At 68.3% G+C, this 112,978-nt stretch carries 106 protein-coding genes, 1 tRNA gene, 1 other RNA gene and 2 pseudogenes (2 of these 110 running past the window's edge); 58 read left to right on the forward strand and 52 right to left on the reverse strand.

The window, feature by feature from the left end:
- From AC3ERS_RS02780 to AC3ERS_RS02800, 5 genes and pseudogenes are all read right to left on the reverse strand, one after another.
- Positions 1–248, reverse strand: a pseudogene (locus AC3ERS_RS02780) (transposase) (its annotated part extends 460 nt beyond the left edge of the window); the annotation flags it as partial.
- Positions 249–555: 307 nt separating this feature from the next.
- Positions 556–627 (reverse strand) — tRNA-Val (locus AC3ERS_RS02785).
- 30 nt (positions 628–657) lie between these two features.
- Positions 658–1,122 carry a peroxiredoxin gene (locus AC3ERS_RS02790; RefSeq protein WP_431963100.1) on the reverse strand — a complete coding sequence of 155 codons (465 nt, stop codon included), beginning with the start codon at positions 1,120–1,122 and terminating at the stop codon, positions 658–660.
- A 73-nt stretch (positions 1,123–1,195) separates the two neighbouring features.
- Positions 1,196–1,618 carry a DUF3052 domain-containing protein gene (locus AC3ERS_RS02795; RefSeq protein WP_431963581.1) on the reverse strand — a complete coding sequence of 141 codons (423 nt, stop codon included), beginning with the start codon at positions 1,616–1,618 and terminating at the stop codon, positions 1,196–1,198.
- Positions 1,619–1,734: 116 nt separating this feature from the next.
- Complete coding sequence (locus tag AC3ERS_RS02800; RefSeq protein WP_431963102.1) at positions 1,735–2,292, reverse strand: hypothetical protein; 558 nt, start codon at positions 2,290–2,292, stop codon at positions 1,735–1,737.
- A gap of 393 nt (positions 2,293–2,685) precedes the next feature.
- On the opposite strand from AC3ERS_RS02800, the gene aceE reads away from it, so the two are divergent.
- From aceE to AC3ERS_RS02840, 8 genes are all read left to right on the forward strand, one after another.
- Complete coding sequence (aceE, locus tag AC3ERS_RS02805) at positions 2,686–5,490, forward strand: pyruvate dehydrogenase (acetyl-transferring), homodimeric type (RefSeq protein ID WP_488186836.1); 2,805 nt, start codon at positions 2,686–2,688, stop codon at positions 5,488–5,490.
- Between the two features lie 71 nt (positions 5,491–5,561).
- Positions 5,562–6,836, forward strand: a complete 1,275-nt coding sequence (locus AC3ERS_RS02810; RefSeq protein ID WP_431963586.1) for a PucR family transcriptional regulator — start codon at positions 5,562–5,564, stop codon at positions 6,834–6,836.
- Positions 6,837–6,964: 128 nt separating this feature from the next.
- Entirely contained in the window at positions 6,965–7,879 is a 915-nt protein-coding gene (locus tag AC3ERS_RS02815) for an ACP S-malonyltransferase (RefSeq protein ID WP_431963104.1), read from the forward strand.
- 126 nt (positions 7,880–8,005) lie between these two features.
- A complete protein-coding gene (gene acpM, locus AC3ERS_RS02820) occupies positions 8,006–8,305 on the forward strand; it encodes a meromycolate extension acyl carrier protein AcpM (RefSeq protein ID WP_014982996.1) in 300 nt (99 codons plus the stop codon).
- Between the two features lie 10 nt (positions 8,306–8,315).
- Positions 8,316–9,566 (forward strand): KasA/KasB family beta-ketoacyl-ACP synthase, encoded by a 1,251-nt coding sequence (locus tag AC3ERS_RS02825; RefSeq protein WP_357454036.1) that lies wholly within the window; start codon positions 8,316–8,318, stop codon positions 9,564–9,566.
- 122 nt (positions 9,567–9,688) lie between these two features.
- A complete protein-coding gene (locus AC3ERS_RS02830; protein WP_431963108.1) occupies positions 9,689–11,122 on the forward strand; it encodes an acyl-CoA carboxylase subunit beta in 1,434 nt (477 codons plus the stop codon).
- Between the two features lie 71 nt (positions 11,123–11,193).
- The gene (locus AC3ERS_RS02835; RefSeq protein ID WP_431963110.1) at positions 11,194–11,424 is read left to right on the forward strand and encodes a hypothetical protein; all 231 of its coding nucleotides are present in this window, start codon (positions 11,194–11,196) and stop codon (positions 11,422–11,424) included.
- Between the two features lie 44 nt (positions 11,425–11,468).
- Entirely contained in the window at positions 11,469–11,936 is a 468-nt protein-coding gene (locus AC3ERS_RS02840) for a winged helix-turn-helix transcriptional regulator (RefSeq protein ID WP_431963112.1), read from the forward strand.
- A 37-nt stretch (positions 11,937–11,973) separates the two neighbouring features.
- On the opposite strand, the gene AC3ERS_RS02845 is transcribed toward AC3ERS_RS02840, so the two are convergent.
- The gene (locus AC3ERS_RS02845) at positions 11,974–12,669 is read right to left on the reverse strand and encodes a nitroreductase (protein WP_431963114.1); all 696 of its coding nucleotides are present in this window, start codon (positions 12,667–12,669) and stop codon (positions 11,974–11,976) included.
- A 232-nt stretch (positions 12,670–12,901) separates the two neighbouring features.
- On the opposite strand from AC3ERS_RS02845, the gene AC3ERS_RS02850 reads away from it, so the two are divergent.
- The 4 genes from AC3ERS_RS02850 to AC3ERS_RS02865 all read left to right on the forward strand — a co-directional run bounded on the left by AC3ERS_RS02850 (position 12,902) and on the right by AC3ERS_RS02865 (position 18,677).
- On the forward strand, positions 12,902–13,252 hold the full coding sequence (locus AC3ERS_RS02850; RefSeq protein WP_431963116.1) for a hypothetical protein: 351 nt from the start codon (positions 12,902–12,904) through the stop codon (positions 13,250–13,252).
- Between the two features lie 683 nt (positions 13,253–13,935).
- On the forward strand, positions 13,936–14,811 hold the full coding sequence (locus tag AC3ERS_RS02855) for an SGNH/GDSL hydrolase family protein (protein WP_488186834.1): 876 nt from the start codon (positions 13,936–13,938) through the stop codon (positions 14,809–14,811).
- A gap of 143 nt (positions 14,812–14,954) precedes the next feature.
- Positions 14,955–16,277, forward strand: coding sequence for an acyltransferase family protein (locus tag AC3ERS_RS02860; RefSeq protein ID WP_431963120.1), 1,323 nt, complete (start codon positions 14,955–14,957; stop codon positions 16,275–16,277).
- 18 nt (positions 16,278–16,295) lie between these two features.
- Positions 16,296–18,677 (forward strand): Eco57I restriction-modification methylase domain-containing protein, encoded by a 2,382-nt coding sequence (locus AC3ERS_RS02865; RefSeq protein ID WP_431963122.1) that lies wholly within the window; start codon positions 16,296–16,298, stop codon positions 18,675–18,677.
- Here AC3ERS_RS02865 and AC3ERS_RS02870 read toward each other — a convergent pair.
- Positions 18,651–19,118, reverse strand: a pseudogene (locus AC3ERS_RS02870) (TetR/AcrR family transcriptional regulator); the annotation flags it as partial. The gene AC3ERS_RS02865 and the pseudogene AC3ERS_RS02870 overlap by 27 nt on opposite strands.
- 290 nt (positions 19,119–19,408) lie before the next feature.
- Between AC3ERS_RS02870 and AC3ERS_RS02875 the strand changes: the two are divergent.
- A complete protein-coding gene (locus AC3ERS_RS02875) occupies positions 19,409–20,218 on the forward strand; it encodes an SDR family NAD(P)-dependent oxidoreductase (protein WP_431963124.1) in 810 nt (269 codons plus the stop codon).
- Between the two features lie 30 nt (positions 20,219–20,248).
- Here AC3ERS_RS02875 and AC3ERS_RS02880 read toward each other — a convergent pair whose 3' ends face one another.
- From AC3ERS_RS02880 to AC3ERS_RS02890, 3 genes are all read right to left on the reverse strand, one after another.
- Positions 20,249–20,413 carry a hypothetical protein gene (locus tag AC3ERS_RS02880; RefSeq protein WP_431963126.1) on the reverse strand — a complete coding sequence of 55 codons (165 nt, stop codon included), beginning with the start codon at positions 20,411–20,413 and terminating at the stop codon, positions 20,249–20,251.
- A gap of 150 nt (positions 20,414–20,563) precedes the next feature.
- Positions 20,564–21,079, reverse strand: a complete 516-nt coding sequence (locus tag AC3ERS_RS02885; protein ID WP_068057335.1) for a gamma carbonic anhydrase family protein — start codon at positions 21,077–21,079, stop codon at positions 20,564–20,566.
- Positions 21,080–21,124: 45 nt separating this feature from the next.
- Positions 21,125–22,072: a GlxA family transcriptional regulator gene (locus AC3ERS_RS02890; protein ID WP_431963128.1), complete on the reverse strand. Its 948-nt coding sequence runs from the start codon at positions 22,070–22,072 to the stop codon at positions 21,125–21,127.
- A gap of 71 nt (positions 22,073–22,143) precedes the next feature.
- Here AC3ERS_RS02890 and AC3ERS_RS02895 point away from each other — a divergent pair, with 71 nt between their 5' ends.
- Complete coding sequence (locus tag AC3ERS_RS02895) at positions 22,144–22,911, forward strand: MBL fold metallo-hydrolase (protein ID WP_431963130.1); 768 nt, start codon at positions 22,144–22,146, stop codon at positions 22,909–22,911.
- A gap of 60 nt (positions 22,912–22,971) precedes the next feature.
- Positions 22,972–24,087: an alanine dehydrogenase gene (gene ald, locus AC3ERS_RS02900; protein WP_431963132.1), complete on the forward strand. Its 1,116-nt coding sequence runs from the start codon at positions 22,972–22,974 to the stop codon at positions 24,085–24,087.
- A gap of 101 nt (positions 24,088–24,188) precedes the next feature.
- Here ald and sigJ read toward each other — a convergent pair whose 3' ends face one another.
- A complete protein-coding gene (gene sigJ / locus AC3ERS_RS02905) occupies positions 24,189–25,145 on the reverse strand; it encodes an RNA polymerase sigma factor SigJ (protein WP_431963134.1) in 957 nt (318 codons plus the stop codon).
- Positions 25,146–25,274: 129 nt separating this feature from the next.
- Here sigJ and AC3ERS_RS02910 point away from each other — a divergent pair, with 129 nt between their 5' ends.
- Positions 25,275–26,222: a cobalamin biosynthesis protein gene (locus AC3ERS_RS02910; protein ID WP_431963136.1), complete on the forward strand. Its 948-nt coding sequence runs from the start codon at positions 25,275–25,277 to the stop codon at positions 26,220–26,222.
- 379 nt (positions 26,223–26,601) lie between these two features.
- Here AC3ERS_RS02910 and AC3ERS_RS02915 read toward each other — a convergent pair whose 3' ends face one another.
- Both AC3ERS_RS02915 and AC3ERS_RS02920 read right to left on the reverse strand, forming a co-directional pair.
- Positions 26,602–27,492: an SURF1 family cytochrome oxidase biogenesis protein gene (locus AC3ERS_RS02915; protein ID WP_431963138.1), complete on the reverse strand. Its 891-nt coding sequence runs from the start codon at positions 27,490–27,492 to the stop codon at positions 26,602–26,604.
- On the reverse strand, positions 27,492–27,995 hold the full coding sequence (locus AC3ERS_RS02920; protein ID WP_431963140.1) for a low molecular weight protein-tyrosine-phosphatase: 504 nt from the start codon (positions 27,993–27,995) through the stop codon (positions 27,492–27,494). Before AC3ERS_RS02920 ends, AC3ERS_RS02915 begins: the two co-directional genes overlap by 1 nt.
- 44 nt (positions 27,996–28,039) lie before the next feature.
- Here AC3ERS_RS02920 and cobC point away from each other — a divergent pair, with 44 nt between their 5' ends.
- The 7 genes from cobC (at position 28,040) to AC3ERS_RS02955 (ending at position 35,473) form a co-directional block, all read left to right on the forward strand.
- Positions 28,040–29,083, forward strand: a complete 1,044-nt coding sequence (cobC, locus tag AC3ERS_RS02925) for an Rv2231c family histidinol phosphate aminotransferase CobC (RefSeq protein ID WP_431963142.1) — start codon at positions 28,040–28,042, stop codon at positions 29,081–29,083.
- Between the two features lie 339 nt (positions 29,084–29,422).
- The gene (locus tag AC3ERS_RS02930) at positions 29,423–30,547 is read left to right on the forward strand and encodes a Nif3-like dinuclear metal center hexameric protein (protein ID WP_431963144.1); all 1,125 of its coding nucleotides are present in this window, start codon (positions 29,423–29,425) and stop codon (positions 30,545–30,547) included.
- A gap of 123 nt (positions 30,548–30,670) precedes the next feature.
- Positions 30,671–31,315, forward strand: a complete 645-nt coding sequence (locus AC3ERS_RS02935; protein WP_431963146.1) for a hypothetical protein — start codon at positions 30,671–30,673, stop codon at positions 31,313–31,315.
- A 142-nt stretch (positions 31,316–31,457) separates the two neighbouring features.
- The gene (locus AC3ERS_RS02940) at positions 31,458–32,195 is read left to right on the forward strand and encodes a zinc ribbon domain-containing protein (RefSeq protein ID WP_431963148.1); all 738 of its coding nucleotides are present in this window, start codon (positions 31,458–31,460) and stop codon (positions 32,193–32,195) included.
- A 37-nt stretch (positions 32,196–32,232) separates the two neighbouring features.
- Positions 32,233–33,474 (forward strand): bifunctional RNase H/acid phosphatase, encoded by a 1,242-nt coding sequence (locus tag AC3ERS_RS02945; RefSeq protein ID WP_431963150.1) that lies wholly within the window; start codon positions 32,233–32,235, stop codon positions 33,472–33,474.
- 320 nt (positions 33,475–33,794) lie between these two features.
- Positions 33,795–34,499, forward strand: a complete 705-nt coding sequence (locus tag AC3ERS_RS02950) for a chymotrypsin family serine protease (RefSeq protein ID WP_431963152.1) — start codon at positions 33,795–33,797, stop codon at positions 34,497–34,499.
- A 209-nt stretch (positions 34,500–34,708) separates the two neighbouring features.
- Positions 34,709–35,473, forward strand: a complete 765-nt coding sequence (locus tag AC3ERS_RS02955) for a class I SAM-dependent methyltransferase (RefSeq protein ID WP_431963154.1) — start codon at positions 34,709–34,711, stop codon at positions 35,471–35,473.
- Between the two features lie 38 nt (positions 35,474–35,511).
- On the opposite strand, the gene AC3ERS_RS02960 is transcribed toward AC3ERS_RS02955, so the two are convergent.
- From AC3ERS_RS02960 to AC3ERS_RS02970, 3 genes are all read right to left on the reverse strand, one after another.
- Positions 35,512–36,096 (reverse strand): NUDIX hydrolase, encoded by a 585-nt coding sequence (locus AC3ERS_RS02960; protein ID WP_431963156.1) that lies wholly within the window; start codon positions 36,094–36,096, stop codon positions 35,512–35,514.
- A gap of 197 nt (positions 36,097–36,293) precedes the next feature.
- The gene (locus AC3ERS_RS02965; RefSeq protein WP_431963158.1) at positions 36,294–36,812 is read right to left on the reverse strand and encodes a TrmH family RNA methyltransferase; all 519 of its coding nucleotides are present in this window, start codon (positions 36,810–36,812) and stop codon (positions 36,294–36,296) included.
- 144 nt (positions 36,813–36,956) lie between these two features.
- Entirely contained in the window at positions 36,957–37,844 is an 888-nt protein-coding gene (locus AC3ERS_RS02970) for an alpha/beta hydrolase (protein ID WP_431963160.1), read from the reverse strand.
- Positions 37,845–37,908: 64 nt separating this feature from the next.
- Between AC3ERS_RS02970 and rnpB the strand changes: the two genes are divergently transcribed.
- Positions 37,909–38,323: RNase P RNA component class A (rnpB, locus tag AC3ERS_RS02975), an RNA gene on the forward strand.
- Between the two features lie 65 nt (positions 38,324–38,388).
- On the opposite strand, the gene AC3ERS_RS02980 is transcribed toward rnpB, so the two are convergent.
- Together AC3ERS_RS02980 and AC3ERS_RS02985 are read right to left on the reverse strand one after the other, a co-directional pair.
- Positions 38,389–38,649 (reverse strand): hypothetical protein, encoded by a 261-nt coding sequence (locus tag AC3ERS_RS02980; protein ID WP_431963162.1) that lies wholly within the window; start codon positions 38,647–38,649, stop codon positions 38,389–38,391.
- A gap of 168 nt (positions 38,650–38,817) precedes the next feature.
- On the reverse strand, positions 38,818–39,210 hold the full coding sequence (locus tag AC3ERS_RS02985) for a hypothetical protein (RefSeq protein ID WP_431963164.1): 393 nt from the start codon (positions 39,208–39,210) through the stop codon (positions 38,818–38,820).
- 417 nt (positions 39,211–39,627) lie between these two features.
- Here AC3ERS_RS02985 and AC3ERS_RS02990 point away from each other — a divergent pair, with 417 nt between their 5' ends.
- Both AC3ERS_RS02990 and AC3ERS_RS02995 read left to right on the forward strand, forming a co-directional pair.
- Positions 39,628–39,960, forward strand: coding sequence for a hypothetical protein (locus AC3ERS_RS02990; RefSeq protein ID WP_431963166.1), 333 nt, complete (start codon positions 39,628–39,630; stop codon positions 39,958–39,960).
- A gap of 11 nt (positions 39,961–39,971) precedes the next feature.
- Positions 39,972–41,408 carry an RNB domain-containing ribonuclease gene (locus AC3ERS_RS02995; protein WP_431963168.1) on the forward strand — a complete coding sequence of 479 codons (1,437 nt, stop codon included), beginning with the start codon at positions 39,972–39,974 and terminating at the stop codon, positions 41,406–41,408.
- A gap of 70 nt (positions 41,409–41,478) precedes the next feature.
- On the opposite strand, the gene AC3ERS_RS03000 is transcribed toward AC3ERS_RS02995, so the two are convergent.
- The 3 genes from AC3ERS_RS03000 to AC3ERS_RS03010 are packed head-to-tail and all read right to left on the reverse strand — an operon-like array spanning position 41,479 to position 43,727.
- Positions 41,479–42,351, reverse strand: coding sequence for a CHAD domain-containing protein (locus tag AC3ERS_RS03000; RefSeq protein WP_431963170.1), 873 nt, complete (start codon positions 42,349–42,351; stop codon positions 41,479–41,481).
- A gap of 3 nt (positions 42,352–42,354) precedes the next feature.
- A complete protein-coding gene (gene pip, locus AC3ERS_RS03005; RefSeq protein ID WP_431963588.1) occupies positions 42,355–43,317 on the reverse strand; it encodes a prolyl aminopeptidase in 963 nt (320 codons plus the stop codon).
- On the reverse strand, positions 43,317–43,727 hold the full coding sequence (locus AC3ERS_RS03010; protein ID WP_431963172.1) for a hypothetical protein: 411 nt from the start codon (positions 43,725–43,727) through the stop codon (positions 43,317–43,319). The genes pip and AC3ERS_RS03010 overlap by 1 nt, the downstream gene beginning before the upstream one ends.
- A 247-nt stretch (positions 43,728–43,974) precedes the next feature.
- Between AC3ERS_RS03010 and AC3ERS_RS03015 the strand changes: the two genes are divergently transcribed.
- Positions 43,975–44,613, forward strand: a complete 639-nt coding sequence (locus AC3ERS_RS03015) for an FHA domain-containing protein (RefSeq protein ID WP_431963174.1) — start codon at positions 43,975–43,977, stop codon at positions 44,611–44,613.
- Here the strand turns inward: AC3ERS_RS03015 and AC3ERS_RS03020 are convergent.
- The 3 genes from AC3ERS_RS03020 to AC3ERS_RS03030 are packed head-to-tail and all read right to left on the reverse strand — an operon-like array spanning position 44,594 to position 47,549.
- The gene (locus AC3ERS_RS03020) at positions 44,594–46,435 is read right to left on the reverse strand and encodes a serine/threonine-protein kinase (protein WP_431963176.1); all 1,842 of its coding nucleotides are present in this window, start codon (positions 46,433–46,435) and stop codon (positions 44,594–44,596) included. The two genes, AC3ERS_RS03015 and AC3ERS_RS03020, sit on opposite strands and share 20 nt — an antisense overlap.
- A complete protein-coding gene (locus AC3ERS_RS03025) occupies positions 46,432–47,271 on the reverse strand; it encodes a hypothetical protein (protein ID WP_431963178.1) in 840 nt (279 codons plus the stop codon). The genes AC3ERS_RS03020 and AC3ERS_RS03025 overlap by 4 nt, the downstream gene beginning before the upstream one ends.
- Positions 47,271–47,549 (reverse strand): hypothetical protein, encoded by a 279-nt coding sequence (locus AC3ERS_RS03030; protein ID WP_431963180.1) that lies wholly within the window; start codon positions 47,547–47,549, stop codon positions 47,271–47,273. Before AC3ERS_RS03030 ends, AC3ERS_RS03025 begins: the two co-directional genes overlap by 1 nt.
- Before the next feature lie 165 nt (positions 47,550–47,714).
- Here AC3ERS_RS03030 and AC3ERS_RS03035 point away from each other — a divergent pair, with 165 nt between their 5' ends.
- Positions 47,715–48,704, forward strand: coding sequence for a hypothetical protein (locus AC3ERS_RS03035; RefSeq protein WP_431963182.1), 990 nt, complete (start codon positions 47,715–47,717; stop codon positions 48,702–48,704).
- Between the two features lie 354 nt (positions 48,705–49,058).
- Here the strand turns inward: AC3ERS_RS03035 and AC3ERS_RS03040 are convergent, their stop codons facing one another.
- The 12 genes from AC3ERS_RS03040 to fabD are packed head-to-tail and all read right to left on the reverse strand — an operon-like array spanning position 49,059 to position 60,828.
- Entirely contained in the window at positions 49,059–50,003 is a 945-nt protein-coding gene (locus AC3ERS_RS03040; RefSeq protein ID WP_431963184.1) for an NADP-dependent oxidoreductase, read from the reverse strand.
- Positions 50,000–51,217 carry an FAD-dependent oxidoreductase gene (locus AC3ERS_RS03045; RefSeq protein WP_431963186.1) on the reverse strand — a complete coding sequence of 406 codons (1,218 nt, stop codon included), beginning with the start codon at positions 51,215–51,217 and terminating at the stop codon, positions 50,000–50,002. The genes AC3ERS_RS03040 and AC3ERS_RS03045 overlap by 4 nt, the downstream gene beginning before the upstream one ends.
- Positions 51,214–51,708 carry an ester cyclase gene (locus AC3ERS_RS03050; protein ID WP_431963188.1) on the reverse strand — a complete coding sequence of 165 codons (495 nt, stop codon included), beginning with the start codon at positions 51,706–51,708 and terminating at the stop codon, positions 51,214–51,216. Before AC3ERS_RS03050 ends, AC3ERS_RS03045 begins: the two co-directional genes overlap by 4 nt.
- Complete coding sequence (locus AC3ERS_RS03055) at positions 51,705–52,805, reverse strand: 3-oxoacyl-ACP synthase III family protein (RefSeq protein WP_431963190.1); 1,101 nt, start codon at positions 52,803–52,805, stop codon at positions 51,705–51,707. The genes AC3ERS_RS03050 and AC3ERS_RS03055 overlap by 4 nt, the downstream gene beginning before the upstream one ends.
- A 12-nt stretch (positions 52,806–52,817) precedes the next feature.
- The gene (locus AC3ERS_RS03060) at positions 52,818–55,166 is read right to left on the reverse strand and encodes a beta-ketoacyl synthase N-terminal-like domain-containing protein (protein WP_431963192.1); all 2,349 of its coding nucleotides are present in this window, start codon (positions 55,164–55,166) and stop codon (positions 52,818–52,820) included.
- A gap of 37 nt (positions 55,167–55,203) precedes the next feature.
- Positions 55,204–56,478 (reverse strand): beta-ketoacyl-[acyl-carrier-protein] synthase family protein, encoded by a 1,275-nt coding sequence (locus AC3ERS_RS03065; RefSeq protein WP_431963194.1) that lies wholly within the window; start codon positions 56,476–56,478, stop codon positions 55,204–55,206.
- Positions 56,475–56,879, reverse strand: coding sequence for a 3-hydroxyacyl-ACP dehydratase FabZ family protein (locus AC3ERS_RS03070; RefSeq protein WP_431963196.1), 405 nt, complete (start codon positions 56,877–56,879; stop codon positions 56,475–56,477). The genes AC3ERS_RS03065 and AC3ERS_RS03070 overlap by 4 nt, the downstream gene beginning before the upstream one ends.
- 14 nt (positions 56,880–56,893) lie before the next feature.
- On the reverse strand, positions 56,894–58,159 hold the full coding sequence (locus AC3ERS_RS03075; RefSeq protein ID WP_431963198.1) for a beta-ketoacyl-[acyl-carrier-protein] synthase family protein: 1,266 nt from the start codon (positions 58,157–58,159) through the stop codon (positions 56,894–56,896).
- Positions 58,156–58,608 carry a hotdog family protein gene (locus AC3ERS_RS03080; protein ID WP_431963200.1) on the reverse strand — a complete coding sequence of 151 codons (453 nt, stop codon included), beginning with the start codon at positions 58,606–58,608 and terminating at the stop codon, positions 58,156–58,158. The genes AC3ERS_RS03075 and AC3ERS_RS03080 overlap by 4 nt, the downstream gene beginning before the upstream one ends.
- The gene (locus AC3ERS_RS03085) at positions 58,593–59,411 is read right to left on the reverse strand and encodes an SDR family NAD(P)-dependent oxidoreductase (protein WP_431963202.1); all 819 of its coding nucleotides are present in this window, start codon (positions 59,409–59,411) and stop codon (positions 58,593–58,595) included. The genes AC3ERS_RS03080 and AC3ERS_RS03085 overlap by 16 nt, the downstream gene beginning before the upstream one ends.
- Before the next feature lie 36 nt (positions 59,412–59,447).
- Positions 59,448–59,855 (reverse strand): phosphopantetheine-binding protein, encoded by a 408-nt coding sequence (locus tag AC3ERS_RS03090; RefSeq protein ID WP_431963204.1) that lies wholly within the window; start codon positions 59,853–59,855, stop codon positions 59,448–59,450.
- A 31-nt stretch (positions 59,856–59,886) separates the two neighbouring features.
- Positions 59,887–60,828: an ACP S-malonyltransferase gene (gene fabD, locus AC3ERS_RS03095; protein WP_431963206.1), complete on the reverse strand. Its 942-nt coding sequence runs from the start codon at positions 60,826–60,828 to the stop codon at positions 59,887–59,889.
- Here fabD and AC3ERS_RS03100 point away from each other — a divergent pair.
- The gene (locus tag AC3ERS_RS03100) at positions 60,818–62,665 is read left to right on the forward strand and encodes an MFS transporter (protein ID WP_431963208.1); all 1,848 of its coding nucleotides are present in this window, start codon (positions 60,818–60,820) and stop codon (positions 62,663–62,665) included. The genes fabD and AC3ERS_RS03100 overlap by 11 nt on opposite strands.
- Before the next feature lie 110 nt (positions 62,666–62,775).
- On the opposite strand, the gene panB is transcribed toward AC3ERS_RS03100, so the two are convergent.
- Positions 62,776–63,633, reverse strand: coding sequence for a 3-methyl-2-oxobutanoate hydroxymethyltransferase (gene panB, locus AC3ERS_RS03105; RefSeq protein WP_431963210.1), 858 nt, complete (start codon positions 63,631–63,633; stop codon positions 62,776–62,778).
- A 325-nt stretch (positions 63,634–63,958) separates the two neighbouring features.
- On the opposite strand from panB, the gene AC3ERS_RS03110 reads away from it, so the two are divergent.
- Positions 63,959–64,825, forward strand: a complete 867-nt coding sequence (locus AC3ERS_RS03110) for a caspase family protein (protein WP_431963212.1) — start codon at positions 63,959–63,961, stop codon at positions 64,823–64,825.
- A 66-nt stretch (positions 64,826–64,891) separates the two neighbouring features.
- Here AC3ERS_RS03110 and AC3ERS_RS03115 read toward each other — a convergent pair whose 3' ends face one another.
- From AC3ERS_RS03115 to AC3ERS_RS03125, 3 genes are read right to left on the reverse strand one after another with little or no spacing between them, the layout of a single operon-like run.
- The gene (locus tag AC3ERS_RS03115) at positions 64,892–68,362 is read right to left on the reverse strand and encodes a hypothetical protein (protein WP_431963214.1); all 3,471 of its coding nucleotides are present in this window, start codon (positions 68,360–68,362) and stop codon (positions 64,892–64,894) included.
- Entirely contained in the window at positions 68,359–70,446 is a 2,088-nt protein-coding gene (locus AC3ERS_RS03120; protein WP_431963216.1) for an outer membrane protein assembly factor BamB family protein, read from the reverse strand. Before AC3ERS_RS03120 ends, AC3ERS_RS03115 begins: the two co-directional genes overlap by 4 nt.
- Positions 70,443–73,289, reverse strand: a complete 2,847-nt coding sequence (locus AC3ERS_RS03125) for a relaxase family protein (protein ID WP_431963218.1) — start codon at positions 73,287–73,289, stop codon at positions 70,443–70,445. The genes AC3ERS_RS03120 and AC3ERS_RS03125 overlap by 4 nt, the downstream gene beginning before the upstream one ends.
- Positions 73,290–73,577: 288 nt before the next feature.
- Between AC3ERS_RS03125 and AC3ERS_RS03130 the strand changes: the two genes are divergently transcribed.
- The 3 genes from AC3ERS_RS03130 (at position 73,578) to AC3ERS_RS03140 (ending at position 79,673) form a co-directional block, all read left to right on the forward strand.
- Entirely contained in the window at positions 73,578–75,107 is a 1,530-nt protein-coding gene (locus tag AC3ERS_RS03130) for an alpha/beta hydrolase (protein WP_431963220.1), read from the forward strand.
- Positions 75,108–75,242: 135 nt separating this feature from the next.
- Complete coding sequence (locus tag AC3ERS_RS03135) at positions 75,243–76,583, forward strand: glutamine synthetase family protein (protein WP_431963222.1); 1,341 nt, start codon at positions 75,243–75,245, stop codon at positions 76,581–76,583.
- A gap of 36 nt (positions 76,584–76,619) precedes the next feature.
- The gene (locus tag AC3ERS_RS03140; RefSeq protein WP_431963224.1) at positions 76,620–79,673 is read left to right on the forward strand and encodes a bifunctional [glutamine synthetase] adenylyltransferase/[glutamine synthetase]-adenylyl-L-tyrosine phosphorylase; all 3,054 of its coding nucleotides are present in this window, start codon (positions 76,620–76,622) and stop codon (positions 79,671–79,673) included.
- A gap of 132 nt (positions 79,674–79,805) precedes the next feature.
- On the opposite strand, the gene AC3ERS_RS03145 is transcribed toward AC3ERS_RS03140, so the two are convergent.
- Entirely contained in the window at positions 79,806–80,072 is a 267-nt protein-coding gene (locus AC3ERS_RS03145; RefSeq protein WP_431963226.1) for a hypothetical protein, read from the reverse strand.
- A gap of 123 nt (positions 80,073–80,195) precedes the next feature.
- Here AC3ERS_RS03145 and AC3ERS_RS03150 point away from each other — a divergent pair, with 123 nt between their 5' ends.
- Complete coding sequence (locus AC3ERS_RS03150; RefSeq protein WP_431963228.1) at positions 80,196–81,137, forward strand: endonuclease/exonuclease/phosphatase family protein; 942 nt, start codon at positions 80,196–80,198, stop codon at positions 81,135–81,137.
- Between the two features lie 158 nt (positions 81,138–81,295).
- Complete coding sequence (locus AC3ERS_RS03155) at positions 81,296–82,750, forward strand: neutral zinc metallopeptidase (protein WP_431963230.1); 1,455 nt, start codon at positions 81,296–81,298, stop codon at positions 82,748–82,750.
- A 21-nt stretch (positions 82,751–82,771) separates the two neighbouring features.
- Here the strand turns inward: AC3ERS_RS03155 and AC3ERS_RS03160 are convergent, their stop codons facing one another.
- The 4 genes from AC3ERS_RS03160 to AC3ERS_RS03175 form a co-directional block, all read right to left on the reverse strand.
- Positions 82,772–83,239 carry a 6,7-dimethyl-8-ribityllumazine synthase gene (locus tag AC3ERS_RS03160; RefSeq protein WP_431963232.1) on the reverse strand — a complete coding sequence of 156 codons (468 nt, stop codon included), beginning with the start codon at positions 83,237–83,239 and terminating at the stop codon, positions 82,772–82,774.
- A gap of 9 nt (positions 83,240–83,248) precedes the next feature.
- Positions 83,249–84,088, reverse strand: a complete 840-nt coding sequence (locus AC3ERS_RS03165; RefSeq protein ID WP_431963234.1) for an alpha/beta hydrolase — start codon at positions 84,086–84,088, stop codon at positions 83,249–83,251.
- Positions 84,085–85,470, reverse strand: coding sequence for a M20 family peptidase (locus AC3ERS_RS03170; RefSeq protein ID WP_431963236.1), 1,386 nt, complete (start codon positions 85,468–85,470; stop codon positions 84,085–84,087). The genes AC3ERS_RS03165 and AC3ERS_RS03170 overlap by 4 nt, the downstream gene beginning before the upstream one ends.
- Positions 85,471–85,592: 122 nt before the next feature.
- Complete coding sequence (locus AC3ERS_RS03175; RefSeq protein ID WP_431963238.1) at positions 85,593–87,242, reverse strand: CocE/NonD family hydrolase; 1,650 nt, start codon at positions 87,240–87,242, stop codon at positions 85,593–85,595.
- Positions 87,243–87,410: 168 nt separating this feature from the next.
- Here AC3ERS_RS03175 and AC3ERS_RS03180 point away from each other — a divergent pair, with 168 nt between their 5' ends.
- Positions 87,411–87,863: a TY-Chap domain-containing protein gene (locus AC3ERS_RS03180; protein WP_431963240.1), complete on the forward strand. Its 453-nt coding sequence runs from the start codon at positions 87,411–87,413 to the stop codon at positions 87,861–87,863.
- 60 nt (positions 87,864–87,923) lie between these two features.
- On the opposite strand, the gene AC3ERS_RS03185 is transcribed toward AC3ERS_RS03180, so the two are convergent.
- From AC3ERS_RS03185 to AC3ERS_RS03195, 3 genes are all read right to left on the reverse strand, one after another.
- On the reverse strand, positions 87,924–88,967 hold the full coding sequence (locus tag AC3ERS_RS03185) for a tyrosine-protein phosphatase (protein WP_431963242.1): 1,044 nt from the start codon (positions 88,965–88,967) through the stop codon (positions 87,924–87,926).
- A gap of 208 nt (positions 88,968–89,175) precedes the next feature.
- Positions 89,176–89,601 (reverse strand): nitroreductase/quinone reductase family protein, encoded by a 426-nt coding sequence (locus AC3ERS_RS03190; protein ID WP_431963244.1) that lies wholly within the window; start codon positions 89,599–89,601, stop codon positions 89,176–89,178.
- A 170-nt stretch (positions 89,602–89,771) separates the two neighbouring features.
- On the reverse strand, positions 89,772–90,590 hold the full coding sequence (locus AC3ERS_RS03195; RefSeq protein WP_431963246.1) for an asparagine synthase C-terminal domain-containing protein: 819 nt from the start codon (positions 90,588–90,590) through the stop codon (positions 89,772–89,774).
- A 610-nt stretch (positions 90,591–91,200) separates the two neighbouring features.
- On the opposite strand from AC3ERS_RS03195, the gene AC3ERS_RS03200 reads away from it, so the two are divergent.
- From AC3ERS_RS03200 to AC3ERS_RS03210, 3 genes are all read left to right on the forward strand, one after another.
- Entirely contained in the window at positions 91,201–91,845 is a 645-nt protein-coding gene (locus AC3ERS_RS03200; protein ID WP_431963248.1) for an RNA polymerase sigma factor, read from the forward strand.
- The gene (locus AC3ERS_RS03205) at positions 91,842–92,495 is read left to right on the forward strand and encodes a hypothetical protein (RefSeq protein ID WP_431963250.1); all 654 of its coding nucleotides are present in this window, start codon (positions 91,842–91,844) and stop codon (positions 92,493–92,495) included. The genes AC3ERS_RS03200 and AC3ERS_RS03205 overlap by 4 nt, the downstream gene beginning before the upstream one ends.
- An 80-nt stretch (positions 92,496–92,575) precedes the next feature.
- Positions 92,576–92,968 carry a hypothetical protein gene (locus AC3ERS_RS03210; protein WP_431963252.1) on the forward strand — a complete coding sequence of 131 codons (393 nt, stop codon included), beginning with the start codon at positions 92,576–92,578 and terminating at the stop codon, positions 92,966–92,968.
- A 929-nt stretch (positions 92,969–93,897) separates the two neighbouring features.
- On the opposite strand, the gene AC3ERS_RS03215 is transcribed toward AC3ERS_RS03210, so the two are convergent.
- Both AC3ERS_RS03215 and AC3ERS_RS03220 read right to left on the reverse strand, forming a co-directional pair.
- The gene (locus tag AC3ERS_RS03215; RefSeq protein WP_431963254.1) at positions 93,898–94,512 is read right to left on the reverse strand and encodes a hypothetical protein; all 615 of its coding nucleotides are present in this window, start codon (positions 94,510–94,512) and stop codon (positions 93,898–93,900) included.
- A gap of 18 nt (positions 94,513–94,530) precedes the next feature.
- A complete protein-coding gene (locus AC3ERS_RS03220; RefSeq protein ID WP_431963256.1) occupies positions 94,531–95,769 on the reverse strand; it encodes a GmrSD restriction endonuclease domain-containing protein in 1,239 nt (412 codons plus the stop codon).
- A gap of 298 nt (positions 95,770–96,067) precedes the next feature.
- Here AC3ERS_RS03220 and AC3ERS_RS03225 point away from each other — a divergent pair, with 298 nt between their 5' ends.
- Complete coding sequence (locus AC3ERS_RS03225) at positions 96,068–97,183, forward strand: MrcB family domain-containing protein (RefSeq protein ID WP_431963258.1); 1,116 nt, start codon at positions 96,068–96,070, stop codon at positions 97,181–97,183.
- Between the two features lie 275 nt (positions 97,184–97,458).
- On the opposite strand, the gene AC3ERS_RS03230 is transcribed toward AC3ERS_RS03225, so the two are convergent.
- Positions 97,459–97,677, reverse strand: a complete 219-nt coding sequence (locus tag AC3ERS_RS03230) for a hypothetical protein (protein WP_431963260.1) — start codon at positions 97,675–97,677, stop codon at positions 97,459–97,461.
- Positions 97,678–98,354: 677 nt separating this feature from the next.
- Between AC3ERS_RS03230 and AC3ERS_RS03235 the strand changes: the two genes are divergently transcribed.
- The 18 genes from AC3ERS_RS03235 (at position 98,355) to AC3ERS_RS03320 (ending at position 111,533) form a co-directional block, all read left to right on the forward strand.
- Positions 98,355–99,191 carry a hypothetical protein gene (locus tag AC3ERS_RS03235; protein ID WP_431963261.1) on the forward strand — a complete coding sequence of 279 codons (837 nt, stop codon included), beginning with the start codon at positions 98,355–98,357 and terminating at the stop codon, positions 99,189–99,191.
- Positions 99,192–99,296: 105 nt separating this feature from the next.
- Complete coding sequence (locus AC3ERS_RS03240; protein WP_431963590.1) at positions 99,297–99,980, forward strand: GntR family transcriptional regulator; 684 nt, start codon at positions 99,297–99,299, stop codon at positions 99,978–99,980.
- 154 nt (positions 99,981–100,134) lie between these two features.
- On the forward strand, positions 100,135–100,344 hold the full coding sequence (locus AC3ERS_RS03245) for a helix-turn-helix domain-containing protein (protein ID WP_431963263.1): 210 nt from the start codon (positions 100,135–100,137) through the stop codon (positions 100,342–100,344).
- Between the two features lie 11 nt (positions 100,345–100,355).
- Positions 100,356–100,493, forward strand: a complete 138-nt coding sequence (locus AC3ERS_RS03250) for a hypothetical protein (protein ID WP_431963265.1) — start codon at positions 100,356–100,358, stop codon at positions 100,491–100,493.
- A complete protein-coding gene (locus AC3ERS_RS03255) occupies positions 100,490–100,822 on the forward strand; it encodes a hypothetical protein (protein WP_431963267.1) in 333 nt (110 codons plus the stop codon). The genes AC3ERS_RS03250 and AC3ERS_RS03255 overlap by 4 nt, the downstream gene beginning before the upstream one ends.
- On the forward strand, positions 100,819–101,154 hold the full coding sequence (locus AC3ERS_RS03260; RefSeq protein WP_431963269.1) for a hypothetical protein: 336 nt from the start codon (positions 100,819–100,821) through the stop codon (positions 101,152–101,154). The genes AC3ERS_RS03255 and AC3ERS_RS03260 overlap by 4 nt, the downstream gene beginning before the upstream one ends.
- Entirely contained in the window at positions 101,151–101,567 is a 417-nt protein-coding gene (locus AC3ERS_RS03265) for an RRQRL motif-containing zinc-binding protein (protein WP_431963271.1), read from the forward strand. Before AC3ERS_RS03260 ends, AC3ERS_RS03265 begins: the two co-directional genes overlap by 4 nt.
- On the forward strand, positions 101,564–102,610 hold the full coding sequence (locus AC3ERS_RS03270) for a hypothetical protein (RefSeq protein WP_431963273.1): 1,047 nt from the start codon (positions 101,564–101,566) through the stop codon (positions 102,608–102,610). Before AC3ERS_RS03265 ends, AC3ERS_RS03270 begins: the two co-directional genes overlap by 4 nt.
- Positions 102,607–104,589, forward strand: coding sequence for a type IV secretory system conjugative DNA transfer family protein (locus AC3ERS_RS03275; RefSeq protein WP_431963275.1), 1,983 nt, complete (start codon positions 102,607–102,609; stop codon positions 104,587–104,589). The genes AC3ERS_RS03270 and AC3ERS_RS03275 overlap by 4 nt, the downstream gene beginning before the upstream one ends.
- A 28-nt stretch (positions 104,590–104,617) precedes the next feature.
- Positions 104,618–105,220, forward strand: a complete 603-nt coding sequence (locus AC3ERS_RS03280) for a hypothetical protein (protein WP_431963277.1) — start codon at positions 104,618–104,620, stop codon at positions 105,218–105,220.
- A 67-nt stretch (positions 105,221–105,287) separates the two neighbouring features.
- The gene (locus tag AC3ERS_RS03285) at positions 105,288–105,659 is read left to right on the forward strand and encodes a hypothetical protein (RefSeq protein WP_431963279.1); all 372 of its coding nucleotides are present in this window, start codon (positions 105,288–105,290) and stop codon (positions 105,657–105,659) included.
- A 27-nt stretch (positions 105,660–105,686) separates the two neighbouring features.
- Positions 105,687–107,207 (forward strand): hypothetical protein, encoded by a 1,521-nt coding sequence (locus AC3ERS_RS03290; protein WP_431963281.1) that lies wholly within the window; start codon positions 105,687–105,689, stop codon positions 107,205–107,207.
- A 1-nt stretch (position 107,208) separates the two neighbouring features.
- Complete coding sequence (locus AC3ERS_RS03295) at positions 107,209–107,562, forward strand: hypothetical protein (protein WP_431963283.1); 354 nt, start codon at positions 107,209–107,211, stop codon at positions 107,560–107,562.
- 2 nt (positions 107,563–107,564) lie between these two features.
- Positions 107,565–108,602 carry a toprim domain-containing protein gene (locus AC3ERS_RS03300; RefSeq protein ID WP_431963285.1) on the forward strand — a complete coding sequence of 346 codons (1,038 nt, stop codon included), beginning with the start codon at positions 107,565–107,567 and terminating at the stop codon, positions 108,600–108,602.
- Positions 108,603–108,627: 25 nt separating this feature from the next.
- On the forward strand, positions 108,628–109,035 hold the full coding sequence (locus AC3ERS_RS03305; protein ID WP_431963287.1) for a hypothetical protein: 408 nt from the start codon (positions 108,628–108,630) through the stop codon (positions 109,033–109,035).
- 101 nt (positions 109,036–109,136) lie between these two features.
- Complete coding sequence (locus AC3ERS_RS03310) at positions 109,137–110,024, forward strand: DUF2637 domain-containing protein (RefSeq protein WP_431963289.1); 888 nt, start codon at positions 109,137–109,139, stop codon at positions 110,022–110,024.
- A gap of 28 nt (positions 110,025–110,052) precedes the next feature.
- Positions 110,053–110,382, forward strand: coding sequence for a helix-turn-helix transcriptional regulator (locus tag AC3ERS_RS03315; protein ID WP_431963291.1), 330 nt, complete (start codon positions 110,053–110,055; stop codon positions 110,380–110,382).
- Between the two features lie 2 nt (positions 110,383–110,384).
- The gene (locus tag AC3ERS_RS03320; RefSeq protein ID WP_431963293.1) at positions 110,385–111,533 is read left to right on the forward strand and encodes a tyrosine-type recombinase/integrase; all 1,149 of its coding nucleotides are present in this window, start codon (positions 110,385–110,387) and stop codon (positions 111,531–111,533) included.
- Positions 111,534–111,588: 55 nt separating this feature from the next.
- Here the strand turns inward: AC3ERS_RS03320 and glnA are convergent, their stop codons facing one another.
- Positions 111,589–112,978: the 3' portion of a type I glutamate--ammonia ligase gene (gene glnA, locus AC3ERS_RS03325; RefSeq protein WP_431963295.1), read on the reverse strand. The gene runs 47 nt beyond the window's last position; the window shows 1,390 of its 1,437 coding nt (coding positions 48–1,437); the start codon falls outside the window, past its right edge — the gene reads right to left on this strand; its stop codon occupies positions 111,589–111,591.

Genomic DNA, 112,978 nt, shown 5'->3' on the forward strand with positions numbered 1-112,978 from the left:
CCCGCGGCTCGGATCCCTGCTGGACCGCCGCACCGGGACAAGATCTCCAGAACCGCAGGATGTGAGATCAGGGGCCCCAAGACGCGTTCGAGAGCTGGGTGGATGCTGGTCAGCAGGCCACGGATGCGGTTGCTGGTGCGAGTGGCTTGGCCAGCCAGGTCGTCGTCGAAGCCGACCAGGACGCCGAGCTCGGTGAGGGCTTCGTCGCCGGTGTCGAGCCTGGGAACTAAGCGCGGCACCAAGCGGGCACAGCATGGGATTGTCGAGCCACAGGTCGGGGTCCGGAGAAGAGGGTGGCACCAGGTAGGCGGGCTCCGGGCCGAGTCCTGGTGTGGCATTGGGATCGGCGAGTCCTGGGGTGGGCCCGGGGACGAAGCGCGGCACACCAGGTGGGACGGGCCTGGAGGGGAGCGCGCCGTTGGGATCGGCGACCCTGAGGCCGGGGGTCCGGGGGCGAAGCCCGCCGGGTGGGGCGTGAGGGCTTCGCCCCCACAAAACACGACGAAACGAGAGCGGCTCATGCTCTCCATGAGCATGAGCCGCCTGCGAGTGCTGTGGGCGCAGAGGGGATCGAACCCCCGACCGCTGGTGTGTAAAACCAGTGCTCTACCGCTGAGCTATACGCCCGTCCGCCGCCGAGGGATCGGCGGCAACGGTCTATGAATCTAGCGCGGCGAGCGCTTTCTCCCAAGCCGCCTGGTCACGGGGCTCTCCGGGGCCGTTCATCTCGGAGAAGCGGATGTATCCGTCGCGGTCGACGACGAAGGTGCCGCGGTTGGGATAGCCGGACTTCTCATTGAAGACGCCGTAGGCCTGGGCGATGGCGCCGTGCGGCCAGAAATCGGAGAGCAGGGGGAAGGTGTAGCCCTGCTCGGCGGCCCAGATCTTGTGTGTGGGCGGCGGGCCGACGGAGATGGCGAGGATGTCGGCGTTGTCGTTCTGGAACTTGGGCAGCTCGTCGCGCACCTTGCACAGCTCGCCCTGGCAGATGCCGGTGAACGCCAGCGGATAGAACACGATCAGCACGTTCTTCTTGCCCCGGTAATCCGACAGCGTGACGTCCTGGTTGTTCTGGTCCCGCAGCGTGAAATCCGGCGCGAAGGTGCCCACCTCGAGCGGCATACGCGAATCCTCCATCGGTTCGGGTCTCCACCGGGCGGCGGTAACACCGCCCGGCGAAACCATAGCGAAAGGCTCAGCGCTGCTTCGACGGAGCCTTCGGCTGTACCAGTCTGCTGCCGATCCAGGCGCCGAGGCTGATCGCCGAGGTCTGGGTCAGACCTGCGGTCGGCGCTGCCTCCGCGATCTCGCTCGGATCGACATGGCCAGGCAGGCCGGTCTTGGGAGTGAGGACCCAGATGAAACCGTCGTCGGCCAGGGGGCTGATGACCTCCATCAACTCGTCGGCCAGGTCGCCGTCGCCGTCTCGCCACCACAGCAGCACGGCGTCGACGACCTCGTCGGAGTCCTCGTCGACCATCTCACCACCGCTGGCGTCCTCGACATCGGCCCTCAGGTCGTCGTCGGTATCTTCGTCCCAGCCCAGCTCCTGGACAACCAAGCCGTGTGTAATGCCAAGCTTCTGAGCGTAGTTCTGCGCGTCCGCCGCGGCGACCACGGTGGTGTCCTCCTCAACTCCCGACAGTAGATAGTTGCAAGCGAACATGGTTATCGGCTCGAGCGCAAGCCGATCGGCCGAAATGATCATCGAATGTCGCGTCGGACGCCGTGTCGTCAGCGTTTCGGGCACGCGTCGCGGACCGCGTTGCGCGCGTCGTTCACCCGCTTGCTCGCCTCGTTGAGCGCGCCGACGGGCGCGGTGTAGGTCATGGTGCGGGTCTCCGCGGCCAACGCGCGTGCGGCGGCGACGTATTCGTTGAATTTCGCGGCCAGGTCCGGGGGCAGCGGCTCCGCGGCGGTGTTCACGCCGGTTTCGACTTTCGTCGCCGCGTCCTCGAGGGTTTGCGCGGCCGCGTCGCGCTTCGCGGCGTAGTCGGGCGCGTTGGAATCGTGTGCGTCGACGAAGTCGTTGTAGCTCGACACGCCCGCACCGGTGACGGCGGGGAATTGCGCGCAGTTGTCGGTGATCGCCTGGGCTTGCGCCGCCGCCTGCCGGGACGAGGTGGCCGCGGCCGACGATGCCGCCGCCTCGGTCTTGTAAGCGGCCAGCTCCGACGTGTTCGGATAAGCGCTACCCGCCACCTGCTCGGCGCAGCCTGCGACCGTCAATCCGGTCGCGACGGCGGCGGTCGCGCACACCAGTCCGAACCCGCGTGGGTTCAGCAGTTTCATCGTCCTCCCCGCTCTTGTTCGTCCATCGGCGGTCATCGAAAAACACGTGTTCAGGCGGCTGAGCGACGCCCGGTTCCCGGCGCGTGCCGGGGCAACTGGGGAGTAACCAGTTTCCTGCAAACGGTACTGGATTTCCTGCTGACATGATGACCTGGGACGCATCCTCGGCAAGGATGGAGGGTGCGCCCGAACCTTACGTAACGGGTGGTCCGCCCACCAGCGCGCCCGCCCGGGGAAACAGACGCCACAGCATGTCCACCCCCTGTACGAGGAGCACCTTTGACCGACCTGATCGACTCTTCCACTTCAGCGAAATCCGCTGAAAGCACCGCCGCCCCCGCTCCCGCCGCCGGACGCGAATCGAACGGTTCGCAGCCGCAGTCGGGTGGACGTGTGCGGGTGATCCGCGAAGGGGTGGCGTCCTACCTGCCTGACATCGATCCGGAGGAGACGAGCGAATGGCTCGAGTCCTTCGACGAGATGCTCGACCGCGAGGGCCCGGGCCGGGCCCGCTATCTGATGCTGCGCCTGCTGGAGCGGGCCGGTGAGCGCCGGGTCGCCATCCCGTCGCTGACCTCCACCGACTACGTCAACACGATCCCCACCGAGAACGAGCCGTGGTTCCCCGGCGACGAAGAGGTGGAGCGGCGCTACCGGGCCTGGATCCGATGGAACGCGGCCATCATGGTGCACCGCGCGCAGCGGCCCGGCATCGGCGTCGGCGGCCACATCTCGACCTATGCCTCCTCCGCGGCGCTCTACGAGGTGGGCTTCAACCACTTCTTCCGCGGCAAGAACCACACCGGCGGCGGCGACCAGATCTTCATCCAGGGCCACGCCTCGCCCGGCATCTACGCGCGCGCCTTCCTCGAAGGCAGGCTCAGCGCCGACAAGCTCGACGGGTTCCGGCAGGAGTACAGCCACGGCGGCCTCGGCCACGGGCTGCCGTCCTACCCGCACCCGCGGTTGCTGAACAACTTCTGGGAGTTCCCGACGGTGTCCATGGGCCTCGGCCCGATGAACGCCATCTACCAGGCGCGGTTCAACCACTACCTGAACGACCGCGGCATCAAGGACACCTCCGACCAGCACGTCTGGGCGTTCCTCGGCGACGGCGAGATGGACGAGCCGGAGTCGCGCGGTCTCGCGCACGTGGCCGCCATGGAGGGCCTGGACAACCTGACCTTCGTGGTGAACTGCAACCTGCAGCGCCTGGACGGTCCGGTGCGCGGCAACGGCAAGATCATCCAGGAGCTGGAGTCGTTCTTCCGCGGCGCGGGCTGGAACGTCATCAAGGTGATCTGGGGCCGCGAGTGGGACGCGCTGCTCGGCGCCGATCGCGACGGCGCGCTGGTGAACCTGATGAACACCACCCCCGACGGTGATTTCCAGACCTACAAGGCCAACGACGGCGCCTACGTCCGCGACCACTTCTTCGGCCGCGACCCGCGCACCAAGGCGCTGGTGCAGAACATGTCCGATCAGGACATCTGGAATCTCAAGCGCGGCGGGCACGACTACCGCAAGGTGTACGCCGCCTACGCCGCCGCGATGGCGCACAAGGGTCAGCCGACGGTGATCCTGGCCAAGACCATCAAGGGCTACACCCTCGGCAAGCACTTCGAGGGCCGCAACGCCACGCACCAGATGAAGAAGCTGACGTTGCAGGACCTCAAGGACTTCCGCGACCTGCAGCGGATCCCGATCACCGACGCCGAGCTGGAGAAGGATCCGTACCTGCCGCCGTACTACCACCCCGGTATGGAGGCCCGCGAGATCCAGTACATGCTGGACCGGCGCCAGGCGCTCGGCGGCTTCCTGCCCGAGCGGCGCAGCTTGGCAAAGCCGCTGCAACTGCCGGGCGACGAGGCGTACCGCTCGGTGCGCAAGGGCTCGGGCAAGCAGAACGTGGCCACCACGATGGCGCTCGTGCGGTTGATGAAGGAGCTGTTGCGGGACAAGGAGATCGGCAAGCGGATCGTGCCGATCATCCCCGACGAGGCCCGCACCTTCGGTATGGACTCGTGGTTCCCTTCGTTGAAGATCTACAACCGCAACGGCCAGTTGTACACATCGGTCGACGCGGAATTGATGCTTGCCTACAAAGAGAGCGCGATCGGGCAGATCCTGCACGAGGGCATCAACGAGGCCGGTTCGACGGCGTCGTTCACCGCGGCGGGCACCTCCTACGCGACGCACGGCGAGCCGATGATCCCGCTGTACATCTTCTACTCGATGTTCGGCTTCCAGCGCACCGGCGACGGACTGTGGGCGGCCGCGGATCAGCTCGCGCGCGGATTCGTGCTCGGAGCGACCGCCGGGCGAACCACGCTGACGGGCGAGGGTCTGCAGCACAACGACGGACACTCGCTGCTGCTCGCCTCCACCAATCCCGCGGTGGTGACCTACGATCCGGCCTTCGCCTTCGAGATCGCGCACATCGTGCGCGACGGCCTGCGCCGGATGTACGGCGGCGGCGTCACGCCGCCGCATCAGGCCGCGCTGCCGGGCACCGAGCCCATGGAGCGGCCCGACACCGACACCTTCGGCGGCGAGGACATCTTCTACTACATCACCCTCTACAACGAGCCCTACCAGCAGCCGGCCGAGCCGGACGACCTGGACGTGGCTGGTCTGCTCGAGGGTCTCTATCTGTACCGGCGCGGGGGCGAGGGCGACGTGCGCGCCCAGATCCTGGTCTCCGGCGTCACGGTGCCCGACGGCTTGCGCGCGCAGGCGCTGCTCGCCGAGGAGTGGGGTGTGCAGGCGGATGTCTGGTCGGTGACCTCGTGGGGCGAGCTCCGCAAGGAGGCGCTGGCCAAGGAGATCGCGGCGCTGCGCAAGCCGGGCGAGGATCCGGGCGTCCCGTACGTCACCGAGGCGCTGTCGCGGGTCGAAGGCCCGTACGTCGCCGCGACCGACTGGATGCGCGCCGTCCCCGATCAGGTGCGCAAGTGGGTGCCCGGCGACTTCACCACGCTCGGCACGGACGGGTTCGGCTTCTCCGACACCCGGCCCGCCGCGCGACGCGTCTTCAACGTCGACGCGCAGTCGATCGCCGTCGCGGCCCTGGCCGGGCTGGGACGGACCGGCAAGATCGACCCGGCCAAGGCCGTCGAGGCCGCCGCGAAGTATCGGATCGATGATGTGGACGCCGCGCCGAAGGCGGCGGTGGGTTCGGACGAAGATCTCGCATAGCGGAACATTGGATCGTGGAACGTAAACCGCCGCGGCCCCGTCGGATCACCGAAGGCTCCTCCGAGCACGAGGTGTATCTGCCGACCGGCGCGCTCTCACCGAACCGGCAGAATCGCGACCCGCTCCCGGACACACTGCTCAAACGGGTGAAGCAGTTCTCGGGCCGACTGTCCACCGAGGCAGTGGGATCGATGCAGGATCGGTTGCCGTTCTTCGCCGATCTGGACGCCGCGCAGCGCGCGGGCGTCCAGATGCTGGTGCAGACCGCGGTGGTGAACTTCCTGGAGTGGCTGCAGGATCCCGACAGCGACATCCGATTCAGCCTGGACGCCTTCCAGGTGATTCCGCAGGATCTGGCGCGGCGGCTGACGCTGCGCCAGACCGTCGACATGGTCCGCGTGGCCATGGAGTTCTTCGAACAGTGGCTGCCTGCGCTGGCGCGCAACGACCGGCAGCTGGTCGCGCTCACCGAGGCGGTGCTGCGATACGGGCGCGAGCTCGGTTTCGCGGCCGCCTCGGTGTACGCCAGCGCCGCGGAATCGCGCGGCGCGTGGGACACCCGCCTCGAGGCGCTCGTGGTGGACGCGGTGGTGCGCGGCGACACCGGCCCGGACATGCTGTCCAGGGCCGCGACGCTGAACTGGGACGCCACCGCGCCCGCCACCGTCCTCGTCGGCACGCCGCCGGGGGAGCAGGGCGTCTCGTCCGTTGGTTCGGTGCACGCCATCGCGGCGCGGCACGGGCGGGCGGCGCTGGCCGTCGTGCAGGGCACCCGGTTGGTCATGGTGGTGAGCGGGCATCTCGGCGACGCCGGGTACGTCTCGCCGTTCCTGGCCGACCTGCTCGCCGAGGTGTTCTCCGACGGTCCTGTGGTCATCGGCCCGACCACCCGCACCCTCGGCGCGGCGCACGCGAGCGCGGTGGAAGCGCTGGCGGGCATGGAGGCCGTGGTGGGCTGGCGGGGGGCGCCGCGTCCGGTGCACGCGGCCGAGTTGTTACCCGAACGCGCTTTGTTGGGTGATCGAGGTGCGATCAACGCGCTGAACGAGTATCTTGTCCTCCCGTTGGCCGCCGCTGGATCGGCGCTCGCCGACACCCTCGATGCCTATCTGGATTGCGGGGGCGCGGTCGAGACGTGCGCCCGTCAGCTGTACGTCCATCCAAATACTGTTCGCTACCGACTCAAACGGATCGCGGAGATCACCGGCCGTGATCCGATGAATCCGAGGGACGCGTACGTACTCCGTATCGCGGCAACGGTGGGTCGTTTGACACGAACACGTAACGAAACGTCAACACCAGCCCCAGAGGTAACTCCGATCCCGATCGGTCAAGAAGGGCTGTAACGCGGAAGGCGGGTCGGTCGATCGGGGCAACCCACGTGGGATTTTGTGGGACCTCCACAAAACCCGTCCGGAAGCTTCATTCGCGCCGACATCTCGTGCGGCGGGGCTCACAGTGTTTTCTTAGAAGCGTGATCGCGTTGTTCGCCCCTGGACAGGGGTCCCAGACACCTGGCATGCTCGCGCCTTGGCTCGACCTTCCCGGCGCGAATGATCGCCTCGCCCAGTGGTCCAAGGCTTCCGGTCTCGACTTGGTTCGTCTCGGCACCATCGCGACGGCCGAAGAGATCGTCGACACCGCGGTGACCCAGCCGCTGGTGGTCGCCGCCGCGCTGCTGGCCTACTCCGAAATCGACCAGGATTCGCTTCCGGCCGCTACGATCATCGCCGGACATTCGGTCGGCGAGTTCGCCGCCGCCGCGGTCGCGGGCGTGATCAGCCCCGACGAGGCGGTCGGTCTCGCCGCTATCCGCGGCGCGGAGATGGCCAAGGCGTGCGCGCTGGAGCCGACCGGAATGTCCGCGGTACTCGGCGGCGACGAAGCCGCCGTCCTGGCGCGACTCGCGGAACTGGACCTCGTTCCGGCCAACCGCAACGCGGTGGGCCAGATCGTGGCCGCGGGCAAGCTGGACGCCCTCGCGGAGCTCGCCGCGAATCCGCCGGAAAAGGCGCGGGTTCGGGCGCTGCCCGTGGCGGGCGCCTTCCACACCGCGTTCATGGCTCCGGCCCAAGACGCGGTGGCGGAGGCCATCGCCAAGATCACGCCCAACGATCCGACCCGGGTGCTGCTGTCGAACTTCGACGGGCAGCCGGTGGCCTCGGGTCAGGACGCGATCGACAAGCTCGCCGCGCAGGTCACCCGACCCGTGCGCTGGGATCTGTGCACCGAGACCGTCCGGCAGGCCGGCGTCTCGGCGGTGGCGGAGCTGCCACCGGCCGGAACACTGGTCGGCATCGCGAAGCGGGAGCTGAAGGGCACGCCGACACTGGCGCTGAAAACCCCCGAAGACCTCCCCGCGTTGGCCGAACTGACGACCTCCGGCTAGCTTTCTCCGCGACCGTGCATCGAAATAATGCAAGGTCGTGACCGAACCAACGGTAACTACCGGAGTGCTCGGCCCGAAAAACAAAAAGAAGAAGCCCTACAAAGTAATCAAGAAGGGAGCCACCAAGTGGCCGCTCTGACCCAGGAACAAATCGTCGAGGAACTCGGCAAGATCATCGAAGAGGTTACGGGTATCGAGCCCTCCGAAGTGACGATCGAGAAGTCTTTCGTCGATGACCTGGACATCGACTCGCTGTCCATGGTCGAAATCGCTGTGCAGACCGAGGACAAGTACGGTGTGAAGATCCCGGACGAGGATCTGGCCAGCTTGAAGACGGTCGGCGACGCTGTCGCCTACATCCAGAAGCTCGAGGCCGAGAACGCTGACGCGGCCGCGGAGCTCAAGGCCAAGTTCGACGCCGAGTAGGGCCGAAAAAGTGACCACTCCTTCCACCTTGAACGGGAATTTCCCCAACGTCGTCGTAACGAGCCTGGCGGCGACCACGTCGATCGCGGGCGACGTCGATGCGACGTGGAAGGGACTCCTCAACGGCGAGAGCGGCATCGACGTTCTCGAGGATTCCTTCGTCGAGGAATACGACCTGCCGGTCCGCATCGGCGGCCACCTGAAGGTCAACCCCGACACTCTGCTGAGCAGGGTCGAGATCCGTCGCATGGCCTATGTCGAGCGACTCGCGACTGTCCTCGGTCGCGAGGTGTGGAAGAACGCGGGCAGCCCGGAGGTCGACCTCGACCGTCTGGGTGTGGCGATCGGCACCGGTCTCGGTGGCGGCGACGCGCTCATCGACTCGGTCGACAAGCTGAAGAACGGCGGCTATCGCAAGATTTCGCCGCTCGCTGTTCAGATGGTCATGCCGAACGGCCCGTCGGCCTGTGTCGGACTCGAGCTGAAGGCCCGGGCAGGAGTGGTCACTCCGGTCTCGGCGTGCTCGTCCGGATCGGAAGCCATCGCCAACGCGTGGCGGATGATCGTGATGGGTGACGCCGACATGGTCGTCACCGGCGGCGTCGAGGGTTTCATCGACTCGGTGCCGATCGCGGCGTTCTCCATGATGCGCGCGATGAGCACGCGCAACGACGACCCCAAGGGTGCGTCGCGTCCGTTCGACAAGGACCGTGACGGCTTCGTCTTCGGCGAGGCCGGTGCGCTGATGACCCTCGAGACCGAGGAGCACGCCAAGGCGCGCGGTGCCACGATCCACGCCCGTCTGCTCGGCGCAGGCATCACCTCGGACGGCTTCCACCTGGTCGCCCCCGATCCCGAGGGCACCGGCGCCGCCCGCGCGATGACCCGCGCGATGCAGACCGCCGGCCTGTCCAAGCAGGACATCACCCACATCAACGCGCACGCCACCGCGACGCCGATCGGCGACACCGCGGAAGCGAACGCGATCAACAAGGCCGTCGGCAACCACCCGTCGGTGTACGCGCCCAAGTCGGCACTGGGCCACTCGATCGGCGCCGTCGGCGCGCTCGAGTCCGTGCTGACCGTGCTCAGCATCCGGGACGGCATCGTCCCGCCGACGCTGAACCTGGAGAACCAGGATCCCGAGGTCGACCTCGACGTGGTGAAGGGCGAAGCCCGCCGCCAGGAGATCGAGTACGCGATCAACAACTCCTTTGGTTTCGGTGGGCACAATGTCGCGCTCGCCTTCGGTCGCGCATAGCCGCACGACTGACTGCAACAACGATCCCCGGTGGGGTCGGCCAGCAGGACTGGCCGACCTCACCGGCGGTTCGCCATACGCAGCCGCAGTAGCGGCACTCTTTTGATTGAGGAGAAGACGCGATGACAATCGTGGCTCCCGCGTTTCAACCAGAAACCGCGACCGATCCGCGTGACCCGCTGGGCCGGCTCCAGCGTTTCTTCGATCCCGGCACCGTTCTCCCACTACACCCGCGCGACAAGTCCGGTGTCCTCGCCGCCATCGGCGAGGTGGACGGGGTTCGCACCGTGGCTTACTGCTCCGACGCGACCGTCATGGGCGGCGCGATGGGCGTCGAGGGGTGCAAGCACATCGTCGACGCGATCGACACCGCCATCGATTCCGGTGTTCCGGTCGTCGGCCTCTGGCACTCCGGCGGCGCCCGGCTCGCCGAGGGCGTCGAGGCGCTGCACGCGGTCGGCCTGGTCTTCGAGGCCATGGTCCGCGCGTCCGGTCTCGTCCCCCAGATTTCCGTGGTGCTCGGCTTCGCCGCAGGTGGCGCCGCCTACGGCCCCGCCCTTACCGACATCGTGATCATGGCCCCCGAGGGCCGGGTCTTCGTCACCGGCCCCGACGTGGTGCGCAGTGTGACCGGCGAGCAGGTCGACATGGCGACCCTCGGCGGCCCGGAGACCCACGGCAAGAAGTCCGGCGTGTGCCACATCGTCGCCGATGACGAGGCCGACGCCATGCACCGCGCCCGCCGACTGGTGTCGATGTTCGCCGAGCAGGGTGAGTTCGACCTCGGCGCCGCCGCGCACGGTGACGTCGACCTGAAGGCGATGCTGCCGGAATCCGCCAAGCGCGCCTACGACGTCAAGCCGGTCGTGCACGAGCTGCTCGACAACGTCGACGGCGAATCCACCTTCGAGGAGCTGCAGGCCGGATACGCCCGCAGCATGGTGGTGGGTCTCGGCCGCCTCGGCGGACGCACCGTCGGCGTGCTGGCCAACAACCCGCTGCGCCTCGGTGGCTGCCTGAACTCCGAGAGCGCCGAGAAGGCGGCTCGGTTCGTGCGGCTGTGCGACGCGTTCGGCATCCCGCTGATCGTCGTCACCGACGTGCCCGGCTACCTGCCCGGTGTCGGTCAGGAGTGGGAGGGCGTCGTGCGCCGCGGCGCGAAGCTGCTGCACGCCTTCGCCGAGGCCCGCGTGCCGCGGGTCACCCTGGTCACCCGCAAGATCTACGGCGGCGCCTACATCGCCATGAACGCCCGCTCGCTGGGCGCGACCGCGGTGTACGCCTGGCCGGGTTCCGAGGTGGCCGTGATGGGCGCCAAGGCCGCGGTCGGCATCCTGCACAAGAAGGCACTCGCCGCCGCTCCCGAGGAGGAGCGCGAGGCGCTGCACGAGCGGCTCACCGCCGAGCACGAGAAGATCGCGGGCGGCGTCGAGCGCGCCATCGCGATCGGTGTGGTGGACGAGGTCATCGACCCGGCCAAGACGCGCAGTGTCATCGCCGCCGCGCTGGCCGCCGCGCCCGCGCGCAAGAGTCACCACAAGAACATCCCGCTGTGATGTGAGGACTCCGCGTGGGCCCCGGGAATCTTCCCGGGGCCCACGCTTTTTCCATCCGAAGGAGGTTCGCTGTGCCGGAACGCTACGAGGTCGGCAAGGTGCACAGCTGCGAGTTCTGCGGCACCGAGGAGCAGATACTCGGCGCCTGCTCCGACGTGGCGGACGCGCGGTCGCTCGCCGAACAGGACGCGCGCCGGACGCTGGAGTGGCGCCGTGTGCTCGAGGCGGAGCCGTGGCCGTTGCGCGCCGATCCGGAGGACGGGCATTTCGAGTACGTCATCCATCGGCGCGAAGACGTGTGAGAGACCCAGGCCGCGGGGAGAGCGGCGCTGGGTAGCATCGAAGGGTGCGTTACGAGGATCTTGCCGACGAGCCGTGTTCCATCACGCGGCCGCTGGTGGTTCTCGGTGATCGGTGGACGCTGGTCATCCTCAAGTACGCGTTCTCCGGAATTCGCCGGTTCAACGCCTTCCAGAGCGCGCTCGGCATTTCCCGCAGCAGGTTGCAGGACCGGCTGGACCGGTTGATCGAGCACGGCATTCTGGTGAAGCGTCCGGCGGCGGTCGGCGCGCACGAGGAGTATCGGCTCACCCAGAAGGGGCACGACATCTATCCGATCCTGATGGCGATCCGGGATTGGGGCGATGCCTACATGGCGCCGGACGGGCCGCCGGTGCACTACGGTCATCGCGAATGCACCGGCGAGGCGCACGTCCGGCTCGAATGCGACGTCTGCGAAAGCGAGCTCACCGCCCGCGATGTCAGCCCCGAACCGGGGCAGGGGCTGACCGGGGCGGACCGTCAGGTCGGCTGATTACTCCGTGAGAAGTATTGTCGCGGTGCGGATTTGATCAGTCGGTGAACCAGGCGGCGACCTGGTCGGTCTGCTCGCGGCTGGTGCGGAAGCCGTTCACCGGGTGGTCGGTGTCGGGGTAGCCGAACGAGATGGCTGCCACCACGCGGCGGTTCTCGGTGAGCCCGAAATACTCGCGCAGAAAAGGGGAGTAGGAGGCGAGGGCCGCCTGCGGTGCGGCGGCGAGACCGAGGCTCTGGGCGGCGAGCAAGAACGTGCCGAGGTAGAGGCCGCAGTCGACGGCGCCGTAGACGCCGAGATCGGCCTCGGTGCTGACGATCGCGACATGCGGCGCGTCGAAGAGTTCGAAATTGCGCATCGCCTGGCGCATGGTGCCCGCCTGATCGCCCTTGACGATGCCGACGCTCTCGTACAGTTGCAGCCCGCACTCGCGCCTGCGGTCACGGTAGATCCCGGCGTACTGCCCCGGGAACGCGAAATCCGGTTCGGGCGCGGCACTTTGGACGTGTTCGAGCAGCTCTTTGCGGAACCGATCGGTGGCCGCGCCCTCGGTGACCGCGACCTGCCACGGCTGGGTGTTGCACCAGGAGGGGGTGCGCTGAGCCGCGCGCAGCAGCGCCTCGATGGTGGGCCGCGGGACCTGGTCGGAGCGGAACTGCCTGCAGGTCCAGCGCTCATCGAGGATTCGGGTCAAGGTCTCGAACGCGTCGGTGGGCGCAGTGGTCGGGCTCATGGACCGGCCTCCTTCATTTCGGTTCCATTTCGAGACTGAATGCTAGCCGCTGTGGTCTTTTTTTGTAACCGGCGAACTGGGCGACCGGGCGGTGGCGGGTTGGCGAGACCTCGAAATTGGGGGCGCGCTGGACTCGGGAGTTTGCGCGAAACGGGCGGTTTCGTTGGTGCCGACTTGTAGTCTCCGGCTGAAGTGAAATACGCATGCTCCTGATTTGAGAACGGAAACGACCATGAAGCGTTGTCTCGCGACCGCCCTCGCCAGCGGTGTGGTGCTACTCGGTGCGGCAGGCTGCGGCGGCGAGACGGAGACGCACGTCGACCACGCCCCCGCGAGCACCGCTCCGGCGGCGACCAACACTGTTCAGGAGAGCGCTCCGGCCCCCGTTCCGACCGCAGAGTCGACTCCCGAGGTGCAGGCCCCGGCACCTGAACCCGCGCCCGCCGCGGAACCCGCACCCGCGCAGCAAGTCCCGCAGCAGGCGCCGGCCCCGAAGCCCGCACCGGTGCAGCAACCCGCGCCCGCGCCGCAACCCGCCCCGGCACTCACCGCACCCGGCTTCGAACCCCGGGCCGGTTACTGACGGCGGCTCCGATGACACCGTTTCGAAACAGCGTCCGCCGCAGAGGGTTCGGCGCGACCGCGCTGGTACTCACCGCTGCGGTCGCGTCGTCCGCCACCGCAGGTAGCAGGATCGCTTCCGCTGGGTTCGAGTCCGCCGGAGCCGCGTTCGCTGTGTCCGCACCCGGCACGGCAGCGGCTGCTCGTTCGATGGCTGTGCCCGCTACTTCCGGGGAGGCTGCTCCCGGCGTGGTCGGCACCGCTATGCCCGCCCGCGCGGTCGCTGCCGTCGGGACCGCGCCTGCGCTGACCCGTCACGCCGCGGCCGCCCGTGCGGTTGCGGGCATTGCCAAGGTCGCTCCCGCTGTCGGCTACGTCGAGGCCACGCCTGGCGTTGCGCCTGGCGTTGCGCCTGGCGTCGCCGTGTCCTCCGTGGTCGATCCCGCCGCGTTCGTCCGAACTGCGTCCGACGCCGCCGAGGCTTTGCCCGCCGTATCGGTCGGCACTGTGCCGGCCGTATCAGTCGGCACTGTGCCCGCCGTTTTCGACCCCTCTCGGGCTGCGCCTTCTGCCGGGGTCGCGGCTGTTGGGACCGCACCCGTCGCAACTGGCTCCGCAGGGGCGGCACCGGCTCCGATCGATTCCAGCGAAGCTGCGCCCGTCGGGGCCGTGCCTGCCGTGGTCGACTCCGTGGGAGCCGCGCCTGTGGCGGTCGATTCCGACGGAGCCGCTCGGGTGGTGGCCGACCCCGTCGCCGGGAGCCCCGCAGCGGGAAAGGCGTTAATCGTGCTCGGGGATTCGTTCACCGCCAACGGGTTTCGCTGGGATGCCAAATCCGAGGAGTGTCTGCGGGGGCCGAGTTCGTGGCCGACCCAGTTGAGCGGCTTGATGGGTGTGGCGGGGACCGAGGACTTTCTCGATGTCTCGTGCTCCGGTGCTTCGATCGATACCGGGCCCGGCTACACCCTCTCGCACGAGGCGATCGAGGCAGACAAGGTCGGTGCCTTCGGGCCCGAGACCCGGTTGATCGCGCTGCAATTCGGGCTCAACGACGAGTGGGGCGCGTCCGAGACCACCATGTGGACCTCGCTGCTGCCCTGCGTGTTCAACCACACCGATGGTTGCGGGCTGGAGGCCGCCGAGCAGGGCAGGATCACCGACTATCGGGGCGTGTCCGGGGCGCGCTTCGCCGAACGGATGCGGGCGGTGATCGAGTACCTGCGCTACTTCGCCTCGAACGCGCGCATCGTGCTGGTCGGCTATCCGGAGTTGTTCCCGGCGGGCCAGGACACGGCGTGCGTGAACGTGCTCGGCATCGGCCAGTACGTGCAGCCGCGGGGCCGCGCGGTGGTCGAATACCTCGACCGTCTCGACGCCGCGCAGCGGGAAGCGGCCGGATTGCTCGGCATCGAGTTCTTCGACACCAGGGCGCTGACCGCCGGACACGGACTGTGCTCGCCCGACCCGTGGGTGAACGGTGCGCTGGATCCGCGCGCCGATCTGATCGGATTGCCGTTCCATCCGTCGGCGCACGGTGACGCGGTGGTCGCGCGCGCGATGCATGAACGGTTCGGCCGATGACCGCGCAGCGGGAGTCGCACGTCGATACGTCCGGGAACCGCACTCGCACAGGGGTTTCGGTCGGCGCGAGGTTTACGCTCCGATCGACCGGTAGCTTGCCGGTTGAGGCGGGCCCTACTGGTAGCGAGCCGAGTACGTCGGCTGTGAGCAAGTCGGTAGGTAACTGGTCGACCGAAAGCCCGGCGGAGAACGGCTCGGCGAGACTGCCCGAGCCCAGCTCGGCCGACGCGACGCGCACCCGCCCGGCCCTGCCCTCGCTGACCGGCGCGCGCTGGTGGGCGGCGTTCGCGGTGTTCCTGCTGCACGCCTTGGTATTCCTGCCGGTGTACCCGTTCCAGAAATCGGAGCTGTTCCGGCACCTGCATCAGGCGATGCCGATGCAGCTCGGGGCGGCGGGCGTGACGTTCTTCTTCGTGCTGTCCGGGTTCATCATCTACTGGTCGTTCCGGCCGGGGAGTTCGGTGCGGCGGTTCTATCGGCGGCGGGTGCTGAAGATCTATCCCACGCACCTGGTGGCCGCCGTCGCGTTCGTTCTGGTGGCGAGCGTGCCGCTGACCCGGCCGGTGGTGTGGGCCCCGGACCTCGCGCTGGTGCACACCTGGGTGCCGAAGTGGTCGACGGTGGGCGGACTGAACGTGCCGTCCTGGTCGCTGGGTGCGGAAATGCTGTTCTACCTGTGCTTCCCCTTGGCGCTGCCGCTGGTGCGGCGGGTGCGTCCCGAGCGGGTGCTCTGGGTGATGGCCGGACTGCTGCTGGCGATCGTCGCGCTGCACGCCGCCTACTTCCTCTGGGTGCCCGGCCCCAAAGGCATCGAGAACGCCTTCGCCCCTCGGCTGGTACCGGGTGAGGCGTCACCGTTCTTCGAATTGCACGCCTCGCCCGCGTGGTTCGCGCAGCCGGATATCCCGGTCGCACAGTCCTATTGGCTCAGTTATATCTTCCCGCTCTCGCGGCTGCCCGAATTCTTCCTCGGGGTGTTGGCCGCCCGGCTGGTGCTCGAGGGCCGCTGGCGCAATACCCGGCTGTCGCCGCCGCTGCTCGCGCTCGCGGTGGCGTACGCGGCGACCTGGGTCGTCCCGGTGAACTTCAAGATGTCGGCGCTGTTGCTGGCGCCGATGACCGCGGTGGTGGCGACGCTGGCGGCCCGGGATCTGGCCGGCATCCGCGGCCTCAACGCCTCGACACGGATGGTGTGGTTCGGCAATATCTCCTTCGCCTTCTATCTGATCCAGTTCCCGGTGATGGTGCTGGTGACGAGGCTGCTCATCGGCGGACGCCAGTTCGGGCCGGTCGGCTGGCTCGGCTTCGCCGCGCTGTGCCTGGTGCTCTCGACCGCGGCCGCGGCGGCCATTTACCACGGGGTGGACGCGCCGCTGATGCGCAGGTTCGCCGGGCGACACGCGGGCGAGCGATCCCGGGCGACGCGCGCGCCGGTTCCCGCCATCGGCCCGCCCGCGGCGTCCTGACGAGGCACAATCCCAACCATGGGTTCGCATACCCACGAGCGCAAACGGCATGGGCGGCACTACACCCCGCCCGCGCTGGCGCGGTTCCTCGCGCGGCGGCTGCTCGCGCACGCCCCGCGTCCCGGCCACGGGGGAGTGCTGCGCGTGCTCGACCCGGCGTGCGGCGACGGAGAACTCCTGCTCGCCCTGCACCGGGAAGCCGCGGCGCACCTGCCCGGCGTCCGGCTCCGGCTGACGGGGTACGACCTCGACGAGTCCGGGCTCGCCGCGGCACGGACGCGGGCGGCGGCGGAGCACATCGAGGTCGACTGGCACGCCGGCGACTTCCTCGCCGACGCCGCGGACCTCGCGGACGGCTCCTTCGACGCGATCATCACCAACCCGCCCTACGTGCGCACTCAGCAGCTCGGCGGCGACACCGCGCGGCTGCTCAGCAGGCAGTACGGGCTGCGTGGTCGCATCGATCTCACCCACCCCTTCGTCGCGGTGGCGCCGCGGCTGCTGACCACGGGCGGCGCGCTCGGTCTGTTGTGCGCCAACCGATTCCTGACGACCAAGGCGGGTGCGAACATTCGCAGCATCCTGCTCGGCGAACTGTCACCGGTCGAGCTGTACGACCTCGGCGACACCAAGCTCTTCGCGGCCGCGGTGCTGCCCGCCATCACCATCGCCACCCGCGGCGGCCGCGGCGCGGTGTGCCGCCACGTCTCGGCCTACGAGGTGCCGATCGATGAATCACTCTGCTCCGGAAACCTTTTCGACGCGCTGGTTGCGGATTCCGGTTCGCTCGTCCGGCACAACGGACGGACCTTCGCCGTCGAGGTCGGCACCCTCTCGACAGGTGTGCCTGCAAGCCCCGCCCTCCGGCCCGCGAGCGCCGCCGAGCCCGCGCCCGGCCGAGACGAAGGCGCGAGTACGCCGAGTGGGCGTAGCTGGACGGAATCCGTCGGCAGCGACGTGTACGGCGGGAGCGAAGACGCAGGTGCGCCTGGTGGGCGCGGCGGGGCGGAGTCCGTCGACAGTGGCGTGTACGGCGGGAGCGAAGACGCAGGTGCGCCGGGTTGGCGTGGCCGGACGGAGTCCGTCGATGGCCGCGCGCATGGCCGGACGGAAGCCGGAGCTACGTCGAGCAGACGTAGCCGGACTGAGTCCGTCGACAGCAGCGCACACGGCCGGAGCGAAGCTGGAGGTACGTCGAGTGGACGTGGCCGGGCAGAGCGTGTCGACAGTGACGCGCACGGCCGGAGCGAAGCTGGAGGTGCGTCAGGTGGGCGTGGCCGGACGGAGTCCGTCGATAGTCCCGCGCACGGCCGGAGCGAAGCCGGAGCTACACCGAGTGGACGTAGCCGGACCGAGTCCGACGACGCCCGCGCGCACCGCCGGAGCGAAGGCGGAGGTGCGCACACCGCGTGGCGGATGTCGCGACCGAGCGTTGACGCCTGGCTGAACCGCGTCGGCGCGGGCACCTGGCGGAGTTTCGGCGAGGTGGCCCGCATTCGGGTCGGCATCAAGACGACCGCCGACCGGGTGTTCATCTCCGACCGCTGGGACCAGGCGCGTCCGTGCCCGGAGCCGGAGTTGCTGTTGGAGCTGATCACCCACCACGATCTGGCGCCGTGGCGGATCGAGCGGTCCGCCGACACCAGGGTGCTCTATCCCTACGACACCGCCGCGCCGCGCCGGGTTCCGGTGGACCTGCGCGAATTCCCCCGCGCCGCCGCGTATCTGCGCCGCCACCGGTCGACGCTGGCCGCTCGCAAGTACGTCACCGGGAGCGGTCGCGAATGGTTCGAGATCTGGGTGCCGCAGCGGCCGAACCTGTGGCGGGTGCCGAAACTGGTGTTCCCCGATATCAGCGAGCGGCCGCGTTTCGCGCTGGACCGATCGGGCGCGGTGGTGAACGGGGACTGCTATTGGATCTCGCTGGACGACCTCGGCGGCGACACCGAACGGGCGCAGCGCCTGGCGTATCTGTTGATGGGCGTGGCCAATTCGGCGCTGGGACTGCGCTACTACGACGCGGTGTGCGGTAACCGCCTGTACTCGGGGCGGCGGCGGTGGATCACCCAGTACGTGTCCCGGCTGCCGCTGCCCGACCCGGACCGCCCGGCGTCCGCGGAGATCGCGGCGCTGATCGCCCAGCTGGTCGACGGTGACCACACGCCCGACGACGCCGCGCGGCACCGTCTCGACGAGTTGGTGGACGCGGCGTTCGGGCTGGGCTCAGGCGGAAGCGCGGACGCCGACCATCGGCAGCAGGGTGCGCCGGGCGAACGCGCGACCGGCCTCGGCGTCGCCGAGCGGGATGAGCCCGTCGGGGGTCAGCGCCAGGGAGAGCGCGAGCCGGGCCATGATCTCGGCGACCAGATCGGCGTCGAAGCCGGCGTCCCCGGCGCGTAGTTCGCGCAGCTTCTCCGCCAGGTAGCCACGGCCGACCGCAAGGATCGGACCGCCCTCGGTGGTGAGCCGGGGCAGGATCAGGTCGGGCTCGGTGCGCAGCAGCCTGCGCAGCAACTCGTTGCCCGCGATCGCCGTGATGAAGGCGACGAAGATCTCCACCAGCTGGTTCTCGGTGCCCTCGACGGTCTGCACCCGCTTGTCGATCTCGGCGACGAAGCGCTGCGCCTCCCGCACGCTCACCGCCTCGACCAGGTCGTTCTTGGATTCGTAGCGCCGGTAGAGGGTCGCGGGACTGATGCCGGCCCGGCGCGCGATCTCGCCCATGCTGGTGCGCTTGATCCCGAAGTCCAGGAACGCCGAGAGGGCACTTTCCAGGAGTTTCTCGCCTTCGCCGACGGGCTTGTCGAGAATGCGCTGGAGCATGGACGGGACGGTGGGCATCGGATCTCCAGTCGTTGGCGCGGAAGCCGGTCCGCAGCGGCGCCGCGACGGTGCGGGTGATGGACGTTCATTATTTCATCCGCGCGTGAGCCGGCGGTCGGAGATCACGGAAGCTGGGAAACAGCGCATGATGGAAACTCGCACCCTCTCGGCATGCTCGGGTGACGAGTCGCGGCGCGCGTCGGAGCGAGCGACACGGCGAATCCGGTAACCGATCTTTCCCGGGCGGCTCCGTTGTGGCTAACCTGGTCGGGTGCCCGAGTCGGGCGTGGGGTGAAAGGGGTTGGACCGTGGGGTATTTCGCCGATCGGGTGGTGGTCGTCACCGGAGCGGGCTCGGGGATCGGGCGAGAACTGGCGCTGGCGCTGGCCCAGCGCGGCGCGCGGCTCGCGCTTTCGGACAAATCCGACCACGCCGTGGCGACGACGGGGAAGCTCTGTGCCGCAGTCGGCTTCACGCCGACGGTGACCGTCCTCGACGTGACCGACCGGGACGCGGTGCTGGCCCATGCCGAGCGGACCGCCGCGCGCTACGGGCGGGTGGAGGCGCTGTTCAACAATGCGGGAATCCTGCACGTCGGCGGGGTGGCGGAATCCCCGTTCGAGCACTTCGAGCAGGTCATGGACGTCGACTTCTGGGGAGTCGTCAACGGCACCAAGGCCTTTCTGCCGTACCTGCGGGCGGCCGAGCGCGCCAACGTGGTCAACGTGTCCTCGGCGTACGGCTTGGCCGCGGTGGCCGGGCACGGACCGTACAGCTCGGCCAAGTTCGCGGTGCGCGGCTTCACCGAATCACTGCGCCAGGACATGCGTGCCGCGGGCGGGCGGGTGCGGGTGACCGGCGTCTATCCCGGCGGGGTGCTCACCACCATCGCGCGCACGGCGCAGTTCGCGCCCGGCATCGATGGCGCGGCGGTGGCCAGGCGCTTCGAGGACCAGGTCGCGCGCACCAGTCCCGAGGCCGCGGCACGCACCATCCTGCGCGGTGCGGCGCGCGGGCACGCGAAGGTGCTCGTGGGGCTGGATGCGATGGTGGTCGATCTGGTCACCCGGTTCGCCGGGCCGTATCACGAGCGCGTGCTCGACCTGGTCATGCGCTGAGTTCGATCAGGCGCTGAGACCGCGCCACGGTCATTGCCGGGGCAGGTCCAGGTCCGCCATTTCCTTTTCGATCGCGTTCGCGGCGAAATCGACACCGCGGGAACGCAATTCGTGAACGCGACGCTGGAGCGCCTCGATCCCGCCCGGTTGGGCCGCGATGTCGGCTACGCTGACCCGCCGCTTCGGTCGGTGCATACTCGAGTCCCGGTACGACACCGTGATACCTCCTGCCTGTGACGCATCATGCTCGCCGTCCGCGCGGTCTCTCCGAGCCGCGGGACGCCGGTCATGCAGGCAAAATGCTATCAGTCGTTTGTGCTGGACATTTGATCAGTGTGCTACGTATCACACCACTTTCGCGCTGCGGTGATTGGCCATGTTGTGTAGGTAGACCGCGCCGTTGAGCCGGATACCGTCCTGCTCGGCCTCGCTCAATTCGCGTCGCACCTTGCCGGGCACCCCGGCCACCAAGGAGCCGGGCGGGATCTGCGCGCCCTCGGGAATCAGGGCGTTGGCCGCGATCAAGCTGCCCGCGCCGATCACCGCGCCGTTGAGCACCGTGGCGCCCATGCCGACGAGCACATCGTCGCCGATGCTGCACCCGTGCAGAATCGCGTTGTGCCCCACCGACACTCCGCTGCCGACGGTCAGCGGGAAACCGGGGTCGGCGTGCAGCACGCAGCCGTCCTGGATGTTGGTGCGCGCGCCGACGGTGATCTGTTCCAGGTCGCCGCGCAGCACCGCGCTGTACCACACGCTCACCTCGGCGCTCAGCGTCACGCGCCCGATCACCGTCGCGTTCGGGGCGAGCCACGCGCTCTCATCGATCTCCGGCGCGAAACCGCCGACCTCAATCCTCATGATGGCAACGTAGCCGCGCCGCGCCGGTCCGTGCGCGCGGGGGCGTCAGCTCGCCGCGCGGAAGAGCGCGCGGTGCGCGGCGGGACTGGTGCCGAGGAGACGCCGGAAGTGGTGGCGCAGGCTCACCGCGGTGCCGAAACCGGTGTCGGCGGCGATCCGGTCCACGGTGTCGTCGGTGGACTCGAGCAGCAGCCTGGCGCGGTCGGCGCGCTGATGCAGCAACCACTGCTGCGGACTGCTTCCGGTGCGTTCCCGGAACCGGCGGGTGAAGGTCCGCCTGGCCATCACCGCGACCGCGGCCCACGCGTCCAGATCGATCGGATCGCCGAGATGGGTACGCGCCCAGACCATGGCGCGCTCGATCGGATCGTCCTCGGCGTGGTCGGGCACGGCCACCGGGATGTACTGCGCCTGCGACCCGCTGCGGTGCGGTGCGGTGACCAGCGCCCTGGCCAGCTCGGTGGCGGCGCGGCTGCCGTGGTCTTCGCGGAACAGGTGCAGGCAGCAGTCCAGCGCCGCCGCGACGCCCGCGGAAGTGATGACATCGCCGAGATCGGACCACAGCGTATCGGCGCGCACCCGCACCGACGGATAGGCGCTGGCCAAGTCGTCGGCCGTCGACCAGTGCGTGGTGATCTCCCTGCCGTCGACGAGACCGCTGGCCGCGATGGCCCAGGCGCCGAGGCACAGGCCGACGATCCTGGCGCCGCGCGCGTGCGCCTGCCCGAGTGCGTCGCGCAGGTCGTCGGAGATCCCGGCGCCGCGCGTCCAGCTCGGCACCACGACGGTGTCGGCGTGCTCGAAGGCGGCGAGGTCGTCGGCGACGTGGATGTCGAAACCGGCGGGGGTGCGCAGGGTTCCGGGACGTTCGGCGCAGACCCGCACCGCGTACGGCGCGTTCCCGCCCGCCCCGACCCGGCCGAAGACCAGGCCGGGCACGGAGAGGTGGAAGGGGCTGATCCCGTCGTAAGCCAGGACGGTCACCGTATGCATGGCCCGATATTAGCGATAGGCGGCTCGCGGGCCACTGTTCGCATGATCTCGCAGCGGCGACGATCGACGTCATGAGCGAAACGATCGAACGCACCGCCTTGGAAGTCCTGCACATCGGCGGCCCCACCGTCCGCTTCCGCTACGGCGGCAGCACCTGGCTGACCGATCCCACCTTCGACGAACCCGGCGACTACCCGGGCCCGATCACCTTGCACAAGCTGACCGGCCCCGCGGTGCCGGTCGAGGAGGTCGGTGCGATCGACGTCGTGCTGCTCTCGCACGATCAGCACGCCGACAACCTGGACACCAAGGGCCGCGCTCTCCTCACCACCGTCGGCACGGTGTTCTCCACGACCGACGCCGCCGAGCGGTTGAACGGCGTTCGGGGACTGCGCGAGTGGGAGCGCGTCCAGGTCGGCGCGGTGACCGTCACCGCGGTGCCCGCGCTGCACGGGCCGGAGGGGTGCGAGCCGTTCAGCGGAGCGGTCACGGGTTTCGTGCTGGAGGCCGCGGGGGAGCCGACGGTGTACGTGTCCGGTGACAACGCCTCGGTGGAACTGGTCGCCGAGATCGCCGGGCGGTTCGAGCGGATCGATATCGCGTTGCTGAACGTCGGAGCGGGGAATGTGGGACGGTTCGGCGACGTCGACGTGACGTTGAACGCCAGGACCGCGGTGCAAGCCGCCGAGGCGCTCGGCGAGGCGATCATCGTGCCGGTGCACGCGGAAGGGTGGGCGCACTTCACCGAGACGCTGGATCACCTGGTCCGCGTTTTCGACTACGCGGGGCTGACCGATCGGCTGCGCATTCCGCCCATGGGGCAGGCCGTCGCCGTCTGAAGTTCACCGGGTGTGCGCGCCGTCGTGGCGAACCGTCGGCGGGTGGGCCACGATGGCGATATGAGGATCGGAGTGCCACGGGAGGTCAAGGAGCAGGAATTCCGCGTCGCGCTGACACCCGCGGGCGCCGGGGAACTGGTGCGGCAGGGGCACCGGGTGCTGATCGAGTCGGGCGCGGGTGACGGGTCGGGATTCGCCGATCGTCACTACGCCGACGCGGGGGTCACCCTGGTGGACGGCCCCGACGGCGTGTGGGCGGACGCCGAGCTGGTGCTGAAGGTGAAAGAGCCGATCGCGGAGGAGTACCCGCGGATGCACCGCGACCAGGTGCTGTTCACTTACCTGCACCTGGCCGCCTCGCGGGACTGCACCGAGGCCGTCCTGAAATCCGGCATCACCGCCATCGCCTATGAGATGGTGCGGGCGGCCGACGGCTCATTGCCGCTGCTCGCGCCGATGAGCGAGGTCGCGGGCAGGCTCGGTCCGCAGGTCGGCGCCTACCACCTGATGGCGCCGCTCGGCGGGTGCGGCGTGCTGCTCGGCGGAGTGCCCGGCGTGCGGCCCGCCGACGTGGTGGTGCTCGGCGGCGGCGTGGCGGGAACGAACGCGGCGACCATGGCGGCGGGCATGGGCGCGCGGGTCAGCGTGCTCGACACCAACCTCGCGAAGCTGCGCGAACTGGACGCGCGGTTCCAGGGGCGGGTCACCACCGTGGCGTCCAATGCCGCCGAGGTCGAGCGCGCAGTGCTCGCGGCCGACCTGGTCATCGGGTCGGTGCTGGTGCCGGGTGCGCGGGCGCCGAAACTGGTCACCGAGGAGATGGTCGCGGCGATGCGGCCCGGCTCGGTGCTGGTCGACATCGCCATCGACCAGGGTGGTTGTTTCGCCGGTTCGCGACCGACCACGCACGCGAATCCGACCTTCCGCGTCGCGAATTCGCTGTACTACTGCGTGGCGAACATGCCGGGCGCGGTCCCGCACACCGCCACTGTCGCCCTCACCAACGCCACGCTGCCGTACGTGCGCGCCATCGCCGACCACGGGTGGCGCGACGCCTGCCTCACTCACCCTGACCTCGCGCAGGGGCTGACCGCGGATCGCGGACGATTGCTTTCCGCCGAGGTCGCCGCCGCCCACGGCTACCCGCTCGCCGAGTCGGTCGGGCTCGCCGGTTGATCGGCGCGGCGGTGGGGTAGCCGCCACCACAGCCGCTCCGCACGCCGCACAACGACGAGATCTCTGTGCGGCGTGCGGAAGGCAGCGCGTCGGTGGTCGGGTTACACGTCGGGGTTCGCCTCGTTCAAGAACCAGTCCGGAGCGTCGGTCTCCGGCAGTTCGCGCAGCTTGTCCGGGTTGCGGACGATGTGCATCGCGACGATGCGGCCCCCGTCGACGGTGAAAGAGAAGACGCCGGTGTGGTTGCCGTCGAAGACGACCAGGCCGGGTTGTCCGTTGACCAGCACCGAGCGGCCCCACGCGCCGTGCGCCGACGGCGCGTTGTACCAACCCAGCAGAAGCTTCGCCACCAGCTCGGCGCCGCTCACGCTCTGGCGGATGGCAGGCACCTTGCCGCCGCCGTCGGCGGTCAGGCTGACGTTGGCGTCGAGCACGCCGAGCAGCGCGCTGAGATCACCCGACCGCCACGCCACCGCGAACGCCGACACCACCTTCTCCTGCTCGTCGGGCGACGCGGGGAATCGGGGCGTGCCGTCCTCGACCCGTTTGCGGGCGCGCGAGGCGAGCTGGCGGACCGCCGCCGGTGTTCGCCCGACCACCTCGGCGACCTCGGGCCCGCTCATGCCGAACACGTCCTGCAGCACGAACGCGGTGCGCTCGGCGGGGGAGAGGGATTCCAGCACGATCAGCAGCGCGGTGGTGACCCGCTCGTCCTGGGTGATGCGGTCGGCCGGATCGTCCACGGTGGTGACCTCCGGCTCGGGCAGCCAGTCGCCGACGTACTGTTCGCGGCGGGCGCGGGCCGAGCCGAGCTGATCCAGCGCCAATCGGCCGGTCACGGTGGTCAGCCAGGCGCGCAGGTTCTCGATCTCGCCCGCGGCGCCCGCCTCGTGCTGGCGCTGCAACCGCAGCCAGGCGTCCTGCACCACGTCGTCCGCGTCGGCGAGGCTGCCGAGCGTGCTGTAGGCGAGCCTGCGCAGGTACGGCCGGTGCTCCTCGAACCGGCGTGCCAGCTCGGCGGCGTCCAGGGACTCGGGTCCTGGCTTCTCGGATGTCACTGGAACCACCGTTCGGTCGTGCGGGCCCCGGTGCAGGGGCGCAGCGGGTGTCGTAGGTATGACGAGGCAGGACCACAGAGTGTGACATCCGGACGATCACGGCGGCCGAGCGCCCGATACTCTCGCCCGGTGCACACGGGGATCTCGGCGGGCGGCGGGCTGCTGCTCGGTTTCGCGCTGGATCGCGCGTTCGGCGATCCGCGCCGGTGGCATCCGGTGGCCGGATTCGGTTCGGCGGCAAGCGCGCTCGAGTCGCTGACCTACGCCGACCGGCGGGTGGCTGGAGTCGTGCACGAGGCGGTCGCGGTCGGCGCCGTGCTCGGCCTCGGCCTGGCGGCGCGGCGCGGCGGCATGGCGGGCACGGCGCTGGCCACCTGGACCGTGCTCGGCGGGCGCAGCCTGGCCCGCGCCGGACGCGCCATGGCCGATCATCTGGAGTCGGGCGATCTGGCCGGCGCCCGCGCGTTGCTGCCTTCGCTGTGCGGGCGGGACCCCTCGGTGCTCGACGCCGACGGATTGGCTCGCGCCGCACTGGAATCCATCGCCGAGAACACCTCCGACGCCACCGTCGCGCCGCTGTTCTGGGGTGCGGCGGCTGGTCTCCCCGGTCTGCTCGGCTATCGCGCGATCAACACCCTCGACGCGATGATCGGCTATCGGAACGACCGCTACCACCGTTTCGGCTGGGCGGCCGCCCGGCTCGACGACGTCGCGAACCTCGCGCCCGCCCGCGTCACCGGACTGCTCACCGCGGCCTTCGCGCCGCTGGTCGGCGGCAGGCCCGCCGCGGTGCTGCGCGCCTGGCGACGTGACGCGGCCAAGCATCCCAGCCCGAACGCGGGGGTCGTCGAGGCGTCGATGGCGGGCGCGCTCGGCGTCCGGCTCGGCGGCCGGACGCAGTACCGGCACGGAACGGAACTGCGGCCAACCCTCGGCGACGGGCCCGCGCCCACGGTTCCCGATCTGCGGCGGGCCGTGCGGATGTCGGAGGCGGTTCAGGTGGGGGCGGCGGTTCTCGCCGCGAGCGCGGCCTTCGCCCTGCCTTCGCTGCGCCGAAGGCTGTCGGTCTCGGGCTGACGCACGCTCGAGGGCCACGGGGCTGTCCCGGGCGGGGAGTCAGCTGCCGAGGAGCGTCCACCGGTCTCCCAGCTACCTCGCCCGTGGTGGCGTCGCTGAAGGACCTGACCGCACCCGAGGAGGTGACGCGGTGGCGCCACTCACCGTCGCGTCGGTAGCCGGTGACGGTGAGCAGTTCGTCGGGCTCGCGGTCGTTGGGTCGGATGCCCGGCCGCCGCGGCGGTGCACTGGGCAGGGCCGCCCGCAGTTGGCGAGATCGGTTCGGGCACCTGTTCCGCGGGCCGGGGTGGGCGCCCGCTGACCGATGAGCCGACCGGTCGCTGGAAGGGCGGTGAACGCGACGGACGTTCGGCGGTTCACAGTGCAAGGCGAACGCGGGTCAGGAGCGGTTGCGTCCGTATCGGTCGGCGAGCTTGGCCTCGGTCGTCGGCGGCGCCGGGGTGGTGGCGGGTTCGGTCGCGGCGGGTTCGGTCGGCGCCGGTTCCGTCGGTGCGGGCTGGGTGGCCGCGGCCTTCTCCTTGCGGCGTTCCCGCAGTTCGGCGTAGACGAAGTAGCCGAGGCCGAGCGGCGCCATGACACCGAAGGCCAGCCATTGCAGCCCGTAGGAGAGGTACGGTCCCGCGTCGAGCTGGGGGAGCGGGGTCGGCGTGAACGCGCCCGGCTGATTCTCCGAGAGCTCGAGATAGCCGCCGCGCTCACCGGCGGGAATCGGGGTCAGCGGTTGCCCGAGCACCTCGGATTCCTGCGCGGTGTCGATCGAATACACCTGGCGGTAGCCGTCCTGGGTGAGCGGCGTCTTGTCCGCACTCACGCCCTCCGACATGCGAATTCGGCCCTCGAGGCGCTGCTCGCCCGCGGGCGCTTCCTGGATCTGCGGCGGCCGCGAGGTGCCGTCGACGCCGGCGACCAGACCGCGATCGACGAGCAGCGTGCGCCCGTCCGTCAGGCGGAAGGCGGCGAGCACCGCGTAGCCGGGCGCGCCGTCCAGGTGACGCAGGCGGACCAGCACCGTCGAATCGGGCAGGTAGCTGCCGGTGGCGGTCACCCGCCGCCATTCGGTGCGCTCGTCGTCCGTGGCGGCGAGCACCGTGGTCACGTCCACCGGGTCGGCGCGCACCGAATCGGCGATCAACTGGTTGCGGTGCTCGGTGGCGGTGTTCTTGCCGAGCTGCCACGGCGCGAGCACGGTGAAGCACAGGTAGGCGAAAGCGGCCACCAGCGCGGCGAGGATCAGCCAGCTGGGGCGGAACAGAAACGTCAGGCGGCGCATCAGGGCAGTCCCTCGGCTACGGGCGCCAGCGCCAGTTCCGCGCGTACCCAGTCCAGCAGGCCGGGGATCGCCGCCTCGATCTGCGCGCGGACGAGTTCGAAATCGGCGTTGCCGCCGTAGTACGGGTCGGGCACGTCAGGGCCGTCCGCGTCGGGATCGAAACTGCGCAGCAGCCTGCGGCGATCGGACGGGACGCCCAACTTGGCCAGCGCGCGCTCGTGCCCGGTATCCAAGGCGACGAGCAGGTCGGCGTCGCGGTGATCGGCGCCCACGACGGCGGCCACATGCCCGGTGGGGTAGCCGTGCCTGCGCAGCGTCTCGGTGGTGCGCGGGTCGGCGTCGTCGCCGATGTGCCAGGAGCCCGTGCCCGCGCTGCTCACCCGCACCCGGTCGGCCAGTCCGGCCAGGCGCAAGTGGTGCGCGAACATCTTCTCCGCCATCGGCGATCGGCAGATATTGCCAGTACAGACGAACGACACGTGCAGGTCACCCACGACAGCCATTCTGGCCGGTCGCCCTGCTCGCCCGCCACGTAGGGTGTGATCCCGTGCCCTCCGACACAGTCGATCACGCGCTGCTTCGCCATCACGGCGACGTCGACGCGCGCCCGGGCATGCTCGATTTCGCGGTCAACGTGCAGGGCAGCGCGCCGCCGCCGTGGCTGCGTGAACGCCTCGCCGCCCGGCTCGCCGACCTCGGCCGCTACCCGAGCGCCGCCGAGGATCTGGCCGCCCGCATCGCCGTGACCGCACGGCACGGCCGCCGCCCGGACGAGGTGCTGCTGCTGGCGGGCGCGGCCGAGGGATTCGCGCTGCTGCCGAAGCTGGCCCCGCGTCTCGCGGCGGTGGTGCACCCGTCGTTCACCGAACCGGAGCTGGCGCTGCGGCAGGCCGATGTGCCGGTCGTCCGGGTGCTGCTCGAACCGCCCTACATCCTCGACCCGTCCGCCGTGCCCGACGCGGCCGATCTCGTCGTCCTCGGCAACCCGACCAACCCGACCTCGGTCCTGCATTCCGCCGACACCGTCCGCGCGCTGCGTCGTCCGGGCCGCGTGATCGTCGTCGACGAGGCCTTCGCCGACGCCGTCCCCGGCGAACCGGAATCCCTGGCGGCCCTCGCCACCCCAGACGTCCTCGTCCTGCGCAGCCTCACCAAGACCTGGGCGCTCGCGGGCCTGCGCTGCGGCTACGCCCTCGGCGCCCCCGACCTGCTCGCCCGCCTCGACCACGGCCGCGCGCACTGGCCACTCGGCGCACTCCAGCTCGAGGCGATCGCCGCCACCGCCGAACCCGCCGCGGTCGCCGAATCCCAGCGCCACGCGACCGCCCTCGCCGCCGCCCGCGCCGCGATGATCGAGCGCCTCACCGACCTCGGCCTGCACGTGCACACACCTGCCCGCGGGCCTTTCCTTCTCCTGCACGTTCCCGGTGGCGAGGTGCTGCGCAAGCACTTGGCCGAACAAGGCATCGCGGTGCGCCGCGCGGACACGTTCCCCGGGCTGGGGCCCGACCACCTCCGCGTCGCGGTGCGGGACGAGGCCGCGGTGGACCGTCTGTGCGCAGCGATCCGCACCGCGCCCGGTTTCCCCTGACGTGCGGCGCTGACTTCGACCGCCCGTGTTCGGGACTGCCGCCGGTGGCAGTAGGTCCGGTCTCGGCAGGACGCACGATACGCAACCGCCATTTCCTCCCGTCAGTAGAGAAAAGGCGGTCGCGTGAGGAGCTAGTTCCAGGCGGTGTCGCATGAGGGCAAACGGGTGCACCACGCCGATGACCACGGCGAGCCGGTGCTCGACTGGTCCCCGCGCCCTCTTGCGCCGGTGGGATAAGACCGGAACCAGGTGCGATGTCGGGCGACGACAGACGCGGCGGGATGATGGGACGGCCGGTATGCGCCGGGACAGGAAATACGGGAGGAGCGAGGTAGGCGGATGGTGACGACGCTGGCGGATCTCATCGGGGTGCTGGACGCGGCGTATCCGCCGAAGCTGGCGGAGTCGTGGGACTCGGTCGGGCTGGTGTGCGGTGATCCGGACGACGAGGTCAGCAGGGTGTTGTTCGCGGTGGACGCGACCGCCGCCGTCGTCGACGAAGCCATCGAGTGGCGCGCCCAGGCATTGGTCGTGCACCACCCGCTGCTGCTGCGCGGCGTGGACAGCGTGGCCGCCGACACCGCGAAAGGCGCTCTGCTGCACCGCCTCATTCGTTCCGGATGCGCCCTGTTCACCGCCCACACCAACGCCGACTCCGCCGATCCCGGCGTCTCCGACGCGCTCGCCGCGGCCATCGGGCTGACGGTGACCGGTCCGCTGGACCCGAAACCGACGGCTGCCGTGGACAACTGGGTCGTCCAGGTGCCGCGCACCCACACCGACGCCGTGCTCGGCGCGCTGTTCGACGCGGGTGCGGGCGGCGTCGGCAGTTACGACGAGTGCGCGCTGCGGGTGCCCGGCGTCGGCCAGTTCCGGCCCATGCCGGGCGCGAATCCGGCGATCGGCGCCATCGGCGAACTGCAGCGCGTCGACGAGGATCGCGTCGAGGTCATCGCGCCGCCCTCGGCGCGCTCCGCCGTGCTGGCCGCGCTGCGCGCTGCGCATCCCTACGAGGACCCGGCCTACCACGTCACCGAACGGGCCGCCCTGCCCTCCGGCCTCGGCATCGGCCGCGTCGGCATCCTCCCGGAACCGGAACCGTTGCGCGACTTCACCGCTCGCGTCTCCGCCGCCCTGCCCGCCACCGTGTGGGGTGTCCGCGCCGCGGGCGATCCGGATCGCGTGATCGAGCGCGTCGCGGTGTGCGGCGGCGCGGGTGACTCCTACCTGTCCACCGCGGCCCGGCTCGGCGTCGACGCCTATCTCACCTCCGATCTGCGCCACCACCCCGTCGACGAACACCTGCGTACCGGCGGCCCGGCCCTGATCGACGCCGCGCACTGGGCCACCGAATTCCCGTGGTGCGCCCAGGCGGAAGGCATCGTCACCGCGACGCTGCCCGATCTGGAGACCCGCGTCTCGACGCTCCGCACCGACCCGTGGACCGTAGGCGCGGCGGACTGACACCGCCGTCGGCCTTCGACCGGCAGGGCGCGCGGCTCGCCCGCCGCCGAAATGGGTTGCCGTTCGGCGAGGTTCCCCGGCGTTCGCCGGAATCGAAGGGCCGCAACCGGGTACAACTACCCCATGAGTTTCCCGGTGGATTTCGGGATCGTGCAGATCGGTTTGATCCTGCTGATCCTGATCGCGGTCGCGCTGCTCGTTTCGGCGCTGGTGAAGATGCGCAGGGTCGGGCCGCGGGTGCTGCTCGGCCGAGGCGCGGGCGGTGTCGCGCTGCTCGTCGTCGCGGTGTTGCTGCTGTGGGTGGCGACCCTCATGCAGACGTACCTGGGACTCAGCGGCGAGATCAAGGCCGCGCACGTGGTGGTGCGCGAGGTCGCGGGTGACGACCATCAGCTCGAGGTCGACCTCACCCTCTACGGGGACGACGACCACTCCGAGCGTCGCGAGAAATTCCGCGTTCAAGGCGATCTGTGGGTGTTGCAGGCCAATATCGTCGAACTGGAGCCTTGGGTGAACGCCCTGGGCTTCCACTCCGGCTACAAGGTCACCCGCCTGTACGGTCAGCGCCTCGACGGCGTCGCCACCACCCAGAACCAGATCTTCCTGAACGGCGACGACGCCGACTTCTTCGCCGACATGAGCGATGGCGCTTGGTGGACCAGCCCCTTCGTCCGCTCCGCCTACGGCAACGCCGTCATCGGGACCCCGGGTGAATACGACGTCTACATCTCCCGCGATGCGATCAAGGCCCGCGCACCCGGCAGCTGATCCGCCGCCGTCCCGGCGACTCGCCCCTCGGCCCGGTCTCGGAACCAACCGGCCCGTAGCCGGGGTACGGTTGAGCACTGGCGTTCGCCCTCCGGCGGATACCCCCGACCCGTCGTCCACAGTGTTCAGGAGTTTGTCCGCGTTGAATGTCGAACCACCGATCCAGGCCAAGCTGCTCCAGCTCGCGGCTGTCGACGCCGAACTGACGCGGATCGCGCATCGGCGCACCGTGCTGCCCGAGCAGCAGGAAGTGGCGCGGCTGGAGGGGGAGCGCAACAAGCACAAGGACGCCGCGGTCGCGGTGGAGATCGTGCTGGACGATCTGGATCGCGACATCCGCAAGCTGGAGGGCGAGATCGACGCGGTCCGCAAGCGTGAGGAGCGCGACCGCGGCATGCTGACGGCCGGTTCCGTTGGCGCCAAGCAGCTTTCGGAGATCCAGCACGAACTGGGCAGCCTGGAGCGGCGGCGCGGCGTGCTGGAGGACGAACTGCTCGAGGTGATGGAGCGCCGCGAGGCGTCCGCCTCCGACCACGATCACGCGGGCGCGCGGCTGAGCAAGACCGAGGAAGAGCTGGCCGACGCGCAGCGGGTGCGCGACGAGGCGCTGGCGGATCTGGATGTGGCGCAGGGGCGCTGCGCCGACGATCGGTCCAACCTGCTCGGCCTGTTCCCCGCGGAGCTGCTCGCCGTCTACGACAAGCAGCGCGCCGAGCGCGGCGTCGGCGCGGCGCTGCTGCAGGCCCGCAAGTGCGGCGCGTGCCGCATCGAACTGGACCGCGGCGAGATCGCGCGCATCGCGAAGACGGCGCCCGACGTGGTCGTGCGCTGCCCCGAATGCGGCGCGGTCCTGGTGCGCACCAAGGAATCCGGTCTGTGACCTGCGGGTTCGATCGGCCGGATGCCGAGGAGGTCCGGTGAGCAACGAGCACGTGATCGTCGAAGCGGACGGCGGTTCGCGGGGCAACCCCGGCCCCGCGGGGTTCGGCGCGGTGGTCTTCGACGCCGGTCACGTCGCGGTGCTGGCCGAACGGCGCGAGAGCGTGGGCATCGCCACCAACAATGTCGCCGAGTACCGCGGGCTGATCGCGGGCCTGGAGGCCGCCGCCGAGCTGGGTGCGCGCACGGTGGACGTGCGCATGGACTCCAAGCTGGTCGTCGAGCAGATGTCGGGCCGGTGGAAGGTCAAGCACGCGGCGATGATCCCGCTGGCCGACCGAGCCAGGCGCCTGGTCGCGGACTTCGACCGGGTGAGCTTCACCTGGATTCCGCGCGCCCAGAACTCGCACGCCGATCGCCTGGCCAACGAGGCGATGGACGATGCCACGCTGGTCGGCGAGGTGCGCGCGGCCAGCGAGGCCGAGACGGCGACCGCCGAAGAGCTGTCCGCCCGAGACACCGCGCCTAGCACCCGAGTCGCCGAGCCCAGCGCCCACGGCGCCGAACGCACCGCGCCCAGCTGGATCGACGAGGCGCGCGCCGCCCAGGTCGACCCCGCGAACACCGAGGCCGTCTCCGGGAGTCCGGGCTGGACCGGTGCGCTCGGCCGTCCGACCCGCCTGCTGCTGTTGCGCCACGGCCAGACCGAACTCTCCGTACAGCGGCGCTATTCGGGTCGCGGCAACCCGCCTTTGACTCGGCTGGGCCGCGAACAGGCCGCGCACGCCGCGAAAATGCTTGCGGCCAAAGGTGATATCGCCGCCATCCTGAGCTCGCCGCTGGGGCGCGCGCGGGAGACCGCCGAGGCCGCAGGCGCCGCGCTGAACCTTCCGGTGCGCACTCACGACGGACTCATCGAGACCGATTTCGGGGCCTGGGAGGGGCTGACGTTTCTCGAAGCGGCGCAACGCGATTCGGAGTTGCACGCGCGCTGGCTCGGTGACCCGTCGGTGGCCGCGCCGGGCGGGGAGAGCTTCGACGAGGTCCGCGAACGCGTCGAGGCGGTGCGCCGCGACCTGGTCGCGCTGTATCCGGGCCAGAACGTGCTGGTGGTCAGCCACGTGACGCCGATCAAGACGCTGCTACAGCTGGCGCTCGGGGTGGGGCCGTCGCTGCTGTACCGCCTGCATCTGGATCTGGCGTCGCTGTGCGTCGCGGAGTTCTATCCGGACGGCGGTTCCTCGGTGCGGCTGGTCAACGACACCTCCTACTTGTCCTGAGTGCGTTCTGTCCGCAGGCCCGGGCCGCTTCGCGTCGCCGGTCGGCCCCGCTCACCCTCGCCATGACCCGGCGCTCGTCTCCGGGTACTGTGGCGCGGCACACATCGCATCGCGCGCACCGGCCGCTACCCCTACGTTGAGGTAGCCGACAGTCGACCGAGGCTGCGTACTCGGTTCGCTCCGCATCGGCGCGGAAGGGGCCGGAACGGGCATCGGCGGAGGTTTCTGTCGGTGCGGTGCCGCACGATGTGTGGGGTGGGTCGATCCCTCGATCGAAATCGAGTGTCGGCCTGTGTCTTTCGAGAAGGAGAGTTACTGCTGTGAGATTCAGGTGGATGGCGGCCGCGACGGCCGTCATCGCGGGTGTGGGCGCAGCTGTCGCGGGCGCCGCGCAGGCTGCTCCGGGGAATGTGGTGCTGGGTGGAAGCTCCGGCCTCGTCTTCGAGAACAACTCCGCGTGCTCGCTCACCGCGATCGGCTACGACAACGCCAATCGTCTGGTGGGTCTGACCGCGGGCCACTGCGCGCCCGCCGGTGCGCGGCTGGCGTCGGAGACCGCGCTGGACGCGGGCGCGGTCGGTGTGGTGGCCTACTCCGACAACGGGGAGGGGCTGGATTTCGCGGTGCTGCAGTTCGATCCGGCGAAGGTCACGCCGGTCCGCACGGTCGGCGCCACCACCATCAACGGGATCGGCCCGACGCCGGGCCCCGGCACCACGGTGTGCTCCAACGGCCGCACCAGCGGCCCCGGCTGCGGCGTCGTCTGGGGCAACCTGGACGAGACCATCACCCTGAACCAGGCGTGCTCGAAGCCCGGTGACTCCGGCGGCCCGGTGACCGTCGGCGACCGTCTGGTCGGCATGAACCAGGGCAGGCTGACCGGTCTGGCGGGCATCGGCTTCGACGTGCCGTGCACCACCGCGGCCAACCCGATCCACTCCCCGGCGTTCTTCGCGCCGATCGACGTCATCCTCGCCACTGTCAACGCCATCGGCGGCGTCGGCGCTGGATTCCGTCCGGTCTGATCCCGTCTCGGCCGAACCTTCACCGTCGCGCGCCCGCGCTGCTTTCGAGACAGCGCAGGCCGCGGCGGTGAATTCGTCTGAGGGGTAAATAAATTCGACGGCGCGTCCCCGGTCGGCACGGTGGCCTCGCGTCAGACGGAGATCAGCGGCTCGCCGGTGTGTGGACGCCGGTCGGAGCGCGGCCGAACCCGCTCTGGTTAGCTACCCTCGTGGACGCTTCGCGTGAGCCGACGGCGTGGACGTCGAGCGAGGTCGCCGATGATTTCGTCCGGTGGGACGACACCGTCGGGTGGCTGCTCGGCTACCCCTTCGTCTTCGCCGCGCTGCGTCTGGAGCAGCCGGACGTGACCGCCCTGCTGGATCTCGGCTGCGGACCCGGGCACGTCGCGCGCCGCGTGGCCGAGGAGCACGATGTCGACGTCCACGCCGTGGACATCTCACCGGCCATGCTGGCCATCGCCCGCACGCACTACCGCCACCCCCGGGTGACCTGTCACCTCATGACCGGCTCGAATCTGGCTTTTCTGCCCGACGCCTCGGTGGACGCCGTCATGTCCTGCTTCGTCTTCGTCTGCGTGCCCGAACGGCAGCAACTCCAGGACATGGTGGCCGAAGTGCGTCGCGTGCTGCGGCCGGGTGGTCGCTTCGCCCTGCTCAACGCCCACCCAGGACATACCGGGGTGGCCTTCGACAGCTTCCAGATCGGCCGACCGGGCGTCGACTACCAGCCGGGCGATCCGATGCCCGTCCGGCTACACCGGACCGACGGCGAGTGGATGGACATCGTGGACACCTACTGGCCCGGCGAGACGTATCACGAGCTACTGCACGACGCGAACTTCACCCCAGTGTGGCAGCAGGAGCCCACGTTGGACGACGCGCGACGCCTGCTGGGCGCGGCGGCGGTCAGCAGGAGGGAGTGGACGGCCGAACGGGAAACGCCTCCGTTTCTCCTGGTGGTCGGGGAGAAGTAAGTCCTCCCCGCCACCGAATTGTCGCGCTGACAGCAGGACTAGCTCGCGACGGCATCCCGGTCGGGCCCGAGGACGGCCTCCAGCTTCGTCAGGAAGCGGGCGAAATGCGGATCGGATTCCGGCACCGCGAAGCGATCGACGTCCCACCAGCGGCCGCCGCCGAATTCCCGGGGGTCGAGGCGGTATTCGCGCGTGCGATCACCCCGGATCACGTACCAGAGGCTCACGTCTTCATCGCCGCTGTGCATGCCGATGGTGGTGGTCACGGTGAGGAACAGCGGCGCGGGGCCGACCACGTCGAATTCGGCGGCGATACCCAGTTCTTCGTGGGCCTCGCGCCGGGCCGCCGCCAGCGGATGCTCGCCCGGGTCGAGGTGTCCGCCCATCGGCAGCCACAGCCCGGCCAGCCGGTGCCGTCCGAGGAACACCGCCCGCGCCGCCGGATCCACCAGCACCGTGTACGCCACCAGATGTCGCTGCGGCACTGCCGGTTTCTCCCTGCGGAACACGTCGTCGGTCGACGCGAGCCAGTCCAGCGTGGTCGCGATGTGCTCGCGCTCGAGCTCGTCGCAAGGATCGATCCCTCGCACGATGTCGGCAACCGCGGCAGTCGCAGCGTTCATGGCCCGCGACTGTAGCCCCGGGCACCGACAACCTCGCCCGGGCATTTGGTCCCGACCGTCTCGGGTACGCGACTCCGAGCACTCGCGACGAGGAGGTTACCCATGGACCCGCGACGCCCGATCGCCCCGGACACCGACAAGCTGCACGAACTCGCCGACACCCTCGGGGATCCGCTGACGTTTCCGACCTGTCTCCGCTAGCAAAGCCCCGCGAGCTTGTACAACACCAGCGATCCCGCCACCGCCACATTGAGACTGTGCCCGGTGCCCACCATCGGGATCTCCACCGCCACGTCGAGCAGTTCGAGTCCCTCCGGCGGAATCCCGTCGGTCTCGTGACCGAGCACCATGACCGTGCGCTTGCGCGCCGTCGGCAGATCGGCCAGCCGGATGGATTCGTCGGTGAGCTCCACGCCCACCACGGCCGAACCGCCGGCCCGCTGTCGTGCCAGCCAGCGGTCGACGCGGCCGTCCACCCAGTGCACACACTGCCGGTGGCGCAACGTGTTTCCCTGGTTCAGCGCGTCCGGTACCCACGGTCGGCGGGGGACGGCCAGGCACGCGCCGACCGCGTCGCAGGTGCGCAGCAGCGTGCCGAGATTGGCGCTGTGTTTGGGCCACAGCGGCGCGGCGATCAGATGATTCCAGCAGCCGTGCGCGCGTTGCCGCCGCTGGCTGCGCAGTTCCGGGCGGCTTCGCAACCGCGCGGCGGTCATCGCTGGACGGGAAGACCCTTCCCAAGGGAGACAAGGAGTTTCATCGAGACGATGCTTCGCGGCGCATCGGGGCCATCGCAGAAGGAATCCGGTACCCGCTACGATACCCGCCCCGGCGCACCGGAAGTGCGCCGGGGACGGTGGTCACGGCCGTAGTACCGAGACCAGGAATTCGGTCTGGTCGTACACCGCCTGCTCGAAGACATCGTCGAAGTACACGTCGAAATGCCCGACGGGATAACGCTTGACGACCGCGTGCTTGGTGCGTTCGGCCGCCTTGAGCGTCGGCTTGGCGGGCGCGATCGAATCGTTGTCGGCCACCGCGTAGAACACCGGCACCTTCAGCGCCTTGGCGTGCCTGCCGGGGGAGTCGAACAACGCAGGAAAAGCGATGCGCGCGGCCACTTTCGGCTCGTAGGTCTCGCTCTCCTCGGCCAGCCTTCCGAAACCCTCCGGCACGTCCGCCGCGCTCATCAGCGCCGCCGACCGCTTGCGCCCGGCCAACCGGATGCGCACCGGCTTGCGCCGCAGCGGGCCGATCAGCAGGTCGGTGGCGGCGATGGTGGCGACCTTGGTCAGGCTGATCGGGCCCTTGGCCCACGCCGAGGCCCATCCGCTGGTGAACGGCACCTGGGCGACGACGGCGGCGAGGTAGTCGTCCTCCGGCGCCACCGTCAGCACGTGCCCTCCGCCGAAAGACGTGCCCCACAGCGCGATCCGGGTCTTGTCGATGCCGCGCAGCGTGCGCGCGTAGGAGATCGCCGAGCGCCAGTCCTCGCGTTGCCGCGCGATGTGCAGCAGCTGGCGCGGATCGCCTTGGCTCGCACCGAAATGTCGGTAGTCGAACACCAGCACCGCCATGCCTGCCGCGGCGAATCGCCGTGCGTACCTGTCCAATCCCATATCCCGCGTGCCCCCCAGACCGTGCCCCATCACCACGAGTGGCCGGGGCTTGGGGACGCCTGCGGGAGGATACAGCCAGGCGGCGCACTGCTGGCCACCTGAGGGAAAACTGACCTCGAGACGTTCCATGACGTCTAACCGTACTGGCGCGAGCGGCTGTCCACCGGACGGGGAGTATCCTGGCACGCGCGGACGAGTTGGTCGGGCGGCCGCGGCGATGGGAACGGGCACACTGTGCCGCCGCCCGTCGCCGAGGAAAGTCCGGACTCCACAGAGCAGGGCGGTTGCTAACGGCAACCCGGGGTGACCCGCGGGACAGTGCCACAGAGAACAGACCGCCCGCGTCCCTTCGGGGGCGCGCGGTGAGGGTGAAACGGTGCGGTAAGAGCGCACCAGCGCCTCGGGTGACCGGGGCGGCTCGGTAAACCCCGCCCGGAGCAAGGTCGAAGGTCGCACTCCCCGGAGTGCGGCTGCGCAGGCGTTCGAGGGCTGCTCGCCCGAGCCTGCGGGTGGGCCGCTCGAGGCACCCGGCGACGGTGTGCCCAGATGGATGGTCGCCGCCCGGTGTGAACCGGGAACAGGATCCGGCTTACAGACCAACTCGTCCGCCGCACTCGGCGCCCGCGATTCGCGTGATCGCGGGCGCCGAATGCACTCGCCAGAACTCGGTGAATCAGACCAAGCAGACTGGGAACGCGGGCGGGACCAGGACCGTGGGTATGCAGAGGAAGCCCGCGACGACCGGCGCGAGCGGGCCGAGCCACGCGAAGGTCAACCCCAGTCCGGCGGGCTGGACCGGTAGTGCGGGAGCCAACTCGGTCACGGGCGCGACGGGCGCGTGATCTGGGGCCGCGATCGCCCCGCCGGAACCGAGAATCAGAGACGTCGTGATGGCCGCTGCTGCGAAAGCAGTGCGCAGGCTGGTGCGTTTCATACTTCTCCCCTCGACTCGTCGATCAACCGGGTTGCCGCTACTTCGCGGGCAGGTTGTCACTCGCGGAGCGAAGCGGCGTCTCGATTAAGCACTGGCAAGGGGATCGCTGACCATCGGTCGGTCCGCTGAGCGGACCGCGCGCCGGGACGTGCGGCCCGCATCGAGGGGTCAGCAGAGGTACTTGGCGGTGGTGTAGATGGCCTGCGCTTCTTCCTTGGTCGCGGCGGTCTGGCCGGACTTGGTGCGGTCGACGATGTTCTGGACGGCGGCGTCCTCGGCCTTGCCGTCCTTGATGTCCTTGCACGTGCCGGTGAAGATGTCGGCGACCTGCGCGTCGCTGCGGCCATCGGCCAGCTTCGGGAAGGCGCTGCGGTAGCTCACCACGAACATGCCCGCCTTCGCGCTGTCCGGCACGGCGGCGCTGTTGGGCTGGCCTGCGGGGGAGGCGGCCGCGGAGGTGGCGGCGGGCGCGGCGGTGTCCTTGTCGTCGCTGCCGCAACCTGCCACGAGCAGGGCGAAGAGGGTCGTGCTGACCGCGATGGCGGCGGAAGTTCTTCTCACGGTGCGGGATGCTAGTGGCACCTGACGAAAGCCGCCTTCCGTGCGGTTAACGGAAGGCGACCGGCGTGTGTCGTTCTCTGTGAGATCAGGTCGGATCGACCATGAAAACCTGCGCCCAATATGCGGCCTGCTCGGGACCGAGCAGGGGCATCAGGTAGTCGAAGATGATCGATGACATCAGTGCACAGCTCCCAATTGTCGACGTACGGTGTCATTTCGGAATGGGCGGTGAGATCAGCGCCCGCACCGGCCCCGAACAGTAGCAGTCCGGCGCGACACGACGAGCCGGGCCGGGTGATTTGTACGTAACTGGCCTAGACGTGACCGACGTCATACAGTAGTCGCCGTTGGCAAGGCCCGGTGCCGGGCACCAGCGGGCCGATTCATACTTCGATTGCGGAAGCAGGTCTCAACTCTATGCGGGTAGTTCGTTCATTGGTCGCCGGCGCGCTCATCGCCGGGGCCGCATCGGTTTTCGCCGCCCTCGGCGCCGGGTCCGCCAATGCGGTCGCGCTGACTCCGCTTCCCGGCGGGGTGCAGGTCGACCTCAGCCCCGCCGACACCAAGTGGGTGGCCGAGAGCAATTTCGGCCTGGCGATCGCCGGTCTTCCGCACCCGTCCGCGGCATCGTTCGGTGAGGCGCTCGACGCCGCGGCCGACCTGTCGTCGACCTATCCGACCGGTCGGGTGACGTTCACGGTGTTCGGTCCGTTCAACGAGCTGAACGGCACGATGCTGGCATTGCAGTAACGTATTTCCACGTGGAACTGCACCAGCGGATCATCTCGGCGCCGGTGGATTTCGGCGCCATCCGATCCGAATTCGGTTTGGCCTCGGCGTACCCCGCCGAGGCCTCCGTGGAAGCCCGCGACGCGGTGGACGCGTTCGCGGGCGACCGGATCGATCGCACCGACATCGAGCTGGTGACGATCGACCCCCCGGGGGCCATGGATCTCGACCAGGCCCTCCACCTGGAGCGCAACGGCTCCCGCTTCACCCTGCACTACGCGATCGCCGACGTCGGCGCCGTCATCGCCCCCGACGGTGCGCTCGCCAGAGAATCGAGCGCCAGGGGCCAGACCTTCTACCTCCCGGACGGCACGGTGCCGTTGCATCCGCCCGTCCTTTCGGAGGGCGCGGCGAGCCTGCTGCCCGAGCAGACCAGGCCAGCGGCCCTGTGGACCATCGAACTCGACGAGAACGCCGAACCACGCGACTACTCGGTGGTGCGCGCGACCGTCCGCTCCCGCGCGCGACTCGACTACGCGGGCGTCCAAGCCGACGCCGACGCGGGCACGCTGCACCCCTCGATCGCGGCCCTGCCGGAATTCGGCACGCGGCGCATCGAGGCCGGGCTGGCCCGCGGCGCGATCGGGCTGCGACTGCCCGCCCAGAGCGTCGTCCGCGACGACACGAACCACGGACATTGGCGGCTCGTCCTCGAGCCGCGCACGGCCGCCGACGACTGGAACGAGCAGGTCTCCCTGCTGACCGGCATGTGCGCGGCGCGCATCATGCTCGACGGCGCCGACAGCGAAGGGCGGCGGATCGGTCTGCTGCGCACCATGCCGCCGCCCGCCGAATCCGCCATCGCGTCGCTGCGCCGCACCGCCGCCGCGCTCGGTGTGGCGTGGCCCGCGGATCAGCCGGTGGGCCGCATGCTGGCCGGGCTCGACCCCAACTCTCCCGCCGCCCTGGTGCTCATGTCGGAGGCCACCGGTCTGCTGCGCGGCGCCGCCTACACCGTGGTGAACGGATCGGCGCCGGAGAGCTTGGCGCACAGCGCGATCGGCGCCCCCTACGCGCACGTGACGGCCCCGCTGCGCCGCCTCGCCGACCGCTTCGCCACCGAGATCTGCCTGGCCTACTGCGCGGGCGTGCCGGTGCCGCAATGGGTTCGGGCCGGGCTTGATCCGACCGTCGACACCATGCGGCGCACCGACGGCGTCGCGGGCAAGGTGGACCGGGCCTGCATCGACCTCACCGAGGCCAGCCTGCTCGCGCAACGCCCCGACGCCGAGTTCGACGCCGTCGTCGTGCGCGAGGCCAACGGCAACCGCCCCGCGGAGGTCTTCATCGCCGACCCGCCGGTGCTCGGTCCCTGCACCGGGACACCGCCCGAAGGCGCGGCCGTCCGAGTCCGCCTGACCCGCGCCGACCCGGTCACCCGCAAGATCGGCTTTGCCTTCGTCGCCTGAATCCTGGCAGACCGTTTCCGCGGTGCGCGGCGGTCGAATCCGCTGCGAGGCGTGTGGACGGGCCGCGCGGTCACCAGAGGCTGGTGGACAGGGCTTCCGCGGATTTGGGGTAGCGGGCGAGGGCGTGGTTGGCGGCGGCGGTCTCCGCCGTGATGAGGCGGCGGTAGCTGGCGGTGTCCTCGCGCGCCGCTTCGGCTTGCGCCGCCCGTTCGATGATCGCGTCGGTGGACTCGATCGCGTCGCGGTGGTCGCCGAGCACGGTCTGGAGGCGCTTGGCACGCGTGCCGAGATCAGCGGCGGAGTCGCCGATGACCTCTTCGGCGGCCTCGCACGAATACCGTAGACGCTTGGCGCTCTTGCGGATATCGTGCAGCGTCTCGATGCGTTCGGCGCCGGGCACTGTCGGCTCGTGCAGGATGAGCGCGGCCAGCCGCTCGTGGTCGCGCAGCAACACCACGCCGAAGAAATCCGTCGCGGGCGCCGCGGCGCGGGCGCGACGCAGCGGCGGGTCGGTGCGCCACTGGGTCAGGCGTTCGCGCAGCGTGCGGTAGCGGTCGGTGTCGAGCGCGGCGAGCACTTCGGCGTGCGCGTCGTCGTAGCGCGCGCGTTCGGCCGTCACCAGCCGGTCGGCCACCGTCTCGGCGTCCGGCACGTCGCCGAGGTCGTGCAGCAGGTCGGCGAAGCGGTCGGCCCGCACCTCCGCGTCGCGGGCGACACCGAGCAGACCGGCCAGCCATTTCAGCTCCGCGCCGACCTCGGCCGCCGGATTCTTTTGGAACAGACTGCGATACGAGCGCAGCACGCTGCGCAGCCGCCGGGTGGCGACCCGCATCTGATGGACCGAATCCGGTGCGTCCGCGCGCACGTCGGGCTCGGCGGACAGCAGCCGGTCGACGTCGTCGCGCAGCGCGGCGATCAGAGCGTCCCCGGCAGCGACCACCATGGCTCAGCCCACCTTCGCGAAACCGTCGGTGGCTCGGACCAACCGGTCGACGATGCCGGGCTCGTTGGCCGCGTGGCCCGCGTCGTCGACGATGTGCAGTTGCGAACCGGGCCACGCGCGGTGCAGATCCCAGGCGCTCACCGCCGGGCAGACGATGTCGTGACGACCCTGCACGATCACGGCGGGCAGATGCGAGATGACGCCGATATCCCGCAGCAGCTGCCCATCCGTCAGGAAACCGCCGTGCCGGAAGTAGTGGTTCTCGATGCGCGCGAACGCCAGCGCGAACCGCGGCTCACCGGTTTCGGCGACCCGATCCGGGTGCGGCAGCAGCGAACTGGTGGCGCCCTCCCACACCGACCACGCGATCGCGGCCGCCGTGGCGACCTCGGGATCGGGGGAGTGCAGCAGCCGGTGGTACGCCTCGACCAGGTCGCCGTCGCGCTCGGACTCCGGCACCGGCGCCAGGAACTTCTCCCACTCGTCCGGGTAGACGTTGCCTGCCGCGCCGTTGTAGTACCAGTCGATTTCCTTGCGTCGCAACAGGAAGATGCCGCGCAACACCAGTTCGGTGACGCGTTCCGGGTGTTTCTGCGCGTACGCCAGCGCCAGCGTGGAGCCCCACGAGCCGCCGAACACCTGCCAGCGGTCGATGCCGAGATGTTCGCGCAGCGCCTCGATGTCGGCGACCAGGTGCCAGGTCGTGTTGTGCGCGAGATCGGCGCCGTCGGCGATGTGCGGCGTGGAGCGCCCGCAGCCGCGCTGGTCGAACAGCACGATGCGATAGGCCGAGGGATCGAAGAACTGCCGGTGGAACCCGGCGGTGCCGCCGCCGGGGCCGCCGTGCAGGAAGACCACCGTCTTGCCCTCGGGATTGCCGCTGACCTCCCAGTACACCGACTGGCCGTCGCCCACGTCCAGCAGGCCCGACTCGTACGGCTCGATCGGGGGGTACAGGGTGCGCATCACAGGCCCACGATGATCGAGGCCAGGTCGGGCGTCTCCAGCGCTTCGATGGCCTGCTGGCGCACGTCCGGGCAGCTCTTCAGGGTGACGGTGTCGACGACGGCCTTGTTGCCGAGCACGTCGATGCCGTTCTGCAGACCCCACGGGTGGACGATCAGGTTGAGGCCGACCCGCCCCAGCGTCGGACCCTGCACCCGGAAGTTGGACAGCTCGGGCCGGATGGCGTCGCACAGCTGCTTGGCGGCGGCGTCGGTGACCTCGACCGTCGGCTTCTGGGTGCCGGTGCCCTGGGCGCGGGTCGTGGTGGCCGAGGCGGGCGCCGACGTGGTCGATCCCGTGCTACCGGTGGGCTCGGGGTTCCCGTTCGTCCCGCACGCGGCCAGTGTCGCGGCGGCGAACACGGCGGCCACCAGCGGGGTGCTACGGGAAATCCAACGGCTGTGCGGCATCGGTACCTCTGATCGAGTCGGGAATGTCGGCTTCGAGTCTGCCATTGTTTGCCCGAGGCGGCCCGTGCACTGCGTCCCACGAGCGGGCAGGCAGGCCGCCTCGCGGCAGTGACACCCGCACCGCGTCGCGGTCGCCGTCGAAGGCTCGCACCGTAGGGCGAAGAACTAGAATATGAGTACCCAAAGCCCCCGTGTATCGGTAAAGGGAATGGCCATGACCTGGGATTCTACTGAGCCGCGCCTCACATACACAGACGATCATGGGCATCGCCGAGGTGTGACCCTGTCCGGCGATGTGCCGCGGGTGACGGTCGGCAGATCGTCTCTGGCCGATATCGCCCTGACCGCTGATGGACAGGTGTCGAGGCTGCACGCGACGGTGGAGCAGATGGGCGGGCAGTGGACCATCGTCGACGACGGGCTGTCGCGGAACGGCACGTTCGTCAACGGGGAACGTCTCGCCGGCCGCCATCGGCTGCAAACAGGGGACAGCATCCGGATCGGCAACACGGTGCTGACCTATCTGGATCTGGGCCGCCGGGCGACCAGTGCGAAAACCCAAGCCGATTCTTCCCAACGCATGCCGACGCGACGGTCGTTGACGGACGCGCAGATGGCCGTGCTGGTCGCGCTGTGCAGGCCGTTCAAGCACAACGCCACGTATGCCACTCCGGCATCGAATCAGCAGATCGCCAAGGAACTCTTCGTGACCGACCAGACGGTGAAGACCCACATGCGAGCGTTGTTCGGAAAGTTCGGTGTCGAGGATCTCCCACAGAATCAGAAGCGGGCCAAGCTCGTCGAGCGAGCCATGAACAGCGGAATCGTCAGCGAGCACGACTTTTGATCTCGGCTTTGCGGCGATAGCGTCGACGCTGTCCGATCCGCCAGGCGCCGACGGCTCCCGCGACGCCTGCCAGCGCTCCGAACACCGCCGCGGTCACCAACGTCGCGATCGTCGGCTGCTTGCCGAGCAGAATCCACACGGCGCCCACCATCCCGACCGCGACCAGACCCGCGCTCGCGGGAACGCCCACACCGCCGGACACTCGACGTCGGCGGTGGCGTAGCGAACGCAGGAACGACTCCAGATACGCGAGCGCGAACAAGATGAGCGCCGCGACGCCGACCGCGGCGGCGGTGGATATCGCCGGCTGCGTCGTCCTGACCGGGAAGCTCGACGTGGCGGGCGGCACGCCCGCTTCGGTCAGCGCCAGTTCACCGGTGAGTTCGCCTGCGAGCAGGTACCGGCCGCCCAGCGGGGGCAGCGTGGCCACGCTGCGGCCGGATTCCGGGACCAGCGGGGCGCTCTGCTGAGCGACCGTGGCTCCCAGCGCCTTCAGCCGTAGCTCGGCCGTGGTGGCGGAGGGCGGCCCGGCCGCGCTGACGACCACCGGTTGGTTCAGGTCGATCTCGATCTTTTCGCCGGAGGCGGGATCGACGCCGCCGACCGTGGCAGCTCCTGGCGGCAGGGTCCCGCCGGTGCTCGGCGAGCCGAGGCCGATCACCGCGACGGCGAGCGCGATCAGCGTCAGGCCCGCCGCCGTCAGCAGTGGCACCCGGGGCGACCGCAGCTTCACCACCTCCTTGACCGGGATCAGGTCGGCTTCGGCGACATCGGCCAGGCGCGCGCCCTGTGCACGCTCGGCCGGCACGGGCCGCACGGTCGGCGTGGCCGGCGCGGTCGGCCCGTGTGCGAAGGAGCGCGCAGCGACGGTCGTGGCTACCGGGGCGGTCGTGCGTGTCGCCGCGGCGGAGATCGTCTCCGCACCCATCACCGGAATGCCCTGGGCAGCAAGCCAACCCGGCCCCCATGGCTCGGTGGACGCCTCGGCGAGGGCGATTCCGAACGCTTCGGCCGTCGGATACCGCTGCGCCGGATCGGTAGCCAGACCGCGCATGACCACATCCGCGAGGTGCTCCGGGATATTCGGAGCGACCTCACCCAACGGCGTCGGCTCGTCGAAGGCGTGCATGAACAGCGTCGCCAGCGCATCCGTCCCTGCGGGGAAGGGCAAGGAGCCGGAAAGCAATTCGTAGAGCATCGTCGCCAGGGCGTAGACGTCGGTGGCCGGGGTCAACTCGCCCCCGCGAGCCTGCTCGGGGGCGATGTAGGACGGTGTGCCGATCACCTCGCCGGTTTTGGTGGCCATGGTCTCGTCGCCGCCGACCACCTTCGCGATGCCGAAATCGGTCACCTTGAGCGCCCCGGAGGCGGCGAACAGCAGGTTCTCCGGTTTGACATCACGGTGCAGGATGCCGCGATCGTGCGCCGCCTTCAGCCCCGCCGCGCACGACAGCGCGACGGCGACCGCCGACGGCGCGTCGAACCCGTCACCGGTGAATCGACTCCACACGGTGCCGCCCGGCAACAATTCCATGACCAGCAGGCACAGCCCGTCGCTTTCGACGTAGTCATAGACCGGAACCACGTGCGGATGGTCCAGCGAGGCGAGCATCCTGCCCTCGGAGGCGAATCGGCGGCGCACGATCGGGTCGGCGGCGAAGGTCGAGGGGAGTTGTTTGATCGCGACCGCGCGGTCGAGGCCGCGGTGCCTGCCTGCGAGGACGACACCCCAGCCTCCCTTCCCCAACTGGCCGCCGATCTCGTAGGCGGGCAGCGCCGCGGCGATCCGGTCGACATCGGTTGTTATCGGATCGGTAGTCATCGGCCCGATACCTCGAGACCGACCGGCACGGTGCGCTGCTCGCGCTCGTCCTCCTCCTCGAGTTCGGCCTCTTCCTCCTCCCGCTCGGCCGCTTCCTCTTCGGCGGTCGTCGGGGTGGGGGTGAGGTAACCGAGCACGAAGAACCCGCCCGTGACGACCAGTGCGACGAGCACCCACCGTTCGGCGCTCGGCACCCAGAATCGCAGCGCCGACAGCGAGAACACCAGCACGAGTCCGATGCCGAGTCCCGGCCCCATGAGGCGCATGCCGCGCTGCCAGCGGTTGGCCGACATCCGGTGCCGGGCAACCATCAGTGCCGCATCGGCGATCGCCACCAGCGTGAGGACCAACAGCGCCAGCCCGAACAGGCCGTATACCGAATGCAGCGAGCCACGCACGTCGGTGACGGTCGCGGTGCTACCGAGCACAGTGTTGCCGGAGTCGAATGCCGTCACCGATCCGCTGATCAATCCTGTTGCCTGTTCGGCCAAACCGGACATCTCGAGCGAATAGCTGAGTCGCCCGGTCGATTTCGGTGGGACGGTCAGATTCACCGAAGTGCTGAAGGAGTAGAGCGTGAGCCCGGCCACTTGGCCGGACAGTTCGATGCGCCGGACGGTGACCGGATCGTTTCCCTCATTGGTGACATCAACGTCCACCGCCGCGGAACCGTTGGGGTCCAGGCGAATCGGATCGGCCTCGGTCGCCGTGGCGATGTCTCGGCCGTTGATGCGGACCGCAAGGCCGACGGAATCGGCTGCCGCCTGCGCCGGTGCGGATGCGGGTGCGAGCACGCTGAACACGACCAGCGCGATGAATATGCCAAGGGTTTTCACTATCGCTCCTCTGGTCGCGGCGGCGGGCTCAGCAGCCGCCGTGTATAAACGAAGACCCCGATCAGCACGAAGAACGCGATCACGGCGAGCGTCGAGGTCGCTGCGTCGACATTGCTGGCCAGCACGACGTCCAGCGCCGCGGTGAGTACCGGTCCGCACGCCGCGGTGACCTGGTGGTGGCCGACCGGGATCGAACCCGTATCCAGCCGGGATTGGAATGCGCCGGTCTCGTCGGCGACGGTCGCGCCGGCCGGTGCGCCGCCGACGGCCATGTCCACTGTGGCTCCGGCTGGGCAGCCGTAGCCCGAACCGGAAACGGGCTCACCCGGGGCCACGGCCGGTGCGCTCAGCAGCAGCGCACCACCGGGCTGCCGAACCGGCGGCAGCGGCGGGGGGACCGCCTGGCTGGTTTCCTGCTGCGGCTGCGGCGGATCCTGGGGCTGTTGTCGCTGCGGCTGGGGCTGCGGCTGCTGCGCTTCCTGTCGCGGCTGTTCCTGTTGCGGCTGTTGCTGTTGCGGCTCTTGATGCTGTTGCTGACGCGGCTCTTGCACCGGCTGCGGTTGCGGCGGCTGCGGCTGCGGCTGCGGTTGCGGTTGTTGCTGCGGCTGCGGCTGCGGTTGTTGTTGCTGCGGTTGTTGTTGCGTTTGCGGCTGCTGCTCCGTGCCGCGACCACCCGGTGGTGGGTTTTCGACGACCGGTGGAACGACGACCGGATCCTCCTTGGGCGGATCCTTCTTTGGATCCTCCTGCGGCGGATCGGCCGTGTCGTCTGGGGGACCCACATCGTCCCCGCGCGGACCATCCGAATTGCCCCCGCCTCCGCCGTCCTGGCCGGGCGGCGGCCATGCTCCGCCTCCGCCTCCGCCTCCCTGGTCGGGTGGCGGGTCGGATTGTCCTCCGCCGTTCTCGCCGGGCGGCGGCCATGCTCCGCCTCCGCCTCCGCGTCCCTGGTCGGGTGGTGGGTCGGATTGTCCTCCGCGTCCCTGCTCGGGTGGCGGATCGGCCTTGGCGTCCGGGGGACCCACATCGTCCCCGCGCCGACCATCCGGATTGCCCCCGCCCCCGCTCGACGGATCGCTCGGGTTTGCCCACGGCGAATTCTGTTGCTGTTGCCCTGGCTGCTGTTGCCCTGGCTGTTGCTGTTGCCCGCCCGGTCCCACCGGTTCCGGTCCGGCGGGCGCCGGTCCGACGGGTTCAGGTCCGCCCGGTCCCGGCCCGGGCCCACCCGGCTGTCTGGCCGGCTGCTGCGGCCACTGCTGGTGAAATGCGGGCGGAGTGGGAGCCGCGTGCGCCTCGAGGTCCGGCGTGAGACCGCCGAAGACCGCGAATCCGCCGATGACGATCAGGAGGCAGGGCCGTGCGACTGCACCTATAGGAGTGCGTACATCACCCATCCGTCTCACCCCCGAGCGTGTGCCCGTACGTCCGAGTAGTGTTCGCCCACCCGTACGGGACGACAGTGGGGCGAGTCGCGGCGGAACAGTCCGCCAACTGCCGAATCGTGCTCCGCGGTCGACGAGCAATGCTCGCTTCCTGTGGAAGCGGCAGTGGACGCCGTCCGGTCGCTTCGTCGACGGCGTCGGATTCGGCCAAGACGTTCGGGATACTCACTGGGATTATGCCTTCCGAATGGAGAATTGCGGTGCGTCAATCGTCCATCCCGCCGACGTCCGATGCATCACCCTCAGGGGTGGAATGACATCACCTTGGGGGGGTTCAGCAAATTGTCAAAGTGGTTGATACTACGGATTATCGAGCTGGTTGAGATCGCAACGGTAACCGCGATATCAAACCTCGGGCGGTGCACATCCGACAGCCACGACGATCTTTCCGCGGGTATGACCGGCTTGGCTCTCGCGAAAACCATCGACCGCATTCTCGAGCGGATGGACGGCCGATATCTGCGCGTGCATTGTTCCCTCTTCGGCAAGCGCGACCATTTCCCGGATATCGGTCGAGATCGGCTGGGCGAACACGTACGTGCCGCCTGCCGAGCGCACCGCGGGATCGGCAACCGATGCCAGCCTCCCGCCCGCCTTCAGCAGCGGTGCGACGGTGCGCAGCGTCCGCTTACCGGACGCGTCGAGCACGGCGTCGACGCCACCGGGAGCGAGTGCGGCGACCGATTCCGTCAGTCCGCGGCGGTAGCCGACCGGCTCGGCTCCCAGCGAACGGAGGAAGTCGTGGTTGTGGTGGCCGGCCGTTCCGATGACGCGGGCGCCGAGACTCAGCGCGTACTGGACCGCCATCGAACCCACTCCACCTGCGGCTCCGTGCACCAGCACGACCTCACCGCGCCGCACGGCGAGGTGCTTCATGCTCTGATACGCGGACAACCCGACCAGCGGGAGCGCGGCGGCCTCGAACCAGTTCAAACACGACGGCTTTCGGACCACGCAGCGCGCGGGGGCGGATGTCAGTTCGGCGAGGGTTCCCCGAGACAGGTACTCGTCGTTCGGTACACACCCCATCACCTCGTCGCCCGGCGCAAGGCCGCGGACACCGAATCCGACGCGCTCGACGACGCCGGAGAAATCGATGCCGGGGATCACGGGAAATATCGAGTCCATCAACCTGTCGTACAAGCCTTCGCGGGCCTTCCAATCGAGCGGGTTCACCGACGCCGCCGCGACCCGAACGAGTACCGAGGAGGGACCCATTTTCGGCTCGGGCAGGTCGCCGTACTCCATGACATCCGCATCGCCGAAGGTGCGGTAGAAAATTGCTTTCATAGTCGTTCCCTCGAATCGTGGGTTGGTAGCGAGAATTTTTGATCCGAATTGCTCAGCGCCCGCGCGGCACAGCGCATCTGGTTCCGCTCGGCCGCGAAGAGGATTTTCGGATAGGTCGAACGCATGAATGCTTCCCGCATTCGAACCAGGGCCGGATGCTCCACCGCCGCCATTCGTCCGAGCCACCAGGCGGCCCGCTGCAGGCGCGCGGTCCGGGCCCGGCGTTCTTTCTCGTAAGCGCGCAGCGCGGATACCGGATCGGCCGGTGCCGAGGCGAGGCATTCGGCCAGCACCACGGCGTCCTCCACGGCCTGGCATGCGCCCTGCCCGATGTTGAACGCCATGGGATGTGCCGCGTCCCCGAGCAGCGTGACCCGGCCTGCGCCCCACCGCCGGTCCGGCTTTCGGTCGAGCGCCTCGCTGCGGATGATGCCCGACGGCGGTGTCGCCGCCAGAATGTCCCCGACGGGTGCGGCCCAATCGCGATGACGTTCGGTGAGCGTCCGAAGGACACCCGGGTCGTCGTGGCCTGCGGCAGGCCCGTTGGCTACCGACATCCAATGCACGACTCCCGGCGCCACGTCGTAGTAGACGAACCGGATGCCGGGACCGAACATGGCGTTGAAGCTTCCCGGTGGAATCAGGTCGTGACGTAGAAAAGCCTTGCCACGCTGCGCGATATAGCCGTTGTACCGCGGTGGCCTCGTTCCGTGTAGCCCGGCGCGCACCGCGCTGTGGATGCCGTCCGCGCCGATCAGGAGGTCGCCGCGTTCGACTTGCCCGTCGGCGAGCCGCACCGCCACGCCGCGCTCATCCTGCGTGCAGCCGATGACACGTGCTCCGGCATGGATCTGGCTGCCGCCCAGCGCATTCCGCAACGCCGCGTGCAGAGCCGAGCGCTCGACGCCGATCGTGGGCTGGCCGTGCCGTTCGGCGAACTCGCCCACCCGCCAGGCGGCCATGACCTCGCCGCGCCACGTGCTGAAGTGGCAGAACTGCTGCGCGACCGTGCTTTTCAGCAGGTGGTCGGCAACACCGAGCGAGTCGAGCGCGAGCATCCCGTTGGTCCAGAGGTGGACTCCGGCGCCCCCGTCGCGCAGCGCCTGCGCCCGTTCGAAGACGACCGAGTCGAATCCCTTGTGTTGCAAGGCCAGCGCCGCGGCCATCCCGCCGATGCCGCCGCCCGCGACGATGACTCGGCGAATACCGGTCATCGTTGTGTCCCTTCGGCTCGCCTGCGCGCTCGCGCCGACCGGAATTTCCCGGCCCGCAGCCGGCCGCGAGCCAGCCACCCCAGGCCGAGCGCGGGCAGAATGCCGGATCCGATGCCCAGGTCCCAGCGGTCGGCGATGCGCCCGTCTATCAGGCGCCACTCGGCGACGCCCTGGTACTCGATGGAGCGTCCGGTCGGTGCGATGCCCAACAATTCGCGCGTGTGGGTGCCTCGCCAGGTGTAACGGATGACCACGCGGTCGGCGTATGCGTGGCTCTCGTCGATCGTCACGTGCAGGTCGGGGAAGCTGTCGCGCAGCACGGCGATCGTGTACCGCACCCCCTCGCGTCCGGCGGGTGCGCCGGGTAATGGCTGATGATCGACGACATCCGGTCGATAGATGTCGTCCACCACGGTGAAATCGCCTGCGTTGACCAGTTCGTGGAACAGTCTCCGGATGACGCTCTGGTTCAGCTCTTCGGTGGTGGTCATGGCGTCGGCGCCTCCCACGGGAGGGTCAGCCCGGCATAGAGATACCGGCTGGCCTCGATCGCCATCAGCGCGACGGTGTGGCCGGGGCTGATCTTGCCCTTCACCCAGGCATCGTCGAGCGCCAGCGGCACCGCGGCCGAACCCGTGGCGCCCACGTCGCCGAGGTTCTCGGTGATGCTCTTCTGGAGCGCCGCCTGGTCCTGCGCCGAGATGCCCGCGGCCGCGAACTCGCCGGCGAAGTAGTCCGCGTTGCCTTCCGGCAGGACGACGGAGTCGAGGTCGCCCATCTCCAGTCCGGAGCGGTCGAGCAGGTCCCGAAGACCGGCGGCCAGGACCTGCGGTCCGAACCGGGTGGTGCCAGGAATGTCGATCCGAAGTTCGACGGGGCGCTTGCGGCGCATCTGTTCGGCGGCCGAGGCGTGCGATCCGCCACCGATGATCTGCATGCCGGGTGTGCGGTCGCCGCCCATGCACTGGGTCGCGAAGACGTATCCCGGTGCGGCGGGCTTCTGGGTATCGCTCGCGCGCAGCAGCACCGCGCCCGCGCCATCGCCGAAGGTGTAGATCGGCAGCCGGTCGCGCATCCGCACTCGCTCGGGGTCCTGGTCGAGGTACAGCGGGGCAAGCATCGGCGAAATCGATTCGGCGCCGATGACTACGGCGCAGTTGTACGTGCCGTCCGCCAGGTAGCGCCGGGCCAGATCCAGGCCCTGCACGGCGCCGACACAACCGGCGCGCAGCTCGATCACGGCGCAGCGGTCCAGTCCGAGGTACTCCTGGACATAGGTGCCTGCCACCGGAAGCGGGTAATCGGGGCTTGCCGTCGACATGACGATCAGGTCGACGTCGCCGGGCTGCAGGCCCGCTCGGTCGAGAGCTTGCCGTGCCGCGGCGGCGGCCATCGCGGCGGTTCCGGTCCGGTGCTCGCCGGTTTCGGGATCTATCATCCAATGACGTTGTCGCACTTGGATTCCATCGAGGACCTCGTGCGCCAGTGGTCCGCAGAGTCGTTCCAGATCACGGTTGTCGATGGGAGCGCCGGGCAGGTGCGATCCGGTTGCCAGGATCGATACGTGGCGGTTGGTCGGGTGAGACATGAGGTGGCTCCGTCAGTTCTGGGGCGGTCGGTTCTGGGGTGGGTGAAGGACGAGGCTGGTGTGCGTGCCACCGAGCGACGAGCTGTTGATCAGGACGGGTCCGGCGGAAGTGTCGTGCCGGAACGACGCGGTCGCCAGGGCCGCGGCCAGCTGAGCGCCCGCGCCGATCGGTTCGCCCAGTACCCGTTTGGGCGCTTCCCTCCGGCAGCGCTCCGGGGGGCCGAGACGGTCGATGGCACGTATTTCCGGCCCGTCGACAACCCGCAGTCCGGCGGCGTTCGTCCAGATCGCCGAGAGCTGCGCGGCATCGATCCGGGCGTCGGCCAAGGCGTTTCGCATCGCGCGCTCGATACCGTGGCCGTAGCGATCCCAACGTCCGATTCCGAGGGCGTCGGAAGTGGTTGCGTGTCCGGCGAACTCGGCCAGGATCGGGGCCCCGCGGGAGGCCGCCGTCGACGCTCGCTCGAGCAGCAGCGTGACGCTGCCCTCCGCGAGCAGGTAGTCCCATCCGGTCCGGCCGCCGAACAGTGGCATGCCCCGGTAGGCGTCGATGACATGTTCGGTCAGTTCGTCGACGGCGGGACAGAGGATGGCGTCCGCCTTACCGGTGCGCAGCAGGTCGAACGCGATGGTCAGGGCGGAGGCGCCTGCGGCGTGCGCCGCCGTCGCGGTGGACGTCGGACCCTTGGCTCCGAGCACCATGGCCACCTGGCCCGCCGCCGCGTTGAAGACGGTGTTGGGGAAGATGGCGGGACTGGACATCGAGGGACCGCCCGCCAACATCGGCAAGAAGAAGTCCTCGATGCTGCGCATCGGGCCGATTCCGGTACCCAGTACGACGCCGGTCCGCTCGTCGGGCTCGAGCCCGGCGTCCTCGAGAGCGATGCGGCAGGTCGCCACCGCGAGCCGGCCGAATCGGTCCATTCGGCGTCGCTCGCGCGGCGTGGTGTACGCATCGAGATCGGCCTCGAGCTGCGCGACGCGCAGCCCGCGCTCCTCGCGTCCGAGCCGGCGCCCAGCCCGAAAGGTCTGCCACAGCTCGTCTGCGCTCGTACCTCCCGGCGCGAGCACACCCAGCCCCGTCACGACGACGGCGTCGGTGTCACCCGCCGCGGGGTCTCCGCACAGCTCGCCGGGCCTGCGGAAGGCGACCGTCGCGTTGGCTCCGCCGAATGCGAAGTTGTTCGACAGCGCGACGCCGATAGCGGCGGGGCGTGCGGTGCCCGGCGCGGCATCCAGGCCGCAGCGCGGATCGACCGCGGTGAACCCGGCGGTGGGCGGCGCGAGCTGCTCGCGCAGCGCCAAGACCGTGACGATGCCCTCGACCGCGCCCGCCGCGCCGAGCAGATGCCCGATCATCGATTTGGTGCTGCTCAGGACGACCTTGTCGGCGGCGTCACCGAACGCCGCGCGGACCGCATTGCATTCGGCCGGATCGTTTTTCGGTGTTCCGGTGCCGTGCCCGTTGATGTAGGCGACATCGGTGGGTACGAGCCCGCCGCTGTCGAGCGCGGCGCGGATGGCACGCGCGGCGCCTTCGCCCTGCGGATGCGGCGCGGTCGGGTGATAGCCGTCGGCGGACATGCCATAACCGAGCACCTCGGCCAGGATGGGCGCACCGGCGGCACGCGCGATCGACTCTTCCGCGAGGACGAGCATTCCGCTGCCTTCGCCGAGGGACAGGCCGTCGCGGTCCCGCGAGTACGGCGCGCACGGCCGCTCGGACAGGGCCTCCACGCTGTCGAACCCGGCGAAGGCCGACTCCGTGAGGGCGTCACTTCCGCCGACGAGCATCGCGTCGGCGCGTCCGGCGCGAATGATCTCCGTGGCATGCGCGATCGCGTGCGCCCCCGACGCGCACGCGGTGTTGACCGACACGACAGGTCCGGCGAGTCCAAAGGCCGCACTCAGGGCCTCGGCCAGGCCGTGCGGCGGTACGAGCAGCAGGTGCCGGTCGCCGCCCGGCGTCGCGGAGCCGTGGCGAGCTCGGCGCAGTGCCTGCTCGCCGCTGAACGTTCCACCGTTGCAGGTTCCGAACGCCACACCCCAGCGGTCCGCGGGGACCGCTATCCCAGCCGCCGCCATGGCCTCCTCGGCGGCGACCAGGGCGAAGTCGAGCGCAGGTTCCGGGTGCTCGATGCCGAGTTCGGTCAGGTAGTCGTAGGTGGGGCGGCGCATGTCCGGCACCTGCCCGCCGATCGACGTGCGGTATCCGGTCAGCGGAAGGCCCTGCACGGGCCGGATGGCAACCCGGCCGTCGCGCACGCCCTCCCACAGGGCCGCGACGCCCGTTCCCTGTGCGGTCACCGCACCAACGGCCGTGATGACAACGCGTCGCGTCGCGGTGGTAACTTCGTTCATTTCGTCTGTCCTCCTGAGGTTTTCAGCCGTCTTCGCGTCAGTCGGCTTTACGCAGCGCGATGGCGACGGCCTGGCCGTGCAGCCCACGCGCGAGAGCGAGCGCGGTCTCGGGTCTCGATTCCCGTGCCGAGCCCGGTATCCAGTCCAAATCGCATCCGGCGGCGGGGGTTTCGAGATTCGGCGTCGCCGGAACTACGCCGGAATTCAGCGCCAAGGCGGCGACAGCGACGTTCAGCGCCCCGGCGCCGCCCACCAAGTGACCGGTCTGTGGTTTGACGCTGCTGATCTGCGCGCGGTATGCGGCGGCGCCGAGCGCGTCATGGAGCGCGCGGGTTTCGCTGATGTCGCCCTTCGGTGTGGCGCATCCGTGGGCGGCGATGTAGTCGGGCGCACCCTGGCCTGACGCGTCCGTGAGAGCGCGGCCGATCGCCCGAGTCAGACCCCTGCCGCGCGGGTGGGGCGCCGCGAGACGTGCGCCGTCGTTCCCGGAACCCATGCCGGTGACCTCGGCGTAGCACCGCGCCCCCCGCCGCAACGCATGCTCGCGTTCCTCGAGGACGAGCACCGCCCCGCCCTCGCCGAGCACCGAACCGCTGTGCTCGCGGTCGAAGGGCCGAAATGCGCGTTCGCGCAGGTCGTTCCGTGGGCTCAGCACCCCGAGCCCGTCCATCTTGGACATCGACCACCAGGTGACCGCGTCGTCGTAGCCGCCCGCAACCACCCGGTCGGCTTCACCACGACGTATCGCGCGCATCCCGCGGCCGATGCCGGTGATCCCGGACTCCGCCGTGCCCGCGAAGAATGCGTTGGGCCCGCGCATGCCGAACTTCTGCGAGATGTGAAAGACCGCGGCCGGTTGGAGCGCTTCGACATACACGAGCGGTGAGACGAATTCCGATACGCCCTCGCCGATGCGGCGCAGCGATACGTTGCCCTCCGTGTCGCGCAACCCGGCAATCTGGGTGAGCGGCTCCAGCCGCGCCATTTCCTTGTTTCCGCCCAGGAACAGGCCCGTGCGGTAGCCGAGTTCCGCGTCGTCGAGACCGGCGTCCTCGAGTGCGAGTGTCGCGGCGGCGATGGCGAATTGGTCGCCGCGGTTGGCCATGCGCAGCGATCGGCGCGAGACGAAACGGGCCGGGTCGAAGCCGATGATCTCGGCGCCGATCCTGGTCCGCAGCGGCGCGGGGTCGTAGCCGCGCAGCGGACCGATCGCCGTCCGTCCGTCGACGATCGCCTCCCACGTCCTGGCCCAGCCCTCGCCCAGCGCCGTGATCAACCCGATTCCGGTCACTACTACGCGGCGCTCGTTCACCGGTTCACCTCCAGTTCGCACCGGTCCATCTCCAGCGAGCGCGCCGCGGCGACCAGTCGCCCGTCGACCCGGGATTCCGCCTTCCATCGACTCGTGTCCCCCGTATGGGCGAGCAGGTCGACGGTGATGGTGACCTGGTCGCCGGGCACCACGAACTGCCGGAATCGCAGACCGCGGACCGAGCGCAGCCGCCACGAGCCGCCCGCGGTCACCGCCGCGAGCGCGGCCATGCTCTCGAGCATCAGCACGCCCGGCAGGATCGGATAGCGCGGAAAGTGTGTGCTGAACAGCGGCAGGGTCGCGGGGACGTTGCACAGCGCGACGCCGCGCCTTCCCGGCTGTAGTTCGAGGATGCGGTCGAGGTCGGCACTGAGATCCGACTCGGCGAATGTGGTGGTCATTGCTGCTCCTTTGGTCATCGGCCTCGGCTCGGCGCGCCGACGACGAGACTGGTGTTGGTTCCGCCGAAGGCGAAGGCGTTGACGAGAGCCGCGGCGACTTCGGTGTGCCTGGCTCGATGCGGGACGTAGTCGAGGTCGAGGCCGCGGTCGGGCCGGTCGAGGTTGACCGTCGGCGGTATCAGCGAATCGCGCATGGCGCCGATCGCGACGAGGACGTTGAGCGCCGCGGCCGCTCCGGTCAGATGGCCCGCCATGGACTTGGGCGAGCTGACCACGAGACGGTAGGCGTCATCGCCGAAGACCGTCTTGATCGCGGTGGTTTCCGACGCGTCGTTGCTCGCGGTTCCCGTGCCGTGGGCGACGATGTAGTCGATTCCGGCGATGCCGAGGCCGGACTCGGCGATCGCCGCCTCCATCGCCTGGATGGCGCCCGACCCGTCCGGCGGGGAATCGGTGATTCGCCACGCGTTCATCGTCGAGCCGTAACCGAGGACTTCGGCGTGTATCCGGGCGCCCCGGGCGCGCGCCGACTCCAACTCCTCCAGGACGAAGACGACCGCGCCCTCGCCGATGACGAAACCGGAGCGGTCCGCGTCGAACGGACGCGAGGCCGACCGGGGATCGTCGTTGTGCCGGTCGGTCATGGCCCCCAGCAGGCTGAAGCCGAGGATGTCGATCCAGCTGGTGAGCGAGTCGTAGCCGCCCGCGACCATCAACTCCGCGTCACCCTCTTGAATAAGGCGGAAGGCCTCGCCGATGGCGTGTCCCGAGCCGGCGCAGGCGGTGCTGATGCCGACCATCGGCCCCGTCGCGCCCGCCATTCGCGCCATGGCATCGAGCGGGGTGTTCTGATCGCTGGCGTAGACCGATTTCGGCGGTTGCACCAGGAACGCGTCCGGCTTGGTTTCCCGCAGGCGCCCGATGTCGATCAAGTACTGCAGATCGGGACGTCCCATGGTGGCGCCCATCGCGACACCCATCCGGTCCGAGTCGTAGGTGTCGCGGTCGGCACGGGCGTCGAGCAGGGCCTCGGCCACTGCCGCGAGACCGAAAGTCCCCGCGCGGGAATAGATCCGGTGGTCGACATCCCCGGGTAACGCGGCCTTCGGGTCGAAGTCGTCCGGAACCTGGCCTGCGATGCGGACCGGGAAGCCGTCGGTGTCGAAGGTCGTCAGCGGGCCGATTCCGCTGACGCCCGCCGCCAGATTTCGCCAGGTGGTTGCGGCGTCCGTGCCGAGCGGCGTCACCGCACCGACGCCGGTGATCACGACGCGCCTCATCCGATCGGACCTTCCCCCAGCAGCTGCCGCGCCATGCGCCCGGTGTCGGCCGGGTCGTCGAGGCGTTCGGCATCGATCAACGCGCACATGATGTTTCGTGCGTCGAGGACAGGCCGACCGGCCACCTCCACGCGGCCGTCGACGATCGCCGCATTGCCTTGGATGGAGACGACCTCGGCATGCAGCCGCAACGTGTCGCCCGGCGTGATGTCGCGATGCATGGTGACTTCACCGACCGTCAGCAAGGCCGCGCGCAGGCGGTGATCGGAGCTCAGCAGCACCAGCCACGCCCCCGCCTGGCACAGGGATTCCAATGCCATCCCGAACGGCATCGCCGGTCCGTGCTCACCGTGCTGCCAGAAGGACTCGCGCGCGGAGGTCACCTTCCTGGCCGTGATCCGCCGCATCGGCTCCCAGGATTCGATCCTGTCGATCAGGTGAAATCGCATGGCCTGCTCGACTCTCGGAGAAAGGACAGGGCGGTCGCACCGGCGAAGAACGCCACCTGCGCGCCCATCCCGCCGTCGACGTGGACGAGTTCGCCGGTCATATACTCGGCGTCCGGGCCCGCAAGGAATGCCGCGACGGAGGCGAGTTGTTCGGCCGTTCCGTACTGGCGCATCGGAATCTGTACCGCCGCCTTGCCGTTGTCGTGCGCCAGGAGGCCGCTGATCAGGTCGGTCGGGACAACCCCGCCGAGTACGGCATTGACACGGACGCCGAAGCGCGCCAGTTCGGTTGCCGACGCGCGGGTGAAGGAGTTCAACGCACCCTTCGAGGCCGAATACGCCGACAGGCCGGGGCGCGCCGAGACCCCCATGACCGAGGAGATGTTCACGATGGATCCGCTGCGCTGGGCCATGAGATGCGGTGCGGCGGCGCGCGTGCAGTTGACGGTACCGCCGAGGTTGACTCGCAACACCTCCCACCAGGCGTCGTCTGCCATCTTCCAGAGCAGGCCGTCGTTGGTGATTCCCGCGTTGTTGACCAGCACGTCCAGGCCGCCGAACGTGTTCATGGTGCCGGCGACCAGATCCTCCGCCGCCGCGGGATCGGAGACGTCCGCGCGGAGGGCGACGGCGCACCCGCCGAGCTCCTCGATCTCACGCACGACCTCCATGGCCTCCGCTTCGCGCGTGCGGTAGTTGACGGCCACTGCCGCGCCACGCCGCGCCAGGGTGGAGGCGATTGCTCGCCCGATCCCGCGGGAAGCGCCGGTGACCAGCGCGACCTTTCCTTCGAAGGGCTGCATCTGTTCTCCTTGCTCTCTCTGGGTGATCGACCGCCGTCAGGCGGCCGCCGCTCGGGCGCGGTCGAGGACCAGATCCACGAGGTTCTGGACCGTGAACAGCCCGACCACCTGATCGGCGGTGAGCGGGCCCGACAGTTGAGTGCGGTCGAATTGGGGTAGCGCCCGTTCCAATTGCGCGAGCCCGGCTTCGGTGACGACCTCGTCCTCGTCGAACAGGTCGGCGCCTTCGGGGCCTCGCATCAGCGCCTCGATATCCGATACGGCGACCTTGATTCCCGACTCGCGCTGGATGCGGAACAAGATGTCGAGCATGTCGATCGATTCCGCGCCGAGATCCCCGATCAGGCTCGCCTCTGGGACTACCTCCGCCTCGTCGACGCCCAGTGCATCCGCGACGGCGAACTGGACGATCGGGAGCAGGTCCTGGTGGGTGTGCTGTGTCATGTGAATTTCCTTTCTTTGGAGGGTTTTTGGATCAGCAAGCTTGCAAAAGAGCTGCCACTCGGCGTTTGTCGTTGGTGCTGCGCACCGAGGCGCCGCTGATCATTCGATTGGCAAAACCGCTGAGGACCCGTCCCGGCCCGATCTCGACGTAGTCGGTGATGCCGTGTCGCTGTGCGGCGGTGAGCACATCGACCCACCGCACCGGTCCGGCCAGCTGGCATCGCAACAGCCACTTGGCCTGGTCCGCGGTGGTCACCGGCGCACCGGTGACCGAGCTGAGAACCGGAAGCCGCGGGTGCGCGAAGTGATACCGGTCCAGCTCGGCCGCGAACTCGTCTTCGATCTCGTCCATCAGCGAGCAGTGGAACGGCGCGCTCACGTCGAGCAGGAGAACCCGTTCCGCGCCGTACCGGAGGGCGATCCGCGCTGCCTGGGCCACGGCGTCGCGGGTACCGGAGATGACCGTCTGCCCGGGCTCGTTGTGGTTGGCGACCTCGGCGACTCCGTCGGCGCGGAGGCCGGCGCAGATCACTTCGATCACTTCCACTGCCAACCCGAAGATCGCCATCATCGCTCCGGGGACCTGGTCGGACACCCGTGCCATCAGCTCACCGCGGCGGCGGACCAGGCGGAATGCGTCCCGCGGCGTCAGCGCCTGAGCCGCGACCAGCGCGGTGTATTCACCGAGGCTGTGTCCGGTCACCAGCGAGGGGCGAAAGCCCTTCTCGCTCAGTACTTCGAGAACCGCCAGACTCGTCGCGACGATCGCGGGCTGCGCGATCTCGGTGCAGGCGAGTCCGATGGCCGAACCCGAAACACACCATTCGGTGAGCGAGAATCCGAGCGTCCTGTCGGCGAGGGCGAATACTCGGCCAGCGGTTTCCGGATATTCGGAGAGCAGAAACTCCGCCATACCGACGCGTTGTGAGCCTTGGCCCGGAAACATCGCGAGCGCTTTCGGTGTGCTGTTCAACGCAGTTTCTCCTTCCCGCTTCGCCGTGCTGCGAACAACTTCAAGCTTGTTCTGCGGAAGCGTGGGAAACATCGACCGCGGGTACGGTGCGGACCGGCAGTGGGGGTGGCTCTCTTCCCCCCGAGGGGTGAGGCCGCGGCCCGGTCCCCTCCACAACACTCGATATGTCGTATTCCGCTGGACGATCCAAGGGGTTGATGTTGTGTCCGACCGCTTTCGAACGAACTCGAGCACCGCTCTATCGACACATGCCGGTGTCGAGTACAGATTCGGGCAAGTGTTGCCGCGGCATGCCCGGCTGACGCTGGCAGTCGTGTGCATGAGCATCTTCATGCTCTTGTTGGACGTCACGATCGTGGCGACCGCACTGGCGGAGCTTCAGGTGTCCTTCGATGCCTCGCTCGATGATCTGCAATGGGTGATCGACGGGTACACACTGCCGATCGCGGGGTTACTGCTGATCGCTGCCACGATTGGTGACCGGATCGGCAGGCGCCGACTCTTCCTGATCGGATCGGTTCTCTTCACGGCATCGTCCGCCGGTTGCGCGATGGCGCCGAACATTCTCGCGCTGAACGTGATTCGCGGTGCGCAAGGTGCCGGCGCCGCGGTGTTGTTCGGGGTGGCGCTACCGATCATCGGGGCGACATTCCCGGAAGGGCGGCGCCGGGCGGTGGCGGTCGCCGTCTACGGTGCTGTCGTCGCGGGGGCCGCCGCCATGGGGCCGCTCATCGGGGGCGCTTTGGTCACGAGCGCCGGATGGCGATCGATCTTCCTGGTCAATCTGCCCGTAGGTGTGCTCGCCATCGCGCTGACCTGCCGGTATATGGAGGAGTCGCGTGATCGTGAACCTCGCTCGACCGACTGGGTTGGCGCAGGCGCGATCAGCACCGCACTGTTGGCCGGCGTGTTCGGACTGATCGAAGGAAGCCGGTTCGGCTGGACATCCCCGATGATTCTCTGGTCCGGCGCGCTCTCGCTGGTCGCCCTCGGCGGTTTCGTCTGGTGGGAACGGCGCGTCGCCGAACCGATGCTGGACATGCGACTGCTCGCCAAGCCGGACTTCGCCGCCTTGGCGCTGGTCGGAGTCGCTGTCGGCGGTACCGTTTTCGCCGGTATCAACTACCTGGCGCTCTACTTCGTGAACACGCTGATGTTCAGCCCCTTCGAAGCGGGCGTGCGCGCCCTGCCCCTGACATTGGCGGCATTCGCGGCCGCGCCACCAACCGCGATGTTTCAGCATCGAATTCCGCTCCGATGGTCGCTGCCGATCGCGCTCGCCCTGGTCTCGTTGGGCTTGTTCCTCTGTACGGGCGTCGACGTGAACACCGAATGGACTCACTTCGCACCCGGCTCGGCTGTCGCGGGACTCGGGCTCGGCGCGGCAACGGTCATCGTCTCGCAGCGATCGCTCACGCATGCTCGCGGCGGTCGGTACGGCATGGCGACGGGAACTGTCTTCACCGCCAGGCAAGTCGGCACCGCCATCGGCGTAGCCGGGGCCGGTGCGGTCTTCTCGCATGTCGCGACAGAAAGTGTGGAGTCTTCGCTGTCCGGCCTGCGGACGTCAGGCGTGACAATTCCGGCCGGCCGAACCGCGGAGTTGACCGAGGCGCTGAGTTCCGGAATCGGGCAGAGGGTCGTCGACTATTTACCCGAGCAATTCGAATTCTTCGCGGGCACAATCGGAAAGATCGCCGTGGCGGCTTCGGCTTCCGGTATCGACAAGGTCATGTGGTCCGGTGGCTTCGCCGCCGCACTATTCGCGGCAGCGACCTTCGTCCTGTGCCGATTGCCTGCAACGGAGAGCGCGGCCGAAAAGGAGAGACAGCAGTAGCCTCTTCCGCGGACCCGGTCTCGAGCCTCCGGGCTGGCGAGCGGGGCCGGCGGCTGGTCGAGCAGCGCCGGCAGTGCCTGCGCCACTCGACCGGTCTCATCCGTGCCGGATCAGAAGCTGTGCTCCGGGCCGGGGAAGACACCGCGGCGCACCTCGTCGGCGTACGTCGCTGCCGCCGTGCGCAAGTGGTCGCCGACCTCGGCGAACCGCTTGACGAACTTGGCGGTCTTGCCGCTGGTGTAGCCCGCCATGTCCTGCCAGACCAGCACCTGGGCGTCGCAGTCGGCGCCCGCGCCGATGCCGACGGTCGGGATGGTCAGCTTGCGGGTGACCTGCCCGGCCAGCTCGGCGGGAACCATCTCCATCACCACCGAGAAGGCGCCGGCCTCCTGCACCGCGATGGCGTCGGCGATCAGCTGCTCGGCGCCGTCGCCGCGGCCCTGCACCCGGAAGCCGCCGAGGGTGTTGACACTCTGCGGGGTGAAGCCGATGTGCGCCATCACCGGGATACCGGCCGCGGTGATCACCGCGATCTGCTCGGCGACCCGCTCGCCGCCCTCCAGCTTCACCGCGTGCGCGCCGCCCTCCTTCATGAACCGCGTCGCCGTCGCCAGCGCCTGCTGCGGGGAGGACTCGTAGGTGCCGAACGGCAGGTCGGCCACCACCAGCGCGTGCGGCGCGCCGCGCACCACGCCGCGCACCAGCGGGATCAACTCGTCGACGGTGATCGGCACCGTGGTGTCGTACCCGTACACCACGTTGGCGGCCGAGTCGCCGACCAACAGCACCGGAATGCCCGCCTCTTCGAACAGGCGGGCGGAGGAATAGTCGTAGGCGGTGAGCATCGCCCAGCGCTCACCGTCGGCCTTCATCTGCTGAAGGTGGGGGACCCGCGTCTTGCGCCGTGCCTTCTTGGTCTCGGCCTGCGCCGCGCCGTAGGCAGGGGTTTCCGCATCGGATACGGACATCATCGTCCCTTTCGGAGTTGTCGCCTCGAGGCCCTGGCGGGTCCCCGGGTTGCCTGACGCCTCCAGTGTGCCACCCGTCTCGACGGTCGCTTAAGAGCGCTGGACGGTGCGATTGGTCACAGGTGCGGGCCGGATCGCGACATCCGGACATGCCGCCGCACCTGGGCCCGTCGCGGCGTCCGCCCGACGACCGTCTTCGCGTAGTGCCGGACCGAAGTTCGGGTAGTCGGACACGCTAGCCCGGTTACGCGGACCGCCGGACGATCGGTGCGTGGCGGATCCGGAGACGTCACGTCACGAGTAGCCCCCGAAGGAAGGCAGTGCAGTGACCGGATACTCCTTGCATATCGGATTGAATCAGGTCGATCCCGCCGAGTACGACGGCTGGGACGGCGCCCTCGCGGGCTGTGTGAACGATGCCAACTCCATGGCCGCGATCGCCGCGGCGGAGGGATTCGCGACGACGAAGAAACTGCTCGACAGCGACGCGACCTCGTACGCGATCATCGGGGAGATCGGCAGCCTGGCCAACGCCGCGCGGCCGGGTGATCTGGTTCTCATCACCTATTCGGGGCATGGGAGCCAGGTGTGGGATGTCGACAGCGAAGAGGACGACGACAGGGACGAGACCTGGGTGGCTTACGACCGCCAGATAGTCGACGACGAGCTCTATCGGATGTGGGCGCAATTCGCTCCCGGCGTCCGGATCGTCGTGTGCTCCGACAGCTGTCACAGCGGCACGGTGGTGCGCGAGATGCTGAGCCGCGGCACTCGCGATGCCATCGTTGAGAGAGCCGCCGCCCTGCACAGTTCCGGTGAACACGGCGCCGTGCGGATCGTCCAGGGCGCCGTGAAGGCGATGCCGCGTGAGGTCGAGCTCCAGGACAACAAGCGACGGCGCCAGCTGTACTCGTTCGTGCAGCGTCTGAGCGGGCCGCAGACCCGAGCGAACATCCAGGCGGGCGTGATCCTGCTGTCCGGCTGCCAGGATTCGCAGGAGTCCTACGACGGCGCTGTGAACGGGCAGTTCACCGCGGCGCTGCTCGACATCTGGGCGAACGGATCGTTCGCTGGTGGGTATTCGCAATTCCACCGCAAGATCGCGAACCTCATGCCGCCCGACCAGACTCCGAATCTGTTCACTCTCAATGCGGGCGCCGACTTCACGGCCCAGCGTCCGTTCACGCCGTAGGCGGACCGGGAGGGGCATCGCCTATCCGACGCCCCTCCCCGGCCATTCGGTCTCCAGAGCACTCCGTCAGGCGTGCCATTCGGCGGGCAACACGATCGTGCCGACGAAGACGTTGCGTTGGGTGAGCTCGGGGGGCAGTTGCGGATCGCTTGGGCCGGAGAGGTTTTCGGTCTCCCGCAGCCGCAGGCGCAGGCGTCCCGTAGCCGCGACGGGCAGCGGTAGCGGCGGTATGGATCCGTCTTGGGCCCGCAGGACCGCATGCCCCGGCACGGGCCGCCAGGCAGGCAGCGCCGGTTCCAGGTTCGGGTCGTCGATGACGATGTCGACCTGTTCCGGCACCGCCGTGGCCGGGCAGGTCTCCAGGACGACCTCCAGGCGATTGAGCGGGGTGGGCGCGGTACCTGTCACCGCGATCTGCAGGTGCGATCCGTTTCGGTCGACGGTCACCCGGCGGTCGGGCAGCAGCGGGACACTTTCGGTGACGACCACAGGGGACAGGTGGAGCCCCTCGATGCTGTCGCGCTGATACCGTGCCACGGCCAGCCGGACGAACGGGTTGTAGGACTGACGGTTGCCAGGGACCGCGAGTTCCACATCGGCGAACCAGTGGTCTCCGCTCGGGGTGACCTGATACGGCACGACGGTGACTTGCTCGCCCAGTTCGGGCAGGTCCGCGAGGGCAGGCGGCGACGCCGAACGGAAGAACGACGACGGTGGGAACGGTTCGGTGGCCGGTGTCCCGAATACCGGGTCACGGCCCATGCGGCTGACCACACCACGCAATGCGTCTGCCGGGCCTCCGGCGGGGGCGACGACGACAGCGAGCTGTTCACCCTCGCCCGTCTCGTACCACGGGCGGGCCAGCTCCACCCGCAGGCGCTGCCCCGACCTCGTCAGTTCGATCCGGTTCACGCCGACCTGTTCCTGACGCCACCGGAACGCCGGAACCACGCCGAGCACCGTCGGCGCGGTCGGCCGCGCGGTGGACGGGATGTCGACCGGCGCCTGAGCGCGAGCGACCTCGAACGCGGACTCGGGTTCGCCGGCCTTGAAATACTGGCGGTACCGGCTGATCGCTTCGACCGTGTAGGTGACCGTGCGGTGTTTGGTGTCGCCGAACTCGTGCCGGAACCGCAACTGCGGTGCCGCGCCTGGCGGGATTGTCTGGCCGTGCACCCGAGCTACGGTGACCGGACGGGCACCCGGACCGGCCTGCGGCCCGACATCGGCGAATTCGGTCCACTCGGCCGCGATGTCGATCCGGCCCGTGCTGTCGGCGTCGAGCCCGGCAACCGGACCGGCCGACGCGAAGCTCGGTTCGAGCAGCGCGGTGGTGTCGTGGTGGTTCCGGATCACGGCCTCCGCCGGGAGATTCCACCGTGGTTCGAGCAGTGGACGTTTGACCGCGTGCACGACGAGGACGCGCCGCGGCGGCGTGACCACAGGGTTGCGGCCGCGTTTCGTGCTGTCGGGTGAGATCGCCGGTTCGCCCCCGGCGCCGCCCGCGAGAAAGTCGCTGATCGCCAGGTGGTTCGACAGCTCGCCGTCGAGCGTGGAGGTCAGCTCGATCGTCGCCTGCTTGCCCTTGGCCAGTGTCACTTTCAGTGTGTTGCCCGACCAGACCATCGTGATCGGCTTGACGCCGGGTTCCTCGTCGAGCCGAATCGTCTTCGGCGCGTGGTCCGGCCAGGACGACGACCAGCCGCTGACGTCGCTGATCGAGGTGGCCAGCCCGAGCTCGGTCTTCGCCACGAACGCGTGCACGCCGTCGGCCACCGGATCCGGGAGCCCCGCGCCGCTGCCGTCGGACTGCATGGCGCGCCGAGCGAGCGCGAACGATTCCTCGTCCGTCAGGTCGGGGTTGTCGAGCATGCGGTGTTGTTCGATCAGCGGAAAGGGCACCGTCGGCGGGCGCAGGACGCGCGATTCGGTGGCCGGGTAATCGGGGTCCGCGTCATGGATCTGCGCCACCGTCCTGTTGTGGTCGCTGCGGATCACGAGACGATCGATGGCCGCGCCCACCGCGAAGCTCGCGGTGCCGTGCAGCGTTGGCGGTAGGACGGGGTCGTGGCGCAGGTAACTGACGCTCACACTCGCGACCGTGGGGTCCTGCAATTCTTCGCGCGTCAGCCCGCCGCCTGCCATGTCGGCGATGCGCACGCGCATCTGATAGAGGTCGGCGAACCGCAGGGCAGGCAGGCTGCCCTGCGGTGTCTTGAACTCCCATTCGAAGTGGAAGGGCATGGGCTGGGCGGGATTGCGGACCGGTCCGGGGCTGTCGCCGGCCAAGTTCGGATGAGAGACAGCCAGGCTCCAGCCGTCCCAGCGCAGCACGACCTCGTCGGCGCGGAGCTGTCCGTCTGCGCCCCGCACCGCCGCGAACGGTTTGACATGCCCTTCTTCCTGGCCGCTGACGATCGGGATGTCGTTGACGCTGTAGGCGGCATCGCGTCCGCACACCGAAAGCCACTCCGCGCCCTCGCGGCGGACATCCACCCGGTAGCCGAGGACGAGATCGTCGGCCGAGAACACCGCGTCGCCGATCGAGGCGGCGCCGCGGCGACCCGCCGCGCCGCGCCGCTCGGCGAATTCCGCGCTCCGGCCGGGCCGGATCAAGGCGATGCCCGACGACCGGAACGGCGGCACAGTGGCCTGTTTCGGCGGGTTCAGCGCGAAATCGTGTGCGGCTTGGCGTAATCCGTCGGCCGCGCCGTCGACGTCGAAGGTCGCGATCGCCCAGTGACCCGGATCGTCCGGGGCGGTGGGGTCGGTGAGCGACACGGAGCTCGACAGGTCGAGGACGCCCGCGCGGATCAACGAGGCGGAGCCCGGGTCCGGTGCGGGCCGGAAGACGGTCTCGGTGAGTTCGTACCGCGTCCACGGTGCGGTCACGAGGTTGCGCAGGAAGGGTGGGTCGACACAGCGGACCGACAGCAGCCCGCTGCCCGGTTCCAGGTCGGCGACGTCGATGTCCAGCTCGAACACCAAGCCGAGCTCGAGCAGCACGGCGGGGTGCTCGCGCAGAGTGGCGACCGTGCGGTGGAAGTCGGTGATCACCGGCGGCGGCGGTTCGGCGCCGTCCGAGGCAGGCGGCGCGGTGGCGTCCGCCCACGCGGCGACCTCGGTCTTGATCGCGGCCTGGGTTTCCTCGCGCGTCTTCTCGGCCCCGGTTCGGACGAGTGTCCGCGCGGTGGTCGCGGCATTCCTTCCGACCTGGAATGTCTCCGACATCTCGGGCGCCGGAACCGTCTTCTGCTGCCATTCGTTGGCGAAACCCGCCTCACCGCCGAAGAATTCGGCCCACAGCTCCGATCTCGCCCGCGGTACCAGACGAACGTCGTGTTGCGCGATCCGTTCACCCGCCGGCGTGCGGAGACGCAGCTGGAACTCGGCCACATCGTTGAGAGTCGACGGCCAATCCCCGAGTCCGAGATCGGTGAGGGGGCCCTCCGCCAGCCGCGGAACGACGAGCACGCGCAGCGACGCTCGTTCCCCGTGCCTGCCGTCGGGGACGGCCACCCACAGCAATTCGCTCATTCTTCCCTCATCTCGTAGACGCGGGCGACGTTGTCGGCGCAGGCCGTGGCGAGCACGCTGCGATCGATTCCGGATGCCAAGTGGCTCACGGCTTTCGGATGGATGAGCCGCTCGATTTCGCGACCGGTGCCAGGATCGACGATCGCGACGACCTGATGCTCGGTCGCGATGGCGAGTTGCCCGTCCGCCCCGAACGCGAGGTCGTTGACGACGGCGCGGGTGGCGAGGCGGTGCAGCAGCACCGGTTGTGCGCCGTCGATACGCCAGAGATGACAGTCGTTTCCGGTCCCTGCGGTGGCGAGCAGCGCGGCATCGGGCGACACTTCCGCGGCAGTGACCTTGCCGGGATGTTCGAGCCGGAACCGGCGTTGCCCGGAGACGGCGTCGATGACCAGCGCGCTGCCGTCGTCGCTGGCGGTGACCAGGGTTGTGCCCGCGACCGCAAGGGCGCGGATCTTCCCGTCGTGCTCGAACGGGCTGTGCAGTTCGTCGCCGGTCGAGCCGGAGAGGATGCGGACCTTGCGGTCGAGGCAGGCGGTCGCGAGCCAGGCCGCCGCGGGCCCGAGCACGACATGGCTGACGCCCTGAGGATGCTGATGCGACCACAACGCCGTCTGATCGTCGGGGTTGGCGCCCGGTGTCCGGTCGAACAGTCGAGCGGTGCGGTCGGCACTCGCGGTCGCCACCCGCTTGCTGTCGTCGCTGAAGGCCACGGCGTTGACCGGTGCATTGTGTTTTCCGGTCCACCGGTCGCCGGTCAGCGTGTCGAAGTGCCTGCAGCGGCCGTCGCTGCTCGCGGTGACGACGCTGTGCCCGTCCGGACTGACCGCGACGTCGCCGATGGTTCCGGGATGGTCGCGCTCCAGCATCGCCTCGCCGGTCGCCGCCCGGAAGACGATGAGGTTGTTGTCTGCCGCCGCGGCGACGATCCCCGCCGCCGCGGCGCTCGTCGCCACCGCGGAGACAGGCGCTCGACAGTCGTGTCGTGAGCGTGCCGGGAGGCCGAGTTCGTAGACGAGCAGGGAGGTTTCGCCGACAGCGGCGAGGCGGGCGCCGTCGGCGCTCAGTGCCAGGTCGACGCACTCCAGACCGGGATCGGACCAGAGGGTCGCACCCGTTCGAGTATCGACGACGCTGATGCCTGCGCCCGACATATCGGGCGGCGCAGGTGGAACCGGGATGTTGAGGACCAGCTGCTTGTCGTTCGCGCGGAATGCGGCCGCGATGTTGATGGCGGGCCTGGTTTTCGGGAACCGATGCAGGACGCTGCCGTCGATCACGGAGATCAGGACCAGCTCCTGCTGACTCAGCTGCAGAATCATGCCATGGCCGGGACTGAAGGAGATCGCGCCGATCCATTGGTCGGCGCTGAAGAGCTCCGGCGCGTCGACGACCGACCGAACGACGGCGGAGCCGTCGGGGCCGGGTTCGAGCTGGAAGACGAAGATCGTCGCCTCGGGAGCGGTGGCGAAGAGGACGGCATCGTCGTCGTCGGTGAAGACCGCGGCGGACGCAACGTTCTCGTGATCACCCTCCGTCCACCGCAGCGTGCCCGTCGATGCCTCGACGAGCGAGGGACATCCTGTGCACATCAGCCGTGAATCGGCGGTGAACCCGGGAACGGCCATCGAAGAGCCCTGTTTGTGCAGCAGAGTGCCGCTGTCTGCCGCGAGCACGAAACTGTGTGGTGCTTCACCAGGTTCGGACACGCCGTCGACGCCGAGCAGCGTCGCATCCGGGCTGAACGCGAGGAACCCGGCTCCTGGGACCTCCCAGAGTTTCTCGCCGTTCGAGACCCGTAACAGCTGTATTCGCATGCCGTTGTTCTGGTCGAGCACGCTCACCGCGAGCCGCTGCGCGTCCGGTGTGAACGTCAGGTCGAGGCAGTTTTTCAGATCCGCTGTGGTCCAGACGATCTCGCCGGAGTTGCCATCGACGATGCTGAGGCCGCCCTCGTTCGCGCCGAAGAGTCGCCACCCTGCGCCGACGGCGAGCCAACGACCGTCAGGGCTGAAGGCGACTCGTTCCGCAAGGTGCGGCAGGTCGACGTGCAGTGGGATGTGGAAGTACTCGGATTCGTTCATCGCTCGTGACTTTCGGTCGTGACGGCAGCGAGCGGCGGCTGCTCGCGCCGCACGCCCGCGAAGGCGGATCGGTATTCGCGCCATTGCGCGAGGGCGGTGTCGGTGTCGCGAGCCATGAGGCGGCGACCAGGCGCTCCGGCGAGCACCCACTCGCCGCTGTCGAGTTCCACGCTGTCGGACCAGAGCGTCAGATCGATCTCGATCACCAGTGTCGCCCGTCCGACCAGCGCGTTGCGTTCGGACTGATAACTCAGCGAAAGGCACAGCTCGATCGACACGCTGATCAGACCGAGCACGTCGACACAGCCGCCGATGCGCAGGTATCCCGTCAGTGCCACGGCGCCGCTGGGCTCCAGCGTGTATCGCACGCCGCCCAGCGCGTGCACCTCGCCCGACGCGACGACGAAGTCGACGGCCACGAAGGCGCCGAATTCGAGCGACGCCTCGAGGCGTTTCAATCCGTCCCGGTCGAGTTGGATCTCGAGATAGCCACCGCCGCCGAACATCAGCACGCTGAGCTGGAAGGGATTGGCGCGGCTCGCGAAACCGAGCGCGACGCCGACCGGGTCACCGTTGAAGGGGATGTCGATGCCCGCGGTGAGAGCGATGTTGCGCATGACGAACGCGCCCGCGGCCACCGGCGGCAGCGGTAGCGAGTACCGCACCGCGACACCACGCGGGGACACGTCGAGCAGTTTGCCCGCCGAGCCGAGGTCGATCACGTCGCGCAACTTGTCCAGCAACTTCAGCTCGCCGAGGAACTCGGCGTCGACGCCGTCGACGGCGACGTCGGGCGCACCGCCGTCGCGCTGCGCGAAGGTCAGAGTCGCAAACGTCAGGCGCAGCACACGTTTCGGTCCCGGCGGCAACTCGAGCGTGAAATCTTTGACACTGCATACGGTTTCGTTGCGCTCGGCGCTCGCCGTGACGGAAAGGTCGAGTCGCGTGCTCGGTCGGGCGACGAAGGAACCCGCCGAGCGCAGCGTGATACCGCGCCACTGCATCCGGACCTCCGGCGGCGAACCCGCCTTCGGGATCGCGGTGATCTCCGGCGGTACCCGTAACTGGGTCAACAGCGATTTCAAGGGGAACCCGAGCAGCGCGGCCTGGTCGGAGGGAAACAGCGCCGCCGGATCGATCAAGCCGGTCGCCGGATGCGGCATGGCCTGGAGGTTGACCGGTCCCAACGTCCGCGAGATCGCGTTGGTGACGTACTTGGGGGCGACCAGCCCGCCCGACCTGTCGGCGCTCTTGGCGAAATCGATCTCCCTGCCCTGGTCCGGCAACATCTCCAGCAGGACGTCCTCGGATCCGTTGCGCAGGTACTTCTCCGTGAATCGCACCGACGAGAGCTGTGCGTCACCGCGCAGTACCCGCAGCGCGGGCAGCGCGATCTCCAACTGGGTGAGCGCCGGTCGGTATCCGCCGGTGAGATCGGCCTGCTGCGCGATGCCCGCGATGGTCACGCCGTGTACCTCGTGGACATCGCCGGGTCCGCGGGCGCGGGCGCCGACCAGGTCGACCGGTGTGGGCGCGAACCGGACCTGCGCGGTGCCATAGTCGGCGGCAAGCCGCTGAGCGAGTCCGGGATCGGTGAGCGAGGTCGACGTCGGGTTCATCGCGATCCGTGCCACGAAAAGCAGCGGCATGGTGAAGGTCGCGTTCGCGCCGCCGGTGGCGCACCGGATCGGAAACAAGACGGGTGCACCGGCGCTGGTCGTCGGACGGAAATGCGTGGCCTGCGTGCCGATTCCGGGCAGTGCGGTCATGCGCCACGCCGCGCCGGGAACGGTTGAATGGGGAGAGGCGATATCGGTGAAGGTCGTCTGGGTGATCTCGACCTCGCCGAGCGGGAATCGGCGGCGCATCGCCTCGGCGGCGGGCTCGCGCCGTATCGGCTCGACGATGGTGAGGATGCCGATTCGCCGGAGCACCGCGGCGCCGCCTGCCGTGGGGTGCGCGTCGAACTCGCGCGTCACCACCTCCAGGTATTCGGCCTCGTGGCCCAGCGGATACACGACACCTTCGAATCGGGCGCGAACCTTCATGTCGCGGCCGAGCGCCGTCTGCTGCTCCCATTCGAAGCCGGGCCACGCGCCGGCCGCGTACAGCGTCCCGCCGAGGGAACTGAGCTCGAGGCGAGTGGCGGTCGCCGGCCGGCTGTTCGTCTCCAAGGCGAGCCGGGTGCGCGCCGATCGAGGTAGCGCGAGCGTGTTGTTCGGCGCTTGCGGACCGAAGGCGGGATCCGCCGTATCGGCGAGCGCGGGATCGGCGACCCGCAGTGCGAGCCGCGCATCCGGCGCCGCACTCGTCGGCGACAGCGTGGCGTCGACCAGCCGGGTGCGCCACAGTCCGCTGACCTCTCCGTCCGAGACGGGCGCGCTCGGATGGCGGCACACCACAGCGCTGCCCGGCGTGTGTGTCGCGGGCGCGAGCAGTACCCGCCACGGCAACTCGATCGCGGTGTCGTTCGCCCCGGGGACACCGGAGGACACCACCAGCGGAACATTGCCGACGGCATCCAGAATGCCGCTCGCCGTCAAGGCGATCCGTCTGCCCTGGGGGACCTCGATCACGATACGGCTGGATCCGGAAAGGACCGCGCGCCAGCCGGGGACCGTCGTCCCCGCGGTTCCGGCCGGAAGCGACAGCGGCGCCGCCGAGGCAGGCGGCGAGCACTCCTCGCCCACGTGCTGCGGCGGAAACAACAGGCTCAGCCGCGCCTGGTTGCCTGCCGTCAGGACAGGTACGCCTGCCGGGCCCGCGCCGTCCGTCGTGAATCCAGACCAGCGGACACCGATCAGTAGATGGTCCGCGGGGCGAATCAGCAGTACCGACCCCATGGCGACGAACTCCCTTCGCCGCGCCTTGCCGACAGTGGCGCACGGCACCGGATTTCGATTACAAGCCTTGCCATTCTCTCGGCGAACGCAGCCGTGGGGACGCGTAGTGGACTACTCGAATCGAGGCGGCGGCGTCTCGAACGCCTGTGGGTTGCTCGATGTCGGCCACCCTGCTCATGGCTCCCTGGCCCGAAGTCGCGGCGTCGGATGCGCCGGTGAACGGGATTGCGGGCCCGCCTGTGCGGCATGGTCGCGGGGGCCGCGGGCACTCCCTGGCAGGATCGAGGCATGGAATGGCGTGGGCGTGGTGTGCTGGTAGCGGCGGTGCTGGCCATGGTTGCGGCCGGGTGCACCGTCGAGCGGGCGGAGCCGAAGGCACCGATGCCTGCGCCGGAGCAGGGGTTGGAGCGGTTCTACGAGCAGACGCCGGCGTGGGGGGAGTGCGCGGGGTTCGGGGATCCGAACGACCGGTTCCCGCCGAACGCGCAGTGCGCGAAGATCACGGTGCCGATCGATTACGCGAACCCCGACGGGCCGACAGCGCAGATCGCGTTGAGCAGGATCCCCGCCTCGGGGGCGAAGATCGGGTCGCTGCTGTTGAACCCGGGCGGGCCGGGGGTGTCGGGGCTGTCGATGTCGGGGATCGCCAATCGCACGCCGCTGTCGGAGCGCTTCGATCGGGTCGGGTTCGATCCGCGCGGTGTCGGCGCGTCGACGCCGTCGATCGCGTGCCTGACCCCGCAGGAGAACGACGCGGAGCGCGCCGAGCGCCCGGAGGAGAACACTCCCGAGGGGATCGCGGCCGCACAGGCCGAGAACAAGGAGTACGCCGACAAGTGCGTCGAGCGCAGCGGTGACGAACTGCTCGCGCACGTCGGCACCCGCGAGGTGGTGCGGGACATGGACGTGATCAGGGCGGTGCTCGGCGACCCGAAACTGACCTACCTCGGCTACTCGTACGGCACCAAGCTCGGCTCGCTGTACGCGGAGCAGTACCCGGACCGGGTGCGGGCGCTCGTGCTGGACGGCGCGGTCGATTCCTCGAAGGATCCGGTGCAGGAGTCGCTGCGCCAGGCGGCGGGTTTCCAGACCGCGTTCGACGCCTACGCCCGGCAGTGTGCCGAGGAACCGGACTGCCCGCTCGGCACCGATCCGGCCAAGGCCGTCGCGCGTTTCCGCGACCTGGTGAACCCGCTGTGGGACACGCCTGCCGCGACCACCGACCCGCGCGGCCTCAGCTACAGCGACGCCATGACCGGCGTCACCCAGACGCTCTACTCCGACGACCTGTGGCAGGTGCTCACCCTCGGCCTGGACGAACTGCGCGACGGCCGCGGCGACACCCTCCTGCAATTGGCCGACATGTACGACGGCCGCCGCGACGACGGCACCTACAACAACACCCAGGACGCCTTCAACGCCATCCGCTGCGTCGACGACCCTCGGGTCACCGATCCCGCGGTGGCGGGACGCCAGGACGCCGAGTACCGCAAGGCCGCGCCGTTCCTGGACGACGGCCGCGGCACCGGCCAGGCCCCGCTGGAGGTGTGCGCGAGCTGGCCGGTGCCGAACAGCGGCAACCCGCACCGGATCTCCGTGAACGGTCTGACGAAGGTCGTGGTGGTGTCCACGACCGACGATCCGGCGACGCCGTATCAGGCGGGCGTCGACCTGGCCGCCCAGCTGGACGCCGCGCTGATCACTTTCAACGGCAACCGCCACACCGCCGCGCTGGTGGCGGGCGATCAGTGCCTGGACGACGCGGTGACCGCCTATCTGGTCGATCTGGAGGCCCCCGAGCCGGGATTGACCTGCTGACGGCTCGCCGAAAGTGCTCACCGTCACACCGCCGCGGCGGTGAGCTTCGTCCCGAATAGTCCCTCGCGCACCCGAAACGCAATCCCGAGCACGGATGTAACACGGATTTAACGCCGGATGCTTACGCTCGCGGACATGGATCGCCAGAAGGAATTCGTGCTGCGGACGCTCGAAGAGCGGGACATTCGCTTCGTGCGGCTCTGGTTCACCGACGTCTTGGGCTACCTGAAATCCGTCGCCATCGCCCCCGCCGAGCTCGAGGGCGCCTTCGAAGAGGGCATCGGCTTCGACGGCTCGGCCATCGAGGGCTTCGCCCGGGTGTCGGAGGCCGATATGGTCGCCCGTCCCGATCCTTCCACTTTCCAGGTGCTGCCCTGGGCCACCAGCAAGGGGCATCAGCACTCCGCGCGCATGTTCTGCGACATCACCATGCCCGACGGTTCGCCGTCCTGGGCCGACCCGCGCCACGTGCTGCGGCGGCAGCTGAACAAGGCGGGCGATGTCGGGTTCAGCTGCTACGTGCACCCGGAGATCGAGTTCTTCCTGCTGAAGAACGGCCCGCAGGACGGCACCCCGCCGCACCCGGCCGACACCGGCGGCTTCTTCGACCAGGCGGTACACGACTCGGCCCCGAACTTCCGGCGCCACGCGATCGACGCGCTCGAGTCGATGGGCATCTCGGTGGAGTTCAGCCACCACGAGGGCGCGCCCGGCCAGCAGGAGATCGACCTGCGCTACGCCGACGCGCTGTCCATGGCCGACAACGTGATGACCTTCCGCTACCTGATCAAGGAAGTGGCCATCGACGAGGGCGTGCGCGCCACCTTCATGCCCAAGCCGTTCGCCCAGTACCCCGGCTCGGCGATGCACACGCACATGAGCCTGTTCGAGGGCGAGAACAACGCGTTCGCCGACCCCGACGACCCGATCAACCTCTCCGAGACCGCCCGCGCGTTCATCGCGGGCATCCTGGAGCACGCGCCGGAGATCAGCGCGATCACCAACCAGTGGGTGAACTCCTACAAGCGGCTCATCCACGGCGGCGAGGCCCCGACCGCGGCGTCGTGGGGCCGGTCCAACCGCTCCGCGCTGGTGCGCGTGCCGATGTACACGCCGAACAAGGCGTCCTCGCGTCGCGTCGAGATCCGCAGCCCAGATTCCGCCTGCAACCCCTACCTGGCGTTCGCGGTGCTGCTCGCGGCCGGCATGCGCGGCATCGAGAAGGGCTACACGCTGCCGCCGGAGGCCGAGGACGACGTGTGGTCGCTGACCTCCGCCGAGCGGCGCGCGATGGGCTTCCGCGAGCTGCCAGGCACGCTCGACGAGGCGTTGCAGGCGATGGAGCGCTCGGAGCTGGTCGCCGAGACCCTCGGTGAGCACGTCTTCGACTTCTTCTTGCGCAACAAGCGCCGGGAGTGGGCCGACTACCGCAGCCAGGTGACTCCGTTCGAGCTCAAGGAGTACCTCGGACTGTGACCTGGGCGCGCGAGCCGGGCATGTAGTTTTAAGACTATGGTCCGGCCACCGTCTGCGCGCTCCGCTGTCCCCGGTGTCGGTCGGCTCGGATTGCTCGAGCCGACGGCCGCAGCTTCGCTGCGCGAATTGGGCTGGGACAACGTCGAAAGCATTCCGGTCCTCTGGGCGCTGTCCAGGGCGCCCGACGCCGACCTGGCGCTGAGCACCCTGATGCGCCTTCGCGAGGGACTCGGAAGCGACTGGGCCGCAGTGGATTCCGCGCTGCGCACCGACAAGTCCTTGCGCGGCAGGCTTTTCGCGCTGGTCGGCTCGTCGAGCGCCTTCGGCGACCACCTGGTGGCCGAGCCCGCTTCGTGGCAGCTGCTGCGCCGCGCCGAGCTGCCGACGCGCGAGGACGTGCTCGCCGACCTGCTCGACGTCGTCGACGCGGTGCCGGAAGAGGGGTCGCACACATCGAACGCAGCGACGCATCGCGACTCGATGGGCCGGGGGACAGGCGGGCTGCTGTTCCGCGCCGGCATCGCGGGGCCCGAAGCGGTGCCGCTGCTGCGCAGGCGCTATCGCGACCAGCTGATGGTGCTCGCCGCGCTGGATCTGGCGGCCACCGTCGAGAACGAGCCGGTGCTGCCGTACCAGGTGGTCGGCATGCATCTCACCGATCTGGCCGACGCCGCGCTCACCGCGGCGCTCGCGGTCGCGGTCGCGCGGGTCTGCAAGGACGGCCAGGTCCCCGTCCGGCTCGCGGTGATCGCGATGGGCAAAAGCGGTGCGTGCGAACTGAATTACGTCAGCGACGTGGACGTGGTGTTCGTCGCCGAACCCGCCGACGCGATCGCGACCCGGCTGGCGGCCGAGACGATGAGCGTCGGCAGCCTGGCCTTCTTCGAAGTCGACGCGGCGCTGCGCCCGGAGGGCAAACAGGGAGCCCTGGTGCGCACCCTGGAGTCGCACCTCGCCTACTACAAGCGGTGGGCGCGCACCTGGGAGTTCCAGGCGCTGCTGAAGAACCGTCCGATGACGGGCGATCTCGAACTCGGGCGCCAGTACCGCGACGCGGTGATGCCGATGGTCTGGACCGCCTCGGAGCGCCCCGATTTCGTCGCCGACGTGCAGGCGATGCGCCGTCGCGTGGAAGACCTGGTGCCCGCCGATCTGCGCGAACGCGAACTGAAACTCGGCCACGGCAGCCTGCGCGATGTCGAATTCGCCGTGCAGCTCCTGCAATTGGTGCACGGCAGGGTGGACGAGTCGCTGCACGTGCAGGGCACCGTCGAGGCGTTGACGGCGCTCGCCACGGGCGGTTACGTCGGCAGGGACGACGCCGCGAATCTCACCGCCTCCTACGAATTCCTGCGGCTGCTCGAACATCGGTTGCAGCTGCAACGGCTCAAGCGCACCCACACGCTGCCCGCCACCGACGACGAGGAGGGCATGCGCTGGCTGGCCCGCGCCGCCCACATTCGTCCCGACGGCAGGCAGGACGCGGTCGGCGTGCTCGGCTCCGAGATCCGCCGGAACGCGGTGCGGGTGCGGCGATTGCACGCGAAGCTGTTCTACCGGCCGCTGCTGGACGCGGTGGCCCGGATGGACTCCGACGCGCTGCGGCTGAGCCCGGACGCCGCCGTCCGGCAGCTGGCCGCCCTCGGCTACGCGGCGCCGGAGAACGCCCTCGGCCACCTCAAGGCGCTCACCGGCGGGGTCTCTCGCAAGGGTCGCATCCAGGCGCTGCTGCTGCCCACCTTGCTCGAATGGCTCGGTGACACACCGAATCCCGACGCGGGCCTGCTCGCCTACCGCCGGGTGTCGGAGGGACTGGACGACCAGATCTGGTTCCTGCGCGAGCTGCGCGACGAAGGCGCGATCGCGCAGCGGCTGATGATCGTGCTCGGCTCCTCGGAATACCTGCCCGATCTGCTGATCAACGCGCCGGAAACGATCCGCATGTACGCCGACGGTCCCGGCGGCTCGCTGCTGCTCGTCCCGCAACCCGAGGACGTCGCGCGCGGCATCCTCATGGCATCGGCCCGCTACGAGGACCCGAAACGGGCTGTGGCGGCGGCCCGTTCGCTACGCAGGCACGAACTCGCCAGGGTGGCCTCGGCCGACCTGCTCGGCATGCTCGAGGTGCCAGAGGTGTGCCGGGCGCTGTCGTCGGTGTGGGTGGCGGTGCTGGAGGCCGCGCTCTCGGCGGTGATCCGGGCGACCGAAGCGGAGACGGGAGCGTCCGCGCCCGCCGACTTCGCGGTGATCGGCATGGGCAGGCTCGGCGGGATGGAGCTCGGCTACGGCTCCGACGCCGATGTGCTGTTCGTCTGCGATCCGCGCCCCGGCGAGGACGAGACCAAGGCCGTGAAATGGGCCATCGGCGTCGCCGAGAAGGTGCAGCGGATGCTCGGCGCGCCGAGCACCGATCCGCCGCTGCACGTCGACGCGGGCTTGCGGCCGGAGGGACGCAACGGCGCGCTGGTGCGCACCCTCGCGGCCTACCGCGCCTACTACGAACAGTGGGCGCAGCCGTGGGAGGTGCAGGCACTGCTGCGCGCGCACCAGATCGCGGGCGATCAGGGGCTCGGGCTGCGCTTCCTGCACGTCATCGACAAGGTGCGCTACCCGGTGGGCGGTGTCTCGGCGGAGGCGGTGCGCGAGATCCGCCGCATCAAGGCCAGGGTGGACGCCGAACGCCTGCCCCGCGGCGCGAACCCCGCGACGCACACCAAGCTCGGCCGCGGCGGCCTGGCCGACGTCGAATGGACCGTGCAGCTCATGCAGCTGCGCCACGCTCACGAGGTGCCCGCGCTGCACAACACCTCCACCCTGGAATCGCTCGACGTCATCGAGGAGACGAAACTCCTGGACGCCGAGGACGTCGCGCTGCTGCGCGACGCCTGGCTCACCGCGACCAAGGCGCGCAACGCCTTGGTCCTGGTGCGCGGCAAGGCCACCGACCAGCTGCCCGGCCCCGGCCGCCTGCTCTCGGCGGTCGCGCGGGTGGCGGGGTGGCGCAACGACGACGGCAGCGAATTCCTCGACAACTACATGCGCATCACGCGGCGCGCGAAAGCGGTGGTGGAGCGCGTCTTCGGGGCGTGAAGCAGGCATGCCGCGCTGGAGAGCGGGCAGGGTCCCGCGAGCACGGCGCGGTGAGCGCGGCGGCCAGTGGGAGGCATTCCACGATGCGTGCGTCGACGCCGCGCCGGGAGATTCGTTCCGCGCGATGCGGCCTCAGCGGCGATGCAGTCTGTCGACGAACGCGCGCAACGCGAGCCGATCCTCCTCGGGTCCGCGACGGCCGCCTGTCACCGTCACCGTCACGGGGCTGCCCGCTGTCATCGGCAGCACGTCCCACGCCACCGGCAAGACCAGCGCGTGCACGTCGCGTCCGCCGCAGCTGACGGTGACGCGTGAGGTGTAGCGGCCCGCGAGCATCGCGAGTTCCTCAGCGTCGTCGGCCGATAGCGGTCCAGCGGCCGTGAACTCTTCGATATACATCGTGGATACCCTCGTGTCCGCGCGGCATCGGCGCCGCTCTCGCCAGTGTAGGAATTGTGCGGATCCTGTGGCGTTATGGATCGCACAAGTTTTCCGCAGGCGAAGCCGCCTAGGGTCGATCGCATGCGTGTATGGGTGAACCGGGTGCTGCTCGCTCTGGGGTGGTGCGCTCTGGCCGTCGGAATCGTGGGCGTCGTGCTGTATTTCAGCACGTGGCAGCGGCGGTTGCCGGTGCTCGTCGCCTCTGGGGCCTCGTATCTGATGCTCGGCGCGGTGGTGGGGCTGCTGCTGTTCGTCGTCGCCAGGGGATGGCGCAGCGCGGCGGCCGCGGGCGTCGTCGCGGTCGCGGTGCTGTGGACGCAGCTGCCGTTGTTCGTGCCGGACGGGCGGGCGGCGAGCGGCCCGGAGATCCGGGTGCTCCAGTCGAATCTGCTGTTCGGCGGCGCCGACCTGCCCGTGGTGGTGCGCGAGGTCCGCGAGCGTCGGGTGGACGTGCTCACGCTCGAGGAGCTGACACCCGAGTCGGCCGCGCGGCTGACCACCGAACTGGCCGGCGAGCTCCCGTACCACTACCTGGAACCGGGGAGCTGGGGATCGGGGAGCGGCATCTTCAGCCGATACCCGTTGCGCGACACCAGGAAATACGACGGCTTCGTGATGGCCAATCTCTCGGCCACGATGGAGCACCCGCAGCGCGGGCCGGTCGCGGTCTACGCCTTCCACCCGATGCCGCCGCCGCTGGATTTCGCGGCGTGGAGCGCGGAGATGCGGCATATCCGCGAAATCCTGGACGCGCAAACCGGTCCGGCGCTCGTCGGCGCGGATTTCAATGCGACACGCGATCATTCGGCCTTCCGTGATCTGGTGCGTGACCGATTCGACTCGGCCGCCGATCTGGCCGGAGCGGGCCCACTGCCCACCTATCCGACCGACCGGCCGTGGGGACCGGTGATCGGCATCGACCACATCCTGATCGCAGGCGGCACCGCCGAAGAGATGGAGAGCCTGTCCATCCCGGGCTCGGACCACCGCGCGGTGTTCGCCGTGCTGAGGTTCGACGCCTGACCGGCGCGCGGTGCGCTCGGCCCAGGAACCCAGGGCGCGCAACGCGATACGCGCGCACGGATGCCAGCGATTACCATGTGAACGCTCGACCGGCGGTGTGGGTAGACCACCGTCCGGCGGCGCGGGCGAGTGCCCGCAGGACCGGGGAGGAAGACCTGATGAGGACCAAACGGCTGCGGTTCGCCGCGATCGCGGTGCTGACGGCGGTCGGCGCGACGCTCGCCGGCTGCGGCAGTTCGCAGACCACGACGAGCTCGGAGGGCGTCACCGCCGTCGATCCGAACAACCCGTGGATGGCGGCGGGCGCGGCGACCAGCACCGGCCCGAGCGGCCCGCGCCCCGGCGTGCCGGACGCGCCGCTGACGGCGGAGAACGGCGACGGCGGACGGGTCGACCGGCTCGCCCTCAACGCCATCGGCGACATCGAAGAGTTCTGGAAGGCCGAGTACGCCAAGACTTTTCCCGGCGCCTTCAAGCCGGTGGACAAATACATCTCCTGGGACGCGCGCGCCCCCAAGGAGCAGTCGGTGAAGTTCTGCAAGGCTGACACCTACAAGCTGGTCAACGCGGCCTACTGCGGGCTCGACCACACCATCGGCTGGGACCGCAGGGTGCTGCTGCCGCTGCTGGAGGACAAGTACGGTCCGATGTCCGTGGTGATGGTGCTCGCGCACGAGTACGGGCACGCCATCCAGGGGCAGGCCAAGATCGCCGGGCTGTTCACCGGCGCGCTGGTCAAGGAGCAGCAGGCCGACTGCCTGGCGGGCGTGTTCCTGCGGCATGTCGCCGAGGGCGACGCGCCGCACTTCACCATGAACATGACCGACGGACTGGACGGCGTGCTCGGCGCCACCATCGCGGTGCGCGACACCGATCCCAGCGACCCCGACAACGTGCACGGCTCGGCCTTCGAGCGGGTGACCGCCGTGCAGCTCGGCTACACCGAGGGCGCCGAAGCCTGCAAGAGGATCGACAAGAAGGAGATCAAGCAGCGTCGCGGCGACCTGCCGGTGACCTTCGAGGTGGACGACGAGGAGAACCAGCAGCTTCCGGTGGACCAGGCCTCGCTGACCAGCGTGAGCCAGGCGCTGGCCAAGAACTTCCCGCTCACCGCCGCACCGAAGTTCGACTACTCCGGCGTGGTGCGCAACTGCTCGAAGGTCACCGCCACCGAACCGGTCTCGTACTGCCCGAGCACGAACACGATCGGCACCGACGTACCGAAACTGGCCCAGCGCGGTGGTCCGCTCGACGGCGACGCCGAGCCGCTGTCCGCGGTCGTGCAGGGTGACTACAACGCATTCGTCGTGTTCGTCTCCCGCTACATGCTCGCCGTCCAGCAGGAGCGCAAACTCTCGCTGACCGGTGCGGCGACCGCGGGCCTGCGCACCGCCTGCCTCAGCGGCGCCTTCACCACCAAGCTGAGCGAGCCGACAAGCGACCCGCGCCTGTCGGCGAACGACCTCGACGAGGCTGTCTCCGGACTGCTCGCCGACGGGCTTGCCGCCGCCGACGTGGACGGCAAGGTCGTGAAGAGCGGCTACCAGCGGCTCGAGGCGTTCCGCACCGGTGTGCTCGACGGCGAGCAGGCCTGCATGACCAAGTTCCGGTGAGCGGGTCCGCCGCGGCCGGAGTTATTCGGCCGCGGCGGGCAGCGCGCGCAGCGAGCTGAGCGTGGTCGCCAGCGCGCGGGCGGCCTCGGCGCCCTTGGTCACGAAATGCCCGGTGAAGTAGTCGACGTGCTCACTGTGCTCGTGGAAGTGGTGCGGGGTGAGCACGACGGAGAAGACTGGCACGTCGGTGTCCAGCTGCACGCGCATCAGCCCGTCGATCACGGCCGAGGCGACGAAATCGTGCCGGTAGATGCCGCCGTCGACCACCAGCGCGGCCGCCACGATCGCCGAGTACCTGCCGGTCTGGGCGAGCCGCTTGGCGTGCAGCGGAATCTCGAACGCGCCGGGCACTTCGAAGACGTCGATGGTGGCCGGGTCGAAGCCCAGGTCGGTGTATTCCGCGGTGAAGCCCTCCAGGGCCTTGCCGACGATCGAGCTGTGCCAGGTGGCGCGGACGAACGCGACGGATCTGGTCGGTGTGGTTCCCATGACCGGATCCTACGGCTCGGTGATGTGCGCCTCCAGCCATGTCACCACGTCGGTGAGCACCCGGTCCTGCTCCGGCTCGTTGAAGATCTCGTGGTAGAGGCCGTCGTAGCGGATGACGGTCAGGTCCTTCGAGGCCGCGCCGCGTTCGATCAGGTCGGTGCTGGACGGAGCCGCGAGGACGTCCGCGGTGCCGTGCAGCACCAGCAGCGGGACGGTGAGCTTGTCCAGCCGTCGCTTGACCGTGTCGGTGGCGTTGAGGATCTCGGTGCCGGTGCGGGCCGGGAGCTTGCCGCGGTAGACCAGCGGATCGGCGTCGTAGGCGGCGACCACCGCGGGGTCGCGGCTGATCATCGACGAATCCAGTGTCAGCACGCCGAGATTCGGCGTCAGCCGGGACAGCACCGGCGCAAGTAGTCGCTGTGCCGGATTGCCGACCGGAATGTCCAGCGGCGGGGCGGAGAGCACGATGCCCGCCACGTCGATCGGCCCGCGGGTGGCCAGATACAACGTGATCAGGCTGCCCATCGAGTGCGCGACCAGGAACTTCGGCACGCCGGGCTGCTCGCGGGCGGCGATGTCGAGCATGCCCTCGACGTTGTCGGCGGAGCCCGCCATGGAGCCGATGTTGGCCTTGCTGCCCGCCGACTTGCCGTGGCCGAGGTGATCGAGCGCGTAGACCGCGAACCCGGCGTCGGCCAGCCGCTTTCCGACGTGGCCGTACCGGCCGGAATGTTCGGCGATGCCGTGCACCAGCACCACCACCGCCTTGGCCGTGGTCTCGGGAAGCCATGCGCGCCAAGCGATCCGGCTGCCCGTGCCCTCGAAATCGCCGTCCTCGATGCGGGTCACCTGCGCTCCTCTCGGGTAGAACCATGCGCGAGTTCCTCGATCAGCCGCCGATTGAACTCGATGAGCCGAGCGTAGTTCACCCGGGAGATGCGCTCGTCGGTTCCGTGGATTGTCGCCAGGTCGGCCTCGGTCAGCACGATCGGCGCGAAGTTGCACCGAGTAGCGGCGAGATCGTCGTAGTGGCGCGAGTCGGTGGCGCCGGGCACCAGGCCGGTGGTGACGGCGATGCCGGGGACGATGGTCTCGGCCAGCCGGGCGACCAGCTCGAACGCGGGGCCGGGCGCAGTGGTCTGCGACGGTTCCGACGACATCCCGACCAGCTCCAGCTGCACGCCGGGATCGCGAATCACCTTGCGGCAGTGCGCGAGCACCCCGGCCACCGAATCGCCGGGCAGGATGCGGAAATTGACGAGCGCCTCGGCGCGCTGCGGCAGCACGTTCGCCTTCACGCCGCCGCTGATCACGGTGGGGGCGGTGGTGGTGCGCACCAGCGCCTCGGTCTGCGGGCGGGCGGCCATGATCCGGGTGATCATCGGCCCAGCGAGACCGGCGATCCCGAACAACCGCCTGCGGGTCTCCGGCATCACCGCGCGCAGCCGGGTGAGCATGTCGGCGATCACCGGCGTCAGCCGCAGCGGCATCGGATGATCCTGGATCCGCCCCACCGCCCTGGCGATCCGGCCGACGGCGGTCTGCCTGCCCGGCATCGAGGAATGCCCGCCGGTCTGCTGCACCTGGAGCCGCACGGTGGCATAGCCCTTCTCGCCCAGCATGATCGAGGCCACCGGCCGGTCGACGCCGTCGGCGACGCCCTCGGTGATCACGCCGCCCTCGTCCAGCAGCAGCTCCGCGCGCACGCCGTGGCGGCGCAGATGATCCGCCATCCGGACGGCTCCCTCGTCGCCGAAGATCTCCTCGTCGTGCCCGAAGGCGAGGTAGACGGTGTGCCGGGGTCGCACGCCTTCGGCCAGCGCGGACTCCACCGCTTCCAGAATGGCGATCAGCCTGCTCTTGTCGTCGATGGCGCCGCGACCCCAGACGAACTCGTCGTCCACGACGCCGTCGAAGGGGGGATGGGTCCAGCGTCGTGCGTCGTCGACCGGCACCACGTCCTGGTGGGCGAGCAGGATCGCGCACACAGGTCCCGGTTCGGCGCCGGGCCAGCGGTAGAGCCTGCTGTGGCCGAACAGCTCGAGCTCGAGCTCGGCGTGCACCAGCGGGAACGAGCGCTCCAGGTGCGCGGCGAGCTGCTCGAAGGCGGCGTCGGCGGCGTCGGCGGCGCCGGTCGAGTCCTCGGTGGACACCGTGGCGCAGCGCAGCGCCGCGGCGAGCCGCTCGGCGACGAGGTCGTCGACCCCGGCGGGGGTGGTCTCTGGCGTCATCGGGCACCGGTCGGGGGCGGCGTGTTCGTGAACATCACTGCATTCTTCAACACGGGCGGCGGCGACTGGGACAGGTCGGTCGGCTCGCCCCTTCGCGCGACCGGGACGGACGGCTCGCTTCGTCACCGCGCGGCGGGCAGGTCGACGGAGGTCGCCGGGTCGTTCAGGATGTCGGGACCGAGCTGGAAGCTCTTCTCGACGCGCCACCTGGCGTGCATGTCGGGCGTGCCGCCGGTGAGGTCGGGGCTGCGCGGGGCGGTGAGCACGGGCAGTTCCACGTAGGCGGCGTGCACGGTGACCGCGGCATTGCTCGGCGCGTGCGACCAGACGTCGTCGACCACGTCGGTGATCTTCGCGCCGAGCCGATGGCCCGCGGCCAGCGGCCAGTCCTGGGCCAGCAGCCGGAGATCGACCTCGGGGCGCACCGGGGCGATGCCACGGGTGACGATGGTGGCGCGTCCGTCCGGCGCGATGTCGTAGAGCTCGACGGCGACCGTGGCCGACTCGGGACCGGTGAGCCGCAGCGCGGCCGTCGCCATGCCGGACAGGTGCGTCGGTTCCGCCGACGGCTGTGACACCGACCAGATCTCGCGATCGCGGCCGGGCAGCAGACCGCGATCGATATAGGAACCGGTCCGCAGTGGCAGGACGATGCGCGCCGAATCCGCAGGCGGCCACGCCGTTTCGGAACGCCAGCCGCCGTCGAACTGGCCCACCCTGACCCGGGGGCCCGGCACCTCGACGTCCTTGCCCGCCACGTGCCGGTCGAAGAACGCCATCAGCTCGGCGTCGAAGAAGGATGTGCCGCATTTGGCGTGGCAATCGGTGTGGCCCCACTGGCCGAACCAGGCGCGGTGTTCGCCGGGGCCCAGGCCCTGCCACATCTCGAAAACGCGGTCCGGCCGGGTGTTGGCGTCGAGGAAGCCCTGGCTGACGAACAGCGGAATGGTGGTGCCGCGCAGGTCGTCCACGAGGTCGCGCTCGCGCCACCCGGGGTTGGCCGCGTCGTGGTCGGTGGTGAGGTCGACGTAGCGCTCGGCGCAGCCCGGCGGCATACTCACCGCGTTCGCCTGATACTCGGGCGAGTCGTCCCAGTGCGCCGGGGTGGAGGCGATGGCGAGATGCTCCAGCCCGACCTGGTCGGCGGGCCGGATGCCGTTGTCCGTCACCGGTTTTCCGGAGAACTTCCACGAGACGCCGCGCATGTACAGATACGAGTACGGGTCCACCACCGGCGCGAACGCGGCCACCGCGGCCAGGCCCTTGGGTTTCGCCGCGAGCGCGAGCATGCCCGTCCACGCCTCGTAGGAGGTGCCTGTCATACCGACCCGCCCGGTCGACCATGGCTGCGAAGCGGCCCATTCCACCGCGGTGACCACATCCGACCGTTCGCCCGGCCCGCCGTAGTCCGGGCAGCCGTTCGAGCCGCCGAACCCGCGCAGATCCACCAGCACGTAGGTGTAGCCCGCGCGCAGCGCCTCATCGGCCGGCAGGTTCTCGACGGACGGGCCGCCTTCCGGGAGCGGGTGGGTCAGGTAGGCCAGGTGCGAGCGGTACGGGCTCACGGTGAGCAGCACCGGCGTCTTGGCGTCGTCGGCGAGGCCGGGCGGGCGCAGCACGTCCGCGTGCAGGCGGGTGCCGTCCGGTGCGGTCAAGTAGGTCTGCCACCACGTGAACGGCACGCTGGGCGGTTCAGCCGCCACGGGCGTCGCCACCCCCAGCATCAACGCCACCCCGGCCGCCACCCGCGCCACCACAGAACCCACTCGCACCAGAGGACTATGGTGCGTCACCTGGGCTGCCGTCCAGCCCCGGAATCTGGGGTGCGATCGGCCGGTCGTCGCGAACACTCCCCAGGCTCTGCCCGCCACGAGGATTCGCCTGGTGTCTCAGGCAGGTCGGCGTATGATCGGGCCCTAGTGCGATCGACCGGGGGAAATATGACCGAGCCGGTGACCACGGATTGGGACCGATTCGTGCAGGCGCTGGCCCGCTGCCTGGCCCAACTACCCTCGCGCGCCACGCTGATCATCGCCGCACCCGGCAATCGCTACGTCCAGTTCGTGCAATTCGACATCAAGTTGTCGGCCGAACTCGCGGGCAATCGCTATCTGGCCCAGCCGATGTCCGCCGACGCCGAGCGGATGCTGCGCGAACTCGGCTGGCAGGCACCGGTTTCCCGGCTCGAGATCGACAACTGGCAACGCAGCCTGTTCTGGCCACTGGCCGAGCACGTCCTGGTCGAATTCTCTCGATCCGTCGCTCTCGGCTTGCAACACGCGCTCGGCGTGCGCGCGCCGAGCGAACTGCGCGCCATGGGCTGGACCGAGGCGTCCGGCGATCTGGATCTCACCGTCCTCGGGCTCGTCCCGAAACCGAGCACCGACAACTGAGACCTCGGAACAGCGCCGAGCCCCCGCCACCTCGGGTGGCGAGGGCTCGGATCAGAGGTTTCAGCTGACCAGGTTCTTGCGCAATTTCAGGATCGTGCCCGGATCCAGCCCGAGGCCCTGGGTGAGGAACTTTCCGAAATCGCCGTAGCTCTGTTCCATCTGCTGGATGGCGGCGTCCAGGTAGGCGTCCCGCACCTCCTGCAACGGGATCAGCAAGTCCGGATTCTGCATCAGCCCGGCGCGTTTCACGTCCTCGCGCAGCTTGGCGTCCGCGGCGGCGCGGTACTGGTTGGACAGCAGATAGTCCTGCCGCGCGGTGCCTTCCGGCACGCCGACGGCGCGCAGCACCACATAGGTGAGCCAGCCGGTGCGGTCCTTGCCCGCCGTGCAGTGGTAGAGCGTGGCGCGGTCGGAGTTCGCCAGGTCGCGGATCGTCTGCCCGAAAGCGTTGCGCGAGGCCTCGTTCAGGAAGCTGCGATACACCCCGGCCATGATCTGCTCGGCCCGCCCGTTGCCCAGCAGCTCCTCCTGCTTCTGCGGATCCCGCGACTGGATCGCTTGCAGCATCTGCTGGAACAGCCCGGTGTCGTCGATCGGTCGTGCGACCGCCGAAACACCCGCGGGCAGCTTGTCCTTCCCCGCGAACTGCACCTCGGCCGGTGTCCGGAGATCCACCGCCGCCCGCAGATTCAGCGTACCGAGCTTCTGCACGTCCGCATCGGTCAGCTTCTCCAGCGAATCGGCCCGAAACGCCTTGCCGGACTTGACCCGAGCCCCGTCATACGTCCGATACCCGCCGATATCCCGGACATTGACGGCCCCCTGTAACTCGATGCGAGCCGCCGCCTCCACGGTCGGCTCGGCCATCGCACTGGGCGCAGCAGGGGTCGACACCAAGGCCAGCGCACTGAGCGCCGCACCGATGAGAGCAATGAATGAAATCTTCATGCCGGGCGACACTAGAACGTGTTCTAAGGGAGTTCTCAGGTTCGTCTCGGTCCACCCGGTGAGCGGGATTTCCAATCCGCCCAACGGGATCCAGGGTTTCCGGCCGCAGCTCCCGCGAATTGCTTCGGCGCAGCTGTCGGCAACCTCTTGCTGCACAAGGCGATTGTGTGGTGAGCGGCCCGTAGTCGTAGTTGCCACCTCGTTGCCGGAGCGTTCGAAGTCGAGCGCGCACTTGGTCGAAATCGTTGCTGCTGAAGTCGATCACGTACTTTTCCGGCTCGACGCTGCGGGCATCTTCGGCGCGTTCGGTCCGTCTGCCGAGCGCTCGGGCTGCGATGCGACAGCAGTACGCAGTAACTGCCGGTTACGGCGTCAACAGCACAAGCGGGATCTCCCTGGAAGTCCTTCGCTGGAAACGGTCGTACCCCTTCCATGTCTTACACACGCGTGGCCACAGCGCCGCGCGTTCGTCGGCGGTGGCTACGCGCGCGGTCATCGACTGTTCGGGACCGTGCTGCACGGACACCCTGACCGCCGGCGTCTCACGCAGATTCAGAAACCACTCCGGATGCGCGGCATCACCCGCCCGCGACCCGACGATCACGATCGTGTCGCCCTCGACGATCGGAGTCATCAGGACCACGGTGTGCTCCCGCCCGGACTTGCGCCCGATCGTTGTGAGCTCGAGCGTCGGCATCCCCGCCACTTTTGTTCCCGCCCGTCCGTGGCTGAGCGCGAGCAGGCGGCGGTGCGCCCAGTTCTGGACCTTCAGTCGAATTGTGTTCGCCATGGCAATCGGGGATTCCGGCAGACGGAGGCTCCCCCTCCTCACTACGCTCTAACACGTCCGTCCCTTCACGGTACCGAAACGGGCCAAGCCCCGGCGTCGAAGCATTGCCGAGGCGCGCTCTCCCGTTCTCGCCGGGCTTTCGGCATGGCATGTGCCCCCGATTGGCGGCCCTAGCGGTTCTCGAGGATGGAGAGATACAGGCGGGTCGCGACGGCCTCCGCGTCCTCGGTGCGCGGGTCGGCGTAGGTCTGCGCGCCCGGCAGATTCGCGGCATAGGTACGGGCAGCGGCGGCGAGAACGGACATGAGGCCGGAGGACCGCTGAATGGGCGACTTCGCAGCCCAAGCGAGAGACTTGACCTCGGCGGGCAGCTGTCGATCGGCAGCGATCCGCAATGCGAGCTTGTCCACCTGCCGGCCATCATGCGCGCCGAAAAGCACTGGCGGCGCGAACTGTTCGGCGGCATGCCACCAGCGCACGGTCTGGAAGACGTGGACGAGCCGATCGGCACGGTCATCGAGAAGCGCCGAATAGAAGTGCGGAACCAGACGCGCTTCCCGGAAGTTCGCCGCCGACTCGGCGCGGATGAGCTGATCGAGCTCCACGCGCGCCTCATCGGATCCCACCGCGTACGACAGCTTCCGTCCTCCACCGAAGATCGCGTCCGCGCCACTACCTGTGAGGATCGCCCCGAGATCGTCGATGATGTCGAGGCGGCGGCGGGCAGCGAGAATCGGTATCCCAGCGGTGACTTCCCACAGTTCCGACGTCCCGAGTCGCGCCATCACATCCCGCGCGAGATCGACGACCTCAGCCGCCGAAAGCCGGACGATATCATGGCGAAGCCCCAGCGCCTTCGCCGCGGCGGCCGCATTGCCTTCGTCGGACTGCCCTTCGGTCACGATCGTGATCGCGATCGGTCGCATCCCGAGTGAAACCGCCACGGCCGCAACGTATATCGAATCAACACCACCGCTCAGCAGCACCATCGGTGTGCCGACGAACCTGTCCAAAACCGCCGCGATGCGTGAGCGAGTCTCAGCGGCAACGATCTTCGCGGCTTCCTCTGGATCGGTGACGACTCGCGCCCCTGGATTCGGCTGCGCGATCACGTCACCGAGCAGATCGGTGACGAACTGAAGCGGTTCGGAGGTCTGCGGCGCCCAGCTGGCTACATCGGTCATGCCACCGTTCTAGCTGCGCCGACCCAGAAGTGCTTAAGCTGTCGTCGAGTGGTTCCGAACTGAGCTCTCATCATCACTACGCTGGAGTTATCTCGCGGTTCCGGCGTGTCGGCGTGGTGGTCCAGGGTGTGTCTCAACATTCGCTCCCAGTTCTGCGACTACTAGGTATGACGCTAAAGCGGGTTACCGGAAGGCGGCGTGCAACGGCGCGCCAGCCAGTGTGGTGTTCTACGTGCGTTCCACTGCCGACCGTGGCCGGTGCCCAGTTAGCACGCTGGTTCCAGCGTCTAACGCCACATGACCGATCCTGGAGCGTCGACGTCCGGTATCACTACCCCCAACGCTTGGGCGCTAACCACACATCTCTCCTTGAAGGCTGGGAGACGACAGGTGTCGGTTGGGGGATGTCTGCAAGATGACCGATTCTTCAGTCAATCGAGGATCCGCCGAAGCGCAGCAGAGATTCGAGGAGATCTTTCGTCGCCATTCGCCCGCCGTGTTCCGGTATGCCCTCAAATCGCTGAGCGGGGACGCAGATCGTGCCAACGAGATAGTTCAAGAGGTTTTCACCGCAGTTTGGATTCAGCTCGACCGCGATTTTTTGAAAATGTCCGACTACTCGACGCTACCAATGATAATGAAGATTGCCACGCGCCGAGTCGCAGATTGTGTGCGCCGGCGCCGAAAGAACGTCATTCTTGTACCGGATTATGTAGACGATCAAGTCTCACTGCTCGCGCCACATGGAAGAATAAATCCGCTCGACCTGATGCTTAGTGAGCTGGATCTCGAACACTTCCGAGACATGCTGCTAAATGAGCTTACCGATAACGAGTATCAGGTAGCGCTCATGTCGTGGGAGCTCGGGTTCAGCGACTCCGAGATTGGGGAGGTCATGGGAATTCTTACCGTGACCGTGCGATCGCATAAAAGCAGGGCGCGCGCCAAAGTCCACGCCATCGTTGAACGAGGTGACCATCGTACAGACAATTCAAAAGAAAATTTAGGAAGAAATTCCTCAAATTTGAGGAAGAGTAGCGGAGGTGAAGTAATAGCATGAATATTGGAATGGAAAGGAACTGTAACGGTTCGGTTGACGATTACGAAACAAGCCAAGCGTGCGTCGATGATGCACAACACAATACGGAAGTGCAGTACGACGTTGAGGCCGGCCTTAAGCAGCTACGGCGACGGCTCGGCTTTCATTACCAGCCAGAGAATTTGTGGGCAGGCCCCGCGCGGAATGCAAACGGGAGAACTGTCGAATCGGTGCCGACGGTTGCAGCTGACACTCCGAGAGAATCAGCGGACAGTCGACGCCGCGAGGTCGTTGAACGCATCGAGGGCCTGATTATCACTCCTCTCAAGATATCGAGCGTGATCTCGCCGGAAGTGGCCGTCCGTCTGGGCGATGGGAACAATGGAGAGCGGTGGGCTCTCAGTTGGTTACCTAAGACAGTTCTCACTCGGCGGCAGGCGATAAGCGCGATGGTTATCGATGAAATTCTTGCCGATCCGAAGGAACTTGACAGTGCCGCGATCATTTCTATTCTTCGTGAGCTTTCAGAAGACCTGGGGATGTCGCTGGAGAATATGCTCTTGAAACTCTCATCAATAAAGACTGATTGCTATCCTCGTATGCCTCGCAATGGTGTTTCGAGGCAGTCGCTGTCGTTGACGGTGGATGCGGAATCGGAGATTGCGCAATAAGGCCATTGGTAATTTCACTAACGCGGTACTGTGAATAGTGGCGGGGAGCCGATAAAAAGGGTCATGCTCACGAGAGAATCTTGCATTTTGTCGCGCGCAGCAACGAAATCGTCAACGTAACCTGCCACGTTTGCGCAAGAATATCGGATATTCTCAACCTTTCATTTGCAACCAATAGAAATGAGCGCCAAGCGATGCCGCACTCTTCTAATAATTTCTTGCCCACTTTGCCGGCTGCCGGTAGTTGCTGTCCGGAAATGCGCGGCAATAGTCCGGTTCTTGATCTCATCGTCTTGGTTTTGACTATCTCTGCGTCGGTTACGATCGTCGTGGTGGGTGATGCCGATGCGACGGTCGTAGCGGCAGTCGGTGGGCTCATTGGCATTGTTTTCGGCGTGTGGCGGAAGCGCGATGCAAAGGAGTCTGCACCGGTCCGCCCGCCGAGCAATCGCGGTCGAGTTGACGCGCCTTGAAACTCAAATGCACTCGGTTTGATAGAAATTCGATTACATTCGCTGCTTTATGTAATTGTCGAACGCTGGGTGCGCTGACCGGGGGGGTCGGCTTCCCGCCAGGTGCGCTTGGGGTCGGTGCGGCCCTCGTCGGTGATAGCGTGGGTGGCCAAGTTGAAGAAGGCGCGCCCCCGACGCCGATCTCGATCCCGCGTGCGCTGACGTTGCTGTTGTCGGCGGCGCACAAGAGGTGGCCGAATGATCACATGGTGAGCAACCGGGGAAGGCAAGCCGTTGCCGCCGTGGATCATCGAACGGCGGTCCGCGAATTGTGACAGGCGGGGCGGTGCCGGGTCTGCCCGATGAGTTCAGCTTCCACGATCTGCGGCACCTCTCCGCGTCGCTGCTCATCTCCAAGGGGCCGACCTCAAGACGGTTAAGGCACGGGTTCTCCACGCCAGCGCCAAGACGACCCTCGACACCTGCGGGCACTTGTGGCCGGACGCAGACGAGTCCACGCGCTTCGCAATCGGTGAAGTGATCGCGAAGCGGGCGGACTCGTTGAAACCGACTGCGGACGAGCTGCGGACGGACTGCGGACGGCGAGCCGGAGCTCGATTCTCTGTCCCAAAACGGGACGAGCCCTCCCGCACCGAAGTGCGGGAGGGCTCGAAACGCCTTGCCGTACGACGACTTACACGTCGAAGTAGAGCTCGAACTACTCACTAGGCGTTTGCCGTTGCTGGCAAGGTTGGCCTGACGCCACCGACCAGCGGGTTTGCCGCTGGTTGCGTTGGCTGGCGAATACTGTTCGCGGAGCTACTGCGTACCTACTGCGTACCAGACGGGGCTACTCGACAGGCGGCGCTGTCGGCAGGAGCTCGTGCGGGGACCGTGCGCGACGTCTGGGTCCAGGATGCCGCACTCAAGAAGCCAGGGCACGGCGACGTCTACGCGATTGGTTGACATGCGCAATCAAGTGCTTCATCGAGTTCGACAAGCAAGCTCATCAAGTTGTCGATGACCAACCACTCTTCCTGAGGCTCGACTAGTTGTCTGGCGCGATTCACTCTGGTGTGGGCCGCCGGATTTCGATTGTCGGCCACGGAGTCCAGACGGTCGAACAGTTGAGCATGCTTGTCGAGGTCGCCATTTCGGAAGCCTAGCGGTATCAGGAGCCCTTTGAGCTTACTGCCATTGATGCCGTGGTTCTTACTCACAAGGTTTCGATACCGTTCAATCGCTTTGTCGATACTGTCAGAGCTCATATATTCCGAATTTTCGACGGGAATAGGAGATTGGCTACTAACTGCATTCCAGACCAGCAAGCACTTTGAGGCGCGGGTGGGCCGACGCTTTCTGTGTTCGGTTGCAGCGATAGCAGCAGTCTCTGCGCATCGGCTTTCGAGGAAGTGTTCCAAATGAGCGCTGGCAAGCAGTCGAAAACCTAACGCGCGCTGATGATCAGCCGCGGTGTATCGAAAGTCGTCCCTTCGTTCAGCGATAAGGCTTGTTTTCAAGACTGAAATCTGCTGCTTGAAAGATATAAAGAGCGGTGATGGCACTATTTCACCGATCCCGCATTAATGCTTCGGAGCATGGGCGATAAGGGTCTCGGCCCTCCTTACTACACTTAGACTGAGCCCTGTTTCCTCTTCCACGGCGCGGCCAAAAGAAATGATCCGTCGCGCAGTAGCCCGAGGGGTCTTCGTCGTCGACTTCAGTGCATCGGAGAATTCGGTGTCCCGGAGGCAGAGTTCTTCGAACCGGTGCTTAAAGGTGTCGCGATGATCTTCTACGATGCTATCGGTTACCTCGGGCGACGAAAGGACCATGCACATCAGGTCGAACACTGCGACATTAAACCGACGAACATATTCAGGATGTTCGCCGTCGATGTAGCGGAGGAAGGTGTTTCCTGCGCCGAAAATCATCTCAGTTCGTTCAATCGACTTTTCGGTAGCCGCGGCATGCTTCTGATACTCTTCTCTCCGGCTCGCCCAATTAGCGTTTCCGTTTTCGCACATTCGATCAAGAAATTCGCGCAGGTTTCCGTCGTAGCTCTCGATTGCTTCCTGGAAAGCGATGCTACGGAGCAGTAGTTCGGCATCTCGCATGCGGAAATCTTCTCGCTTCAGTCGCCGCGCTCGTTGAATCGCCGAACTGTTAGCGGACGTCTCATTAATCCAAGTTGAGAATTCGCCAGGGAAGAGAGCTTGGCGCAGTTCTTGCGGCGACAATGGCAAGCTTCCCTGGTTCAGTCGGCGGAAAACTTCATACAGGACTTCAGTTTTACCCCAATTTCTAACGACGATAGTGCGCACTGGTTGATTCAAGAAGCTCTCAGCCCATTCGGCGGTTTCACTCGATTTTTGGATCTGGTCAAACTTCTTGCCGTTAAGCTGCTCCAGGAAATTCAGTTTGCGGAGCCTGAACGCCCGAAATTGGCCATCAGGTGCCCCAAACTGTTTCATTGTAACGAGGCGCTGTTTTCCATCCAAGACGATGAATCGTTTAGAGTGCTTGTCTTCCGCCAATACCACTTGAGGAACTGGGAGGCCAAGCATCAATGATTCGATGTACCGACTCTTCCGCTCCGCGTTCCAGGCATCACGTCTCTGGAAAGCGGGGTTGATGTCGAAAGTGCGTCCGATTCGATCTAAAAGACTTTGAACGCTCCAGTCCAGTGTGTACAACAGGACATCCTGAACGTCCTCTGCGGTAAGTTTGCCATCACCCTCGGACTCGTCGACGAGCTCGTCAGGGAGTTCGTCCACGGCATCGCTCTGTACGTCGTCGCCGTCGAGGTCCAGTTCGGTCACAGCCCCACCTTCCTATTATGTTGCGCTCTGTCGCAACGACAATAACTCTGATCTCCGGTCAGCTGTAGCGGTTTCTTTGCGCGCACCAGCAGCCTGATCGGCCCCCTACGTCATGAACGGCGGTCCCTACTCTGAGCCGGCGCATGCGAGACTGGCGATCGGTCGAGGCGGCGGGAACACGGGTCTTCAGCTCGTTCGCCCTGGACGGCTTCGCCTCGGCGGCAACTCGTTACGGGGCACTCGACCCGAGGGGGCCTTCCCCACGGCTGTCGGTGGCAGGGGTGTACAGTCTCGAAACATGTTGGGGGATGGTCTCGATGAGGTGCTAAAGCTCCAAGCCCACCGCACCGCTGCGCTCGCTGATCTCTCCATGCAACGGCGAACCGCGATCGTTGAGCGGGAGATTCCACAGCTGCTCGAACCGTGGGTCGCGGCGGTTTTTCCGACATGGAGCGCAGAGGGCAGCGGCGGCAAGGGTAGCGCCTCGGAGGTTCCATGGAGTCGTTACTTCGATCCGGAACTTAGTCCGAGTGCAACCGTCGGCTGGTATGTCGTCTATTTGTTCAGCGCGACGGGCGACGCTGTATATCTGTCATTGAATCAGGGCACCACCACATGGAGCACCGCGATCAAAGACTTTGTGCACCGCCGGCCTGCCGATCTGCTACGGCGGGTGGAATGGGCCCGTTCGGTACTTGCCGCAGATAAGGCTGAGCTCGGTGAATTCGAAGATGTCACCGACTTGGGTCGCAATCGGCTGGCACGTGGCTACGAATTTGGTAACGTTCATGCGATCCGATACGCAGTTGGAGAGATCCCGCCCGATGAGAAGTTGCGTGCAGACTTCGTCGAGATTGGCAAACTGCTTGGGAAGTTGTACGCAGCGGATGCGGCGACCGCATATCTTCCGGGTGACGAGCCTCCGGAAATTGCAGATGCTGATCATGCTGTCGAGGAAGCTGCCGGCAATGCTCGTCATCGCCCAAAGTCCGGCCAGGGTTACCGTCTGAATACTGCTGAAAAATTGGTGATTGAGAAGCATGCAGTCGCCGTTGTCCGAGAGCACTTCGAAGATTCGGGATACAAGGTGCGCGACACTGGCGCAACTAAGCCTTACGACCTGCTAGCTACGAAGGAAGGTGAGACGGTCTACGTCGAGGTGAAGGGCACTACCTCGCCTGGTGACGAGGTAATCCTTACTCGTGGCGAGGTGGAACACCACCGAGAACACTATCCGAACAATGCTCTGGCGGTTCTGCATTCGATCCACCTTGACCGCAATGGTCTCTCCCCAATCGCTTCGGGTGGTATTCTCGCCGTCACGCACGAATGGAAGATCGAAGACGATGCCTTGACTCCGATCTCCTTCCGGTATGAAGTCCCGAAATCGTCACTGCCTACCGATACGGAGTAGGGCTCAGTTCTCTCGGTTCTTATAGATAGACGGCAAGGACTGAATGGTAAACCATACTCTGAGCGGTCGCGACTGACGAATACCGGTTGACCAGGGGCGCGTGCTCGCTACGGTCTGCTCCGGAGGCAGGTCAGTAGTTGTTGGGCTGGTCTTGGCCGGTCAGTTGGCTTCGGTGTTCTCGCGTTTCAGTTCGCGTTGATCCAATGGTGTCTGGAGTGGTTATATCACTAGTGTTTCCTCGACCTCATGGCTGAAAGTAGCTCGCTTCACTCGACCTACGTGAGCTGGCTGGCAAGGCTCACCAGCATTCCAACGACAGTGATCGCGCCGCCCCAAATTGCTACCTTGAAGTCCTTTCCAGCGCTGACGTTCAGATCCGATTTGAAGGTCTCCAGCGCGTCAGCGACAGCAGCGTCCACGTCGGATGCACTAATGCGCGGTGCTCGTTCGACTCTGGCGACGTATTCGTGCAGCTCTGTGATGGCTTCTCGCATGTTACGGGTCTCCGCTGCGAGGCCTTCGATCTGCTGGTCGACTCTCCTCTTGGCCCTGGCGTGGGTGTGCGCGGGACTCTGCCGGGACAACGCCGGGACTGTGCCGGGACTCGCCAACTCCCGGCGCAGTCCCGGCGGCATTCGCACGAAACCCTAGATGAGCTGCGGTGTTTGGCGCTACCCCTCCCCGCTCGGCTTCCCAACTCTCTATGGCTTCGCTGTTCATAGAGAGTTGGGAAGCCGAGCGGGGAGGAACAACACCAAACAAGGGGGAAGTGAGGAAGAAGTGAGAAGTGAAGGGGAGAGAACCACAAAGAAGTAACCACAATGAGGGGCTGGGCTGGCAGAGTGGTTGCGCTGGGGGAGCGCCGGTTGCGTTCTCGACGCGCTTGGGTGTGTGGTTGCGGTAAGTGGGGCGGCTGCGGTTGGGCACGCGACTAATCGAGCGGGGCAATTCGGATACCGCAGTCCGTCCTGTACGCGACCGAGCGCCCGGGGCCGGAAGGTGGTGCAGTGCGGTCAGCGGGCGTGTCGATGGGGACCACAACGAGGAAGTGGTGCCCGTCAGCGTCGACTCGCGGCCTACCCCTGACGGCGCAAACCGACGCCAGTCGGCGAAGCGCCGACCTCCGCTGTTCCAGCAACCCCTGTGGGCCGCAATCGGCACAATCGACCGTGTGACGGGATTCCTACTGACGCCAGAGCGTCGAGACGAGCTAGCCGAGCTGCTCGACGACCAAGAACGTTTCCGCACCGAGCATCCGAGGGTCGCCGACTACCTCGAGACCTCCCCGAGGTTGCCGGGGACTGGCGACGATGACGCCGATCGGGCGTTCGATCTGCGAATGCTCCACTACATGACCGGCGGCGAGAGCGAAAACCCGTACTGGGACATCGTCGCGCCGGCCGTCGTCGCGCCAGCCGGAGGTCGGCAGCGCCGAGAAGTCAACGGGGGGAGGCCAAGCGGGAGTGCCCGTCTCGCGTTCGCACAGACGGTGCTCCAGGAGGCATATGCGTATGCGATCCCATCTCCTGAAACGCTCGCGTGGATAGGCAGGGTCCGCAATGGCCGCAGCCTGCTCGAGGTTGGTGCGGGGCGCGGGTACTGGGCAGGCCAGCTACGGCGACTCGATATCGAGGTGCTTGCGTACGATTCGGAGCCGCCCGACCAAGTGGATAACGTTTCGTTCCGGGGCGGCGCCGTGTGGGGCCATGTCGGCGATCTCGACGAACTCGCGGCGGCACGCACGGAGGGTGCCGAGTCCGACTGCGTGCTGTTCCTCTGCTGGCCGCCCGGTTGGGGCGATCCGATGGCGCTCGAAGCGCTTGAGTCGTATGAGCGTGCTGGCGGGGATCGGCTGATCTACATCGGCGAGGCGCGCGGCGGAAAGACGGGCACCGACGGCTTTTTCGACAAACTCGCGACGGAATGGAATCTCGAAGACGAAGACACTCAGTTCGTCACATGGTGGAACTTGCAGGACCATGCTCAATGCTGGTCGCGCCGAGGGTAAAGGAGGGTAACTCGGCAAATAGCCCGGAATAGTTGTCTGTATACGCAGTTGCGTATACAAAGAGTGGGCGGTTTTTCGAGTTCTCAACTATTGAAGGGGTTTCATATGTCAGAGCCAGCATATGTACGGATTGCGGGGGAGTACGCCCGGCAGATCCGATCCGGTGAGCTCCCTCCTGGGACGCAGCTGCGTAGCTACTCCGAGCTGGGGGAGCGCCACGGCGTTTCGCAGATCGTGATCCGCAAGGCGGTCGAGCTGCTGCTCGGTCAGGGGCTTGTCCGGAGTGTGGCGCGCCGCGGTGTGTTCGTCGCGGACCGGCCGAACCTCACCCGGGTGTCGCCTGAACGGCAGTTCGAGAGCCCCGAGACGACGTTCGAGAACGAGTCCGTCGAACCCGTGGAGGTCGAGCGGGATACCGCGACGATCGCGGCGACGGACGCGCTGGCCGAAGCGCTTGGCATCGAGGCTGGCGCCGACGTGACGCACGTGATCACGCGCGCGAGTGAGGGAGGGCGCCCGATCTCAGTCTCGGACAGCTATCAGCCGTTGGGTGCGGCAGATGTCGAGACCGCCGCATTCCTCGAGGAAACGATCGCTGACGCTCTGCCGGAGGAGCGTCATGCCGAGTGGCTCCGCACCCCATCTGGTGAGCTGGTCAAGTCCGTGTATCAGCGCTACCTCGACCGTGACAACCGTGTGCTGATGATCTCCAAGGTCTCGTACCCGCGCGATCGCTACGACTCCTTCCTCTTCCGGATGGCGCTCGACCCCGAGGGCGCCGCCTCCTAGCTCAGGGATTCCCTGCCAAAGGGCCCGATCGGGTAACTGATCGGGCCCTTTGTCATGTCCGACGGGCGCTGTGTATACGCAATCATTGTGCGTATACACAACTGCGTATACAGTGATGCGTATACACAATGACAAGTCGCCAAAGGAGTGACACATGAGCAGGCGAAACCTCTCCAACAGCAAGACACTGATCAGCCTCCGAGACGCCGCCCAGCTCGCCGGTGGGGTCCACCCCAGGACCGTGCGGCGCTGGGTCGACGGTGGTCTCCTGGAGGGCTTCCAGGTCGGCCCGCGCCTCATCAAGGTCGACCGCGACCAGGTCCTCGCGTTGGTCCGGCCGCTGCACCAGGGCGGGGCAGCGTAATGAGCCTCCGAATGGTCCTTTTAGCCGTGTCGGCTATGGCCGTTGGCTACCTCCTGCTGACCGCGCCGGAGCTGATCGGGTTCACGTTGATGCTGTTCGGCGCGGTCGCGCTGTGGCGGTCCTCGCGTCGGTGGGGGGTGCGGCGATGAACCAGGACCAGCAGCCGACGCACGGGTACCTCGTTGCCCCGCACGAGCGGGACAGCATCGGTCGGCACACCCTGAACTCGCTGTCGGGCCCGGAGTTCACTGGCGCGGGTGCTGTTTTCGCGCCGCTGCGTGCTCTTCCGCCGGGTGGGCAGTTGCTCGTGTTGGCAGTGATGCTTGCGGTCGGTATGGCCGGGTGCACCGCCGCATGGGTCGACTACCAGGACTACACGCCTTCTCCGAACGTGTGCCGCGCCGCGGACGCCGGAGTTCCGGCGGAGCGGCCGGGGTCGTGCATCCCGCGTGAGCGGTTGACGGGGGTGCCGCGATGAGCGCGCCGGACCGCCGCCGGGAGCACGCCGAGTTGGAGGCGGAGTACCAGCGGTTGGACACCGCCCAGGGCGTGCTGTTCGACATGGTGTACGCCGCTGGGGACACGTCCGCAGCGAAGGGATTCCGCGACAACGACTTCGAGTCATCGAGGACCCAGTACGCCGGGTGCAAGCACACAGAGGTGTATGCCGAGAAGTCGGCGGTATGGGACCTGCTGCTCGATTACCGCCATGGCTCGGAGATGGCCGCGAAGATCCGCGCCAAGATCGCCGCTGGCCGGGCCGACCGTGAGCAGCGGGAACGTTCCCGCGGGATCGAGCGGTCGCGATGAGCAGAAGCCGTTTTCACGATCCGGAGGGCCGCGAGTTCGGTGTGCCGACGTGGCCGTGGGGTTTGGCGCCGCAGCATCTGCGGACCCGCCGCCAGCTGGCCCGCGAAGGGTTGCGGCCCGCCGGTGAGCACGAGGCGCAGGTACTGCGCGCGCGGAGCGGGTCGCGTGGCCCGTTGACAGCGCATCTGTTCGACGCGGAATCGGCTGTGCCGAAGCGGGTTCCGAGCCGAGCGCAGCTGGAGGCGCTGGAGTTGGCGCGGTGGATGCGGTCGGCGGACGCGTGCGAGCGGCGCGGGATCGACGCGACGGATATGCGCGAGGTGATCGAGCAGGCCCGCGCCGATATCGCCGCCCGCCGCCGCAGCGCCGGTCGCAGCCGCGAGCAGCGGCAAGGAAGGGAGCGAAGCCGATGAACCACAACACGAAGGCCCGCTACGCCGAGCTGGAGTTGCAGCACCGGCCGCAGGTGGTGGAGGGGCTGCGCTGTGCAGGGATGTCCTACAGGGAGATTGCACGCACGCTGGAGATCTCGGCCCGCAAGGTCGAAGCCGTCCTCGGCGAGGCCGCCGCGCTGCGCGCCAGCGGGCACAGCCACGCCGAGATCGGCCGAGTCATCGGCCTGCCCCGCACCACCGTGCAGGACATGCTGCGTGAGCCGAAAAGGGCGCAGCTGACCGAGCGGAAGACGGCCGCAGCGGTGGCGCTGGTGGAGATGCACGCCATGCAGATCGACGTGCTCGCCCACTTCCTCGGCATGGGTCGCAACCACACCTACATGCTGGTCGCCGAACTGGAGCGAGTGAAGTTGGTGCGGCCGTTGCAGCAGGTGCAGCCGGGCGCGAAATGGGTTGTGCCGACGCGGGATACCGCAGCGCGGTATCTGGGGTGGCGGCCGAAGGACTGGACGCCGCCGCTGATGTACGCCAACCACTACCGGGCGGTCGCGCAGGCGCGGATCATGCTCGTCGGCTCCGATCCGGCCCGCTGGGTCTCCGAGCGTCGTTTGCGGCACGAGGCCGAACAGATGGGCCGCGATGGTGTGGTCAGCACCGGCCGGGCCCCGCGGTCGGACCGCCCGCACGTGCACGACGGCCGGTTCCTGCGACAGACACGCGCTGGGCGTGAGTGGTGGGCGGTGGAGGTCGAACTCACCCGCAAGACCCGCGAGGCGATGGATGTCGCGTTGCGGGGCGCGATCCGCGCGGCGCGCGATGCCGAGCCGGAGCCGTGTGTCGGCGTGTTGTACCTGTGCCGATCGGCGCAGGTGATCGATGGCGTCAACGCCGCAGCGAACCGTCTGCCCGTCGAGTTCCTCTCGCTGGCAATGGATTTGGTGGTTCAGGACTTCGACGACCGATGGGTCGAGTTCCTGGCCGAGCAGCAGAAGAAGCGGGCCGCCGAGTCGGTCACCGCGCGGGCCCGTCACGGGCTGCACGTCACCAGGGAAGCATCATGAGCTGCACTCCTATCCTCACCCCAACCGACTGCGGGCCCACCGCCACACCGGAACCCGCGCCGCCCGCGATAACGATCTCACCGGAGCCGCCGCCGGGCTTGCCGGAGCTGCCTGCCCCGCCGCCGGTCACCGAATGGAATCTGCCGGACGCATCAGGGCTGGTCGACGTTGCGGGGACGTCGGCGGTGATCGCGGTCGCGATCATCGCGATCCTGATCATGACCGTAGCGGTCGCCGCCGCGTGGCCGCTGGACCCGGGCCGGTTGCGCAACTTCGCGACCGCCGCTCTGGCGCTGCCCGCGTGCTCGGTGGCCGCGGGCGGGTCCTGGACCACCCCGCTGGCCCTGTTGTGGTCCGGCGCGGAAACCCTCGCCGAGGGCGATTGGTCGGGGCTGGCACCGATGCTCGCGGTGACGCTGCCCGCCGGGATGCTGCTGGCGACATGGTGGTGGGCGAACTTCCTGATCAAGAACGCCTCGGTAGGTCAGAAGTCCCTCGCCCGCACCGAACAGGTCCGCGCGGCGATGGCCGAGCGCCGTACCCGTGCGGCGGCGCGCACCGCGAAGGCCGGCGCCCCCTACACCGAGGGCGATTCCATCGTTCTCGGGGTGCTCGCCGAGCAGGTCTCCGCGGCGCCGCTGGGCATGTGGCGGTCGCTGACCGCGCGGCACATGCAGTGGCTGACCGTTCCGCACTCCGATGTTCGCCGCCACCGCGCAATGATCGCCACGACCGGCGCGGGCAAGACCACCATGTTGGAGCGTGACGCGCTGGCGGTGCTGACCACCGAGTGGCGGGCCTGGCACCGCTGGCGCGACGTGCCCGGTATGCGCGCCAGGCACCCGCGCCCGCAGCTGGTGATGATCTCCTGCAAGGGCGGCAAAGACGACCTGGCCTTCGGCGAGACGATCCGCGATGACGCGCTCGCGCTGGGCTTCGACCGGAACCGGATCGGCATGGTCGTGCCCGGCGGGGACCGGCTCGACGTGTGGGACATGCCCGCCCGCGACCTGCGCGCGGTCCTGAGCGATCTGATGGTGGCAGGGGAAGCGAGCACGTCGGAGGGGCAGCACTTCGACGAAATGCGCAAACGCATCGTCTCCCTGGTGGTCGACGCCCCGGCCGGGCCGCCGCGCAGCTCGACGGAGTTCCTGGCCCGGCTGACCGAGCAGACCCTGATCGACGCCTGGGGCGGGGCACCCGATGTGATCCGGCAGGTCGCGGCCTTGCAGGCGGAGAAGGTGCCCCAGCTCGACGACGCGCTGATCAAGATGTCGAACCTGTTCGACCAGCTCAAGGACCACAACGGGCAGATGGTATTCGACGGCGGCCGCGACCTCGACGAGCTGGACGTGCTGTTCGTGACCGTGCCCGGCATGGACCCCGACGCCGGGCGAGCCCAAGTCGCAGCGATCATCCGCATGGTCATGCAGCGCGCGGGCCGCACCGCCGCCGCCGACCGCCGGTCGGTATCGCTCTACATCGACGAAGCCTCCGCCGTCGCGACCGCGCAAGGCTCACTCGGGTTGGAGCAGGTCGCCGAACGTGGCCGCTCCCAAGGGGTTTCGGTCACCTTCGCAGCCCAATCCCCGGAAGGGCTGGCGCGGGATCAGTGGTCGCTGAACCGGCTGTTGAAGGCGTGCGCGGGCGGGGTGATCCTCGGCTACTGCGAGAACGCAGGAGATCTGTGCAAGCACTTCGGGTCCATACGCAGGGCGCTGCCGTCCCGGCATCTGATCAAGGGCCAGCGCCACGGCGACGAAGGCCAGATCAGCTACGGCGAGGAATGGCTGGTCGACCCCGACCGCGTCCGCCAGCTCGCCACCGGCGAAGTCGTCTACGCCAAGGCCGGACACGCCTACTACGGGCGCGTCGTGCCCGTCGACCGCACCCAGCTGCGCCCGCTGCCCGGCACCCACCCGACCCGCACCACCTCGACCGACGCGCCGAGCGCCACCGGCGAAACCGCCGCCGCCTGAACCACTCTCACGAAACGGAGACCCCCTGATGCGTATCGCCCGCAACTTCGACAACGACCCCGACGATAGCCGCAACGAGAAGGACCAGGTCGAGCAGGCCGTCGAACAACTCCTCGACGAGGCCGAGGACTTCCTCGCCGAACACGCCGCGGCCAACCCGTACCACCCCGACACCGGATCGACTGCCGCGGTGGAGCCGCAGCCGCAGCGTCCGGCACCGCGGTTGCGGCTGGTCAAGAACCCCGACCCGACAGTGCCCGTCGAGGACGAGCACCTGCCGACCGTCCTGCGCCCCACCGTCACCGCCCCGCCCCGCCGACGGGTCCCGCGCTGGATGCCCACCGCGCTGCCCGGCTCCCTGATTGTGGTCCTCGCCGCCGCCGTGCTGGCCAACGGGCAGCCGGGTGCAGTGATCGCCCCGATCGCCGTCTACGCCGCCGGGTGGGTCGCGTTCCTGGCCTGGAACGCCGCCTACCGGCCCCCAATCGCCCAGGTCGCCGTCACCACGATCTCGCTGCTCGCCCGCACGATCGCCGCCGTCATCGGCGGCACCGTCCGCACCGCCCGCGCGGTCGTCGACCGGATCGACACCGCCCGCCAGCGCACCGAAACCACCCGCACCGCCCGCTGAGAAAGGAACTGAAACCTGATGCACGACAACGAATATGGCCGAACCAGCACGGACAGGAGTGACTCCGATGGCTGACCAGAACAGGAGGATCCTGCCGATCCCCAGCGATCTGGACGAGCAGCTGTGGGAGTTCGAGGAGCGCATCGAAGAGGTGCGCCGCGACCTGCGGGCGATGCAGCAGCGTTACACCGAGCTGTCCCAGGCGCCCGAGGCGATGCGGGTCGATTCGCTCGGCGAACTGATCACCCCGGAGCAGGCGACCGAGCAGGTACTGATCGCGCTGGTCGGTGCTGACGCGCGCCTCGCCGAGACCGCGGGCACGCTCTCGCGCTCTCGCCGCTACTCCAGCCGACTCAGCCTCACCGACGCGGCCGCCGAGCGGCGTGAGCAGCTGCTCAATGAAGCCGACCGCCGCCAGCGTCCGCACCGTTCCCGATAACCCACTCCTGGAAAGGAATTCACCATCATGACCGACCGTAGCGTCGAAGACGAACTCGCCGCCGAGGCCCGCAAATTCGGCCACGCCATGGCCCAGCTGCTGCGCCTGCACGCCCAGGCCGGAACCTGGCTGGAACGGCGCAAGCTCCGGAAGGAAATCAGCCGCACGCTGCGCGAGCAGCGCCACACCGAGCAGGTCGACCGTGATCACCAGTTGTCGTGGACCGAGCAGATGATCGACCGCTACCGCGCCCACTCCCTGGCGGTCACCGACCGCGCTGCCGACCCGACCGTCGATCACGACCGCCGCTACCGCGACGCCCAAGCGCTGGCACGTCACGGCGACGAATTGCGAGCCCGGATCGTCACCAACACCAGGTTGACCCCGATCGAGCAGGGCATCGCCCTCGACGGTGTCGATGCCGCGACCACCTTCCCGCACTTCGAAACCGGTGGCGGACGACTGTTCTCGAACGCCCACAAGGTCCGCGGGGTCGAGGCCCTGCGCTACCGGGCCCAGGTGGCCCGCGAGACGGTCGTTGTCAACGAGCGTGCCGCCGCCGAGCGGACGCAGTGGCGGCAGGAGGGATTGGACGACGCGCGCCGCGCCAACGCCGAGGAGGCGTTGCTGGCTCGCATCAACGCCGCCCAAACGCCTCGCCACCGGTACCGCGCCGAAATGACGTGGAGCAACCCGGACGGTGGGGCGCTCATCGAATCCCGCGAGTTCGCGACCGAGCACACCGCTACCGACTGGATGAAGGCCAACATCAGCCGCGCGGCGTGGAACGACGGCACCGCCCTCCACGTCCAGACCATCGACGGCCACAGCGGTGCAGTGCAATACAGCGACTGGGGCCCTCCCGAGGCCGTCGCCGACCAGCTCGCGGTACGGAAGAGCGTGTTGCGTGAGCGGACGCTGAACATGTTGCGTGAGCGGACGCTGACCGGGCGGGTGCACCGCGAGTACCCCGCGGAGCGGACCGGTGAGACGGTCGCCGACCGCGAGCACGAGATGCCGCAGCGCGGCGGCATCGAGCGCCCGCCGGACCAGCCGACGACCAGACGCACCGAGCAGGACGCGGGAACCGCGGCCGCGGTCGGGCAGCAGCGGTTGGCCGAGATCGAACGCCGCTTGCGGGAGATCTCCGAGGACCGTGACCGCCTCACCTCGCGTGTGGGGATGTTGCAGCGCGGGATGGACGCGGTCACCGCCGACCGTGACCAGATCCGCAAGTCCCTGGCCAGCGCCGAGGGCCGCATCGAGGAGCTGAAGAACCGAAACATCCGCCTGGCCAACGAGATCGGCGAACTGCGGGACCGGCCCGACGCCGCCCAGGTCGCCGAGGAGCGTGACCGCTACAAGCGCGAACGCGACGAAGCCGTGGCCAAGCTGCACGCCCGCACCCCGGCCAAGGACCGCTACGGCAGCGCCGAAAAGGTCGCCCACGAACGGCTCGGCGACACCCAGGCATGGCCCGCACCCGAACGCCCCACCGGCGCCCAGCGCAACGGGCACGGCCGCAACGGCATCGACAGGAGCCGCTGACATGCAGCGCGAACACGAAGAAGCCATGCGCGTCGACTACGCCGAGCACGACCGCCTGTCTCGGGCGATGTTCGCCGACGGGGTCACCGACACCGACATCGACCGAATCGACCAGCAGCGCATCACGATTGAGCAGCGGTGGCGCTCGGGCCCGCATGTCGAGCACTGGGACTACCTGTCCGACGCGCATGAGGATTGGCGGGGCTCGCCGAAGGTGATGCACCGGCTGCTCGCCGACGTCGACCACAACGGCGGAGCGGGGATGACCGATGTCGAACACCGCAGCCAGCAGCAGGCCCGGCAGCTGACTGGCAACGACCGGCCCGCCCGGTCGCAGGTAACGCGGGAGCGCTGATCATGGATCCGCACTCGCACCACCAGGCCGGCCGGAGCTGGGAGACGATCATCACCGCGTTGGAACGCGGCGGATACGGTCCCGGCAAAGGCAACGGAGCCCCGGAGTCCTGGCAGCGGTACCTGTGCCCGGTCCACGAGGGCGACGGCCGACACCACACCCCGAGCCTGGGTGTCCGCTACGACCCGCGCCAGGCCAAGACCATCGTCCGCTGCTTCTCCGGCACACGCTGCGACGACGAGCAGGTGCTGTCCCGGATCGGTCTGCGAGTGCGGGACATGTTCGACCGACTACCCGAACGCACTCAGGGATCAGCCCGCCAGCCCACCGCTGGCGGGCGCCCCGCCCGCCCGGCCGGGCAGGTCGCGTCGCCGGTCGAGCGAGCGATCCTCGGTGCCCGTTTCCCGATCCCCGCGAAACGGGACCTCGGCGCTCACACCGGCCGCCCGGAGGTCGTCGACTCCTACATCTACCGGTGGCCGAACGGGCGCGTCGAGGGGGCGGTGCACCGCGTGCACACCCCGCGCGAGAACGGGCACGCCAAGTCCTTCTGGCAGGCCCGATGGACCGGAACCGAGTGGGAGAAGGGCGGATTCGCCCCGCTCCCGTGGAAGCTCGCGGACATCCGCGAGGCCCTCGACACCGGCCGCGAAATCTTCGTCGTCGAGGGCGAGAAGGACGCCCAACGCGCGCGGCAGGCCGGACTGATCGCCACCTGCAACGCCATGGGCGCCGGGAAGTGGAGCCCCGAGCACGCCAAATGGTTGCGCGGCGCGGCGCGGGTGGTCGTGGTCGCCGATCGCGATCAGCCCGGCTACCGGCACGCCGACAAGGTCGCCGCCTCGCTGGCCGGTCGCGTCGGCGAGGTCCGGGTGCTCCAGGCCCGCGGCGGCAAGGACCTGGCCGATCACTTCGACGCCGGATACGACCTGTCCGACCTCGACCCCGTCCCGTTTCTCGATCGCCACTACCGCCAGATCACCCCACACCCGCCGCAGGAGCGGTCCTTTCGCCGCCCCGACCGAACCCGAACCCGTTGAACCACAACACGAAGGAGACACCCCCATGACCAACACGCTCACCAACCGGTTCCGTCGCGCCGCCCGACCCCCGGCCGCGTTCGGCAAGAACACCCAGCCCGGCACCACCGTCACCGGCTACATCACCGCCATCGCTGAAGAACCCAAGCTCAAATTCGGCGGCGCCCCCGACGAGGTCGAACTCGACGAGAACGGCCAGCCCATTACTCAACTGGTCATCACCGTCCACACCCCGGCCGGGCCGCGGCTGCTGTTCGTGTCCTGGCGTATGGAACAGGCCATCGGCCAAGCCCTCGAAGCCGCCGGGGACGCCGAGTTCGAGACCGGCGCGACCCTGTCGGTCACCTTCACCGGACCCGACCCGGACTACCCGAAGGCCCGAATGTTCACCGCCAGCTACACCCCCGCACACCACACCAACCGCGGCCAGTAGCACCGTCACCCACCCGAAACGGCCGGGGACACCGCCAGCCAACGCGGTCCCCGGCCCCAGGGGCACCCGTTTCGACCGGCCCGATTGGAGAGGACCACCCGATGCCCGCGACACCCGCGTCGCCCACGACGACAGCAGGCGACAACCGTGCGACACATCCCGCTCGACCGGCGACACCCCGCGACAGCGGGGCGACGGCGGTGTTGCCTCGCCGGTTCGACCCCGCCGAAATCACCGCGCTGCTGATGACGATCGTCATCGGCGCCGGAGCGTTCGCCTGGTCGTTCGCAGCGCTGTCCGATCTATCGGACATGGCCGGAATCACCCCGAAACTCGCCTGGATCGGCCCCGTGTTCGTCGACGGCGCGATCATCCAATCCACCGTCGCCTTGGTCTCGCTGCAACGCCGCCGCAAGACCGGCGTCACCGTCCCCACCACGACCACCGGGTTCTTCTGGACGCAACTGCTGTTCGCCGAACTGGTCTCCATCATCGGAAACGGCCTGCACGCAGCCGAATCCGGCGAACGCATCCTGCCCGCCACCATCGCCGCCTGCGTCGCCGGCGCCGCCCCCGTCGCCGGACTCGCCGCCACCCACGGCCTCACCGCCCTGCTCGAAGTCCCACGCCACACCGAACCCGCATCGACCACCCGGGTCGAACAAGTCGACACCGTTCCGGAGACGAACGCCGATAGCTCGGCAACGCCAGGCGACACCCAGGCGACGGGAAGTGACAGCCCAGCGACACCAGGCGACACCCAGGCGACAGGCCCCTCCGACACGGCGACAGCGGGCGACACCTCGACACCGGTCGACCGCGACACCCACATCCTCGCCCTCGCCGATGCTGGGCACTCGACCCGCGAAATCGGCGCCGCTGTCGGCCTGCACCACGCCACCGTCGCCAAGATCATCGCCCGCCACCGTGCCAACGACGCCGACTCCAGCGCCGACGCCGGACTGCGCCTTATCACCGGCAGCCACTGACCAACTACGAGATAGCCAAGGAATAACGATGGTCGCTACGACCCCGCCCGCTGATCGCGCCCTGATCACCGTCGTCGCCGAAGCCTCGGCCACGACGCCGATGCCGCCGCATAACCACAAGGAGAGGAAGACGACCCCGATGACAAACAACAGCCGACCCGCACCTGAGCGTTACCTCCAAGCGATCGACTGCGAGGTGCTTACTGGAATTCCCGCTGCTACATGGCGTTACTGGGCGCACATCGGCGCCGGGCCCGCCAGCTTCAAACTGGGACGCCGCCGAGTGTGGCGCCTCAGCGTCGTCGAGGCGTGGATCGCAGAACAGGAAGCGAACACCCAGACCGGCGGTGCTGCCTAACAATGGCCATTCGACGGAACCGTCGGGCCGGAGTCGAAGACCTCTGGACGAAGGAGATTCGGGACGAGGGCGGCACGGTCCGGCGCGTACCGTCGAAGCTCCACGGTAAGGGCAAGCGCTGGCGTGCACGCTATGTCGACGACGCAGGCAACGAATACACCAAACGCTTCGCTCGTAAGACAGACGCACAACGCTGGCTCGACAACCAGGTGGCATCGCTCGTCCAAGGGACCCACGTCGCGCCGCGGGATGCCGCGATGACAGTGGGGGAGTGGTGCGACGAATGGCTCAAAGGCTATGCGGTGAATCGCGACGGCACCGTTCGGCAAGCGCGGGTCCATATCGCACAGATCAGGGCCGAGTTCGGTCATATCCGGATGTCAGCTGTACGTCCGTCGGCAGTAAAGACGTGGACCGCGAAGTTGAAAGACCGTGGCCACGAGGCAAGTTACATCTACGCCCTGCACGGTCGGTTGTCCCAGATCTTGGAGGACGCCGTTCTGGACGGGATTCTCGCCCGGAATCCATGCTCCAAGCGCACGTCGCCCCCGATGGGTAAGCAGAAGGTCTATTGTGCTACTACTCAACAACTTTGGGCACTGTATGACGCGATGCCGGAGCACATACGCATTGCAATTCTTCTTGGTGCCTTCGCCGGACTTCGTGTTTCTGAAGTCAGCGGGCTTCGCGTGGCCGAGGATGTCGACTTTGTCCAGTGCGTTGTGCACCCGAAGCAGCAATGGCCAGCGCGACCGTTGAAGACAGACGGCTCGGAGGCGCCCATCCCGATCCCCGAGGAGTTCGCGCTCATGCTCGAGGAGGCGGTGACGGCTCGTTCTGGCGAGCGCGTTGTGACTGACGATTTCGGGAAGCCGGTCCCGCCGTGGCAGATCGAGCGGGCGCTCCGGGCGGTGCGGCCGAGCATTCCCGGTCTGCCGGAGGAGTTCACGTTTCAGGATCTGCGCCACTACCTCGCGTCACTTCTGATCGCGAACGGAGCGAACATCAAGGTCGTCCAGGCGAGGATGCGTCACGCGACCGCCAAGACCACGCTGGACGTATACGGCCACCTTTGGCCGGATACGGACGAGTCCACCCGCCTGGTGATCGCTTCTGTGATCACCGAACGGGTGGACTCGTTGTCCGCCTAGTGCGTACCGACTGCGTACCGAATGCGGTTTTCAGCCGCATTCGCGCAGGTCAGGCTTACACGTCGAAGTAGAGCTCGAACTCGTACGGGTGCGGACGCAGGTTCACCGGGGCGATCTCCTGGGTGCGCTTGATGTCGATCCAGGTCTCGATCAGGTCCGGGGTGAAGACGTTGCCTTCGGTGAGGTAGTCGTGGTCCTGCTCGAGGCGGTCGATGACCGACGCCAGGCTGGTGGGGGCCTGCGGGATGTTCTTGGCCTCCTCCGGCGGGAGCTCGTAGAGGTCCTTGTCGACCGGGGCCAGCGGCTCGATCTTCTTCTTGATGCCGTCCAGGCCGGCCATCAGCATGGCGGCGAAGGCCAGGTACGGGTTACCCGAGGAGTCCGGCGCGCGGAACTCGATGCGCTTGGCCTTCGGGTTGTTGCCGGTGACCGGGATGCGGACCGCGGCGGAGCGGTTGCGCTGCGAGTACACCAGGTTGATCGGGGCCTCGTAGCCCGGAACCAGACGGTGGTAGGAGTTCACGGTCGGGTTGGTGAACGCCAGCAGCGACGGCGCGTGGTGCAGGATGCCGCCGATGTAGTGGCGCGCGATGTCCGACAGACCGCCGTAGCCGGCCTCGTCGTGGAACAGCGGCTTGCCGTCCTTCCACAGCGACTGGTGCACGTGCATGCCCGAGCCGTTGTCACCGAAGAGCGGCTTCGGCATGAAGGTGACGGTCTTGCCTTCCTGCCACGCGGTGTTCTTCACGATGTACTTGAACAGCTGCAGGTCGTCGGCAGCGTGCAGCAGGGTGTTGAAGCGGTAGTTGATCTCCGCCTGGCCCGCGGTGCCGACCTCGTGGTGGCCGCGCTCGAGCTCGAAGCCCGCGTTCTGCAGGTTGGTCGAGATCTTGTCGCGCAGGTCGACGTAGTGGTCGTACGGCGCGACCGGGAAGTAACCACCCTTGTTGCGGACCTTGTAGCCGCGGTTCAGGGTGCCGTCCGGGTTGAACTCCGCGCCGGTGTTCCAGGAGCCGGAGATCGACTCGATCTCGTAGAACGCGCCGTTCATGTTCGACTCGTAACGGATCGAGTCGAAGACGTAGAACTCGGCCTCGGGGCCGAAGTAGGCGGTGTCGGCGATGCCGGTCGACCGCAGGTACTCCTCCGCCTTGCGCGCGATGTTGCGCGGGTCACGCGAGTAGGCCTCGCGGGTGAACGGGTCGTGGACGAAGAAGTTCAGGTTCAGCGTCTTGGCAGCGCGGAAGGGGTCGATACGCGCGGTGCTGTAGTCGGGGAGCAGGAGCATGTCCGACTCGTCGATCGACTGGAAGCCGCGGACGGACGAACCGTCGAACGCTAGACCCTCTTCGGCGAGGTCAGCCGTGAAGGCCTTGGCCGGGATCGAGAAGTGCTGCTGCACACCGGGAAGATCGCTGAAGCGGATATCGACGTACTCGATGTCC

The sequence above is a fragment of the Nocardia sp. bgisy134 genome, from assembly GCF_057708325.1.

Excerpts from the sequence above, each read along its gene's own strand:
- AC3ERS_RS02790 (WP_431963100.1), bottom strand. The coding sequence starts at position 1,122 with ATGCCGCTCGAGGTGGGCACCTTCGCGCCGGATTTCACGCTGCGGGAC.
- AC3ERS_RS02800 (WP_431963102.1), bottom strand. The coding sequence starts at position 2,292 with ATGAAACTGCTGAACCCACGCGGGTTCGGACTGGTGTGCGCGACCGCC.
- AC3ERS_RS02830 (WP_431963108.1), top strand. The coding sequence starts at position 9,689 with ATGACAATCGTGGCTCCCGCGTTTCAACCAGAAACCGCGACCGATCCG.
- AC3ERS_RS02845 (WP_431963114.1), bottom strand. The coding sequence starts at position 12,669 with ATGAGCCCGACCACTGCGCCCACCGACGCGTTCGAGACCTTGACCCGA.
- AC3ERS_RS02850 (WP_431963116.1), top strand. The coding sequence starts at position 12,902 with ATGAAGCGTTGTCTCGCGACCGCCCTCGCCAGCGGTGTGGTGCTACTC.
- AC3ERS_RS02865 (WP_431963122.1), top strand. The coding sequence starts at position 16,296 with ATGGGTTCGCATACCCACGAGCGCAAACGGCATGGGCGGCACTACACC.
- AC3ERS_RS02880 (WP_431963126.1), bottom strand. The coding sequence starts at position 20,413 with ATGCACCGACCGAAGCGGCGGGTCAGCGTAGCCGACATCGCGGCCCAA.
- AC3ERS_RS02885 (WP_068057335.1), bottom strand. The coding sequence starts at position 21,079 with ATGAGGATTGAGGTCGGCGGTTTCGCGCCGGAGATCGATGAGAGCGCG.
- AC3ERS_RS02890 (WP_431963128.1), bottom strand. The coding sequence starts at position 22,072 with ATGCATACGGTGACCGTCCTGGCTTACGACGGGATCAGCCCCTTCCAC.
- AC3ERS_RS02895 (WP_431963130.1), top strand. The coding sequence starts at position 22,144 with ATGAGCGAAACGATCGAACGCACCGCCTTGGAAGTCCTGCACATCGGC.
- ald (WP_431963132.1), top strand. The coding sequence starts at position 22,972 with ATGAGGATCGGAGTGCCACGGGAGGTCAAGGAGCAGGAATTCCGCGTC.
- AC3ERS_RS02915 (WP_431963138.1), bottom strand. The coding sequence starts at position 27,492 with ATGCGCCGCCTGACGTTTCTGTTCCGCCCCAGCTGGCTGATCCTCGCC.
- AC3ERS_RS02920 (WP_431963140.1), bottom strand. The coding sequence starts at position 27,995 with ATGGCTGTCGTGGGTGACCTGCACGTGTCGTTCGTCTGTACTGGCAAT.
- AC3ERS_RS02930 (WP_431963144.1), top strand. The coding sequence starts at position 29,423 with ATGGTGACGACGCTGGCGGATCTCATCGGGGTGCTGGACGCGGCGTAT.
- AC3ERS_RS02935 (WP_431963146.1), top strand. The coding sequence starts at position 30,671 with ATGAGTTTCCCGGTGGATTTCGGGATCGTGCAGATCGGTTTGATCCTG.
- AC3ERS_RS02960 (WP_431963156.1), bottom strand. The coding sequence starts at position 36,096 with ATGAACGCTGCGACTGCCGCGGTTGCCGACATCGTGCGAGGGATCGAT.
- AC3ERS_RS02965 (WP_431963158.1), bottom strand. The coding sequence starts at position 36,812 with ATGACCGCCGCGCGGTTGCGAAGCCGCCCGGAACTGCGCAGCCAGCGG.
- AC3ERS_RS02970 (WP_431963160.1), bottom strand. The coding sequence starts at position 37,844 with ATGGAACGTCTCGAGGTCAGTTTTCCCTCAGGTGGCCAGCAGTGCGCC.
- AC3ERS_RS02980 (WP_431963162.1), bottom strand. The coding sequence starts at position 38,649 with ATGAAACGCACCAGCCTGCGCACTGCTTTCGCAGCAGCGGCCATCACG.
- AC3ERS_RS02990 (WP_431963166.1), top strand. The coding sequence starts at position 39,628 with ATGCGGGTAGTTCGTTCATTGGTCGCCGGCGCGCTCATCGCCGGGGCC.
- AC3ERS_RS03000 (WP_431963170.1), bottom strand. The coding sequence starts at position 42,351 with ATGGTGGTCGCTGCCGGGGACGCTCTGATCGCCGCGCTGCGCGACGAC.
- pip (WP_431963588.1), bottom strand. The coding sequence starts at position 43,317 with ATGCGCACCCTGTACCCCCCGATCGAGCCGTACGAGTCGGGCCTGCTG.
- AC3ERS_RS03015 (WP_431963174.1), top strand. The coding sequence starts at position 43,975 with ATGGCCATGACCTGGGATTCTACTGAGCCGCGCCTCACATACACAGAC.
- AC3ERS_RS03020 (WP_431963176.1), bottom strand. The coding sequence starts at position 46,435 with ATGACTACCGATCCGATAACAACCGATGTCGACCGGATCGCCGCGGCG.
- AC3ERS_RS03040 (WP_431963184.1), bottom strand. The coding sequence starts at position 50,003 with ATGAAAGCAATTTTCTACCGCACCTTCGGCGATGCGGATGTCATGGAG.
- AC3ERS_RS03045 (WP_431963186.1), bottom strand. The coding sequence starts at position 51,217 with ATGACCGGTATTCGCCGAGTCATCGTCGCGGGCGGCGGCATCGGCGGG.
- AC3ERS_RS03050 (WP_431963188.1), bottom strand. The coding sequence starts at position 51,708 with ATGACCACCACCGAAGAGCTGAACCAGAGCGTCATCCGGAGACTGTTC.
- AC3ERS_RS03055 (WP_431963190.1), bottom strand. The coding sequence starts at position 52,805 with ATGTCTCACCCGACCAACCGCCACGTATCGATCCTGGCAACCGGATCG.
- AC3ERS_RS03060 (WP_431963192.1), bottom strand. The coding sequence starts at position 55,166 with ATGAACGAAGTTACCACCGCGACGCGACGCGTTGTCATCACGGCCGTT.
- AC3ERS_RS03070 (WP_431963196.1), bottom strand. The coding sequence starts at position 56,879 with ATGACCACCACATTCGCCGAGTCGGATCTCAGTGCCGACCTCGACCGC.
- AC3ERS_RS03075 (WP_431963198.1), bottom strand. The coding sequence starts at position 58,159 with ATGAGGCGCGTCGTGATCACCGGCGTCGGTGCGGTGACGCCGCTCGGC.
- AC3ERS_RS03080 (WP_431963200.1), bottom strand. The coding sequence starts at position 58,608 with ATGCGATTTCACCTGATCGACAGGATCGAATCCTGGGAGCCGATGCGG.
- AC3ERS_RS03085 (WP_431963202.1), bottom strand. The coding sequence starts at position 59,411 with ATGCAGCCCTTCGAAGGAAAGGTCGCGCTGGTCACCGGCGCTTCCCGC.
- AC3ERS_RS03090 (WP_431963204.1), bottom strand. The coding sequence starts at position 59,855 with ATGACACAGCACACCCACCAGGACCTGCTCCCGATCGTCCAGTTCGCC.
- panB (WP_431963210.1), bottom strand. The coding sequence starts at position 63,633 with ATGTCCGTATCCGATGCGGAAACCCCTGCCTACGGCGCGGCGCAGGCC.
- AC3ERS_RS03115 (WP_431963214.1), bottom strand. The coding sequence starts at position 68,362 with ATGAGCGAATTGCTGTGGGTGGCCGTCCCCGACGGCAGGCACGGGGAA.
- AC3ERS_RS03120 (WP_431963216.1), bottom strand. The coding sequence starts at position 70,446 with ATGAACGAATCCGAGTACTTCCACATCCCACTGCACGTCGACCTGCCG.
- AC3ERS_RS03125 (WP_431963218.1), bottom strand. The coding sequence starts at position 73,289 with ATGGGGTCGGTACTGCTGATTCGCCCCGCGGACCATCTACTGATCGGT.
- AC3ERS_RS03130 (WP_431963220.1), top strand. The coding sequence starts at position 73,578 with ATGGAATGGCGTGGGCGTGGTGTGCTGGTAGCGGCGGTGCTGGCCATG.
- AC3ERS_RS03135 (WP_431963222.1), top strand. The coding sequence starts at position 75,243 with ATGGATCGCCAGAAGGAATTCGTGCTGCGGACGCTCGAAGAGCGGGAC.
- AC3ERS_RS03140 (WP_431963224.1), top strand. The coding sequence starts at position 76,620 with ATGGTCCGGCCACCGTCTGCGCGCTCCGCTGTCCCCGGTGTCGGTCGG.
- AC3ERS_RS03145 (WP_431963226.1), bottom strand. The coding sequence starts at position 80,072 with ATGTATATCGAAGAGTTCACGGCCGCTGGACCGCTATCGGCCGACGAC.
- AC3ERS_RS03150 (WP_431963228.1), top strand. The coding sequence starts at position 80,196 with ATGCGTGTATGGGTGAACCGGGTGCTGCTCGCTCTGGGGTGGTGCGCT.
- AC3ERS_RS03155 (WP_431963230.1), top strand. The coding sequence starts at position 81,296 with ATGAGGACCAAACGGCTGCGGTTCGCCGCGATCGCGGTGCTGACGGCG.
- AC3ERS_RS03160 (WP_431963232.1), bottom strand. The coding sequence starts at position 83,239 with ATGGGAACCACACCGACCAGATCCGTCGCGTTCGTCCGCGCCACCTGG.
- AC3ERS_RS03170 (WP_431963236.1), bottom strand. The coding sequence starts at position 85,470 with ATGACGCCAGAGACCACCCCCGCCGGGGTCGACGACCTCGTCGCCGAG.
- AC3ERS_RS03180 (WP_431963240.1), top strand. The coding sequence starts at position 87,411 with ATGACCGAGCCGGTGACCACGGATTGGGACCGATTCGTGCAGGCGCTG.
- AC3ERS_RS03190 (WP_431963244.1), bottom strand. The coding sequence starts at position 89,601 with ATGGCGAACACAATTCGACTGAAGGTCCAGAACTGGGCGCACCGCCGC.
- AC3ERS_RS03195 (WP_431963246.1), bottom strand. The coding sequence starts at position 90,590 with ATGGTGCTGCTGAGCGGTGGTGTTGATTCGATATACGTTGCGGCCGTG.
- AC3ERS_RS03200 (WP_431963248.1), top strand. The coding sequence starts at position 91,201 with ATGACCGATTCTTCAGTCAATCGAGGATCCGCCGAAGCGCAGCAGAGA.
- AC3ERS_RS03205 (WP_431963250.1), top strand. The coding sequence starts at position 91,842 with ATGAATATTGGAATGGAAAGGAACTGTAACGGTTCGGTTGACGATTAC.
- AC3ERS_RS03225 (WP_431963258.1), top strand. The coding sequence starts at position 96,068 with ATGTTGGGGGATGGTCTCGATGAGGTGCTAAAGCTCCAAGCCCACCGC.
- AC3ERS_RS03230 (WP_431963260.1), bottom strand. The coding sequence starts at position 97,677 with ATGCGAGAAGCCATCACAGAGCTGCACGAATACGTCGCCAGAGTCGAA.
- AC3ERS_RS03240 (WP_431963590.1), top strand. The coding sequence starts at position 99,297 with ATGTCAGAGCCAGCATATGTACGGATTGCGGGGGAGTACGCCCGGCAG.
- AC3ERS_RS03245 (WP_431963263.1), top strand. The coding sequence starts at position 100,135 with ATGAGCAGGCGAAACCTCTCCAACAGCAAGACACTGATCAGCCTCCGA.
- AC3ERS_RS03250 (WP_431963265.1), top strand. The coding sequence starts at position 100,356 with ATGGTCCTTTTAGCCGTGTCGGCTATGGCCGTTGGCTACCTCCTGCTG.
- AC3ERS_RS03255 (WP_431963267.1), top strand. The coding sequence starts at position 100,490 with ATGAACCAGGACCAGCAGCCGACGCACGGGTACCTCGTTGCCCCGCAC.
- AC3ERS_RS03260 (WP_431963269.1), top strand. The coding sequence starts at position 100,819 with ATGAGCGCGCCGGACCGCCGCCGGGAGCACGCCGAGTTGGAGGCGGAG.
- AC3ERS_RS03265 (WP_431963271.1), top strand. The coding sequence starts at position 101,151 with ATGAGCAGAAGCCGTTTTCACGATCCGGAGGGCCGCGAGTTCGGTGTG.
- AC3ERS_RS03270 (WP_431963273.1), top strand. The coding sequence starts at position 101,564 with ATGAACCACAACACGAAGGCCCGCTACGCCGAGCTGGAGTTGCAGCAC.
- AC3ERS_RS03275 (WP_431963275.1), top strand. The coding sequence starts at position 102,607 with ATGAGCTGCACTCCTATCCTCACCCCAACCGACTGCGGGCCCACCGCC.
- AC3ERS_RS03280 (WP_431963277.1), top strand. The coding sequence starts at position 104,618 with ATGCGTATCGCCCGCAACTTCGACAACGACCCCGACGATAGCCGCAAC.
- AC3ERS_RS03285 (WP_431963279.1), top strand. The coding sequence starts at position 105,288 with ATGGCTGACCAGAACAGGAGGATCCTGCCGATCCCCAGCGATCTGGAC.
- AC3ERS_RS03290 (WP_431963281.1), top strand. The coding sequence starts at position 105,687 with ATGACCGACCGTAGCGTCGAAGACGAACTCGCCGCCGAGGCCCGCAAA.
- AC3ERS_RS03295 (WP_431963283.1), top strand. The coding sequence starts at position 107,209 with ATGCAGCGCGAACACGAAGAAGCCATGCGCGTCGACTACGCCGAGCAC.
- AC3ERS_RS03300 (WP_431963285.1), top strand. The coding sequence starts at position 107,565 with ATGGATCCGCACTCGCACCACCAGGCCGGCCGGAGCTGGGAGACGATC.
- AC3ERS_RS03305 (WP_431963287.1), top strand. The coding sequence starts at position 108,628 with ATGACCAACACGCTCACCAACCGGTTCCGTCGCGCCGCCCGACCCCCG.
- AC3ERS_RS03310 (WP_431963289.1), top strand. The coding sequence starts at position 109,137 with ATGCCCGCGACACCCGCGTCGCCCACGACGACAGCAGGCGACAACCGT.
- AC3ERS_RS03315 (WP_431963291.1), top strand. The coding sequence starts at position 110,053 with ATGGTCGCTACGACCCCGCCCGCTGATCGCGCCCTGATCACCGTCGTC.
- AC3ERS_RS03320 (WP_431963293.1), top strand. The coding sequence starts at position 110,385 with ATGGCCATTCGACGGAACCGTCGGGCCGGAGTCGAAGACCTCTGGACG.